This window comes from Sphingomonas molluscorum (assembly GCF_039522995.1).
GTDB lineage: Bacteria > Pseudomonadota > Alphaproteobacteria > Sphingomonadales > Sphingomonadaceae > Sphingomonas > Sphingomonas molluscorum.
This window is the reverse complement of record NZ_BAAAEL010000015.1, coordinates 1-112250: the sequence shown is the minus strand read 5'-3', so window position 1 is coordinate 112250 and position 112250 is coordinate 1. Positions and strand designations below refer to the sequence as shown.

Genomic DNA, 112250 nt, shown 5'->3' with positions numbered 1-112250 from the left:
GCTCGATCGCGGACAGCAGCTGCGCCTTGGAGAGACCCGTCGGATCGGTGCCCAGGCCCGATGCGATGACCTGCAACAGGTCTTCGGGCTCCAGCTGGGTCGTGACCAGGCGGATCACGTTCAGGCGCGCGGGATCGATGGTCGAAAGGACGTGGCCCAAGAGCGTGGTCTTGCCCGCGCCCGGCTCGCCGGTGATGACGATGAAGCCCTCGCCCTCGCTTAGGCCATAGGTGAGGTACGCCATCGCCTTGCGATGCGTGCCGGTGTCGAACCAGAAGGCCGGGTCCGGCGTGAGCTGGAATGGCTTGCCCGAAAGGCCATAGAAATCGTCGTACATCGTCCCGGCCTCCTCAGAAGCGGTAGCCGAAAGCGAGCAGTGCCTGGGCGATCCAGGCGCTTTCGCTCCGTTCGACATCGAAAGTGTACAGCCCGGCCGACAAGGTACCATAGGCCCGGCCGAAGCTGCGATAATAGGCGCCCTGGGCGCCGCCGCCCCAGCTGTCGAGCGCCCCGTCGATCCCGCTGGTGAAATAGTTGGCGTAGAGGTCCGCGGTCACCCCCGAACGCGAGTCCAGCGCCCGCTGCGCGAACGCCTGCGCGTAATAGCTCTCGTCGTTGCTGCGGTAGATGTCGGCACCCGGCACCTCCGGCAGGAAATAGTGGCGGTTGGTGTAGCCCGCCCCTACCCCCAGCCGCGTGTTGCCGCGGCTGACGGCATAGACCGCGTCGACCCCGCGCGCGCGATAGACGGCAGTGGAGATCGACTGGAACACCGGGGTTAGGCAGGTGCCGGGCTGCGGGACGCCGCCGGGCGTGGTGCCGCCGGGCGTGGTGCCGCCGCTGAACACGCAGCCGCTGTAGCGGTTGCCGAACGGATCGGCGCCGCCGTTGTAGAAGCTGGTCGGCAGCGATGCGAGGCCGCTGGTCAGCTGCTGACCGAAGGTGGTGACCGTGTCGTAAACCCGGACCTGGAGACCGGCATTGGGTGCCGTCTGCCACGTCAGCGATCCCGTGTAGATCATGCTGCCGTAGCGCTGGCCGATCCGCGCCTCCAGCTGGAAGCGCGGGCTCGGGTGCCAGACGACGCCCGCGTCCCAGATCACGCCATCGACATCATAGGCCAGGCGGATCGGAGAATCGGGATCGGTCACATAGCGGCCGTTCCCGTCGACGACGGGGAAGCCCTGTGCGTCCAGCAGCGGATCGCGCTGGCCGACCTCGATCTTCTCCCAGCCGATGCCGCCGACCACCGCCAGTTCGCGGCTCACCGGCATCAGCGCGTCGAGGCGCAGGAACTTGCCCTCGTAGAACTGGTCGAGCTGGCTCGTGTCCTCCCGCACCAGCCCGCCCGAAAGCGTGAGGCCGACCGGCAGCACCGTGCCCGGCCGGGTGGAGAGGCTGCCGGTCAGCTGGTGGCTGGTGGAATCGTCGTAGAAGTCCAGCTCGCGGCCGGTCTCGTCGCGGAACAGGTCCGGCGCCTCCACCTTGGTATAGCCGAGGCGATAGGCCGCGTTGACCGCGACCGGGCCGGCCCGCGTCGCGAGCGTCGGTCCGCCGTAGAGCGAGTAGACCTGCGTGCTGCTGCCGTCATAGCCGGCGAGATAGGCGGGCGAGCCGCCGCCGATACCGGCGCGGGTGCGGGTCGCGAGCGCCCCCGCCTCGACCGAGACGGTGCGGGTGAGCTGCGCATTCGCCCGGGCGAGGCCGGAATGGACGTCGCTGTCGCGGGCCTCGTCGCCCCATCCGATGGTGCGCTGATACTGATAGGACAGCTGCACCTGTACCCGCCGGCTCTGCACCACCGCGTCCACCCCGGCGGTCAGCTGGGTGTAGGTGAGGACATCGTCATTGGTGAGGTCCGCCGACAGCACCTGGCCGACCTCGATATAGGGCGACACCTCGACCCGGCGCCCCTGCGCCTGGGCCGGATCCGGCATCGTCAGCACCAGCACGCCCGCACCGGCCAGCCACGCGGCACGGTTCACGCCTCTTCCTCCGCTTCGTAATAGCTGCCGAAGCGGCGGCCGCGCGGCTGGAGGGAGACGGCGTTCAGCAGCAGCTGCACCGTGTCGCAGCCATCGAGCAGCGCCACCGCCTCGCGCAGGTCGCTCTCGCTGGTGCGATCCGCGCGCACCACGACCAGCACCTGGCCGACATGCTCCGCAAGCGCTGTCGCGGTGGACGCCGCGAGGACCGGCGCCGAATCGAACACCATCAAGCGGCGCGGGTTCGCCCGCTCCAGCCGCTGGAGCAGGGCATGGGCACGATCGCTCGCCAGCAGTTCGGTGTCGTTGTCGCTGCGAGCACCGGCCGGCAACACCGACAGGTTCGGCACATCCGTCGGGATGATGCACGCTTCTACGTCGATCGTCGGATTGGCGAGCGCATCGAGCAGTCCCGGCCCGCTCGGGATGCCGAGCGTGTCCGGCACGTCGGGCTTGGCGAAATCGGCGTCGACCAGCAGCACTTCCAGGTCGCGCTCGGCCGCGAGCGACAGCGCGAGGTTGACCGAGCAGAAGGTCTTGCCCTCGTCGGGCTGGGCGGAACAGACGAGCACGCTGCGCGAGCGCGCGGCGTCGCCCTCGCGCGCGGCGAGCAGCAGCTGGCGCTTCACCAGGCGGAATTCCTCGGCCAGCGCCGTGACGGGCCCGCCCGGCACCAGCATGCCGCGCTCCGCCAGCCGCACCCGGTCGACCGGCTCGGGTGCGCGAGCGGGAATCGAGGGGGCAGCGGGTTCGGCCGGGTTCGCCGCGGACGCTGGTGCCGGGCCCATCGGGCGCAGGCCGGCGCCTGGCTGGAAGCCATAGCGCTCGACAGCCCGCTCGAGCAGCGAGCCGCGACGGCGCGGCGGCGGCGGAGCGCCGTTGATCGGATCCCCCCTCATGCCGCCGCGAGCCCCCGCATCAGGAACTCGACGGCGATCAGCGCGACGAAAGCGACCCCCAGCGCCGCGGTGGCACCGGTAAAAAGCTTCAGGCGCCGCTGCCGCAGCTGGTGCTGCGTCTGCGTCAGCACCTGCCCGATCGAGCCGATCACCGGCAGGCCGCTCGCCCGCTCCAGCCGCGCGGCGGTGGAGAAGCCGGACCGCAGCTTGCCGAGTGCAAAGGCGCTGGCGACGCCACCGCCAAGCCCGACGATCAGCACGCCGAACAGCAGCAGCGGGCGGTTGGGCGAGGCAGGCACGCTCGACTGGCTGGGCGGATCGATCAGGCTGAACTTGACCGCATCGGTCTCGTTCTGGACCTGGCGGCGCAGGCGGACCTGTTCGCGGTCGGCGAGCAGCTGGTCGTACTGCGTCTTCATGGCCGCGATGTCCTGGTCGAGCTGGGCCTGCTGGGCAGCGGCGGCCGGATCGCGGGCCATGCGGGCCTGGATGCCGGCGAGCTGTGCCTCCAGCTGCCCCTTGCGCTGCGCCAGTTCGGCCACGCGGGCGGCGCGTTCGGTGCGCATCGACTGGAGCTGGAAGTAGAGCGGGTTCGTCTGGGCAGCCGATCCGCCGCTGCGCGTCACCGGCTCGTTCCTGGCTGCGGCGCGTGCGGCGGCAAGCTGGCGGTTGAGCGCGATCATGTCCGGATGCTGGTCGGTCCAGCCGCGCCCGCGGCCTTCCGCCAGCTGGCCCTCGATCAACGCAACGCGCGCGCGGGCCGGGCCGGCCGCGACATTTCCCGCGTCGCCGGCGACCGTCGCCGCCGTGGCGGCAAGCTGGTTGTTCACGGCGGACAGGCTGGTGTTCGCCGCCGCAAGCTCGCCGTCGATCTGCGCCAGCTGTTCGCGCGCCTGGCTCATCCGCTCGTCGAGCGATCCGGTGCCCGGCAGCAGGTTCAGGAACTGCGCCTGGAAGCCCTGCCGCTTCGCCTCGACCTGGGCGATCTGCTGCTGGCGGGCGCCCAGCTGCTGGTCCAGGAAACGCAGCGACTGGCTGGTCGCGTCGCGCCCGCTCGCCAGATTCTCCTCGACGAACAGGTCGATCATCTTTTGCACGACTTCGCGCGCCAGCCGGGGATCGCCCAGCGTCGCCGAGATCTCGAACAGATTGTCCTGCTGCGCGACGATGCGGATCGCCTGTTGCAGCATCACGATGCGGTCGTTGACGTCGCGGTCGTTGGCGACGGTTTTCGCCAGGCTGGTGCCACGGACGACCTTCTCGAGGTTGTAGGCGGAAGCGAGCGTCTGGCGGACGCGGTCGATGTCTTCGGCCTGCTGGTCTTGGATGCCGCCCGTCGCGGTGCTGGTGGGCAGGATCGAACGCAGCTGGACCGACAGGCGCGCGGTGGAGGTGTAGCGGTTGGGGATCTGCGACACGGCAAGCCAGCCGACCAGGCAGATCGCCCAGGCGACGCCCAGCGCCACCCAGCGACGTAGCCACACCAGGTGCGCGGCGACCCGCAGTTCGTCGAAGAGACCCTCCACCAGCGGCCCTTTAGAACATGGTTTCCGGGATGATAATAACATCCCCCGGGGCCAGCCGCACGTTCGCGGAGGTGTCGCCGTCCTTCAGCAGGCTGGCGATGCGCAGGCCATATTCCTGCTGCTTGCCGGTCGTCCGGTCATAGCGCACCAGCCGCGCGCGATTGCCGGCCGCGAACTCGTTCACGCCGCCGACCGCGATCATCGCGTCGAGCAGCGTCATGTTGGCGCGGTACGGCAGCGATGCCGGCTTCTCGGTGGCGCCGACGACGCGCACCTGCTGGCTATAGGTGCCGGAGAAATTCTCCACGATCACCGACACCAGCGGGTCCTTGATATACTCGCCGAGCGCGAGCTTCATGTCCTGGGCGAGCATCGCCGGCGTCTTGCCGACCGCCGGCATGTCGCTGATCAGCGGCGTGGTGATGCGGCCATCGGGGCGGACCTGCACCTTCGCCGACAGCTCCGGGTTGCGCCACACGAAGACGTTGAGCTGGTCGAGCGGGCCGATCACATAATCCTCGCCCGGCGTCTCCTGCGCGGTGACGAAGGGCGCGGCCGGCAGTTCGGGGCGGGTCGCGGCGCATCCGCCCAGCAGCATCGCTGCCATGGCCATGATGCCGGCCGCCGCCGGGAAGCTGTGCACGCGCATATCGAACCCCTCGCTCATCGCCCGCCGCCCAAGGGGTGCAGGATCGTTGCTGCCCTATACCCGGCCCGGTAAACATAGGGTTAGGTAGAAACCGGCGGTTCCCCTGGGTCGGCGTGCCATATCGGGAAGCTTCCCGACGCCTGCCTGCCGCACTCCAGCCCCCCAGCGGCCATTCGGAAGCGGCTCAACGACCTTCAGGTCCGGCGGTTCCCCTGGACCACCAGCTCGCGCGCCGCCGGATGGCCGAGAAAGGCGGCTGGGCTCGCGGTCGCGCCATAAGCGCCGGCCAGGAACACCGCGACCAAGTCGCCCACGGCGACCTCGGGCAGAGCGACCTTATCCGCGAGCCGGTCGAGCGGCGTGCACAGGCAGCCCACGACCGAGGCGGTCTGGGTTGCGGGCTCCGCCAGGCGTCCGGCGACGGCAAGCGGGTAGTTGCGGCGCACGACCGTCCCGAAATTGCCGCTGGCGGCGAGCTGATGGTGGAGCCCGCCGTCGACGATCACGAACCGCTCGCCGCCGCTGTCCTTCACGTCAATGACGCGGGTGAGGTAGACGCCCGCCTCCCCCACCAGCCATCGCCCGAGCTCGATCGCGAAGGCGCTGTCGGCCAGCGTGGCGGGGCGCGCCGCCAGCGCGTCCCCAAGCGCAGCGCCGATCGCCGCGACGTCGATGGGCAGGTCGCCTGCGAAATAGGGAATGCCGAAGCCGCCCCCCAAGTTGACGAGCGGCGGCGCGGCTCCGGCCTCGTCGGCCAGCCGGGCAGCGAGCGCCACGGTGGCGGCCTGGGTTTCGATGATCGCGGCGGTGTCGAGCGCTTGGGAGCCGGCAAAGATGTGGAAGCCGCGCCACGCCGCCCCTGAGGCGAGGATCGTGCGAACCAGCGCCGGCACGCGCGCGGCATCGACCCCGAAGGGAGACGCGCGCCCGCCCATCCGCATGCCCGAGCCGCGCAGCTCGAAGTCCGGGTTAACCCGCACGGCCAGGCGCGGAGGGATGCCGAGCCGATCGCCGATCGCGATCGCCCGGGCCACCTCTCCCTCGGACTCCGCGTTCAGGGTGGCGCCGGCCTTGATCGCAGCCGCGAGTTCGTCGTCGCGCTTGCCGGGGCCGGCGAAGCTGATCTCGGCCGCGGGCTTCACCGCCAGCGCGTGCGCCAGTTCCCCGCCCGAAGCGACGTCGAGCCCGTCGACCAGCGGCGCGATGTTGGCAAGCAGATCGGGATGCGGGTTCGCCTTGATCGCATAGTGGATGCCCACCCCCGCTGGCAGCGCGCTTCGCAGCAGGTCCACCCGCTCGGCGACGAGGCCCAGGTCGTAGACGAACAGCGGCGTGTCGCCGGCGCGGGCGACCAGCGCCTCGGCATCCTCGCCGCCGATGGTCAGCCGCCGTTGCCCGGCAAAGGCGGGCGGGATCGGGCCGATCGGCTTCATTGCGGCATCTCCTGGAACTCGGCGAGCACGGCGGCGCGCAAGCCGCTGCGGTCAAGCTTGCCATTGGCGTTGCGCGGCAGCGCATCGCGCCAGCGATAGTGGGCGGGCTGCTGAAAGGCGGGAAGCTCGCGACGCAGGCGCTCGCGCAAGGCTGCCTCTGCCGTCTCGGCGGGGCCGTTGGCACGCGCGACGACCAGCACTGCCTGGCCGAGCCGCAGATCGGGCACGCCGAACGCCGCGGCCTCCGCCACCTCCCCGCCGGCAAGCACCGCCTCCTCGACCTCGGTGGGGCTGATGCGGTTGCCGGCGCTCTTGATCATCTCGTCGTCGCGGCCGACGAAGCGAAGCAGGCCGTCCTGCCCCTCCACGACCGTGTCGCCGGACCAGACGGCGGTGCCGCCGCTCCGCGCAAAGGCGGGCGCAGGCCGGAAGCGCTGCGCCGTACGCTCCGCGTCCTGCCAATAGCCCTGCGCCACCAGCGGCCCCGCATGGACGAGTTCGCCAGGCTCGCCGGCCTGCGCGCGGCTGCCGTCGGGGCGCACCACCAGCACCTCGGCAAAGGGAATGGCTCGGCCGATCGCGTCCGGCGCGTCGTCCACCAGCGCGGGATCGAGGAAGGTGGAGCGGAATGCCTCGGTCAGGCCGTACATCGGGTAGAGATCGGCCTGTGGGAACCGCTGGCGGAGCGCACGCACCATCGGGGTCGTCAGCGCGCCGCCCGAGTTGGTGAGCCGGCGCAACCGGGCTGCCGTCTCGGGGGGCCAGTTCGCCTCCAGCAACTGTGTCCACAGCGGGGGTACACCGGCCAGGCTGGTGATCCCCTCGCGCTCCACCGCCTTCACCACGTCCCGCGCGGTCAGATAGTCGAGCGGCACCACGCAACCGCCCGCCGCCCAGGTGGAGAAAAGCTGGTTCTGCCCATAGTCGAAGCTCAGCGGCAGCACGCCGAGCACGCGGTCGGTGGGCGATAGGCGGAGATAATGAGCGACCGAGATGGCGCCGAGCCAAAGGTTCGCGTGGCTGAGCATCACCCCCTTGGGCCGCCCGGTGGAGCCGGAGGTGTAGAGGATCGCGGCAAGCGCGTCCGTGTCGGCGCGTGACGGCGGCAAGGCCCCCGCCGCATGGGCAAGCGCCTCTTCCTCCACCGCAACCGCGCAGCCCGCGGGGACGTCGCCTGCCTCCAGCAGCCCGGCACGCACCGGCTGGGTCAGCAGCAGCGCGGCGCCGCTGTCGGCAAGGATATGCGCCACCTGCGCCCGCTTGAGCACCGGGTTGATCGGCACGTGCACCAGCCCGGCGCGGGCAGCGGCGAGCGGCATCAGGCAGGCCGCGCGCGACTTGGGCAACCAGCCGGCGACGCGACTGCCGGGCGCCAGCCCCCGCACGTGGAGCCAGTGCGCGAGGCGGCCCACCGCCGCCTCCAGCTCGGCGTAGGAGAGCGTGCCGTCCTTGCCCGCCAGCGCGGGCGCCGCCGGGTTTCCCCGCAACGGCAACGTGTCCAGGGGCTGGGGCACAGGATCGAGCGGAACCATGGGCGAGCGCATAGCCGATGCCGTCGCCAAAGCCACGCCCGCATCATGCGCGCAGCTTGGCTTTCGGGCCTGCGACGACTAACAGCGGGTCCAATCAGCAAGAGGAAAATCCCTTGGTTCCGGAACAGGCGAACGAGATCGAGAACACCGTGCGGGCCGTGCTGCGGGAGGTGCTGGGCCTGTCGGCCGAGCGGGTGGCGGCGTTCGATGCCGAAACGCCGCTGTTCGGCGCGCTGCCGGAGCTCGACTCCATGGCGGTGGCGGGGGTGCTCACCGAGATCGAGGACCGGCTGGGGATCCTGATCGAGGACGACGACATCGACGGCGATACGCTGGCGACCTTCGGCTCGCTGACCCGCTTCGCCATGGGCAAGGCGGTGCATTGATCGACCGCTACGACTGGCCCGGCGGCACAGAGGCGATGCTTCGCTTCGGTCCCGCCACCGGGCCGGTTGTGGTGCTTGCCCTGCCGCCCTTTGAGGAGGCGAACCGCACCCGCACGCTGATGGTGTCGGTGCTGCGCCAGCTGTCGGACATGGGCATCGCAGGGGTGCTTCCGGACCTGCCGGGCCAGGGCGAGAGCCTGCTCCCGACCGAAGACGCCGCGTTGGCGGACTGGCGCGCTGCGTTTGCCGCATGCGTTGCGACGCTGCCCCAGCCTCGGTTCGCGGCAAGCATTCGCGCCGGGGCCCTGCTCGACGGCGAAGCAGACGTTCAGGCGCGCTGGTCGCTGTCGCCGCAGACCGGTGCCGAGCTGTTGCGGGAGCTGCACCGCACCGCGCGTTCGGCCGGGACGCCGGAAGGCGTGAGGCCGTTGGGAAAGACGCAAGGCACCTCCGCACACGACCGTATCCCTGCGCAGGCAGGGATCCAGAACCAAGCAGAACAACGCTTGTCTGAACAGAGCAACCCTGGGCTCCTGCCTGCGCAGGAGCACGGCGACGGGGTACGCGAGGGTGCCGCAGGGGCGGCGGTCGAGATCGCGGGCAACCGGATCGGCCTTCGCCTGCTCGATGCGCTCGCCGGGGCGGACATCGGCACGCCGGACCGGATCGTCCGGCTGGAGAACGATGCCCGCCCGGCCGACCGCCGCCTACCCTATCCGTCGCCCTGGCGGCGCGCCGAGCCGGACGCGGATCCCGCGCTCGCCCAGGCACTTGCCGCCGACATTGCCGACTGGGTGCGAACGTGGCGCGCCGCCTGATCGAGTTCCCCTGCGCTGGCGAGCGGCTTGCCGCGACGCTGGACGCGGCGCCGGGCAGCGCCGGGCTGCTCATCGTCTCGGGCGGCAACGAGCTGCGGATCGGCGCGCACCGGGGCATGGCCCTGCTCGCGCAGCGGATCGCGGCCGGCGGGTGGCCCGTGTTCCGCTACGACCGGCGCGGCATCGGCGATTCGACGGGCGAGAACCGCGGCTTTGCCGACAGCGGCGCGGACCTGGCCGCCGCCGTCGCGGCGTTTCGCGTAGAGGCACCCGACCTCACCCGCATCCTGGGCTTCGGCAACTGCGATGCCGCGACGACGCTGGCCCTGTTCCACCAAGCGGCGGGCATCGACGCGCTGCTCCTCGCCAATCCGTGGCTGGTCGAGAACGAGGGCGACACGCCCCCGCCCGCCGCGGTGCGCGCGCGCTATGCCGAGCGGCTTCGGGACCCCAGGCATTGGCTCCGGCTGCTGCGCGGGCAGGTCGATCTGGGCAAGCTGGCACGTGGCGTACGCGCGCTCGCGCGCCCGCGGTCGCGCGCACTTGCCGGCCAGGTCGCCGCCAGCCTCGCCGGGAGCGAGGTTCCGGTTACGCTCCTGCTTGCACGACGCGACAACACGGCGATCGCCTGCGCCGATGCCTGGCGCGGACCCGTGTTCGACCCGATCCGCAGCCGCATCCCCGTGCTGGAGCACGACACCGCCAGCCACAGCTTCGCGCGCGCCCCCGACGCCGAATGGCTGCACGCGCGCGTGCGGGAGGCCCTCGGCTAGGCTACGCCGCTGGCTCTTTCTCCGTTCGCCTCGAGTAGCCGTCGAGCTTGTCGAGACGGCGTATCGAGAGGTCGGTCGTTGTGGCTCTCTCGATACGGGCTCTCGACAAGCTCGATCCCTACTCGAGACAAACGGAGGAGAGGCAGATCACTCGGCGGCTTCGGCGATCTTCTCGAAGTCCGCCTCGGCCAGGAAACGCTCGGCGTCGAGCGCGGCCATGCAGCCCGTGCCCGCCGCAGTCACGGCCTGGCGATAGACCTTGTCGGTGACGTCGCCGCACGCGAACACGCCCGGCACGTTCGTGCGGGTCGAGCCCTTCTCCACGACGATATAGCCGTCCTCGTCCAGCTCGACATGGCCGCGGAACAACTCGGTCGCGGGATGGTGCCCGATCGCGACGAAACCGCCGTCGACCTCGATCTGCGACAGCTCGCCGGTGACCGTGTCCTTGAGCTCGATGCCGACCAGTCCGACGTTGCCGCCGCCGTCGATGAACCGCTCGACCTTCTTGTTCCAGAGCACGCTCACCGCGTCGTGCGCGAACAGCCGTTCCTGCAGGATCTTTTCGGCGCGGAAGCTGTCGCGGCGATGGATGATCGTCACGTCAGGCGAGTGGTTCGTGAGATAGAGCGCTTCCTCGACCGCGGTGTTGCCGCCGCCGATCACCGCCACCTTCTTGCCGCGGTAGAAGAAGCCGTCGCAGGTCGCGCAGGCGCTGACGCCCTTGCCCTTCAGCGCTTCCTCCGTCTCCAGGCCCAGCCAGCGTGCCTGGGCACCGGTCGCGATCACCAGCACGTCGCCTTCATAGACGTCGCCGCCGTCGCCGATCAGGCGGAACGGGCGCTGGCTCACGTCCACCTCGACGATGGTGTCGTACATCATCCGCGTGCCGACGTGCTCGGCCTGGGCCTGCATCTGCTCCATCAGCCAGGGGCCCTGGATCACCTCCGCGAAGCCGGGGTAGTTCTCGACGTCCGTGGTCGTGGTGAGCTGCCCGCCGGGCTGGATGCCCTGCACCACGATCGGGTTCAGGCCGGCGCGCGCGCCATAGATGGCGGCGGAGAGCCCGGCCGGGCCGGAGCCGAGGATCAGCATGCGGGTGGTGTGGGTGGTCATCTCTTTTCCGTCTCGAAACTGTCGCGCCATTAACGGCACGGCGGGTGTGACCGCAACATGGGGATGCGGCCCGCGCTGTCCCAGCAAAGAAAAGCTCCGGCTGCGCAAAGCCGCGCCCCGGCTGGCGTCGTAACGGCCGAGCGCATAGGCTGTGCCCCATGTTGAAACGCCTGCTCCTGCTCGTCGCGGCGCTGTGCGCCGCTCCCGCCCTCGCCCAGACGCCTGCCGCCGCCCCTCCCGCCGCCGAAATGGCGCGGGTGAAGGTCGAGACCAGCGAGGGCAGCATCGTGCTGGAGCTGGAAAAGAGCCGCGCGCCGATCACCACCGCCAATTTCCTGCGCTATGTCGACGAGAAGCGGCTGGACGGCACCGTCTTCTACCGCACGGTGCGCGTCACCCCGACCTTCGGCTTCGTCCAGTTTGGCGTGCAGAACGCCCCCAAGCGGGTGCTGCCGCCGATCAAGCATGAGCCGACCACCCAAACGGGCGTGCGCCATGTCGACGGCGCGATCTCCATCGCGCGCCTGGCGCCCGGCACCGCGCAGGGCGACTTCACCATCAGCGTGGGCGCGCAGCCCTCGCTCGACGCGGACCCCAGCCGCGAAGGCGACAACCTCGGCTACGCGGCGTTCGGCCGGGTGGTCGAGGGGATGGAGGTCGTCCACCGCATCCTGAACGCGCCCGTGAGCGAAGGCGGCCACTTCAAGGGCGAGATGATCGCCGATCCCGTCCGCATCCTGTCCGCCCGCCGGATCGACTGACCTCCCGCTTCGGCGGAGCCGGCGCACCGGCCGCCGCAAGCCGCGTGCCTCGCTCGGCCGCGCCGCCGAGAGGGAACGTCGTTTCCGTTGAACGAGTTTGCCCTTCATGTCCGACGCCTCGCACCGCCTTCGCTTCACCCGCCGTTCGCTCCTGCCGCTCTCGGGGCTCGCCGCCGTGGGTGCCTTCGCGGCCACGCATTCGCGTGCCGGCGGAGGGGTCGGCGCCGAGGGTGAGGATGCGGACTGGCCGAGCTGGGCCCCGACCCGGCGCGCGCTCTACGCGGGCTTCGCGGCGGCCCGCAGCAAAGGGCGTGATATTCGCAGCTTCGGCGCGACACTCGACGGCAAGACCGACGATACCGAGGCGTTCGAGAAGGCGATCGCGAGCGGGGTGAAGATACTGCTGATCCCGGCGGGCGCGATCCGCGTGACCCGCCAGATCAAGCTTTCGGCACCGATCACGATCCTGGGAGCCGGCGACGCTTCGGTGATCCGGGTGGAAGGCAAGGATACCGGCCTGTTCACCGCAGCGCCCGCAAGCGGCGATCCGGCCGACTTCCTGCGCGACATCCATATCGACAGTATCCGCGTGGTGCGGCCCGAACCGCACAAGCCGCTGGGGCTGATCCTGGTCGGCAACAATCTGCGCAACGTCTCGGTCACGCGCTGCTCGACGGACCGCATGGGCGCGCTGCTGGTCACGCACCTGCGCAAGGTGAACCGCAGCTACAACAAGGGGCGCAAGGAGATCGTGGACCCCGCAGTTGCCGCGGGCTTCCATCCCACCCGGCCCGACGACCTCAACGAGGACATCTTCGTCTACGACAACCGGGTCGATGCGGGCTCCTATTTGAGCCAGGTCGTACGGTTCAACTTCGCCCGCCGGGTCGCCGCCGTCGGCAACGTCGGCCGCTTCGCCAAGGTGAGCTGGTGGGGCGGCGGCGCCCGCTACCGCGAGGGCGGCGCCCCGCAATTCATGCGCCGCGTGCGCGAGGTCTACATCACCCACAACAAGTTGTCGGGCGGGAACGGCGGCGTCTATGGCAACAACGGTGACGGGATCCTCGTCGCCTACAACGAAATCGACTCCATGACGGACGTGGGCGTCGACTTCGAGGGCTGCTTCAACGCGCTTGCCCACCACAACATCGTCAAGAACGTCGGCAACTTCTGCTACGTCACCTTCTACGCGGCGAAGAACATCGTCTTTCGCGACAACTACGGCAGCCAGGACGGCAGTGGCTCCACGCTCCACATCCGCTTCGGCAAGGGGCGCTATGGCAAGCCGAAGGGCACGTCGCTGCTGGCCCTCAGGAGCTCCGGCTTCCGTCGCAACGACGGCAGCATCGACGTCCAGTTCCTCAACAACCATCTGGTATGGGCCGGGGAACGCGGCGCCGGCACCTGCACCGCCAGCTATTTCAGCCGGATGCTGGTGCAGGGAAACCGGTTCGAGAACGTCGGCTGCGACTTCTCCTATCTCAGCACCGGGGAGTTGCAGATGCTCGACAACCGCCTGGTGTTCGACAAGCCCGCCGGCGATCCGGTGCGCATGCTGGGCGGCGGCGCCACGCGGACCGTGATCCGCGGCAACGAGGTGCGCGTCCTGACCCCGCAGGCGGATGAGTCGATCGGCATTCGCGCACGCCCGCTCGGGGCCAACCCGACCATCGAGGTGAGCGACAACCGCTTCATCCTCGGCAAGGGCGTGGCACCGCTGCCGATCGCCTTGTTCGCGCCGCCCAAGACGGCCGCGCGCTATCGCGTGACCGGCAACAGCGTCGGGCCAATCTACGCGATGGCGCCCGAGCAGGTGTCGGCGTCGGCGAACAAGGATCCCGCCGGGCGCCCGGTGACTCCTGCGCCCCTCCCGACGAAATACCTCCCGAAGCCCAAGGAGCCGAAGGAGCCGGAAGCCCAGGAACCGGCAGATGAGGCGCGCGAGGACTAGCGCCCAGCCCTTCCACAACCTGCCTCCTGCCGCGCCTGCCTAGCCCCGCCGAAACGGTGCCATCGCCCGTCCGATAGCCCTGCTTGTCGCTGGTAAAGCAGCATCCATGTTGATACTCCACTAAATCAGTGGAGATTGGCGCCGATAGACAACAGGGAGGTTGATTGTGCCGAGTTCGCTTGCGGTGATATTGGCGTTGCAGACCACGGCTCCGCTGGCGAGCACGGAGCCGCCCGCCCCGGCGGCCGAAGCCGTTGCGGCAGCCGAGGTGCAGGGGGCGCCTGCCGCCGAACCCGCTGGAGGCGAGGACGTCGTGGTGACCGCCCGTCGCCGCGCCGAGCGCGCGCAGTCGGTGCCGATCGCGCTGTCCGTGCTGGGCGCCGAGCAGATCGCCCGCACCGGCACCTTCACCATCCAGCAGGTGTCGCAGCAGGCGCCGACGCTGCAATATACCTCGTCCAACCCGCGCAACACCGCGCTCAACATCCGCGGCCTGGGCGTGTCGTTCGGCCTTGCCAACGACGGCCTGGAGCAGGGCGTCGGCTTCTATGTCGATCAGGTCTACAACAGCCGCCCGGCGGCCTCCGCGTTCGACCTGCTCGACATCGAGCGGGTGGAGATCCTGCGCGGGCCGCAAGGCACGCTGTTCGGCAAGAACACCACCGCGGGCGCCGTCAACATCACCACCAAGTCGCCGAGCTTCAAGCCCGAGGGCGAGTTCGAGGCCTCGATCGGCACGCAGAAGTTCGGGCAGATCAAGGCGGCGGTGACCGGGCCGATCAGCGAGACGCTGGCGTTCCGCGTGGCGGCGGGGAAGACCACGCGCGACGGGTTCGTGCGGAGCACGCTGACCGGCCGCAACGTCAATGACCTCGACAACTTCGCCGTCCGTGGGCAGCTGCTGTGGCAGCCGAACGACGACGTACGGGTGCGCCTGATCGCCGACTACAACCTGTCCGATGCCGATTGCTGCACCCAGGTCTATGCCGGCTATGGCGAGACGCTGCGGCCTGCCAGCCGCCAGTTCCCGGCACTTTCCGCCGCGCTCGGCTATCGTCCGCCGAGCCTCGACCCCTATGACCGGCTTGCCGACGCGGATGGCAAGCTGAAGGCGCGGTCCGAGATCGGCGGCATCTCGGCGATCGCGGATGTGGACCTGGGCAGCAGCACCCTCACCTCGGTCAGCGCCTATCGCTGGTGGGACTGGCAGCCGGCGAACGACCGCGACTATACCGCGCTCGACATCCTCCCGCAGTCGGCGAACCCGGTGCAGCAGGATCAGCTGAGCCAGGAGATCCGGCTCGCGTCCAACGGCCAGAACCGGCTCGACTATACGCTCGGCCTCTATGCCTATTACCAGGAGCTGCGCGGGCAGAACGTCACCGAATGGGGTTCGGACGCCGCCTTCTGGCTGCTGGGGACGCAGACGGCGAACGGCACCGCGATCCCGTCCAACCTGCTCGACGGCTACATCACCACCTCGTCGGCACTGTCGACCATCCAGAGCTATGCGGCCTTCGCGCAGGTCACCTGGCACATCACCGATACGCTGCGGCTGACGCCGGGGCTACGCTACACCTATGAGCACAAGACCGCGGACTACGAAGCGGTCGTGTCCGGCGGCCTCCAGACCAACGACCCGGCGCTCCAGGCGGCCAAGCTCTCGATCTTCCGTCCGCAGGCCTATGACGTGAAGTTCAGCGACGACGCGCTGACCGGCGACATCAACCTGTCGTGGCAGGCGCGGCCGAACCTGCTCGCCTATGCAAGCTATGCCCGCGGCTTCAAGTCGGGCGGCATCAACCTGGCGGGCCTGCCGTTCAACGCCACCAACAACCCGGCGCTCGATCGTGCGATCGTCAGCCCGGAAAAGTCGCAGTCCTACGAAGTGGGCATCAAGAGCCAGTGGTTCGGGCGCAAGCTCACGGCCAACTTCGCCCTGTTCCGCACCGACGTGGACGATTTCCAGGCGAACGTCGTCGATACCGGCCCCGGTGCGCTGCGCGGCTACCTCGCCAACATCGATTCCGTGCGATCGCAGGGCGCCGAGCTGGACCTGGTGCTGGCGCCGGTTTCCGGCCTCTCGGCCTATCTGCGCACCGCCTTCACCGACGCCGACTATGTGTCCTTCGACAATGCCCCGTGCCCGCTCGAGCTGATCGCGTCTGGGACGACGGTGTGCGACCTTTCGGGGAAGGATCTGCCAGGCACCTCGCGCTGGGCCTTTTCCTACGGCGCGGAATATCGCCGGCCGACCGGCCTGAACGGCGACGCCTATGTCGGCATCGAGGGTCAGTCGCGCACCGGCTATTTCGCGGACGCATCGGATTCGAAGTACCTCCGCATCGACGGCTACACGACCATCAACCTGCGCGTCGGCTTCGCCGCGGACGCGGGCTGGGAAGTGTTCGGGCTGGTCCGCAACCTGTTCGACAAGGACTATATGACGCTGCTCACGCCGCAGTCGGGCAATTCGGGCATGTTCTCCGGCGTGCCGGGGGACCCGCGCACCGCCCAGGTGACGGCACGCTATCGCTTTTAGAAAAAGAGGGGCGATGCCGGCGCGGTGGACGCGCTCCCCCCGCCGCGCCGGCGTCCGACCGCCCGGACCAGTTCAAACCATATCTATGTTGTTGGGCGAACTCCGCCACGGCATGGTCGAACCGCAACAACAGGGAAGATGCCGTGGATCCTTCGTTCAGCGTAGAAGCGTTGCTGCCGTTCATTGCCGTGGGATTCGGCGCCCAGATCGTCGACGGGGCGCTCGGCATGGCATTCGGCGTCATCTGCAACACGCTGCTGGTGGCGGTGATCGGGCTTCCGCCGGCGCGCGCGTCCGCCAACGTTCACGTGGTCGAGACCTTCACCACCGCGGTGTCCGGCATCAGCCACGTCCTGTCGGGCAACGTGGACAAGAAGCTGTTCCTGCGGCTGCTGATCCCCGGCGTCATCGGCGGCGTGAGCGGCGCCTATCTGCTGACCAACCTGGATGGCGATGCGGTGAAGCCGTTCGTGCTCGGCTATCTCGTTGCGGTCGGCATCTACCTGCTGATCCGCGGCATCCTGTTCCCGCCCAAGCACGCCAAGCCCAAGGTCGTCGAGCCGCTGGGCCTCGTCGGCGGGTTCCTGGATGCGGCGGGCGGCGGCGGCTGGGGCCCGATCGTCACCTCCAACCTGCTCGTCCAGGGCGTCGAGCCGCGCAAGGTGGTGGGCACCGTCAACAGCGTCGAGTTCTTCCTGACGCTGACCGTGTCGGCGACCTTCATCTACCATCTGGGCATCCGCGACTTCGCCACCGCGACGCTCGGGTTGCTGATCGGCGGCATCGTCGCGGCGCCGTTCGGCGCGGTGATGGCCAAGCGCATCCCGACCAAGACCATGCTGATCCTGGTCGGCACGGTGCTGACGATCACCAGCACCTATGGCTTCATCCGCGCGCTCGGCTGAGGCGGCGGAGCGCCCCTGGTGCCGCCGAAGCTGACAAGCACGGGCCCAGCGGCTAAGGCGGGACCATGAAAGCGGTCATCCTGAGCGCGGGCTATGGCTCCCGGCTGCTGCCCCTCACCATGGAAATCCCCAAGTGCCTGGTGAAGGTGCAGGGGCGCGAGATCCTGCTGCAACAGCTGACCGCGCTTGCCGAGGCGGGGATCGAGGAAGCCGCGGTCGTCGTCGGATATCGCCACCGGCAGGTGCGCCAGTTCGTCGCCGAACGCGCCCTGCCGCTGCGCGTTTCGACCGTGTTCAATCCGTTCTGGTCGGTGAGCAACAGCATCGGCAGCGTCTGGGTCGCCCGCGCGCACCTGCTCGAGCCCTTCTGCCTCCTGAACGGCGACACGGTGTTCGAGCAGGCGGTCCTGAGCGAAGCCCTGCGCCAGCCGCCGCCCGGCATCGGCCTGGTCGTGGAGCCGATCCGCGGCCCCGTGCTGGACGACATGCGGGTGGCCGTGGCGGACGACCGCGTGACGGCGGTAGCCAAGGACCTGGACAGCGCGCGCACCACCCACCGCTCGCTGGGCGTCATCACCAGCACCGGGGAGGACGGCGCCTACGCCCGCGCGCTGGAAACGGTGATCGAGCGCGACAGCGGCCATGCCGCCTATCATCATGCGATCGTCGCCGAACTGGCCGCGACCGTCGGCGTCACCGCCATCGAGCATCAGGCCGGCAAGTGGCAGGAGATCGACCGGCCCGAGGACATCGACACCTGGGGCACGGCGCAAGGAACGCCTGCCTGATGCGGGACCGGGTCGCCTTTCTGTTCCTGGGCGAAACACTGCTGATCCCGCACCTCTTCCCGATCGTGGAAGCGCTCTCGGACCTCGCGCCGGAGCTGCCGCAGGACCTGTGGGTCAGCACGTCGATGCACGAGGCGCTGATCGGCGGCTGGCTGGCCGGGCGGCCGCACGCGCCGATCCGCATCCGCCGCGCGCCGGGCTTCCGCACGGTTGCGGTGGACGCCGGCACCAACCCGCCGCTCCCGCCCAAGCTGCCGATGCTCGCCGGGCTTGCCCCGCGCCTGGCACGGGTGCCCGTCGCGGTCTGCGCCGAGCAGACGACCCTGTGGCTGCCGCGGCTGCTGCCGTTCCTCCCCACGCGCTTCGTGAAGACCTCGCACGGGGTCGGCTCGATGAGCGCGCGCGACGACCGCCGCCGCCGCGCGGCCTGGCGGACGCTGGTGCCGAGCGAGCGCGAGCGCCAGACCTATCTGGTGCGGGGCATGCCACCGGAGCGGATCGTCGCCACCGGCTATGTGAAGGCGGGGTTCCGCCAGCGCAGCTATGCGAGGCCGGACTTCGCCGAGGACCGCCCGGTGCTGCTCTACAATCCGCATTGGCAGCAGCACCGCTCCTCCTGGTGGCGCTGGGGCGAGCAGGTCGTCCGGCAGGTGCTCGCCGAGGGCAAGTGGAACCTGATCTTCGCGCCGCACCAGCGGCTGGTGGAGCGGGCGCCGGAGGTTCGTGCGCTGTGCGAAGAACTGAAGGGCCGCGGCGACACGCATTGCGACTACCAGAGCTTTGCCGCGGTGGACGGCAGCTACACCGCCGCCGCCGACGTCTATCTGGGCGACACGTCGAGCCAGGTGCTGGAATTCCTGGTGCGGCCGCGTCCGTGCGTATTCCTGAACGCGGGCGGGGCGCATTGGCAGGACGATCCCTCCTACGCGATGTGGGTCGCCGGCGAAGTGGTGGACAGCCTCGACGGCGTCCTTCCCGCCCTGTCCCGCGCCGGGACCGAGCACCCGCGCTTTGCGGATGCGCAGGCGGCGCTCGCGAGCGATTCGCTGGGCGACACCAGCGGCGCCGCACCGACGCGCGCCGCATCCGAAATCCTGGGCGTGTTGGCGGGGCGCCACTCGGGATGACGGCTTTCCTCTCGCAATCGGCGCACGATCGGGTATCGGCCCGGATATGAGACCCAAGGATGCCCAGCCCCGGCCGGCAGTCGCGCCCGTCGGCAGCAACCCGACGCTGCTGTGGGGCATGACCAACGAAGAGCGCGTGCGGCGGATCGCCGCCTCGCGCGATCTGGCCTTCACCGACCAGCCGACCGGCCCGACGATCCTGGTCAACCTGCGCTTCGCGTTCGATCCCGTCTGGATCGCGCACCTGACCGGCCGGCCCGGTACGCTGGTGAGCCGCAACGGCGTGCCCGCGCTCGCGCACGTGACGAACGCCGCGCAGCGTGAGGCGGTGCTCGCCGCGATGCAGGCGCAGGCGCCCGTCTCGCCCGAAGCGGGCATGGACGAGATCCGGGCCGAGGCCGAGGAAGGCATCTTCAACGAGGCGCTGCGCAAGCGCGAGCAGCCGTTCGTCGAGCTGCTGGTGCCCGAGGCGGTGCCCGGCATCGAGCGGGCGAGCTACACCGGCGCCTACAAGGGGGTGACCGACCTCCTCACCAAATATCTCTGGCCGGAATGGGCCTTCGCCCTCACCCGCATCGCCGCACGGCTGGGGATCACCCCCAACCAGGTGACGGCTGCCGGCAGCGTGCTGTGCATCGTCGCCACGGTCGCCTTCTGGCACGGGTGGTTCTGGACCGGGCTCGCCACCGGGCTCGTCTTCATGGTGTTCGACACCGTGGACGGAAAGCTCGCGCGCTGCACCATCACCTCGTCCAAGCTCGGCAACGCCTGGGACCATGGCGTCGACCTGGTCCATCCGCCCTTCTGGTGGTGGGCCTGGGCCGCGGGCTGCGCCGATTATGGCCGGCCGCTTTCCGACCAGATGTTCTGGCTGGTGATCGGCACGATGTTGTTCGGCTATGTCGCCCAGCGGCTGATCGAGGGCGCGTTCATCGTCCGCTTCGGCATGCACATCCATGTCTGGGAGCGGTTCGACAGCTGGTTCCGGCTCATCACCGCGCGCCGGAACCCGAACATGGTGATCCTGTTCTTCCTGCTGCTGGTGCAGCGTCCCGACTGGGGCATCATCGGGGTGGCGGCCTGGACCGCGATCTCGCTGGTGGTGCACCTGGTTCGCCTGTTTCAGGCGATGTGGGTGGCCCGTCACGGCGAAAGGATCACCAGCTGGCTCGCGTGAACCCGTTCGCCGCGCGCACCGGCACCCCGCGCAAGGGGCTGGGCAGCGTCGCGCACAATCTGGGATGGCTGCTCGCCGGGCGCGGCGTCACCGCCGTGCTGTCGCTCTTCTACCTGGCGATCGTCACGCGCACGCTGGGCGTGACCGACTTCGGGCGCTTCTCCATCATCGTCGGCGCTTCGCAGGTGCTGGTCGCTCTGGTGGGCTTCCAGACCTGGCAGATCATCGTCCGCTACGGCACCGCCCATCGTTCGGCGGGCGACCTCGACCGGCTGGGGCGGCTGTTTCGCGCCTGCACGGCCCTCGACGCGACGAGCGCGGTGGTGGGCGTGGGCGTCGCCGCCACGATCCTGAGCCTGTGGGGCGAGATGCTGGGCATCGGCCCGACGCTGTGGCGCGCGACCTTCATCTTCACGATCATCCAGCTGCTATCGCTGCGCTCGACGCCGCTCGGCATCCTGCGGCTCAACGACAATTTCTCGCTCGCCGCACTTGCGGACAGCGCCACGCCGGTGGTGCGGCTCGTCGGCGCAGGGCTGGTCGCGCTGATCCACCCGACGCTGCAAGGCTTTCTGGTCGCGTGGATGGCGGCCGAGCTGCTGACGGCCACGGCCTATTGGCTCATGGTCGCGCGGACCGGCAACCTGCGGCTGATGCGCCGCCACGGCCACGGCCTGCGCGCGGTGGTGACCGACAACCCCGGCATCGTCCAGTTCGCGGTCAGCACCAACGCCAATGCGACCTTCACCCTGTCCAGCAAGCAGTTCCCGCTGCTGCTGGTGGGCGGCGTCGCCGGCACCACCGCGGCGGGCGAGTTCCGGCTGGCGGTGCAGCTGGCACAGGCGATGACGAAGCTGTCGCAGCTCCTCGCCCGCGCCGCCTTTCCAGAGATCGTGCGCTCGATCGACGCGGGCGGCCTGCGCAAGGTGGGCAAGTTCCTGGTGCGCTCGGTCTCGGTCGCGACTTTGGTCGCCGCGCTGGTATTCGGGCTTCTGCTGCTGGGGGGCCAGCATGTGCTGGCGCTGGTCGGCGGATCGGAGTTCACCAACGCCTATTCCAGCCTGTTGTGGCTGACGGCGGCGGGCTGCATCGACCTGTGCACCGTCGGCTTCGAGCCGGTGCTGATGGCGGCCAATCGCGCCGGCAGCGCCTTCTTCGTCCGGCTGGCAGCCACGGGCACCATGTTCGCGGCGGCATTCCTGCTGGCGCCCAGCATGGGGGCGAACGGTATCGCGGCCGGGGTGCTGATCGCCTCGGTGGTCACGGCCGTGCTGCTGGCGTTGATGCTCGGCCTCGCGATCCGGCGGGACCGGCTGCGGACCGAAGGGGCGGTGGCATAGGCCCCGCCCATCTCCCGTTCATCCGGGCGAGCGCATAGCGGACGCCCAGTTGTTGCAACGAGAGTCTTCGATGTCGCGTACCGCTCTTGCCGCGCTTGCCCTGCTCGCGGGCGCCACCGCCTTCTCCGCTCCCGCCCAGGCCGCGCCGGCCTGCGTCGGCACGCCGGGGAACGGCAAGGTGAAGCTGGAGGTCGCCGCCACCAGCGTGCGCAGCGCCGATGGCGAGGTCGCCTTCACCGTCTATCCGGACGACAGCAGCCGCTTCCTGAAAGGCGGCGCCAAGCTCGCGCGTGCGCGGGTCAAGGCGACGGCGCCGACCACCCGCGCCTGCTTCTGGCTGGCGCCCGGCCATTATGCGCTTGCCACCTACCATGACGAGAACGGCGACCATAAGTTCAACCGCACGGCCCTTGCCCCCAAGGAGGGGTACGGCTTCTCCAACGATGCGCCGACCACCTTCGGCCTGCCCTCGTTCAAGGCGACGCGCTTTCCGCTGCCCGCCAGCGGCGGCAGCATCGCCATCCGCACGCGCTATGGCCGATAGGTCGTAAAAGCCGGGCGCTTCCCCGGCGAAACCGTGCGATAGGGGTTGCCGAAGGCGGCGGTCGCCACAAAACTGCCACGATATGGGCGCGGACGGGCCAATCGTGCGGTGCATGGGCCCGCCTCCCGTTCAAGCATCGTACCCCGGGGGCGCGTTTGAAGAAGATTACCTCGGAACCGGCAGAGCAGATGGCGTCCCCTACTCCCCCTGGAACGATGGTCCCGGACCGTGGCGCACGCCGCGCCGGCCATCCGCGCACCGGGATCATCAGCAACAGCCGCAGCCATCGCAACCGCACGCGCGGTGCCGAAGCGGCAGTGGTGCCGGCCGATACGCCCAACCTCCTGTACCGCGGCCCCCGGACCCACCCGGCGCTGGCCCAGGCGCTGCGCGAATTCCGGGACGCCGGCATCGAGCTGCTGGTAGTCGACGGCGGCGACGGCACCGTGCGGGACGTACTCACCTGCGCACAGGAGGTTTTCGGGGACGCCCTGCCCCGGCTGGCCGTCGTCCCCTCGGGCAAGACCAACGCGCTTGCGCTCGACCTCGGCATCCCGAACGACTGGACGGTACAGGATGCGCTGGAAGCAGGCGCCCATGGCGGGGTCCGCACCCGGGCGTCCGTGGAGATCCTGCGCGGCGATGCGAGCAAGCCGGAGCTGTGCGGCTTCCTGTTCGGGGCGGGCGCCTTCGTGCGTGCGACCGAACTGGCGCAGCGCACGCACAAGGCCGGCGCCTTCAACAGCTTCGCGGTCGGCGTCTCGCTGTTCTGGGGCGTCGCCCAGACGATGTTCGGCGGGCATGCCAACGAGTGGCGCGCGGGCGAGCCGATGCGGCTGCAGCTTGACGAGGGTGCCCCGGTCGACAAGACCTTCTACATCCTGTTCAGTTCGACGCTGGAGCGGCTGCCGCTGCGGCTCAAGCCTTTCGGCCACGAGCGCGCCGGGTTGAAGATGCTGGCGGTCGATGCGCCCCCCACTCGCCTCTCGCGCGCGGTGCCGGCCCTGCTGCGCGGCTCCGAAGCCGCGTGGCTGGAGCAGGCCGGCTACCGCCGCCACGACGTCCATTCCTTCACGGTTACGCTGGCGGGTGGCTTCATCCTTGACGGCGAGCTCTACGACGGCGGCACCATCACCGTGCGCCAGGGCCGGCCACTCCAGTTCGTGACGCCGTGATGCGCCCGCTTCGTCGCGCCATCGCCGACATGCTGGCGGCCGAGGTCCGGCCCGAGATCGTCGAGGCAGCCGCGGTCGTCGCCGGCCGGCTTGGGGGATCGGCGGTGCTGTTCTACGGCTCGGTGCTGCGGACCGGCGACCTGGACGGGCTGCTCGACTTCTACGTCCTGACCGAGGGGCCGCCGGCGCCCGGCGTCCGCGGCATGGTGTCGCAGCGGATCTGGCCCGACATCAGCTTCGAGGAGGTTCGCGTCGGCGGCCGCATGCTCCAGGCCAAGGTCGCGACCATGCCGCTCTCCGTCTTTGCGGAGGCGGCGAGCGGGGAACTGGCCGACACGACCATCTGGACCCGCTTCGTGCAGCCGAGCGCCCTGCTGTGGATCGCCGGCGCGGCGCAGGCGGAAGCGGTCGTGGACGCGATCGCGGCGGCCGCGATCACCGCCGCTCGCTTTGCCGCCGTGCTCGGCCCCACTCACGGCGCGCCAGCGGCCTATTGGAAGGCGCTGTTCCGGGAAACCTATCGCGCGGAATTGCGCGTCGAGCAGCCGGGCCGCGAGGACCAGATCCTCGCCTATGATCCGCAACGCTATGCCGAACTTCTCCTGCTCGCCTGGGAAGCGGCCGGGATCGAGGTTCGCCGAACGCCGGACGGGGTGTCGCCGATCCTGGACGCCGAGACACGGGCGCAGTTGCTGCGCCGCTGGCGATCGCGCCGGCGGCTGGGCAAGCCGCTCAACGCGCTGCGCCTGGTGAAGGCCGCCTTCCTGCTCGACGGGGCCGCGCGCTACGGCGCGTGGAAGGTCGAGCGGCATACCGGCGTACCCGTCAAGCTGACGCCCTGGGCCGAACGCCACCCCCTGCTCGCCGCACCCGGCGTGCTGTGGAAGGTCTGGCGCGCGCGCGCACGGGCATGAGCGCGTTCCACGCCCTGGTGCTCGCCGGCTCGCGCGGCGGCGTCGATCCGGTGGCCGACTATGCCGGCGTGCCCGCCAAGGCGCTGATCGAAGTCGGCGGCGTGACGATGCTCGCCCGCGTCGTCCGGTCGCTCCGCGCAGCCGGCGCCACCCGCATCGGCGTCTCCGTCTCCGACCCGGCCGTTGCCGCCCACGCGGAAACGCTCGGCGTCGAGGTGCTGCCCGCAGAGGCCGGCCCCAGCCGGAGCACCCGCAGCGGGCTCGAGACCCTGGGCACGCCGTTGCTGGTCACCACCGCCGACCATGCGCTGCTCGAACCGGAGTGGATCACCGCGTTCCTGGCGGCGACGCCGGCGGGCGCGGACGTGACCGCGCTGCTCGCCCGCCGCGACGTGATCGAGGCAGCAGTGCCGGACACGCAACGCACCTATCTGCGCTTCGCCGATGGCAGCTGGTCGGGGTGCAACCTCTTCTATCTGGCGACGCCCAAGGCGAACGCGGCGCTCGACCTGTGGTCGCAGGTGGAGGCGGACCGCAAGCGGCCGTGGCGGATCGTGCGTCGGCTCGGCACCGGAACGCTGCTGCGCTATCTGGTCGGGCGGCTCACGCTCGATCAGGCCCTCATGCGGCTGGGCGCCGCCGCGGGCATTTCCGCGCGGGCCGTTGCGAGCCCGTTCGGCCTGGCGGCGGTGGATGTCGACAAGCCTTCCGATCTCGACCTCGTCCGCCGCCTCGTCGGCTAGCGCCGGAGGCCCAGCAGCAGGGGCGCGCTTGCGCTCAGCCAGCCCCGCGCCGGGCCGCGGATCAGTCCCCGCGCCAGCGGCGAGCGCAGGTAGGTCCGCACCGCCGCGGCCCGGCCCAGCGTCGGCATCGCCACGCGGCAGGCGAGCAGCCAAAACCAGCCCGTCGCCAGCGCCATCCCCTCGGGCGGAACGTAGCGGCTCTCCGCATTGCGCGCGCGCAGCGCCTGGAGCCAGTCATCGGCCCACCGCAGAAAGTCCGGCGGCGCCTCGACGCCCTTCAGCTTCGTCTTGCCCAGCATCGTGTGGCGGCGAAGATCCTCGGCGTCGAACCGCATGCCGAGCTCCGTAAGCGGCCCGGCGTAGAGCCCGCCCTTGCACTCGCGGATGCGGTCCTGCCGCTGGCACACGGTCTGGCCGGGATGCACGCGCCGGTCGACCAGCACCTGCGGCAGGTTCGCCAGCCTATGGTTCCGCGACAGGCGCACGAAGAGCTCCAGGTCCTCGCACACGTCGAAGCTCGGCTGATAGGGATTTGCCTTGAGCACCTCGGCCCGGCCCATCACCGAGGATTGCTGGAAGGCCGACCGGAACAGCAGCCAGGCGGCGATGTCGCCGGACTTGAGCGGCGGAACCCGCACGCCACGCTTGCGCCGGCCGTCCTTGTCGATCTTGCCCGCGCAGCCGCCGACGAGCGCGACGTTCGGGTTCCGGGCAAGGAAATCGACCTGCGCGCCCAGCCGCTCCGGCCGGGCGATGTCGTCGCTGTCGAGCCAGGCGATCAGCCGGCCGCGCGCGGCATCCAGGCCGGTGTTGCGCGCGTCCGGGATGCCGAGGTTCCGGGCGTGCCGCACCACCCGGATGCGCGGATCGCCGAAACCCTCGACCACCGCGACCGAGTCATCCGTCGAGCCGTCGTCCACCACCACCAGCTCGAAGTCGCCGAACCGCTGGCCCAGGATGCTGCGGATCGCATCCCCCACCAGATGCGCCCGGTTGTGGACCGGGATGAGGACGGAGACGGTCGGAGTTGCCATGGCGCGGGGATAGCCGCCTCCCCCGCCAAAGCCACGCGAATTTGCGACACCGGGTCCAGGTGGGTATCGCCGGTCGCATGGAACAACAGGCTCTCCTCTTCGCGCTCATCGGCGTGCTCGGCATCGGCGCGCAATGGGTCGCCTGGCGAACGGGCTGGCCCGCCATCGCGCTGATGCTGGTGGCGGGGATCTTCGCGGGTCCCGTCACCGGCCTGATCGACCCGCATGCCGCCTTCGGCCCGCTGCTCGAACCGGCGATCTCGATCGCCGTCGCGGTGATCCTGTTCGAGGGCGGCCTCAGCCTGAACTTCCGCGAGCTGCGCAAGACCGAGGGCGCCGTCACCCGCCTGGCGCTGATCGGCATCCCGGTCGGATGGGCGCTGGGAGCGCTCGCCTGCTATTATGTCGCCGGGCTGGTGTGGCCGGTCGCGATCCTGTTCGCCGGCATCATGGTGGTCACCGGACCCACCGTGGTCCTGCCGCTGCTGCGCCAGAGCAACGTCGCGCCGCGGCCCCGCGCGATCCTGAAGTGGGAGGCGATCGTCAACGATCCCTTCGGCGCGCTCTGTGCGGTCATCACCTATGAATATCTCCGTCGATCGGAGGCGGGCGCGTCGCTGGGCGGGGTGATCGTGTCGCTGCTGGCGGCCGCAGTGCTCGCGGGCCTGATCGGCTATGCGGTGGCGCGGGCGATCGCCTGGGCGTTCCCGCGCGGGCATGTGCCGGAGTATCTGAAGGCGCCCGTCCTGCTGGTCGCGGTGATCGGCACCTTCGTGCTGTCAAACCTGATCCAGCAGGAAACCGGGCTGCTGGCCGTGACGGTGATGGGCATCGCGCTGGCCAACATGAAGCTGGACTCGCTGCGCGACGTCCACCCGTTCAAGGAGAACATCACCGTCCTCCTGATCTCCGGCGTGTTCGTGCTGCTCTCCGCACAGCTCGACCTGGAGGTGCTGCGTCGCTTCGAATGGCGCTTCGCCGGCTTCCTGGTCGCACTGCTGCTGCTGGTGCGCCCGGCGACCGTGCTCCTCAGCCTCGCGTTCAGCCGGGTGCCGTGGAACGAGCGGCTGCTGATCGCCTGGATCGCGCCGCGCGGGGTCGTCGCGGTCGCGGTGTCGGGGCTGTTCGCGCTCCGGCTCGACCGGCTCGGCTACAGCGACGGCGACATTCTCGTGACGCTCTCCTTTGCGGTCGTGGTCACGACCATCATCGCCCACGGCTTCAGCATCCGCACGGTCGCCCGCTGGCTGAAGGTCACCGGCGCCAGCGAGCGCGGCCTGCTGATCGTGGGGAGCACCGACTGGAGCCTGGCGCTTGCCGAGCATCTGCGCTCGCTCGACGTGCCGGTGCTGGTGAGCGACAGCAGCTGGCAGCGGCTCTCCCCCGCCCGCCAGCGCGGCATCCCGACCTATCACGGCGAGATCCTGGCCGAGGCGACCGAGGAGCAGCTGGACCTCAGCCAGTTCCAGGTCCTGGCCGCGACCTCCGAGAACGAAGCCTATAATGCGCTGGTGTGCAGCGAGTTCGCGCCGCAGATCGGGCGCGACGCGGTGTACCAGCTGGGCGACGCGAGCGGCGATCCGCGCGCGCTGCCGGAGGCGCTGCGTGGCCGCGCGCTGTTCACCTCCGGCCTCGGCGTCGAGGAAATTACCGAGCGGGAACGGGCCGGCTGGTCCTTCCGCAAGACCCGCATCAGCGAGCAGTTCGACTTTGCCGACGCAAAGGCGGTGCTGCCGGACGAGGCCGACATGCTGCTGCTGTTGCGCAAGAACGGGACGCTGCGCTTCTTCACGCATGCCACCCGGCCGACGCCGCAGCCCGGCGACGTGATCGTCTCCTATGCCCCGCCCCGCGTGCGCGAGCCGGAGACCCGAAACGAGAACCTGATTGGGGAGGAACGATGAAACGGACCTTGTGCCACGCGGTGGCGGCCGGCGGGCTGGCCGCGCTCCTGGCGGGATGCGGCCCTTCCGAGGGCAACCGCGCCGATCCCGCCCCGGCCGAGAACAACGCCGAGCTGGAGGTCGTCAACATCGCCCCGACGGCGGAGCCGACGCCCGAGGGCAAGTCGATCATCCGCCCGGAAACCGAACCGGACGCCGAACCCACGCCGCCGCCGCTCGAGCCGATCGAGGCGACCGTCCAGTTCCCCAAGGGAGTGGCCTTGGACGACGCAGCCAAGGCTGCGCTCGACACGCTGCTGGCCGAACCCGCGCTCCAGGCGGGCGGCCCGATCCGGCTGAGCGGCCACAGCGACTCGAAGGGTTCGGACGCGGACAACCTGCGCGCGTCGCGGCGCCGCGCGGAGGCGGTGCGCGACTATCTGGTCGCGAAAGGCGTGGCCAAGGATCGCATCACCGTGATCGCGCTCGGCGAGAACCGGCCGGTGGCGCCCAACGCCAATACGGACGGCAGCGACGACGAAGCCGGCCGCGCGCGCAACCGCCGCGTCGACATCGCGGTCGCGCTTCCCGAGCCGCAGCCGAGCCCTACGCCGGAGCCCACTCCCACCGAGTGACGCGAGGTCAGGCGCCCGCGATGCGGGGGGCGAGGCGCTGCATCAGCAGCTCGCAGCCGGCGGCGTCCTCGGCATCGAAGCGCGCCGGCGAGGGGCTGTCGAGGTCGAGCACGCCGAGCAGGCGGCCGTCGTGGACGATCGGCACCACCAGTTCCGAGCGGCTGGCCGCGTCGCAGGCGATGTGTCCGGGGAAGGCGTGCACGTCTTCCACGCGCTGAGTCTCGCGGGTGGACGCAGCGGCGCCGCACACGCCCTTGCCGAACGGGATGCGGATGCAGGCGGCCTTGCCCTGGAACGGCCCCAGCACCAGCTCGTCGGCAACGTTGCGGTAGAAGCCGGACCAGTTGAGGTCGGGCAGATATTCCCACAAGAGCGCCGCCGCATTGGCCATGTTGGCGATCGCATCCGGCTCGTCGGCGGTGAGCGCGTCGAGCGCGCTGGCGAGTTCGCGGTACAGCTCCTGCTTGGAGCCGGCGGCGATGTCGAAGACGTACATGGCGTTCCTTTTCCTTGTTGCGGCCCGGCGCTCAGTCGAAGCGGACCTTGCCGCGTCCGGCCTTGACGGCGCTGCGGCCCTTTTTCTCGTCCACCCGCCGCGCCTTTGCCGCGCGGCTGGGCTTGGTGGGCTTGCGCTTGCGCGGCACGAAGGTCGCCTCCCGGATCAAAGCGACCAGCCGCTCGCGCACTTCCTCTCGGTTGAGAAGCTGGGAACGCGCCCCCTCGCTGCGCAAGACCAGCACGCCCTCGCGCGTCATCCGGGAGCCCGCCAGCTCGGCCAGCCGGTTCTTCACGGCTTCCGGCAGGTTCGGGGAGGCCGCCACGTCGAAACGCAGCAGCACCGCGCTGTCGGTGGTGTTGACGTGCTGCCCGCCCGGCCCGCTCGCGCGCGTGAAGCTCTCGACCAGTTCGTCGCTGTCGATGTGGATCGAGCGGGTGATCGGGATGGCTGCCATTCGGACGGCGCCTCAGCTGTCCCCGAACCCAGCCGCTGCGAAGCTGGGCGGCAGCGGCGCGATCGCCTCCACCGGCGGCTTGCTGCCGCGCGGCACGGTGAGCTGCGCGGCGTGGAGCAGCATCGGGCCGCCCGCCCGGCCATAGACCGGGTCGCCCGCCACCGGTGCGCCCAGCCCCTCGGCGGCATGGACGCGGATCTGGTGGGTGCGTCCCGTCTCGGGGAAAAACGCGACCAGCGCGCGGCCGCCGTCGGCGCGCAGCAGCTTCCAGTTGGTGCGCGCGGGCTTGCCCTTGGAATCGCCGACCATGCGCCAGCCCGCCTCCGGACTGCTCACCTTGGCGAGCGGCAGGTCGATCGTGCCGGAGCTTTCCGCCGGCACCCCGTCGAGCACGGCCAGGTAGCGCTTCTGCACCAGCCCGCCCTCGAACGCCTGCTGGAAGCGGGCGTGCGCCTTGGGATTGCGGGCGAGCAACAGGCAGCCGCTGGTGTCGCGGTCCAGGCGGTGGACCGGCGTCGGCAGCCGCTGGAAGCCGAAGGTCAGTTCGTCCAGCCGCGATTCGATGCTCGGGCTGCGGTCGCGCGGGCGGTCGACCGGCAGGCCCGCCGGTTTGTCGATCACGATCGCTTCGCCATCGATGAAGAGCACTAGGTCATCCAGCATGCTGGTCCCTTGCCACCGCCGCCGCCGACATGCCAGAGCGCAGGCGCCGAAAGGCGGCAGCGCCGCCCCGTGCGGTTCAGGAGGTTGGATTGCGTAACTCCCTGCGGATGTCCGCTGCGCTGGTGCTGGCGCTTGCCGCCTGCTCGGCGCCCAGGCCCGCTCCCGTCGAGGCGCCGGTGGTGCCCGCCCCCACGCCTGCCCCCGCAGCACCGCCGCCAGCCGTCGCCGTCAACCGCGCGCCGATCGCGCTGTGCGACCGCGGCATCGTTCAGCCGGGGCCGGACGGGCGGCTGTTCAACCACTTCCCCTACCCGGATACGACGGAAACCGCGCTGATCCCGGCGCCGGAGGAATTCGCGCCGGGCGGCAGCTGTCGCATCCACCCGGCCATGCTCGCGGACCTGCAGGCACTGCTCGCCCGCGCCGACCAGGATCCGGCGATCGCGGGCAAGCTGCGCGCGGTGTCCTGCCACCGCTCGGTCCGTCTGCAGCGCCAGACCTTCTGTGGCGGCATCAATCCGGACGAGAGCAGCAGCTTTCGCGAGCGCGCCTGGGCCTCGGCCCCGCCGGGGTTCAGCGAACATGCGACCGGCTATGTCGTCGATTTCGGCACGCGCGATCGCGGCGGCTGCCCGGATGCGGAGGCCTGTTTCGCGGCTACCCCCGCGGGGCGATGGCTGATCGCCCATGCCGCCGAGTTCGGCTTTGAGCAGTCCTTCCCGGCCGGCAACAAGCAGCAGGTGAAGTGGGAGCCGTGGCATTGGCGCTGGGTCGGCCGCACGCCGAACGCACCGGGCGCGGCAACCGCGCGCAGGCTGTTCGCGCCCGCGGCCGCACGCTTCCCCGCCTACCCGAACCGCCCCGAGGACAAGCGGCTGCTGGCGCCGCGGCCTGCGACGCCTCCGCGACCCTGACGGTAGTATCCGAGGATCGCCCAGGCAGTGCCCCGGCGCAGGCCGGGGCTCAGGTGGGGAGGTCGTCGTGCCTCAATCCGGCACTATCCCAACTGGGCCCCGGCCTTCGCCGGGGTACCGCTTCCGATCACATGGGCGCGCGCCTCTTGGCCCCGCCGACCGTCAGGCGGTGAGCTTGGCCGCGGTCAGCGCGATGCGACGACCCTGGTAGCGCGCCGACTCGAGTTCCTCCGCGTGCGGTTGGCGGCTGCCGTCGCCGCCCGCGATGGTGGTCGCACCATAAGGCGATCCGCCGCGCACCTCGTCCACGCCCATTTGCCCCTGGAAGCCATAGTCGAGGCCGACGATGGCAAGCCCGTGGTGCAGCAGGTTGGTGATGATCGAGAACAGCGTCGTCTCCTGCCCGCCATGCTGACTGGCCGTCGAGGTGAAGGCGCCGCCCACCTTGCCGATCAGTGCGCCGCGAGCCCAGACGCCGCCCGTCTTGTCCCAGAACGCCGCCATCTGGCTCGTCATGCGGCCATAGCGGGTGCCGGTGCCGACGATGATCGCGTCATAATTGGCGAGTTCGTTGACGTCCTCCAGCACCGGATAGGGCTGATCCATCACATAGTGCGAGGCGCGGGCGAGATCCTCCGGCACCGTCTCGGCAACGCGGCGGATGTCGACTTCCGCCCCGGCGCCGCGGGCACCTTCGGCGACCGCCTCGGCCATCTTCATGATGTGGCCATAGGACGAGTAATAGAGCACCAGAACCTTTGCCATCGCATGTCTCCTTGCTTCTGCCCGCCCATGGCCTTGGAAATCGGGGGCCTGCCTCAGGGAGGGAGAGATCGGCAGGCCCCCTTCCCCGGCCGCACGTCGCGGCCCGGGAAACTCGTTATTCGGCGTCGACCAGAACGATCTCCGCATCCTCCAGCGCCGTGATCGAGACGGTCGCACCGCCGTCGATCGCCGCGCCGTCGCGGGCGTCGAACCGCACGCCGTCAATCTCCACCGCGCCGGTTGCCGGCACCAGATAGGCGTGGCGGCCTGCGCCCACCTCGTGGGTCAGGGTCTCGCCTGCCTTCAGCGTCGCGCCCAGCACCCGTGCGTCGGCGCGGATGCGCAAGGCGTCGGCGTCCTCGGCAAAGCCGCTCGCCAGCGTCACGAGCCGGCCCGAGCGATCGTCGCGCGGGAACGGCTTGGCGCCCCAGGAAGGCGCGCCGCCCTTGAGCCGCGGCTCGATCCAGATCTGGAAGATCCGGGTCGTCTCCGGCTCCAGATTATACTCGGCATGGCGAACGCCGGTGCCGGCGCTCATCACCTGCACGTCGCCTGCCGCCGTGCGACCGGTGTTGCCCATCGAATCCTGATGGGTGATCGCGCCGCTGCGCACGTAGGTGATGATCTCCATGTCGCGGTGGGGGTGCGGCGGGAAGCCGCTGTTGGGTGCGATCTCGTCGTCGTTCCAGACGCGGATCGCGCCCCATCCCATCCGCTTGGGATCATGATAGTTGGCGAAGGAGAAATGGTGCCGGGCGTTCAGCCAACCATGGTCTGCATGGCCCAGGCCTTCGAAACTGCGCTTGTCGATCATGGGAAATTCCTTTCCGCTGGCATCGAGCCGTTGGTCAGAAGGTAGGCGCTCCTATCACGACGTAAACGGAAACGTTGGAAACTGATCGTTGCGCCGCTATAGCTGCAAGCACGGAGGTGCTGTCGGATGATGCTACCTGATTTCGAGGCCTGGGCGATCTTTGCGTCCGTGGTCGAACACCGTTCCTTCAGCGGTGCCGCACAGGCGCTCGGCACGTCCAAGGCCACGGTGTCGAAGGCGATCAGCCGCCTGGAGACGCGGCTGGGTGCGACCCTGTTCCACCGCACCTCGCGCCGCCTGACCCTGACCGAAAGCGGCCGCGCCCTTTCGGAGCGTGCCGCCCGCATCCTGGCCGAAGCGCGCGAGGCCGAGGAAGTCGCGCGCGATTCCAACAGCACGCCCACCGGGCGCGTGCGCCTGGCCGCGCCGATGAACTTCGGCCTGACCCGCGTCGCCCCTGCGCTGGCCGACTTCCTGACCCTGTACCCCGGCATCGAGGTCGACCTGACGCTGTCGGACGCGCCGACCGACATCGTCGCGGAGGGAATCGACGTGGCACTGCGCGTCGCCGAGCTCCCCGACAGCAGCCTGCGGGTGCGCCGGCTGGCGCCGGTCACGCTCCACCTGGTCGCGGCCCCCGCCTATCTGGAAAAGCACGGCCGGCCCGAACACCCCGCCGACCTCGCCCACCACGCCTGCCTGGCCTATACCAACGCCAGCCGGCCCTTCGTCTGGCAGTTCCGCCGCGGGAACGAGGAAGTGGCGATCCGGCCGGCCGGTCCCCTCTGCACCGACAGCGGCGAGGCGATGCTCCCGGCGCTCCGCGCGGGTCTCGGCATCACGCGCCTGCCCGACTTCATCGTCGACCAGGATCTGGCGGACGGCACGCTGGTCGAGCTGCTCCAGGATTGGCGGGAGACCAACATGGCGCTGCACCTCCTCACCCCGCCCGGCACGCTGCGACCCGCACGGGTCGAGGTGCTGATCGAGTTCCTGGCGGAGCGCTTCCGCCAGCTGTGCGCGAGCCGCCAGTGAACCGGCTTCGCCCGGATGCGGAGGACGCCCGCTTCCTGCGCCGCGTCGTCCTGCTGATCCTGATCGGCGCGGTTGCGGTCGCGCTCTATCGCGCGCTCAACCTGTTGATCCTGGCGTTCGGCTCGATGCTGGGCGCGACCGTGATCCACGCGCTGGCCGACATCTACGGGCGACGCTTGCGCGTACCCGAGCGGGCGCGGGTGCCGGCCGGCATGGTGACGGTGCTGGCCTCCGTCGCTTTCCTGGTGTGGCTGTTCGGCTATCAGTTCGGATCGCAGGTCAACGCCCTGGTGCTGGCGCTGCCGGGCCTGCTTTCCGACCTCGCCGCCTGGATGTCGCACTCGCCCGTCGGCGCGCGCATCGTCGAGGCGGTGGAGGCGGCGTTTGCCGGCTCCCGCATCGCGCAGGACATCGGCGGGCTCGTCCAGGGTTCGGGCGAGCTGCTGCTCAACTGCATCCTGCTGCTCGCCGGCGCGATGTTCTTTGCGGCCGATCCGGGGATCTACCGCCGCGGCGCGCTGCTGCTGATCCCGCGTTCCAAGCGCGACGCGTTCGCGGATGCGCTCGACGACACGGCCGAGACGCTGCGGCTGTGGCTGCGCGCGCAGATCATCCTGATGACCAGCATGGGGGTGCTGATCGGCATCGGCCTCTGGATTTCGGGCGTGCCGTCCGCCGCCGCACTCGGGCTGCTGGCGGGTCTCAGCGAGTTCATCCCCTATGTCGGGCCGACCGCGGCGATGATCCCCGCGCTGGGGCTCGGCGCCACCCAGGGTACCGGGCCGCTGATCGGTGCCCTGGTCACCTATGCGGTCGTGCGCCTGCTGCAGACCAACTTCATCACGCCCTTCGTCCAGGCGCGGGTGATCGCGATCCCGCCTGCCATCACCCTGTTCGCGATCATCGCCATCGGCATGGTCTTTGGCCTGTTCGGCCTCTTCTTCTCGGCAGCGCTGCTGGTGGTGATCTTCACGCTGATCCGCAGCCTCTACCTGCGGGAGACGCTGGGCGAAGACGTGTGACAATCCGCCTACGTACGCGTTCGACGTACGAGAGATTTAGGATCGCGTTAACCTTTTGCCTTCACTTCGGTTTAGGTTAATGATTGTCCTACGGCGCGCCGCCTCCGGTTCGCTCGCCGCACAGGGGGACTGCGATGCGCGTTTTGTTGATCGAGGACGAACCCACCACCGCCAAGGCGATCGAGCTGATGCTCGAGGCCGAGGGGTTCAACGTCTACACCACCGATCTCGGCGAGGAAGGGCTCGATCTTGCCAAGCTCTATGACTACGACATCATCCTTCTCGACCTGAACCTGCCCGACATGCACGGGTACGAGGTTCTGAAGAAGGTCCGCGTCGCCCGGGTGCAGACGCCGGTCCTGATCCTGTCCGGCATCAGCGAGATGGACACCAAGGTCCGCTCGTTCGGCTTCGGCGCGGACGATTACGTGACCAAGCCCTTTCATCGGGAAGAGCTGATCGCCCGCATCCATGCCGTGGTGCGCCGCTCCAAGGGCCATTCCCAGTCCGTCATCAAGACGGGCAAGCTGGCGGTGAACCTGGATGCCAAGACCGTGGAGGTCGACGGCAACCGCGTCCACTTGACCGGCAAGGAATATGCGATGCTGGAGCTGCTCTCGCTCCGCAAGGGCACGACGCTGACCAAGGAGATGTTCCTGAACCATCTCTATGGCGGCATGGACGAGCCCGAGCTCAAGATCATCGACGTGTTCATCTGCAAGCTTCGCAAGAAGCTCAGCACCGCCTGCGACGGCGAGAACTACATCGAGACGGTGTGGGGCCGCGGCTATGTGCTGCGCGATCCCAACGAGCAGCCGACGGCACAGGTCGCCTGATCCCGCCTGGGCCGGACACGAAAAGGGCCGCGGCTTTCGATCAAGCCGCGGCCCTTTTTCGTTGGCCGAAACGAGCGCCGGTCAGCCGCCGCGGCTCGGCTGCGGCGGTTCGTTGCTGGCGAGGCGAGCGCTCTGCTGCTGGCAGGCGGCGGCGATCGTCGGGTAGCTCAGGTCCGTGTTGCGGACCAGCGCGTCGGGCATCGCCGCCTGGCACGACTGGATGCTGCTATAGGTCGCCGGCTCGATCCGCGCACTGCGGCACTGGCTGGAATCATCGGCACAACCCATGATTGCGATGACGTACAAGATCGAGCTCATTCGACTTCCTTTCGAGGAGTCAAGCGATTGAGATTACATCCGGTTCCATCCACCTTGCACCGTCGGGACTTGTTCGGTCCGTTGCGCACCGGCCCCGGACATCCCAAATCGGGATCCGATGCCTCCTGATACTTCTGCTCCCGCCGCATCCCAGCGGCCGATGATCGCGACCCTCCGGCGCTTCCTCCCCTACCTCTGGCCAAAGGGTCAGGCGGGGCTGAAGCTGCGCGTCGTCGGCGCGCTGCTGCTGGTGGTCCTGTCGAAGCTGGTGCAGGTCTATGGCGCATCCTTCGCGCTGCAGAACGCGATCGACACGATGAGCGCCGGCAGCCGCGACGCGTTGTGGCTCGTGGTCGCGCTGATCGTCGGCTATGCGGCCGCGCGCTTCGGGGCGACGCTGTTCGACAACCTGCGCAACATGGTGTTCGAGCGCGTGGGCCAGGATGCCGCGCGCCGGCTGTCGGGTACGGTGTTCCGCCACCTCCATGGCCTGTCGCTGCGCTTCCACCTCGAACGCCGCACCGGCGCCGTCACCAAGGTGGTGGAGCGCGGCACCAAGAGCATCGACACGATGCTCTACTTCCTGCTGTTCAACATCGCGCCGACGGTACTCGAACTGGCGCTGGTGCTCGGCATCTTCGGCGTCCGCTTCGGCGGGTGGCTGGTGGTCGGCACGGTGGTGATGGTCGCCGCCTACATCCTCTTCACCCGCTGGGTGACGGACTGGCGCAACGCGCTGCGCGAGCGGATGAACGACCTCGACACCGGCGCCGTCGCGCATGCCGTCGATTCGCTCCTGAACTTCGAGACGGTGAAATATTTCGGAGCGGAGGGCCGTGAGGCCGAGCGCTACGAGCGTGCCGTCGCCGCCTATGCGACCGCAGCCGTGCGCAGCGAGAACAGCCTCGCACTCCTCAACATCGGCCAGGCGCTGATCACCGGCGTGATGCTGGCCGGCGGCATGGCGCTGGTGGTGTTCGGCTGGGCGAGCGGGCGCTTTTCTCCCGGCGACGTGGTGCTGGTCTCCACCCTCCTCACCCAGCTGTTCCGCCCCCTCGATCTGCTCGGCATGGTGTATCGCACCATCCGCCAGGGAGTGACGGACATGGGATCCATGTTCGACCTGATCGACACGCCGACCGAGGTGCGCGATCTCCCTGACGCGCCGGCGCTCGCCGTGTCGCACGGGCATGTCCGCTTCGAGGATGTCCGCTTCGGCTATGATCCGGAGCGGCCGATCCTGAAGGGCATCGACATCGACGTTCCGGCTGGCACCACGCTGGCGGTGGTGGGTCCGTCGGGTGCGGGCAAGTCCACGCTCGCGCGGCTGCTGTTCCGCTTCTACGACCCGACCGGCGGGCGCATCACCATCGACGGGCAGGACATCGCCCAGGTGCGGCAGGATTCGCTGCGCGCCGCGATCGGCATCGTTCCCCAGGACACCGTCCTGTTCAACGACACGGTCGGCTACAACATCGCCTATGGCCGCGCCGGCGCGACGGCGGACGAGATCGCGGCGGCCGCCCGCGGTGCGGCGATCGCGCCGTTCATCGAGAGCCTGCCGGACGGCTACGACACGCGCGTCGGCGAGCGCGGGCTGAAGCTTTCGGGCGGCGAGAAGCAGCGTGTCGCGATCGCCCGCACCCTGCTCAAGAACCCGCCGGTGCTGATCCTGGACGAGGCGACCAGCGCGCTCGACAGCCGGACGGAGGCGGAGATCCTCTCCACGCTAGAGGCGATCGAGCAGGGCCGAACCACCATTGTCATCGCCCACCGCCTGTCGACCGTGGTCCACGCGGACCGCATCGTCGTGCTGGAGGCGGGCCAGGTGGTGGAGAGCGGCACCCATGCCGAGCTGTTGCGCAAGAGCGGCGTCTATGCCGAGATGTGGGCACGCCAGGCCGCCGAGCGCGAGGAGGCGCTCGCCGCCGCCTGAGACGGGGGCGTCGGGAGCGAAAACGCGCCCCTACCCCCGCCGCGGGAAATCCTCTAAGCCCCTGGCCGAGAACTTATCCCCGGGGTGGAAATGCGCCTGTTTGCCGTTGTTTTCGCGTTGTTCGCGTCCTTGTTCGCGCTGCCCGCCGCAGCCCAGCTGATCGATGTTCCCGGCCGCGCGGCACCGCCCGCGACCACGGACAAGGAGAACCTGTGGCTGCTCGACCTGTCGAGCGGTGGCCGCGTCACCATCTGGCTGCGCCCGGACGTCGCCCCCAAGGCAGTGGAGCGCGTCAAGACGCTCACCCGCCAGAAGTTCTACGACGGCCTGCCCTTTCACCGCGTGATCGAGGGCTTCATGGCCCAGGGCGGCGATCCCAAGGGCGACGGCACCGGCGGATCGGAGCTTCCGGACCTGGAGAAGGAGTTCAACTATCTTCCCCACGTCCGCGGCGCCGTCGCCGCCGCGCGCGCGCAGGATGAGAACAGCGCCAACAGCCAGTTCTACATCATGCTCGCGCCGCGCCTGGCGCTGGACAAGAAGTACACGGTGTTCGGCCGCGTGCTCGACGGCATGCAGTATGTCGACGCGATCCAGCGCGGCGAGCCGCCGGCGAACCCGACCCGCGTCGTCCACGCCTATATCGCTGCCGACAATCCCCCGCCGTACCAGCCGGCACCGGCTGCCGCCTCGACCGTTCCGGCCGAGGACCAGAACCTGACGCTGCCGTCCGGCCCGGCCAAGCGCTGACCCATCCACGCCGGTCGTTCGGCGGACGCCTGAGATGAATGTAGACGATTTCGACTTCGAACTGCCGGCGGAGCGCATTGCGCTTCGCCCGGCGGCGCCGCGCGACGCCGCGCGCATGCTGGTGCTCGACGAGGCCGGCACGCGCGACGCGGTGGTGACCCACCTTCCCGACGCGCTCCGCCCGGGCGACCTCTTGGTCTTCAACGACACCCGCGTCATCCCCGCCCAGCTGGAGGGCCGCCGCGGCGAGGCACGCATCGGCGCCACCCTGCACAAGCGCGAGGGGCCGCGCGCCTGGCGCGCCTTCGTGCGCAACGCACGGCGGCTGCGCGACGGGGACGTGATCGACTTCGGCGCCGGCGTGTCGGCGACGGCGGGCGAGCGCGGTGACGACGGCAGCGTGCTGCTGGCGTTCGCGGGCGACGAGCCGGTCGAGCTGCTGCTCGAACGCGCCGGCCGCATGCCGCTTCCGCCCTACATCGCCTCCAAGCGCGAGACCGACGCGCGCGATGCCGAGGATTACCAGACGCTGTTCGCGCGCGAGGCAGGTGCCGTCGCCGCCCCCACCGCGGCGCTGCACTTCACGCCCGGGCTGATGGCGGCGCTGGAAGCGCGTGGGATCGGCCACGCGACGCTCACCTTGCACGTCGGCGCCGGCACCTTCCTGCCGGTGAAGGCCGCCGACACCGACGAGCACCGCATGCATGCCGAATGGGGCCGGCTCGACGCGGAGACCGCCGATCGGCTCAACCAGGTGCGCCGCGACGGCGGCCGCGTGATCGCGGTCGGCACCACCAGCCTGCGCCTGATCGAAAGCGCCAGTGGGGAGGACGGCATCATCCGTCCGTTCGAGGGCGACACCGCGATCTTCATCACGCCGGGCTATCGCTTCCGCGGCATCGACGGGCTGATGACCAACTTCCACCTGCCCCGCTCGACACTGTTCATGCTGGTCTCGGCGCTGATGGGGCTGGACCGGATGCAGGCGGCCTATGCGCACGCGATCGCCAGCGGCTATCGCTTCTACAGCTATGGCGATGCCTCGCTGCTGCTGCCCGAACGGCCGGCATGAGCGACCTTCGCCCCCGCCGCAGCGCGCTGTTCCTGCCGGCGTCGAACGCGCGGGCGATTGAGAAGGCACGCACCCTTCCCTGTGACGTGGTGATCCTCGACCTGGAGGATGCGGTCGCGCCCGAGCAGAAGCAGGCGGCGCGCGAGGCGGCGGTGGCGGCGGCGCGAGCAGGCGGGTTCGGCCCGCGCGAGCTGGTGCTGCGTATCAACGGTCTCGACAGTCCCTGGGCGGCCAACGACCTCGCCGCCGCCGACACCGCCCCCTTCGACGCCGTGCTGGTTCCCAAGGTGAATGCCGCAACCGACATCGACGCTGTCGAGGCGCAGATGCAGCGCGCGCCGATCTGGGCGATGATCGAGACCTGCCGTGCCATCCCCGCGCTCGGCGCCATCGCTGCGGCAGCAGAGCGCACGCGGCTCCAGGCGTTCGTGATCGGCACCAACGATCTCGCCAAGGAGATGCGCTGCCGCCTCTCCGCCGATCGCGCGGAATTGCTGCCGCTGCTGACCCTCGCGCTCGCCGCCGGGCGCGGCTGGGGACTCACGGTGCTGGACGGCGTCCACAATGCGATCGACGATGATGCCGGGTTCGAGGCGGTGTGCCGGCAGGGTGCCGCCATGGGCTTCGACGGCAAGACGCTGATCCACCCGCGCCAGATCGCCGCCTGCAACGCTGCCTTCTCGCCAAGCCCCGAGGATGTGGCGCGGGCCGAGGCGATCGTGGCCGCCTTTGCGAGCCCGGACGCGGACGGCCTGGGCGCGATCCGCCTGGACGGGGCGATGGTGGAGCGGCTGCACCTGGAACAGGCGCAACGCGTGCTGGCACTCGCGGCCCAAGGTCGTTCGGCCGACTGAACCCGGTTACGGCTGCCGCAGGTTGGACAGGCGCTCCGGCAGGCGATAGCCTCGAACCCGACAAAGCGTACGGCACGGTGATGCCGATCGCGAACGGGGGGATGCGATGCGGCCGCACGAACAGCCACGCGACGACCGGCAGCTTTCTGCCCATGCGGACACGGGGCGCATGTCGCCCGCAATCGTGCTCAGTGCGCTCGGCGCGGCATTGGGCGGCCTGTTGTTCGGGTTCGACACGGCAGTGATCTCGGGTGCCACCCAGGCATTGCAGGCGCATTTCGCGCTGTCCGATCCCGCGCTCGGCTTCACGGTCGCCTCCGCGCTGATCGGGACGGTGATCGGCTCGCTCGCGGCAGGTGCTCCCGCCGACCGGTTCGGCCGCAGGCGCATGCTGCTGGCGATCGCCATTGCCTATTTGGTCTCGTCGCTCGGCTCCGGGTTGGCGAACAGCTGGCCGGTGCTGCTGCTGTTCCGCACGCTCGGCGGCCTTGCGATCGGCGCGGCCTCGGTGGTCACGCCGGTCTATATCGCGGAGGTTGCACCAACGCGTTTTCGCGGCCGGCTGGTCGCGCTCAACCAGCTCAACATCGTGCTCGGTATCCTCCTCGCCTTTCTCTCCAACTATCTGATCGCGCGCGGCATGGACGCGGACGTCGCCTGGCGCTGGATGCTCGGGATCGTCGCGGCGCCCTCCGCCCTATTCCTGCTGGTCACCCTGCTGCTCCCCGAAAGCCCGCGCTGGCTCGTCGTGAAGGGGCGATCCGCGGACGCGCTGGACGTGCTGCAACGGCTGGGCTCCGCCGACCCGGAGCGCGAGATCGCCGCCATGCAGGGCGCACAAGTGCGCGAGCGCCAGCCGCAGCTGTTCCAGCGCCGCTATGCCGTGCCGGTCGGCTGCGCGATCGCGATCGCCATGTTCAACCAGCTCTCCGGCATCAATGCGCTGCTCTATTATGCGCCGCGCATCTTCGCGCTGGGCGGTGCCGGCACCGACAGCGCCATGCTCCAGTCGGTGGCGGTGGGCGGCATCAACCTGGCCTTCACCGTGCTCGCGCTGTTCCTGATCGATCGCTTCGGGCGCAAGCCGCTGCTCTACGTCGGCTCCCTCGTCTGCGCGCTCGCGCTGTTCCTGGTCGGCTTCCAGCTGGAGCAGCCGGTGGCGGACGGGACGCTGATCCTGGTCGGCATGCTCGGCTTCATCGCCGCCTTTGCCGTCAGCCAGGGCGCGGTGATCTGGGTCTTCCTGTCCGAGGTGTTCCCAAGCGAAGTGCGCGGCAAGGGCCAGGCGCTGGGCTCCACCACGCATTGGGTGATGGCCGCGGCGATCACATGGATCTTCCCGATCGTGGCGGGCCGCGTCGGCGGCTGGGTGTTCCTGTTCTTCGGCGCGATGATGCTGCTGCAGCTCGTCTGGGTGTGGCGCTTCATGCCGGAGACCAACGGCGTCCCGCTGGAGGAGATGCGGCTGTAGCGTCCGCGCGGCGCTTACGCTGAAGCGCTTCAGGGGCTCACAAGCAGTCGCCGCGAGGCACGCCGAAGCGCAGGAGCATGGCGTGGCCGGAATGCTGCGCGGGAAAGGCCGATCACGCCCGCGTCATTTGCGCCGTCGCGATCGTCTCAGCTTCAGGGAAGTGGAGCGGGTGAAGGGAATCGAACCCTCGTCGTAAGCTTGGGAAGCTTCTGCTCTACCATTGAGCTACACCCGCGAGGCCGTGGTCCGGCTCGGCCGCACGCGCCGGGACGCTTGCGACGGTCGGCAACTGCCATGCTTCTCATCGCCTCGTCAATGGCGATGATGGTTACCCGCACGTCTGCCCCGGGCGAGCGCCGTCTGCCCGCAGCCCCCCACCCAGCGCGAGGTCCGCCCGTCCGCGATCGGAGGCGCGCGCCGGGCATCACGGGAGCGGCCCCGTCGAGGCAGGGCCGGATCGCGCCGGACCCGCCGCCGTTTTGGAGAGGATCGCCCAGCCGCCTCGCGGCCGAGCCGGTCGCCTATTCGTCGAGCCAGCACTCGTGGCATTTGGTTCGGCCGATCTCGGCTTCCGCGCCGCAGCCGCACTGGCCCGGCTCGGGCGCGCGGAGCGCATGTTCGAAGTAGCGGCGAGGCGCGGCGAATACTGCACGCGCGACACGAAGAATCGTATCCATCCCCTATCTCCTTATTTTCTGCACGCAACTTGCCGCGCAACAAGTTGCTTGTCGAGTGGGTACTTCGCACCTCCTTCGGGTGACTGTGGCGGAGGATGTTCCGCCGGTTGAGGCACCTCGAAGCCAGCTGCGGTACTGGGGAAGCGGGGTCTCGTGCGGCCGCAGCGACTCGGCCGTGCGGCGACCACGCCTGCACCATTGGACAGGACGCGATCCCATGGAGCAATGAGAGCGATAGTGGTCGCGAACTGGCGCAGCCGCGCCAGCGGTTCAGATGCCGCCGGTCACCACCGGATATCCGGCCGCGACGAGCTGCGCTTCCAGCTCGGCGGTGCAGGCGTCGAGGAGCTGCCGGTCGGTCGCGCGGATCACGAAGTTGGCGCCCACTCGCCCCTCTCGGAAGAAGGGATAGCTGCCGATCGAGACGCCGGCGTGGGCGCGCTCCGCCTCGCGCAGCAGGTCGGCGACCTCGCTCTCCCCGACCCAGCAGCCGATGGTGGTGGAAAGCACCGGCAGCCCGCCTTCCAGCGTGCCGGTGAGCGCGTCGAGCATCGCCGCGGCGATATGCGGCACGCCGGCGAGGATGAAGAGGTTGCCGATGCGGATCCCCGGCGCGCCCGACTGACTGTTGGCGATCAGGGTCGCGCCCTCCGGCACGCGCGCCATGCGCAGGCGGGCGTCGTTGATCCCGCCGCGCTCGGCGTAATGCGCCTCCAGCATGGCCTGTGCCTCGGGATGGACCACCACGGGCACGCCCAAGGCCGCCGCTACGGCGTCCACCGTGATGTCGTCATGGGTCGGCCCGATGCCGCCGGTCGTGAAGCAATAATCGTTGCGCGATCGCAGCGCGTCGAGCGCCTCCACGATCGCCTCCTGCCGGTCCGGGACGATCCGCACCTCGGCCAGGCGGATGCCCTGAACGTTCAGCCAGCACGCGAGCTGGGCCACGTTGCGGTCCTGCGTCCGTCCGGAAAGGATCTCGTCTCCGATGACGAGCAGGGCGGCGGTCCAGGTGCGCACGGTCATGTCCCCTGCATAGCGCCCGTCCCCGCCCTCGCAAAGCGGCACCCGAGCCGTTATATCGCGGGGCATGACCGAATATGTAACCGTCTCCGCCGACACTCCCCTGGCGCGCACCGGCGCGATCAAGCTGCATGGCCCCGAAGCGTTCGAGGGCATGCGCAAGGCGGGACGCCTGGCGGCCGAGGTGCTCGACGCCGTCACGCCGCACGTGGTGCCGGGCGTTTCCACCGCCGAGATCGACGCGATGATCTTCCGCATGATCGACGATGCGGGCGCGGTGCCGGCGACGCTGGGCTATCGCGGCTATACCCATTCGACCTGCATCTCGATCAACCATGTCGTGTGCCACGGCATCCCGTCCGAGCGCGTGTTCAAGGACGGCGACATCGCCAACATCGACGTGACCCCGCTGCTCGACGGCTGGCACGGTGACACCAGCCGCACCTATCTGGTCGGCAACGTGCCGATCAAGGCGCGGCGGCTGGTCGAGGTGACCTATGACTGCATGATGCTGGGCATCGAGCAGGCGCGGCCCGGCAACCGGCTGGGCGACGTGGCGCATGCGATCCAGCAGCATGCCGAGGCGCACCGCTATGGCGTGGTCCGCGACTTCTGCGGGCATGGCGTCGGCCGGCTGTTCCACGACGCGCCGGAGGTGGTGCACGCGGGGCGCCCGGGCACCGGCCCGGAGCTCAAGCCCGGCATGATCCTGACGATCGAGCCGATGATCAACATCGGCAAGCCCGACGTGAAGGTGCTGGACGACGGTTGGACGGCGGTGACCCGCGACCGCTCGCTGTCCGCGCAATTCGAGCATTCGATCGGCATCACCGAGGACGGCTGCGAGATCTTTACGCTGAGCCCCGCGGGCTACACCAAGCCGCCGTATTTCTGAGCGGCGGCGTGTCGCTGCTTCGGCGCGCGGCGTTCCTTGCGCCAGGACAAGGGCAGCCGCGGCGAAGCCGTCCATCGCAGGCTGGCCGCGGGTCGCCGCATCCCCTAGCCTGGGCTTGTCGGCACGGGCCGAGGCTTGGGGCATGCTGGCGCGCACGCCCCGGCAAGGCGCGCCGCAACGAGGGAGATGCCAGAATGAGCGATCACAACAGCGAAGACATGGCGCGGGTCGGCACCGGGCAGCCGGTGGCGAACGCCGATCGGTGGACGGGATCGCTGACGACGCGGAGCGGCTTCACCTTCCACGTCCGTCCGGCCCGGCCGGGTGACGAGGAGCGGCTTGCCGAATTCTTCCGCCATGTCTCGGAAGACGACATCCGCTTCCGCTTCCTGATCGCGCTCGACAAGGTGGGCCACGACCGGCTCGTCGCGATGACCGCGGTCGATCATGATCGCACCGAGAATTTCCTGGCGCTCGATGACGAGGGCCGCATCCTCGCGACCGGCATGCTCGCGGCCGATCCGAAGCTGGAACGCGGCGAGGTCGCGATCTCGATCCGCACCGATCACAAGCGCCGCGGCATCAGCTGGACGCTGCTCGAGCACATCGCCGCCTATGCCGAGGCGCGCGGCATCAAGACGCTCGAATCGATCGAAGCGCGCGAGAACCGTGCCGCCATCGAGCTGGAGCAGGAAATGGGCTTCACCGCCCATCCGCTGGAGGACGATCCGACGCTGGTGCTGGTCCGCCGCACCCTCGGCTGACCTGGCCACGCCGGTGCCGCGCCTCAGGCGGCGCCGGGCACCGGCAGGCGGATCTCCGCACACAGTCCGCCGGTGGGGCGGTTCGACAGCCGGAACTGGCCGCCCTCCGCCTCCACCGCCCGCACGACGATCGACAGGCCCAGGCCGAAGCCGATCGTGTCGCGCTTGCGGGCGGCATCCAGGCGGACGAACGGCTCGAGCACCAGCGGCAGCGAGTCCTCGGGAATGCCCGGCCCGTCGTCCTCGACGGAGAGCACCACCGCATCGGCATGCGCGGCCAGGCGGATGCACACGGTGTCGGCGTGATGAACCGCATTCTCGACCAGGTTCACCAGCGCGCGCTTCATGCCCGACGGGCGCAGCCGGCACTCCAGATGGTCCGGCCCGTCATAGGTCACGTTCTGCCCGAGGTCGGCCGCCTCGTCCGCCACGGTCGCGCTCAGCACCGCCAGGTCGATCAGCACCGGCTGCTCGGGCTCGCCCTCTCCTCCGAGGAACGCGAGCAACGAGGCGATCATCGACTCCATTTCCGCAAGGTCCGAGTCGAGCGTCTCGCGAAGCTCGTCGTCCGCCACCCGCTCGGCGCGCAGCCGCAAGCGCGCGAGAGGAGTACGCAGATCATGGCCGACCGCCGCCAGCGCGCGGGTGCGATCGTCGATCAGCCTGTGAATGCGGGCCTGCATGCGGTTGAAGGCGGCGACCACGCGGCGCACTTCGCCGGGCCCCGCCTCGGACACACGGATCGGCGCGCCATCGGGACCGCTGCGGCCCACCCGATCGGCGGCGGTCGCCAGCTGGCGCATCGGCAGCAGCGTACGCCGCACCAGCAGGCCGCCGATCACGATCAGGGCGATGGCCGGGATCAGCGCCAGCAGCACCCGCTCCCATGCGAGGTTGAGCGTGCGCAGCGATTCGAGGGTGCGGAAATGGAGCCAGCTGCCGTCCGACAGGCGTATGCCCCCCGTCACGACCGAGCTGCGCCCGGGCGAGGTGAGCCGCAACCGCAGGTCCGAGGTCGCTAGCGACGGCTCCCAGTCCACCACCTGCTCACGCATCCCGTCCAGCGATGGCGAAATGCGCGCGGGGGGCGGCAGCTCCGGGCTCCAGCGCAACTCGTAGCGATCGGTGGTGAGTTCGGCCGCCATGGCTTCGCGGCGCTCGGGCGGGCTCTCGGTAATCAGCCGGCGCGCGATCACGAGATGCTCGGCGAGCCGTCGTGCCTCGTCGTCGCGGACGGCGAACTGGCTCGCGCGCTCGTACAAGAGCGTGCTGACGCCGAATTCGAGCGCGGTGGTGAGCAGCAGGATCGCGACGATGCGGCCGAGCAGGCCGAAGGACGGGTGCACGAAGCGCGCAAACCGGGTCAAGCGCGCTCCACCGGCACGTTGAGCATATAGCCGACGCCGCGCACGGTGATGATCGGCGCGCTGCCGCCGGCGCCCGAGAGCTTGCGGCGAAGGCGGCTGACCAGCACGTCGATGCTGCGATCGGAACTGTCGCCCAGCCGGGTGCGCGACAGCTCGATCAGCCGCTCGCGTGCGATCACGCGCTGGGCGTGGTCGAGCAGCACGGCCAGCAGGTCGAACTCCGCGCCCGTCAGGTCGACGACCGCGCCGGTCGGCGAAAGGGTCTCGCGGCGCCGCAGGTCGATCGTCCAGCCGTCGAAGCGGCGGAGCCCCTCCTCCCGCGCACCGGGGGGTACCTCACGGCCGCCGCGGCGCAGCACCGCGCGGACGCGCGCCAGCAGCTCGCGGGTGCTGAACGGCTTGGGGAGATAGTCGTCGGCGCCGAGTTCCAGGCCGGCGACCCGGTCGGACTCGCTGCCCTTTGCGCTGATGAAGATGATCGCCACGTTGCTGCGCTCGCGCAGCTGCCGGCAGAGCTCGATCCCGCTGGTGCCCGGAAGCATGATGTCCAGCAGCACCAGGTCGGCAGGATGCGCGTCCAGCGCCTCCCACATCTCGTCCGCTGCGGAGGCGGTACGGACGAGATAGCCGTTCTCCTGGAGCGCGCGGGCGGTCAGCGTGCGGAGTGCGGCATCGTCCTCGACGAGCACAATCGAAGGAGCGCTCATGCGGCTGGAAGATCAGGAGCGGGGCGGTTCATGGGTTCCGGAGGTAGGCAGCGGCTAGGCGTTGGTCAACGCGCCGCGGCGGGAGCGAGGACGAGGCGGCCAGCGCGACCGCCCCACCCCGCCTCCCGCTGCGGATCAGGAGTCGATGTCGCGGCGGAACGTTTCCGGCAGGAAGAGCAGCGCCACCACCAGCGTGATCGCGGCGATCACGATCGGGTACCACAGGCCGTAGTAGATGTTGCCGGTGGCCGCGACCATCGCGAACGCCGTGGTCGGCAGGAAGCCGCCGAACCAGCCGTTGCCGATGTGATAGGGCAGCGACATGGCGGTGTAGCGGATCCGCGTCGGGAACAGCTCGACCAGCAGCGCCGCGATCGGGCCATAGGCCATGGTCACCAGCAGCACGAGGAGGATCAGGATGCCGACCACCATCGGCTTGTCGATCCGCGCCGGATCGGCCGCGCCCGCCGGGTAGCCGGCGGCAGTGAGCGCCTGCTGCACCTGGGCGCCATAGGCCTTGATCGCATCGGCACGGGCGGGGCCGGTCACCGTCGCCGGGTCCACCGCCGGCAGCACCTGCCCGCCGACATGGATGCTCGCGGTCGTCCCGGCAGGCGCCACGACGTTGCCGTAGGAGATGCCGGCCTTCGCCAGATAGGCCTTGGCGATGTCGCAGGAGCTGCTGTCGAATTTGTTCTTCCCCACCGGGTCGAACTGGACCGAGCATTCGTTCGGGTCCGCCACCACCGACACCGGCGTGGTCTGCTGCGCCTCGTACAGCGCCGGGTTGGCGGCATGCGACATCACCTGGAACAGCGGATAGTAGAGCAGCGCCGACAGCGCAAAGCCCGTCAGCAGCACCGGCTTGCGGCCGATCTTGTCGGACAGCCAGCCGAAGAAGACGAACGCGGGCGTCGCGATCAGCAGTGCGACCGCCACCAGGATGTTGGTGGTGGCGCCGTCCACGCGCAGCATCTTTTCCAGGAAGAACAGCGCATAGAACTGGCTGGTGTAGAAGATCACCCCCTGCCCCATCGCCGCGCCGAGCAGCGCCACCAGCACCACCTTCAGGTTGCGCCAGGTGCCGAACGCCTCGGTGAGCGGCGCCTTGGAGGTCTTTCCCTCGGCCTTCATCTTCTGGAACACCGGGCTTTCGCTCATCTGCAGGCGGATCCACATCGACACCGCGAGCAGCACGATCGAGATCAGGAACGGCACCCGCCATCCCCAGCTCGCAAAGGCTTCCTCGCCCACCGCAAAGCGGGTCCCGATCACGATCAGCAGCGCCGCGAACAGCCCGAAGGTCGCCGTCGTCTGGATGAAGCTGGTGTAGAGGCCGCGCTTGTTGTTGGGCGCATGCTCGGCGACATAGGTGGCGGCGCCGCCATATTCGCCGCCCAGCGCCAGCCCCTGGAGCAACCGCAGCACCACCAGCGCGATCGGTGCCGCGACCCCTGCGGTGGCATAGCTCGGCAGCAGGCCGACGATGAAGGTCGACAGGCCCATGATGCCCATGGTGACGAGGAAGGTGTTCTTGCGGCCGACCATGTCGCCGATCCGCCCGAACACCAGCGCGCCGAACGGCCGCACCGCGAAGCCCGCTGCAAACGCCGCCAGGGCAAAGATGAAGCCGGTGGTCTCGTTCACGCCGGAGAAGAACTGGGCCGTGATGATCGTCGCCAGCAGGCCGTAGAGGTAGAAGTCATACCACTCGAACACCGTGCCCAGCGAGGAGGCCGCGATGACGAGCTTCTCGCTCTGGGTGGCGGGGTGGTGTTTGGGAATGTCCCCCGGTGCGGTCGCCATGTGCTGCCCCTCTCCTTCGATTCGCAAAGCGCGGCGTGGCCCTTCGTGCGGGGCCGTCACCGGGTCGGTTCCGAGCGCCGCTCGCGCCGGGGGTCCGATTGCGACCATGGTGGCGGCATTCGAATTGCGGGTCGAGCCACTTGATTGGTCGGATCGGGGAAATCGCAGGTCCGCGCGCTTGGGTCGCGCATCGCTGATCCTTCCATCCGCTCCCTTCGTCCCATTTTGGTCTTGCGCACGGGGGCGCGGGCGCGGGAGAATGGCGGGGACACCGGTCGCGCGCCGGCTCCATCGGCTCGTGGCGACATGCCCGATGGCGGCGCGTTCGAACCGTAGAGAATGGAGAGGATGATGACCCAGTCCTGCTACCCCGTGCCGGCCGAATGGGCCGAAAAGGCGCTGATCGACCAGGACCGCTACGCCGCCATGTACGAAGAGGCCGCGACCGATCCGGACACGTTCTGGGCGCGCGAGGCCGAGCGGCTCGACTGGGTGCGGTTCCCCAAGCGGATCAAGGACACCTCGTTCGAGGAAGCGGACTTTCACATCCGCTGGTATGAGGATGGTATCCTCAACGTGGCCGAGAATTGCGTCGACCGGCACGCCGCCAAGGACCCGGACCGCATCGCCATCCTGTGGGAAGGCGACACGCCGGGCGAAGAGCGCAAGATCAGCTATGCGGAGCTGAAGGACGAGGTCAGCCGCCTCGCCAACGCCTTCAAGACCGCGGGCGTCAAGAAGGGCGATCGCGTCACCATCTACCTGCCGATGATCCCCGAAGCCGCATTCGCGATGCTCGCCTGCGCGCGGATCGGCGCGGTGCATTCGATCGTGTTCGCCGGCTTTTCCCCCGACAGCCTCGCCAACCGCATCCAGGATTGCGGGTCGAAGCTGGTCATCACCGCCGACGAAGGGCTGCGCGGCGGCAAGCGGGTGCCGCTCAAGGCCAATGTCGACGCGGCACTGGAGGACGAAGCCGGCAAGATCGTCGAGACGGTGATCGTCGTCCGCCGCACCGGCGCCGAGGTGCCGATGCAGGAGGGCCGCGACCTCTGGTACGACGATGTCGTGCAGGCGGAGTCGACCGACTGCCCGCCCGAGCCGATGGGCGCGGAAAAGCCGCTGTTCATCCTCTATACCTCGGGATCGACCGGCAAACCCAAGGGCGTGCTCCACACCACCGGCGGCTATCTGGTCTGGGCGTCGATGACGCACCAATATGTGTTCGACTATCGCCCGGGCGAAGTATTCTGGTGCGCGGCCGACGTGGGCTGGGTCACCGGGCACAGCTACATCGTCTATGGCGCGCTCGCGAACGGCGCGACGACGCTGATGTTCGAGGGCGTACCCAACTACCCGGACTTCTCCCGCTTCTGGCAGATCGTCGACAAATATCAGGTGACCAGCTTCTACGCGGCGCCCACCGCCCTGCGCGCGCTGATGCGCGAGGGCGACGAGTGGGTGAAGAAGACCAGCCGCGCCTCGCTGCGCGTGCTCGGGTCGGTCGGCGAGCCGATCAACCCGGAGGCGTGGGAATGGTACTACCGCGTCGTCGGCGACAGCCGCTGCCCGATCGTCGACACCTGGTGGCAGACGGAGACCGGCGGTCACATGATTACCCCGCTGCCCGGCGCGACGGCGCTAAAGCCAGGGTCGGCGAGCAAGCCGCTGTTCGGTGTCCTCCCGCAGCTGGTCGATTCCGAAGGCGTGGTGCTGGAGGGGGCGACCGAGGGTAACCTGGTGATCGCCGACAGCTGGCCCGGGCAGATGCGCACCGTGTGGAACGACGCCGACCGCTTCTTCCAGACCTATTTCACCACCTATCCCGGCAAGTATTTCACCGGTGACGGCTGTCGCCGCGATGCCGACGGCTATTACTGGATCACCGGCCGCGTGGACGACGTCATCAACGTGTCGGGCCATCGCATGGGCACGGCCGAGGTCGAGAGCGCGCTGGTGGCGCATGCCAAGGTCGCGGAAGCCGCGGTGGTCGGCATGCCGCACGACGTGAAGGGCCAGGGCATCTATGCCTATGTGACGCTGAACGCGGGCGAGGAAGGCGACGTGGCGCTCCGCAAGGAGCTGATCCAGTGGGTCCGCCGCGAGATCGGGCCGATCGCGACGCCCGACGCGCTCCAGTTCACCCCGTCGCTGCCCAAGACGCGCTCTGGCAAGATCATGCGCCGCATCCTGCGCAAGATCGCCGAGAACGACTTCGGCAGCCTGGGCGACACCTCGACGCTCGCCGATCCGGGCGTGGTGGACGCGCTGATCGCCGGCCGGGAGGACGCCACCAAGCTGGCGGCGTGACGAACGGCGCCGCCCGTTCGGGCCGGGACTGAACCTCACCGCGGCCGCATGGCCGCGGTGGGCGCTCAGGGTACCGAGACGGGATCGCGCCGCGGGAACTGGCGCATCAGCGCGGAAGCGAGCTTGGTCGCGACCGTCGCGGGCGCATCGGCCGCACTTCCCTCCACCTGCACGGTGGAGGCGCGGCCGCTCCAGACGGGCGTGTCCCCGCCGCGCAGCAGGATGTCGACCGACAGGTCGGTCGAGACCAGGCCGCGGATCTGGCTCTTGCCCGAGGGCAGCGGCACGAACACCTGGCCCAGCGCCGCCATCGCCGGCGGATCCTTTGCCTTTGCCGCCACCGCGCCGCTCTCGGTGCGCGTGACCGTCACGCGCGCGATGTAGCGGCTGTGGCTCTCGAGCGGCAGCGAAACGAAGCGGGCGTCCGAAAGCGCGCGGGTGACCGCGTCCGTGAACAGCCGATCGGAGGCGGTGGCATCCTCGGCCACCTCGACCGCGATGGTGCCGGGCGCGACTGCGGGCGCAGGCGCCGCCGCCTGGGATTGCAGCGCGAGTGCAAGGAATGCTGCGGTCGGGATGCTCATCGTCTTTTCAACCAAGGCCGGAAGGGGCTGTCGCGCTGGTCGCACGAACCGGGCGCGAAGAACAGAGACGCCGCGACTGCCCCCCTCCCCTCAGGCCGGATCTTTTCCGAGCGGCAATCCGCCATAGCCGATCTTGAAGATCACCCGGTCGACACAGCCCGAGCGCCCGGTCGCGGACGCGGGCTTCCGCGCCGAACGCAGGACATGGATCGCCTGCTCGCCGAAATCCGCCGTCGGTTCGCTCGCCAGCACCCGCAGGTTGCCGAGCTCGCCCCAGGGCGCCACGTCGAACGCGACGACCGCCCACCCTTCGATGGCGCGGCGCGGATAGCCGTTCGGGTAGGTCAGCGTCGGCGGCGTGGCCCAATCGCCGGAATGCGGGCAGTTGCTGTCGGCGGGCCGGAGGCTGTCCTCGGAGGGAGGCGTGGGCGCCGCAAGGGTCGTCGGTGCTCGCCAAAAGGGAAACAGGCAGCCGGCGCGCGCGCCGCCCGTGAAGCGGGATTTGCGCACCGCCCGTACGGCTGCGCGGTCCAGCGCCGCACTCCCCGTGCCCTCTACCGTGCGGACATGGATCGGCCGCCCACGCGCATCCTGATCATAGGCGACCATCGTCCAGTGCTTGACGCCCGGCGTGCCCGGCAGCTTGTCGAAATCGGGATACACGGCGACCAGCGGCCGGGGCCGCGGTTCCGTGAGGCACGATGCCTGGGGCGACTGGATCCGGGCCCAGCCATCGGGCGGCAGTTCGCCCGACTGGGGTTCGAGGGAATAGGAGATCAGGTCCCCGACCGGCGCTTCCTCGGGCGACATCGCGCGCAGCGTATAGCGGATGGTGCAGTCCGCCTGCGGAGCGCCCGCCCCGAACCGGCTGGCGGCAAGCGACGGCGCGACATCGTCGCTCCACGGCGCTCCACCCCCTTCCCTGCGGATCGACAGCGTCCGGCCGCTGGCATCGATGCGGAAGCGATAGGTGAGTGCGTCCGTCGCATCATATTGGTTGCCCCGGCGAATGCTCGTGATCGGACGTCGCAGCGCCAGCGGGACCACGCTGGTGCCGCCGCAGCGCACCTCGCCCGGCATCCAGGCGAGCAGTTGCCAAGGCACCGCCGGGCGTGGCGACGGAAGCGACTGCGAAGATGCCGTATTTACGGGCAGCACCAGGCTGGCGAGCAGCAGCATTCTCTTCATGCAGCCAGTCTGCGCAGGAAAGATTGCGCCCCGCAAGTAATAGGCTCGCCGGAGTGGGCTCCTCTTATGGCGAATACTTCGGCCGTTCCTTGCCGCTCCCCTGCCAGCAGCCGGAGCATACTGACCCCGACCAAGGCCGTCGCCCTGCTCAAAAAGCGGGCATTTTCCAGGGCTGTGCCGAAAAGGCGGGCAGGATCGACAGGCGCAGCCGGATCGGGGATGCTCGCCCCCGCGATTCGTGCTCTGGCACGGTTCTTGATTGTCGGCACCTGTGTGCGTGGCCGTGTTCGGCCGGGGGGAATACGCGAGGCATGAAGAAGATCGAGGCCATCATCAAGCCGTTCAAGCTGGATGAGGTGAAGGAGGCGCTGCACGAGGTCGGCGTGAGTGGCATCACCGTCACCGAAGCCAAGGGCTTCGGCCGCCAGAAGGGCCATACCGAGCTCTATCGCGGCGCCGAATATGTCGTCGACTTCCTGCCGAAGGTGAAGCTGGAGGTGGTCGTCGAGGACAGCCTCGCCGATCGCGTCGTCGAGGCGATCGCGGGCGCTGCCCAGACCGGCCGCATCGGCGACGGCAAGATCTTCGTCATCCCCGTGGAGACGGCGCTTCGCATCCGCACCGGAGAGCGCAACGAAGACGCCATCTGACCGGACATTTCTTTCGACGCACTGCACGAAATCCGCCGCGGGGGGGCGCCTCGCGGGGTAATGGTTTTATCCAGAAAGGGCTTAGTTCCATGGCCAATACCGCCAGCACGATCCTCAAGATGATCAAGGACCAGGAGATCGAGTGGATCGATCTTCGCTTCACCGACCCCAAGGGCAAGTGGCAGCACCTGTCGATGGTCGCCTCGATCCTGACCGAGGACGAGCTGACCGACGGCCTGATGTTCGACGGCTCCTCGATCGAGGGCTGGAAGGCGATCAACGAGTCCGACATGGTGCTCAAGCCCGACCTCGACGCGGTCTATGTCGATCCGTTCTCGGCGACGCCGATGCTGATCCTGTTCTGCGACGTGGTCGAGCCGTCGACCGGCGAGCTCTATGCGCGCGATCCGCGCTCGACCGCCAAGCGCGCCGAGGCCTACCTCAAGACCACCGGCATCGGCGACACCGTCTACGTCGGTCCCGAGGCCGAGTTCTTCATGTTCGACGACGTGCGCTTCGAGAATAGCTATTCCAGCAGCTACTACAAGCTGGACGACATCGAGCTGCCGACCAACAGCGGCCGCGAATATGAGTCGGGCAACATGGCCCACCGTCCGCGCGCCAAGGGCGGCTATTTCCCGGTCGCGCCGGTCGACAGCGCCGTCGACATCCGTGGCGAGATGGTCTCCACCATGCTCGAAATGGGCCTACCCTGCGACAAGCACCACCATGAGGTGGCCGCCGCGCAGCACGAGCTGGGCCTGACCTACGGCACGCTGACCACCACCGCCGATCGCATGCAGATCTACAAGTATGTCGTGCACCAGGTGGCGCATGCGTACGGCAAGACCGCGACCTTCATGCCGAAGCCGATCAAGGAAGATAACGGCTCGGGCATGCACACCCACTTCTCGATCTGGAACGAGGGCAACCCCCTGTTCGCGGGCGAGGGCTATGCGGGTCTGTCGGACACCTGCCTCTATTTCATCGGCGGCATCATCAAGCATGCCAAGGCGCTGAACGCCTTCACCAACCCGTCGACCAACAGCTACAAGCGGCTGGTGCCGGGCTATGAGGCGCCGGTGCTGCTCGCCTATTCGGCGCGCAACCGTTCGGCTTCGTGCCGCATCCCGTACGGCACCGGCCCCAAGTCCAAGCGCGTCGAGATCCGCTTCCCGGACGCGATGGCCAACCCCTATCTCGCCTATGCGGCGCTGATGATGGCCGGCCTCGACGGCATCCAGAACAAGATCCACCCGGGCGAGGCGATGGACAAGAACCTGTACGACCTGCCGCCGGCAGAGCTCGCCCAGGTGCCGACCGTCTGCGGTTCGCTGCGCGAGGCGCTCGACAGCCTGGAAGCCGATCACGACTTCCTGCTGAAGGGCGACGTGTTCTCGGCCGACCAGATCGAGGCCTATGTCGAGGTCAAGCGCGGCGAGGTCGCCCGCTGGGAAATGACCCCGAGCCCGGTCGAATTCGACATGTACTATTCGGCCTGATCGTCCACACGATCGCCAAGCAGGAGGGGCGTCCGGAGCGATCCGGACGCCCCTTTTGCGTCGAGGCGGCAGCACTGCGACGCTTGCCCCCGCGCCATCGCGGGGCCAGGAAGACGACATGCCAACCCCTCCCCATTTCATCGACGGCCATTGGGTCGAAAGCCGCGGCGGTCGCGCCGCGCAGGTACGCGATCCCGCGACGGGCGAGGTCTGTGTTCAGCTGACGCTGGGCAGCGCCGCCGACGTCGACCGTGCGGTGGCGGCCGCGCGGCGGGCGTTCGACGGGTTCTCCCGCACCAGCGTCGCCGAACGCGCCGCGCTGCTGGAGGCGATCCTCGCCGCCTACGAGGCGCGGCTGGACGCCTTTGCCGCCGCCATGACGCGGGAGGTCGGTTGTCCTGCGAGCATGGCGCGCGATGCGCAAGCCATGTCCGGCGTCGACCACCTCCGGGCGACGCTTCGTGCCCTCGGCGAGGTGCAATGGGAGGAACGCCGCGGTCGCCACGCGATCCTGCGCGAGCCGATCGGGGTCGCCGCACTGATCACCCCGTGGAACTGGCCGATGAACCAGATCGTGGCCAAGGTCGCGCCCGCGCTCGCCGCCGGCTGCACCATGGTGCTCAAGCCCTCGGAAGAAGCGCCGAGCTGTGCCGCGTTGTTCGCCGAGGTGATGGCCGAGGCGGGGGTACCGCCAGGCGTGTTCAACCTGGTCCAGGGGGACGGCGTCACCGGCGAGGCGCTTGCCGGGCACCGCCATGTCGAGGTGGTGAGCTTCACGGGTTCCACCCGTGCGGGCATCGCCGTGGCGCAGGCGGCGGCCCCCACGGTCAAGCGGGTCCACCAGGAACTCGGCGGCAAGGCACCCGCGCTGGTCCTGCCGAGCGCCGATCTGGAAGCGGCCGCGCGCGCGACCGTTGGCAGCGTTACCTTCAATTCCGGGCAGAGCTGCCTCGCCCCCACTCGGCTGCTGGTCCCCGCCGCGCAGCAGGAGGCGGCGATCGCGATCGCGCGGCAGGCGATGGCGGCGGTCCGGGTCGGCGATCCGCGCGAAGCGGGCGATCACATCGGCCCGCTGGTGAACCTGGCCCAATGGCAGCGTGTCCAGCAACTGATCGCAAGCGCCCTCGCCGAGGGCGCGACCCTGGAGGTGGGCGGCCTCGGCCACCCGGAAGGCTTCGAGCGCGGCTTCTACGTGCGCCCGACGCTTTTCTCTGGCGTTACCCCGGACATGACCATCGCGCGTGAGGAGATCTTCGGACCCGTCGTGACGGTGATCGCCTATGCGGACGAGGAAGACGCCGTCCGGATTGCCAACTACACCGACTATGGCCTCTCCGCAGTCGTGTTCGGCGCGCCCGAGGATACCCGGCGACTGGTCCCCAGGCTGCGCGCGGGCATGGTCTATGTGAACGGCGGCGTGCCCGATGCCGACATGCCGTTCGGCGGCTACAAGCGGTCCGGCAACGGCCGCGAATATGGCGCGCACGGCATTGCGGAATATCTGGAGGTGAAGTCGGTGCTGGGCTGCGGCTGAGCCGGCCCCGCCCTTCTACTCCACCAGCGGCAGGGTGAGGACAAAGCGCGCACCTTCCCCGAGCGCACTGTCGACCACGATGTCACCGCCCATGGCGCGGGCGAGCCGCCGGGCGATGTAGAGGCCGAGGCCGCTTCCGCCCTGCTCGCTCGGGTCGACCCGCTCGAACTTCTCGAAGATGCGGGCCTGGTCCTCGGGCGCGATGCCCTTGCCCTGGTCGGCCACGATGACGCAGGCGATCTGCCCTTCGCGCTCCAGCCGCACCCACACGGTGGCCCCCGGCGGGGAGTAGCGCACCGCATTGCCGATCAGGTTGACCAGGATCTGGAGCGCGCGACGGAATTCGCCGCGTGCCGCCAGCGTCTCGTGCGCGCCCGGCCGGTCGATCGTCACCCCGGCCCGCTCCGCCCGCACCGCCAGCAACCCGGCCGCGCGACGGGTCACGTCGGCCAGGTCCAGCGACTCGACGGCGATCGCGAAGTCCGGGTCCTCGACCGCCTGCACATCCTCCAGGTCGTTGACGAGGCCCATCAGGTGGCGGCCGGCACTCGCGATGTCGCCGGCATAGTCGGCATAGTCCTGGAGCAGCGCCCCGTCCGCCTGCGCGCTGATGCTGTCGGCATGCGCCACGATCTGGTCGAGCGGCTGGCGCAGCGCCGCGCGCAGCCGCTTGCCGAAGTTCTGCGGCAGGCCCTGCGGCTCCGGCTGCGCCTCGGGCGCGTCCGGCTCGACGGCATGGGCCGCGCCGATGAAGCCTGCGAAGCGCCCTCCGGCGTCGGTGCGCGGCACGCCGGACAGCAGCACCGTACGCCCGGTATCGCGCAGCGTCGCATATTGCCCCTCGAACGGCTGCTGCGACGCCATCGCGCCCAGCATCGGGAAGCCGCCCTCGCCATCGTCGGTCAGCTGGAACAGCCAGGTGAGCGGGCGGCCGAGCACGTCCGTCGCATCGAAGCCGAAGCGGGTGCCCGCGGCGGGCGAGACATAGGTCAGGTGGAGCCCGCTATCGGCCTCCCAGCGCCAGTCGGCATCGAGCGCCAGCAACTCGGCGGCGTCGGCCTCGTCGTGCGTCCCCTCGCCGTCGCCCGGAAGCCCCCAGGCGCCGACCGTCAGCCGCAGGCCGTCGCCCTCCGGCTCCACCTGCACCCACAGCTCGACGTCGTCCTCGCCATCGGCGACCAGGATCTTGCGCGCGACATCGATGCCCAGGCGGAGGCTGATGCGCACCAGCTCCGCCATGGCGGGAACCGCGATCGGCTGGCCGGGCTCGCCGCCGGCACGGGCGTTCAGCCCCGCCAGCCGCGGCTCGGCATGGCGCAGCCGCCCGTCGGCATCGAGCATCGCGGAAGCCGGCTGGTGGTAGCGATCAAAGGCGCTCATGCGCCCGCTCCATCGCCCAGCGCGAGCAGCGCGGTGCGATAGCCGGCGGGAAGCGCCATCGCCGCCACCGCCCGCCAGGCCGCCTGCAGCGGCACCGCGGCGACTTCGTCGATCAGGTCGGCGAACGCGTCCAGGTCCCGTGCCGGATCGGCCTCGCACAGCGCAAAGCCGATGCGCGCCAGCGTCTCGCGCGGCAGGTCGAGCGCACGCAGCAGCATGCAGAGCGGCGCCGGATCGCGCTCCAGCACCAGGTCCCGCACCGCCCGGGTGCCGAGCCCTCCCGCGTCCGCGACCAGCGCCACCACCAGTTCGAGCCGGCGGTCGGAAAGCGCCTGTTCGATCAGTTCCGGCAGCGTGGCCACATCGCGGCGCAGCGCGCGTGCAAGCCGGGCTGCGGCCGGCGCCTCATTGTCTTGCCCGCGCAACTGCTCCACCGCCGAGATCAGCGCGCGGTCGAGCAGCGCGATCTCCTCCGGATCGGTCGCATTCTGGCGCAGCGCCGCCGCGATCGGCCAGCACAGCTGCTGGAGCGTCGCATACTCGCCGCCGCTGCCGTGGAGCAGCAGCAGCTTGGCGGCCTCGGCAATCAGGGCGTCGTCGGAATGGGCGAGCCGCGCGAGCAGGCTCGGCTGGTCGGGGTTGAAGGGCGCGCGAACCGGAAGCGCGGCGGCAAGCAGCGCCAGCCGCGTTTCGGCCAGCAGTTCGGCAAGCAGCGTCTCGTCCCACAGCGTCGGCACCGCGGCAAGCCGATCCCAGACCTGTTCGGCCTCGCCCCGGATCCGTGCGGCCAAAGCCGGCTCGGCCGCGGCGTCCAGCCGCGCGGCCGCCACTTCGGCCAGCCGATCGGCGGAGGTGCGGACCAGCCGCTCCAGCCGCTCGGACAGGGCGGCGCGGGTGCGATCGTCGAGGGGATCGGTCGGCGGCGCGAACAACGCGGCCACCGGCGGCGCCGCCCGCACCTGCGCACGCATGCCGCGCGCCGCCGCATGGGAGAGCAGCGCTGCGGGATCGGTATCCATCTGGGTCGAACGGGCGGCCATGCACCCTCGCCTAACGTGCGGTCGTTAAGACCGGCCTAAGCCTTGTGACGGCTGGCTTCAACCGCCGCGGCAAGGCTGACGACCGCGTGCAGCGTCGCAAGGGCCAGGCCCAGCGTCGCCAGGCCCAGCAGCGCGAACGGCGTCAGCAGCAGCACCTGCGAGGCGGCGCTCGCATACCATGGCCGCGGGCGCACCGGCACGCGATCGGCCACGGTGTTGCTCGCCACCCCCCACAGCGCCAGCACGAACGGCGTCGCATGCCCCGCGGCCAGCGAGGCGATGATGCCGAGCAGCAGCGCCGAAAGCACCGCCAGGAGGAGGATGCCCTGTTCCTGCTGGCTCGCGCGGACATTGTCGCCCCGCAGCCAGCTGAGCAGCGACCCGGCCGAAAGCAGGATCACCGAAAGGAGCGCGAGGAGCATGCCGGGCGCCGGATGCCCCAGCCCCAGCGTCACGAGCGCGAGCAGCCCCGCGCCCCCGCCCGCCACCGCGGTCGCCCAGGCGGGCACCTCGCGCCGGACGAGCTGGGGCAAAAGGAAGCGCGTGATCGGGGTGAAGAACCAGCGGTCCGCCCAGCCGGTGCGCTGGTTGGCAAGCGCCCCCAGCACGTCGTTGCTGCGCCCGGCCAGCACCTGCGCATCGCGCTCCACGCCATGACCCGATCGGCGAGCGGAGGCAGGGAGCGCGACGTGGCGGGCGCCCGCCTCCACCGCGATCCGCAGCACGGTGGACTGGAAATCATATTCGCGGGGCAGCGCCGCGACTTCGGCGAGCCGCTGCGCCGAAAGCGTCGCGACGCCTGCCCAGCACTGGCCGCGGTCGAGCCGCTCGACCGCGCCGCTCGCCTCCGCCTCGGGCGTCACCAGGATCGCGTCGGGCGCCTCGCCGGCCATCGCGTGCAGCATCGTGTCGGTGGTCACCAGCCCGTCCGCGATCACGACGACGGTGGCGAGCGGATGGATCTTGGCGGACGCTTCCTCGGCGGAGCGGACGATGTCCACCGTCACCTCGCGCTTGGCGATGCGGCTGACGGCGCCCAGCAGCGCGGGCGTCACCCGTCCCACCGCTACCACCATCTGCCCCACGCCGGCTGCGGCGAGCAGCCGCGCCTGATATTCGATCAGCGTCATGCCCCCGAAGGGCAGCGTCGCGGCGAGCGTGCCGGCGCGCCCCTCGGCGTCCTCGGTCGCGAAAATAAGCCCTGCAAGCATGGGCATCGGGTTAGGCGGGCGCAGCGGCGCTGCCAAGAGGCGCAGGACGCGCAAATGCGCCGGAAATCGCATCTTCTCGACTTCGCGGGCGCCGAGCGGCTAGGGAGGCCGCGCAAACAGCAGAATGATCGAGCGATGACCCAGTACAACTCCGACCTCCTCCGCCTGCTCGACGGGCGCGGCTATATCCACCAGGTGACCGACGCGGCGGCGCTCGATGCGCTTGCGGCGAGCCGAGTGGTGCCGGGGTATATCGGGTTCGATCCGACCGCGTCGTCGCTCCACGTCGGCCATCTCGTCTCGATCATGATGCTGCGCCAGCTGCAGCGCGCCGGCCACAAGCCGATCGTCTTGATGGGCGGCGGCACCGGCAAGATCGGCGACCCGAGCTTCAAGGACGAAGCGCGTAAGCTGATGACGGAGGAGACGATCCAGGCGAACGTCGCCTCGATCAAGCGCGTGTTCGAGCGCTTCCTGACGTTCGGCGACGGGCCGAGCGACGCGATCATGCTCGACAATGCCGAATGGCTCGACAAGCTCGAGTACATCCCGTTCCTGCGCGACATCGGCCAGCATTTCTCGGTCAACCGGATGCTGAGCTTCGATTCGGTGAAGATGCGCCTGGACCGCGAACAGTCGCTGAGCTTCCTCGAATTCAACTACATGATCCTCCAGGCATACGACTTCCTGGAGCTGTCGCGCCGCGCCGGCTGCCGCCTGCAGATGGGCGGATCGGACCAGTGGGGCAACATCGTCAACGGCGTCGACCTGTCGCGCCGGGTCGACGGCACGACGGTGTTCGGACTGACGACGCCGCTGCTCACCAACGCCGACGGCACCAAGATGGGCAAGTCGGTCGGCGGCGCGGTGTGGCTGAACGAGGATCTGCTGTCGCACTTCGACTATTGGCAGTTCTGGCGGAACACCGACGATCGCGACGTCGGCACCCGCCTGCGCCTGTTCACCGACTTGCCGCTGGACGAGATCGCCCGGCTGGAGGCGCTCGAAGGCGCCGAGATCAACGAGGCGAAGAAGATCCTGGCCGACGCCGCGACCGCGCTCTGCCGCGGTGCGGATGCAGCGGCCCAGGCGGCCGAGACCGCGCGCCGCACCTTTGAAGAGGGTGCTGCCGGGGATGCGCTTCCCACGCACCAGCTGGCGGAGGGCAGCATCACCGCGGTCGACGCGCTGGTGGCGCTGGGGCTTGCCGCTTCCAAGGGCGAGGCACGCCGGCTGATCAAGGGCGGCGGCGCCCGCGTCGACGGCGAGAAGATCACGGATGAGGCGATGCAGATCGCCGTATCGGCACCGGTGCGCCTGTCCTCGGGCAAGAAGCATCACGGCATCCTGCTGCCGGCGGCGTGACGCCGGCACGCTAGCGGCAAAAGCTGTCGTATCCCTGCGCTGGCAGGAATCCAGGGCCGAGCAGAGCAACCGCGGGTTGCGCTCGTGACCCTGGGCTCCTGCCTTCGCAGGAGCACGAAGCGCGCCCCCTTCCTTCTTCGTACCCCGGCGGAGGCCGGGGCCCAGGTGGGGGCGGCTGCGAGGGTGCGGGCCTTCACTACGGCCTTCCCAACTGGACCCCGGACTCCGCCGGGGTACTGAGATCAACCGTCGCCGGGGATACGAGAAAAGGCGGTACCTCCCCGAGACGGTGCCAAGTACCGCCCGAGCATCCATCCTTCCCCATCCCCGCCAATGCTGATATCCATTCGCCGCAAGGGGGCGCCATGGACGAGAAGTTCAGGCAGACGACGGCGGGGGCGGTCGAGCCGTCGCACGTGCGCGACGAAGTACAGTTCGAGGCGCGGGGCTTCGGTCCTGCGGCCGAGGCGCTGCAACTGCGCGTCCTCAACATCTCCTCGCACGGCCTTTCCGCGACCACCGACCTGGCGTTCCAGCCCGGCGACCGGCTGCGGCTGATCCTGCCGGTAGTCGGCGTGATGGGTGCGGACGTGCGTTGGGCCAAGGGCAAGCGCTTCGGCTGCGTGTTCGACCTGCCGATCGACCGCGCGAGCTACTACGAACTACTCGCCGCCGTGCTGGAGCCGCTGCCGCCCTTCGATCCTCAGCCCGAGCGCAGCAGTCCCACGGCAGCATCGCGCTCGAACAAGTAGAGCGCCAGCCGCGCCGCCTCGCCGCGCGGGCCGTGCAAGCCGCCGTCGCGGTCGACCAGCAGCCGGGCGTCGCCGTTGGCGGCCGGCATCAGGTCGTCGAGCATCTCTGGTGTCGCCAGGCGGAACTGCATCTCGCCCGACTGGCGGGTACCCAGGATCTCGCCCGCGCCGCGCAGCCGCAGGTCTTCCTCGGCGATGCGGAAGCCGTCGTTGCTCTCGCGCATCAGCGCCAGTCGCGCGCGGGAGGTTTCGCTGAGCGCATTGCCGCGCAGCAGCAGGCACCGCGAGGTCCCCCCGCCCCGTCCCACGCGCCCGCGCAGCTGGTGGAGCTGGGCGAGGCCGAAGCGGTCCGCCGCCTCGATCACGATCAGCGTCGCGTTGGGTACATCGACACCGACTTCGATCACCGTGGTCGCCACCAGCACGCCGGTGCGCGCCGCCTGGAAATCGGCCATCGCCGCGTCCTTTTCGGGCGCCTTCATGCGTCCGTGGACGAGCCCGACCTTCTCGCCGAACCGCTGGCGCAGGCCCTCCGCGCGCGCCTCGGCGGCGGCGAGGTCGCTCTTCTCGCTCTCCTCGACCAGCGGGCACACCCAGTACGCCTGCCCGCCGTTCGACAGGTGGCGCGCGAGCGCGTCGACCACCTCGTCCAGCCGATCCTCCGAAACGACGCGCGTCTCGATCGGCTCGCGGCCGGGCGGCATCTCGTCCAGGCGGCTGACGTCCATCTCGCCATATTGCGCGAGCGTCAGGGTGCGCGGGATCGGGGTAGCGGTCATCACCAAGAGGTGCGGCGGGCGCTGCGCCTTCGCCTGGAGCATCATCCGCTGGGCGACGCCGAAGCGGTGCTGCTCGTCCACCACCACCAGCCCCAGGTCGCGATAGCCGACACCTTCCTGGAAGATCGCGTGCGTGCCGACCAGGATGTCGATCGAGCCGTCGGCCAGCCCCATCAGCGTCGCCTCGCGCGCGCGCCCCTTGTCGCGGCCGGTCAGCACGGCGACATTCACGCCGATCGGCTGGAGCAGCCGGGTCAGCGTCTCGCCATGCTGTCGCGCCAGGATCTCGGTCGGGGCGAGCAGTGCGCCCTGCGCCCCCGCCTCCACCGCGATCAGCAGCGCCATGATCGCCACCAGCGTCTTGCCGGAGCCCACGTCGCCCTGGAGCAGCCGCAGCATCGGCTGCACCTGCGCCAGGTCGCCCTCGATTTCCGCGATCGTCCGCGCCTGCGCGCCGGTCGGCGCATAGGGCAGCTGCAGCCGCGCGCGCACGCTGCCGTCGCCGGTCAGCGGCCGGCCGCGCTTCGCCCGCGCCTCGCCCCGCACCAGCAGCAGCGCGAGCTGGTTGGCGAATACCTCGTCATAGGCGAGCCGCTGGCGCGCCTTGGCATCGGCCGGGTCGGCGTGGATGCGAGCCAGCGCCTCGCGCCAGCTCGGCCAGCCGCGGGTGGAACGCAGGCTCGGCTCTATCCATTCCGGCAGTTCGGGCGCCCGCTCGATCGCCTGCTCGACCAGCCCCGCGACCCGCCGCGAGGTGAGCCCTTCCGACAGCGGGTACACCGCCTCGCGCTCCGGCAGGCCACTCGCTTCCTCCAGCGGCAGCACCTGATCGGGGTGGACGATCTGGAGTGATTGGCCATAGGTCTCGAGCTTGCCCGACACCCGCTTGGGTTCGCCGAGCGGCAGCAGCTTCTTCACCCAGCCGGCATTGCCGCCGAAATACACGAGGCTGACGACATTGCCGGCCGCATCCTGCGCCTGCACCCGCGTGGGCCCCCGCCCCGCGCTCAGCCGATAGTCGGTCGGCGTCAGCGTGATCGCGATGATCCGCCCCGCGTCCGCCATGTCGAGCGTGTCGCGCGGCAGCCGGTCGACCCAGCCGCTCGGCAGGTGAAAGGCGACGTCGATCACGCGCGACAGGCCCAGCCGGTCGAGCGGCTTGGCCATGGCGGCACCGACACCCTTCAGAGCGGTGACCTCGGCGAACAGCGGATTGAGAAGTTGGGGACGCATGACTATCTGCTGCCCCTACCGCGTTTCGGCCCGTGTCGGGAAGCGGCGTCGCACTGACTCGCCGACGGCCGTTCGCGTCCGCCGGCTCCTTGCCGTTGGAGATCCCATGGACCGCGAAACCCGTCTCAAGCGCCTGCGCTTCCGCGCCTGGCACCGCGGCACCAAGGAAGCCGACCTGATGATCGGCGGCTTCTTCGACGCGCACGGGCAAGGCTGGAGCGACCAGGAGATCGCGTGGTTCGAAACCTTCCTGGAGGAGCAGGACGTCGACATCATGGCCTGGGCGATGGGAACCCAGCCGGTGCCGCCGCAGTTCGGGGGCACGGTGATGGCCGCGCTCAAGACCCTGAACTACGTGCCGATCGCCCGCTGAAGGGCCATCCCGCCTTCCCACGTCCCAGACCGAACGGAACGCCCGCGCCCGACATGCCCGATCTCCAGACCATCCTGTCCGCCAGCCGCCCGCTCACGCTTTCGGGCGTGCCGGCGGGGTTCCTGCCCAGCCTGCTCGCCGATCTGGCGCGGGGAAGCGCCGGCGGGGTGGTCTATGTGGCCCCGGACGAGGCGGCGATGCGCGCGGTGGCGGCGACTGCGCCCTTCTTCGCGCCCGAGCTGGAGGTACTGAGCTTCCCGGCGTGGGACTGCCTCCCCTACGACCGCGCCTCCCCGACGCTGCGCGCCATGTCCGAGCGGCTGGCCACGCTCCACGCGCTTCAGACCCCGGCCAAGGCGCCGCGCCTGCTGGTGACCACCGTCAACGCCGTCACCCAGCGGGTGCTGACCCCGTTCCGCATCCGCCAGCTGGTGGCGCGGTTGGCGCCGGGCGAGCGCATCTCGCTCGATCGGCTTGCCGAGCTGCTCCAGGGCAACGGCTATGTCCGGGTCGAGACGGTCCACGACGCGGGTGAGTTCGCGGTCCGCGGCGGGCTGGTCGACCTTTTCCCCTCGGGCGCCGAACAGGGGCTGCGGCTCGACTTCTTCGGCGACGAGATCGAAAGCGTCCGCACCTTCGACCCCGCCGACCAGCGTACCAGCGGCCGCATCGACGGCTTCACCCTGCTCCCGGCCTCCGAGGCGCTGCTCGACGAGGAAAGCGTCAAGCGCTTCCGCGCCCGCTATCGCGAGACCTTCGGCGCGACCGCGACCGGCGACCCGCTCTACCAGGCGATCTCCGACGGCCGCCGCCTGTCGGGCATGGAGCATTGGCTTCCGCTGTTCGAGGAGCGGCTGGAAACGCTGTTCGAGCACCTGCCCGCCGACGCGGTGATCGTGCGCGACGCGGGCACGCCCGGCGCCGCCGAGGCACGGTTCGAGGGCATCACCGACTATCACGCCAACCGCGCGCGCGCGCAGTCGGCCGATCCCGGCAGCTACCGCCCGCTGCTCCCCAACCAGCTCTACCTCAACAATGAGGAATGGACGCGCCGGCTCGACGAGGCGGCCGCGCATCAGGTGACGCCGTTTCACGAGCCGGAAAGCGCGACCGTGCTCGACTTCGGCGTCGACGGCCCCCGCGACTTCGCGCCCGAGCGTACCGCCGGCAACAACGTCTATGAGGCGGTGGTCGCGCACCTCGCCAAGCTCAAGCGCGAGGGCCGCAAGGCGATCCTCGCCAGCTATTCGCCGGGTGCGCGCGAGCGGCTGACCGGGCTGCTCGCGGATCATGGCCTCAAGGGTGCGATCGCCGCCGATGGCTGGCAGGAGGCGCTGGGTGCGGCCGAGCGCGGGCCGACGCTGATCGTCCTGCCGCTCGACCACGGCTTCACCGCGCCCAATGTCGCGGTGCTGACCGAGCAGGACATGCTGGGCGACCGGCTGGTCCGGCGGGCCAAGCGGCGCAAGAACACCGACGCCTTTCTGCAGGAACTGGCGACGCTCTCGCCGGGCGATCTGGTGGTGCATACCGAGCATGGCATCGGCCGCTATGAGGGGCTGACCCAGATCCCGGTGTCGCGCGCGCCGCACGACTGCGTGGCGCTGAGCTACTCAGGCGGCGACAAGCTTTACGTGCCGGTCGAGAACCTGGAAGTCCTCTCCCGCTACGGATCGGGCGAGGAGGGTGCGACGCTCGACAAGCTGGGCGGCGAGGCGTGGCAGCGGCGCAAGAGCCGCATGAAGGAGCGTATCCAGGCGATCGCGGGCGAGCTTATCCTCACCGCCGCCAAGCGCGCGCTCCGCCCGGCCGACGTCGCCGAGCCCGATCCCAGCGGCTATCCCGCCTTTGTCGACCGCTTCCCGTACCAGGAGACCGAGGACCAGGACCGCGCGATCGGCGACGTGCTCGACGATCTGGGCGCCGGCACGCCGATGGACCGGCTGGTCGTCGGCGACGTCGGCTTCGGCAAGACCGAGGTCGCACTGCGCGCAGCGTTCGTGGCGGCGATGGCCGGCATGCAGGTCGCGGTGGTGTGCCCCACCACGCTGCTCGCGCGCCAGCACCACATGAACTTCACCCAGCGGTTCGAGGGCTTTCCGATCAACGTCGGCCGCCTCTCCCGCCTGGTTCCCGCCGCCGAGGCCAAGCGGGTCAAGGAAGGCCTGGCCGATGGCACCGTCGACGTGATCGTCGGGACCCACGCGGTGCTGTCCAAGACCATCGACTTCAAGCGGCTGGGGCTCGTCATCGTCGACGAGGAGCAGCGCTTCGGCGTCACCCACAAGGAGCGGCTGAAGGCGCTGAAGGCCGACGTCCACATGCTGACGCTGACCGCGACGCCGATCCCGCGCACGCTGCAGATGGCGATGTCGGGACTGCGCGAGCTGTCGGTGATCCAGACCCCGCCGGTCGATCGCCTGGCGGTGCGAACCTATGTCATGCCCTGGGATCCGGTGGTGATCCGCGAGGCGTTGCTGCGCGAGCACTATCGCGGTGGCCAGGCCTATTTCGTGACGCCGCGCATCGCCGACCTGCCCGACATCGAGAAGTTTCTGCGCGAGGACGTGCCCGAGATCCGCTACGTCGTCGCCCACGGCCAGATGAGCCCGAGCGAGGTCGAGGAGCGCATGTCCGCCTTCTACGACAAGCGCTACGACGTGCTGGTGTCGACCACCATCGTCGAAAGCGGCCTCGATATTCCCTCCGCCAACACGCTCGTCATCAACCGCGCCGACAAGTTCGGCCTGGCCCAGCTCTACCAGCTGCGCGGGCGCGTCGGCCGCGCCAAGACGCGTGCCTATGCCTATATGAACACCGCGCCCGAGCGGCAGATGACCGAGGCCGCGACCAAGCGGCTGAAGGTGCTGTCGGACCTGGAGTCGCTGGGCGCCGGCTTCCAGCTTGCCAGCCACGACCTCGACATCCGCGGCGCCGGCAACCTGCTGGGCGACGAGCAGTCGGGCCACATCAAGGAAGTCGGCTACGAACTCTACCAGTCGATGCTGGAGGAGGCGATCCTCGACGCCAAGGCCGGCGGCCTGCGCGAGGACAAGCCCAAGGAGTTCTCACCCTCGATCACCGTCGACGCGCCGATCCTGATCCCGGAGGACTATGTCCCCGACCTCGACCTGCGCATGGGCCTGTACCGTCGCCTCAACGACGTGGACGACCGCGCCGGCATCGACGCCTTCGCCGCCGAGCTGATCGACCGCTTCGGCAAGCTGCCCGAGGCGACCGAGAACCTGCTCAAACTCATCGAGACCAAGCTCAACGCCAAGCGCGCGTGCATCGCCAAGATCGACGTCGGCGCGCGCGGCGCGATCGTCACCTTCCACGAGGACAATTTCCCCAACGTCCCCAACCTCCTCGCCTATGTCGACCGCCTGGGCGGCGCTGCGAAGCTGCGCCCCGACATGAAGCTCGCCATCTCCCGCGCCTGGCCCGACCCGCGTTCGCGCCTCCATGGCGCGCTGCAGCTGTCGCGCGGGCTGGCGAAGGCGGCGGGGTAAGGTGCCGCTGCAAATCGCTTGCGCACCGATCTGACTGGCTCCTATCCTCGCCAGACGAGATAATCTCGGGGGGGATAATGGAAGTCTGGAAGACGAGCGCGATGCGCTCTTGGCTGCTCGCGGGCGGTGCCGTCGCGGGTGCGCTGATGCTGAGTTCTTGCGGCATTGATGATTCCGCGTCGCCGGCACCACCACCTCCTAACAAGGCGCCCGCGTTCACCTCGGCGGCAACCGCAAACGTCGTCGAAAACAGCTCCGACTTCACCTACACGGCGGCAGCGACGGATTCGGAAGGAAGCGCGCTCACCTTCACGATCTCGGGCGGGGCTGATGCCGCCGCGTTCGTCCTGTCGGGAGCCACGCTGAAGTTCGTTGCCGCGCCCAACTACGACCTGCCGGCCGATGCGAACGCCGACAACGTCTATGAAGTGCAACTCCAGGTCAGCGACGGGCAGGCCCGCACGACCCTCGACCTGCGGGTCAGCGTCACGAACAGCAAGGAAGGCATCGCACTCACACGCGTGGCTACAGGCTTCGTGGATCCCGTCGCCATCGTTCCAGTTCCCGGTAGTACATCGCTGTTCGTCGCTGAACGCGGCGGCGCTATCTACACGCTGGATCCTGCGACTGGCCAGAAGACGCTTTTCCTGACGCTCTCCGTCGACACCGAAGGCGAGCGCGGTCTCCAGGCGATTGCAGTCTCGCCAAATTACGCGAGCGATGGACGCTTTTACGCGGTGTTCAGCGGGTGGGAGGGACGTGTCTTGATCACCGCCTGTCGCCGTCAAGGGACGTTCCTCTCACCGTCCTGCGGCGAGGCCGTCCTTTCGGTAGCAGCCGAGGTACACGAACCGACCAACAACTATGCCGCTTCCATGGTGTTTGGACCGGACGGAAAGCTCTATGTCGTCACCTCCGACGGAGGCGGCAGTCGCGATCCCGCTGGAACTGCACAAAGCGACACCTCCATTCTCGGCAAGCTCCTCCGGGTCGATAACAACCCCGACCCATACGCTGGGGCCTCGCCCAAGTACTACGTTGCCACCAGGATCGCGAAGGGCTTCCGCAATCCTCGTGGCGCCAGCTTCACCAGCGGCCTGCTCCTCGTGGCGGATCGGGGCGAAACCGGAAAGGAAGAGATCAATCTCGTCTCGACCGCAAACGCCGGCAACTACGGCTGGCCCGCGAAGGAGGGCACGAGCGTAGTCCTCCCGCCGGCTCCCAAGGACGCGATCGATCCGGCGATCGAGTACACGCGGCCTGAGGGCGGCGGGGTCGTCGGCGGCTACGTATATCGCGGGTCCGTCGCCTCGCTCCGGGATCAATATGTCTTTGCGGACAAGAGCGGGATCGTGTTCTCGGTCCCGCGATCGAAGATTGTTGCCGGAATCACGCTCGGGGCAGCGGCGCTGGAACGCCGTACGGCGGACTTTGCACCGGACCAGGGTACCCTTGGCCACCCCGCCCTCTTCGGTGAGGACCTGCAGGGCGAACTGTACGTAGTCGATGCTGGCGGTGACGTATTCCGCGTGCGGCAGGCCGATTAGCAGAGTCTCGCGCCCACCTCGGACAGCTCTCCGAGGTGGGTGCGGGATCGAGCTCTATTTGACCGGCCCGATGCTCAGCCCGCGGCGATAGTTCATCGTCACCGCCACGCGGTTCTCGCCCGAGCGCACCGGGATCACCACCTTGGCGAAGTCCGGCTCCAGGCGCATCAGCGACAGCTTGGGATCGCGGGAGAAGCCGCCGCCGTCGTTCCAGTCGGACTTGCCGTTGCCGTTCGCGTCGTGGCGGACCGCCACGGCATAGTCGCCGGCGCGCGGCACGGCGATGCAGATGGTCGCTCCCTCGCGCGCGGGTGCCTCGACGCGGCCCAGCCAGCGGCCCTTCTTCAGGAAGCCGGCGCCGTCGTAGAGTTGGACACGGACCTTGCCGGTGCTGTTCTTGAGGCCGCGCACCGTCACCATCAGCCGGGTCTGCGTCGCAGCGGTGCAGGCGCCCGGATCGGCCGCCTGTGCGGACGCAGGGGCGGCGGCCAGCAGCGCCCCGCCGAGCAGCGTCGCGATTGTCGCGTTCATCTTCCAATTCTCCGTTCTTGCAGCCGCGGCCCCCCTATCCGCAGCCCCAAAGCAGAAACGGGCGCCGTTGCGGGCGCCCGTTTCGTGGTTCTGGCTAGGGCGCGCCGCCGATCAGGCGGCGTCTCCCGCCTTCTGCTTTTCCGCATAGACGCGGACCGGTTCCTTGCGGCCCTCGATCACGTCCTTGTCGACCACCACCTCGTCGACGCCGTCCATGCCGGGCAGGTCGAACATCGTGTCGAGCAGAATGCCCTCCAGGATCGAGCGCAGGCCACGGGCACCGGTCTTGCGATCGATCGCCTTCTTCGACACCGCGACCAGCGCGTCGTCGTTGAAGCCCAGGCGGACGCCTTCCATGTCGAACAGCTTCTGGTACTGCTTGACCAGCGCGTTCTTCGGCTCGGTCAGGATCTTGACCAGCGCGTCGATGTCCAGGTCCTCGAGCGTCGCGATCACCGGCAGACGGCCGACGAACTCGGGGATCAGGCCGAACTTGAGCAGATCCTCCGGCTCGGTCTGGCGCAGCACCTCGCCGGTGCGGCGCTCCTCGGGAGCGGCCACATAGGCGCCGAAGCCGATCGACTTGCCCTGCAGGCGGTCGCCGATGATCTTCTCCAGGCCCGAGAACGCGCCGCCGCAGATGAACAGGATGTTGGTCGTGTCCACCTGCAGGAATTCCTGCTGCGGATGCTTGCGGCCACCCTGCGGCGGAACGGACGCGGTGGTCCCTTCCATCAGCTTGAGCAGCGCCTGCTGCACGCCCTCACCCGACACGTCGCGCGTGATCGACGGGTTCTCGGCCTTGCGGCTGATCTTGTCGATCTCGTCGATGTAGACGATGCCGCGCTGCGCCCGCTCGACGTTGTAGTCGGATGCCTGGAGCAGCTTGAGGATGATGTTCTCGACGTCCTCGCCGACATAGCCGGCCTCGGTCAGCGTGGTCGCGTCCGCCATGGTGAACGGAACGTCGAGGATGCGCGCCAGCGTCTGGGCGAGCAGCGTCTTGCCGCAGCCGGTGGGGCCGACGAGCAGGATGTTCGACTTCGCCAGTTCTACGTCGGCGCCCTTCTGGCCGTGGTTCAGGCGCTTGTAGTGGTTGTGGACGGCCACCGAAAGCACGCGCTTGGCCTGCTTCTGCCCGATGACATAGTCGTCCAGCACGTCGCAGATCTCCTGCGGCGTGGGGACGCCACCGTCCTTCTTCGACACCAGAGCAGACTTCGTCTCCTCCCGGATGATGTCGTTGCACAGCTCCACGCACTCATCGCAGATGAACACGGTGGGGCCGGCGATGAGCTTGCGCACCTCATGCTGGCTCTTGCCGCAGAAGGAGCAATAGAGCGTGCTCTTGGAGTCACCGCCGCTGAGCTTGGTCATTCACTTCTCTCCCGCGCACCTAGGCGCGTTACACCGCCCGACAGTCTACACTCGGGCACCGGTCCGGCAATCCATAAAACACGTGGGTTATCAGGATGTTGCCCGCGCCGCCGGATTCAGGCGCGGGCATGTTCCAGCCGCGGATCAGGCCGCAGGCGCTTCCTCGGTCGGGGCCGGGCGCTTGTCGAACACCTGGTCGACCAGGCCGAACGCCTTGGCCTCTTCCGCCTCCAGGAAGGTATCGCGATCCATCGCCCGCTCGATCTCCTCCAGCGGCTTGCCCGTGTACTTGGCGTACAGGTCGTTCATCCGGCGACGGATGCGCAGGATCTCCTTGGCCTGGATCTCGATGTCCGAGGCCATGCCCTGGGCGCCGCCCGACGGCTGGTGGACCATGATGCGCGCGTTGGTGAGCGCGACGCGCATCCCCGGCTCGCCGCTGGCGAGCAGGAAGCTGCCCATCGACGCCGCCTGTCCGATGCACACCGTGCCGACGCGCGGACGGATGTACTGCATGGTGTCGTGGATCGCCATGCCGGCGGTCACCACGCCACCCGGCGAGTTGATGTACATCCAGATGTCCTTCTTCGGGTTCTCGGACTCGAGGAAGAGCAGCTGGGCGGTGATGAGCGACGCCATGTGATCCTCGACGCCACCGGTCACGAACACGATCCGCTCGCGCAGCAGGCGCGAATAGATGTCGAAGCTGCGCTCGCCGCGGCTCGACTGTTCGATGACGATGGGGACGAGGGCGTCGTGGATGTCCTGCATTGGGTTCCCGCTTGGTAAGGTTCGAAACACAACATCGGCGCTCGGATCGCCCGGCGCAAGGGCCGCGAGGTGCGATCCGCGGCGGGACGTCAGTTGCCGGGGGCCGGATGCGCCAGATAGGCCAGCCGCCGCACCTCCACCCGCCCGCGCACCACCGTGTCGAGGATCAGCCCCGAGAATCCGCACAGGAAGGCGAGGATCATCAGGCCCGTCACCAGGATCGCGGTCGGGAAGCGCGGCACGAGGCCGGTCTGTAGATAGGTGACCACCAGCGGCACCGCCAGCAGCAGCGCGACGGCCGCGAGGAGGAGGCCCACCGCGCCAAAGAACCACAGCGGCCGCTCGAACCGATAGAGCGTCGCGATCGTCCGCGCGATCCGCCAGCCGTCGCGATAGGTGCTGAGCTTGGAATGCGACCCCTCCGGCCGCGCGAAATAGCAGGTCTCGACCTCGGCGACCGGCATCTTGAGCTCGAGCGCATGGACGCTGATCTCGGTCTCGATCTCGAACCCGCCGGACAGCGACGGGAAGCTCTTCACGAAACGGCGCGAGAAGACGCGGTAGCCGGAAAAGATGTCGGTGAAGCTGCGCCCGAACAGGCGGGCGAGAATGCCGGTCATGGCGCGGTTTCCGAACCGGTGCCCGCGGCGATAGGCGGCCTGGTGCTGCTCGACCCGCGAGCCGACGATCATGTCGAGCTGCTCGCCGACGAGCTGCGCGACCATCGCCGGCGCGACGCTGGCGTCATAGGTCGCGTCACCGTCCGCCATCACATAAACGTCGGCCTCGATGTCGGCGAACATGCGGCGCACGACGGCGCCCTTGCCCTGGATGCGCTCGGAGCAGACGACCGCCCCCGCCTCGCGCGCGACCGTCACGGTGCGATCGCGGCTGTTGTTGTCGTAGACGTAGATCGTCGCGTCCGGCAGCGCCTCGCGAAAACCCGCCACCGTCTGCGCGATCGCAGCCTCTTCATTGTAGCAGGGCAGCAGGACGGCGATCTTCATGCAGCTTCCGGTAGCGTCTGGACTGCGCCCGCGACTACCCATCCCGCCCCGCCTCCGCCAGCAGAAAAGGGAGGAGTGCCCGGTCTGGGAAGGCGTGCGATGCGGCTATTCGGCCTCGTCCTCATACTCGGCCAGCGCAGCCAGGACCCGCGGGTCGCCCGCATATCGCGCCCGCAATGCTTTCAGCTCGGCGTCTGTGCCCGTGCAGGTTCGTGTCAGCGCCTCGCTCAGGAAGGCCGCGCGTTCCTCGTCATACGGGTCCTCCCCGCGGAAGTGATCGCACTCGTCGCGGCGTTCGCGGAACGCGACCACCTCCGGCGGCAGCGGCGCGTCCGGCGCAGGCGCGGCGGTGGGCGTATCCGGAAGAGGCTCGAGTGCGGGCCGAGAAGATCCAGTTGGGCTCGGAGGTGCGGGCGTCGGCACCGCGCCGGCCTTTTCGCTCGGGGAAGGGTTGTGCGCGCCGTCACAGCCCGCCAGCAGGAGTGCGACCGTCAGGCCAATCCTCTGCAACATCCGCTTCCCCTGTGCTGTCGACCCCGCCGCACGGTTCATCCCAGGGTGCGCCGGTAGAATGCCAGCGTCAGCCCCATCGTCTGCAGGAACAGCGCGGGATCGTAGCGCGGGCCCTCGTCGCGCAGGAACGCGTGCTGTGCGTTGACTTCGTGCCATTCATAGGCGGCGCCGACTTCTTCCAGGCGCTGGCGGATCGCCTCCCTGCCTGCAAAAGGCACGTGCGGATCCTGTCGGCCCCACACGAACATCACGGCCGCCTTCAGCTCGGCCATGCGCGCCAGGCTGTCGTCCGACCGGCCCTCGCCCAGCGTCCCGGAATGGATGTCGGTGGGGTAGAAACAGGCCGCCGCCGACACGCGCGGATCGAGCGCGGCGCGATAGGCGAGATGCCCGCCAAGGCACACGCCGAAGGTCCCCACCCGGCCGTTGCATGCCGGGTTCTGGAGGAGTGCCGTCACCGCAGCCTTTGCATCGGCGTCATAGGCGGCGACGGGCTTGGTAAATTTGAGCGCGTTGCCGCGGTCCGTGCCCGCAGGGTCGTAGGTCAGGACCGTCCCGGCAGGCTCATACTCGTGATAGACCTCCGGCACCGCCACGACATAGCCGTTGCCGGCGATCATCGCCGCGAGCCGACGGATGGGCGCGGTGACCTGGTAGATCTCGGAGAACAGGAGCACGCCCGGGAAGCGCCCCTCGATCGCCGGGCGGAACAGATGCATCCGCATCGCGCCGCTGCCGGGCACCTCCACATCCTGAGTCTCGTCGCTGCGCAAGATCATCCGCTCATCCTCATGACGTCCCGGGGACAGTGCCCATAAAGCCTAAGCACCGCGCTGGAACAGCGCACCCGCAACTGCACCTGCGAAGCGAGCCGACGCGCCCCTCGCCTTTCGTACCGCCGCCGGTCCCGCCAAAAGAAAAGGGCTGCAGGTCGCGGTCGACCTGCAGCCCTTCCATGATCCGGTCGGACGCGCGCTTAGGCAGCGTCGTCGGCCTTCTTCTTGGCGGCCTTCTTCTTCGGTGCGGCCTCGCCGGCCTCGTCCGAAGCGCCTTCTTCCTTGGCAGCCTTCTTGGTCGCAGCCTTCTTCTTCGGCGCGGCAGGAGCTGCCTCGGCGTCGGCGGCGGCCGGCTCGATGTCAGCGGCTTCGGCCTTCTTGGTCGACTTGCGCTTCGGCTTCACCGGCTCGGCAGCCGCTTCTTCGGTGCCGTGGTCGTGATCGTGCGCATGATCGTGGTCGTGGCCATGCGCGTGGTCATGGTCATGGTCGTGATCATGGTTGTGGACGTGGGTGCCGCTGGCGAACCCGTCCTCGCTCTCGATCGCGGCTTCCAGCTCCTCGCGGGTCACTTCGCGGTCGGTGATCTCGGCCTTGTCGAACAGGAAGTCGACGACCTTGTCCTCATACAGCGGCGCGCGCAGCTGGGCGGCCGCCATCGGCTCCTGCTGGACGTACTGGATGAAGCGCTCACGGTCCTGCGGCGAATACTGCTGCGCTGCCTGCAGGATCAGGCGCTGCATTTCCTGCTGGCTGACCTCGACGCCGTTCGCCTGGCCGATCTCCGACAGCAGCAGGCCCAGGCGGACGCGGCGGACCGCGATCGCGCGGTAATCCTCGCGCTCGTTCTCCAGCTCGGCCATCGCCGCCTCGGGGTCGGCCTCATGGGTCGCCTCGTGCTGGAGCTGCGCCCAGATCTGGTTGAACTCGGCTTCGACCATCGAGGGCGGAACCTCGAAGTCGTGGTCGGCAGCGAGCTGGTCGAGCAGCTTGCGCTTCATGTGGGTGCGGGTGAGGTTGTTGAGCTCCTGGCCGGCCTGATCCTTCAGGATGCCGCGCAGCTGCTCCAGGCTCTCCAGGCCCAGCGCCTTGGCGAACTCGTCGTCCGCCACGGTCTCGCCGGCCGGCACGCGGACGTCGGTGACCTTGAGGTCGAAGGTCGCCGGCTTGCCCTTGAGCGTGTCGACGCCGTAATCCTCGGGGAAGGTGACCTCGATGGTCTTCTCGTCACCCTTCTTGATGCCGACGAGCTGGTCTTCGAAGCCCGGGATCAGGCGGCCCGAGCCGATCTCGATCGACATGCCCTCGCCGGTGCCGCCCTCGAAGGCCACGCCGTCGACCTTGCCGGCGAAGTCCATGACGACCAGGTCGCCCGTCGCAGCCTCATGGCCTTCCGGCGCATCTTCGTGGCGCTTGTTCTGGCTGGCGAGCTGCTGGATGCGCTCGTCGATCGCCGATTCGTCGGCCGGAACGGTCAGACGCTCGAGCTTGATGCCCTCGATGGCGGGTGCCGGCACGTCCGGGAGCACTTCCATCTCGACCTTGACGACCGCGTCCTTGCCCGGCTCGAAGCCTTCGTCCAGCGACACCTGCGGCTGCAGCGCGGGGCGCAGCTTCTGCTCGGAAAGCAGCGTCTGCACGCCTTCCTGGATCGAGGTGTTGAGCGCTTCCTGCGTGAGCGCGGGGCCGTGCATCTTGCGCACCAGGTTCGCGGGAACCTTGCCGGGACGGAAGCCGGGCATGCGGATCTGCGGCGACACGCGCTTCACCTCGGCATCGACCTTGGCGTCGATTTCGGCCGCGGTGATGGTGAGCGTGTAGGCCCGCTTCAAACCCTCGTTCAACGTCTCGACAGTCTGCATTCTCGACAGCTTTCGTCCAATAGGATCGGGATCACGGTGTCCTACAAGCTTCGCTTGCGAGAGCGAAGCTGGTGCGGGCGAAGGGAGTCGAACCCCCACATCTTTCGATACTGGAACCTAAATCCAGCGCGTCTACCAGTTCCGCCACGCCCGCGAGCGGACACCGCCGGCACGGCGGCGTCTATAGCAGCCACACAGGCTGGAGCAAGCGTCGTGGCAACCGCGGGCCTCCCTGGCGCGTTCAATGCGCGTCCAAGGAGAGACACCATGCCCGTAGAGCCCCCCATCCCGGCCGCCCCACCGGAGGCACCGCCCCCACCCGGCAACCCGGCTGCGCCCGACGCGCCCCAGCCGGAGGCGCCGCCGCAGCCCGCCGAGCCCGGCCAGCCTTCGGCGCCCCCGCCGGAGATCAGCCCGCCGGGTCCGGACATCGACTATCCCAGTCCGGGCGCCGACCCGGTGATCACGCCGGCCCCCGGCCAGCCGATCATGCACGCGTAAAGGAGAGTTTCATGAGCGATCGCGAACGCAGCCCCCACCCCGACAGTGATCCGGCAGCGGACAACGACACCCGCACCGACATCGAGCAGGCCGTGCAGGCCCGTTCGGACGACGTCGAGCGGCTCGGGTCCAAGGTCGGCACCACCTCCCCGCTCGACCCGCCGGGCGAGTTCGCCGGCACCGCCGGCACCGGCGGCGTGGTCAAGAACCAGGACCTGACGCAGCAGTAATCGGCCGGGTACCGCGTCGCTCAGGCGGCGCGGTACAGCCACTCCGCGGGCAGACCCATTCTGCGGCATGCCTGCGCGGGTGGTGCGCTGCGGATCACCAGCCGATCCGCCCCCATGCCCGCAGCCCGCACCAGCCGCGCACCGCCGCGCGGCAGGCCGGCTTCCGGCCCAAGCTCCAGAACCTCCCGCGCACTCGCTGGCAGCAGATCGACGGCGGCGCGCAGCAGCAGCCGCTGCATCGGACGCAGCGCACGCGGGAACGCCGGCGCGTCCCGCATGATCGTCAGGAACTCGCGGATCTCCGGCGCGGCACGCAGCTTGGGCAGCATGGCCTCGAGCATGGCGTCCCAGCCGGCCTCGCTGTCCGCGGTGCCGGTGGCGCCGAACAGGCGCGCGCCCGGCTGCGCTTCCCGCCAGAAGCGGTCGCGCTCGGCTGCGTCCAGCGGTTGGACGAAGCGGTGGTAGGCCATCAGGAAGCCGTACGAGGCGGTCGCCTGCACCCAGTCGAGCAGCTCGGGATCCATCGCCGCATAGGCATGGCCCTCCCGCGTCGTGCCGCGCACGCGGGCGTGCTGGCGTCCCACCCCGGCGATCATCGCCTCGGCGACGCTGGCGGGCGCATAGACCGTGACCATCGCGGCAAGCCCGGTGCGGCGCAGGCGCGTCACCGGATCGCTGCGAAAGCTGCTGTGCTCCCAGACGCCGGACCGCACGCGCGGCTCGCCGAGTTCGAGCAGCACCGCCGCCACGCCGCCGATGAACAGCGACACCGGGTTCTTGAACACGCGCCAGGACACCGAGTCGGCGGCGGCAAGCGCGGGCTCCCCGGCCGGCCGGCTGAAGTCGATGTGCGGCATGCCGTCGCCTGCGAACAGCGACGCACTTTCGCGCTCCAGACGGCGCTGGAGCGGCATGGGAAGCGAGAGAGCGGCGGCAGTCATGCGTGTACCGACGCGCAGATGCTGCGCGAGGTTCCCAGGCACCCGGATCGGCAGCTGGGCCGTCCCCAGACGCAACCTGTACCCCGGCGAAGGCCGGGGCCCAGTTGGGGGACGGGGGTGAAGGCCGCCCTCTCTGCCACCTTTGTGCTCCCGCGAAGGCGGGAGCCCAGGGTTCCGAACGCCGGCACCCGTTGTTCTGCTTGGCCCTGGATTCCCGCGTGCGCGGGAGTACGAGGATGGATCGGATGCGTACGCGCTCTCACGCGTCCCCCAACTGGGCCCCGGCCTTCGCCCGGGTACAAGAGTGGCGGGGGGAAGCTCCCCCGCCCCTCCGAAGCGCCTTACCCCAGCGTCTTCTTCAGCAGCTCGTTCACCACCGCCGGATTGGCCTTTCCGCCCATCGCCTTCATCGTCTGGCCGACGAAGAAGCCGAACAGCTTGTCCTTGCCGCCGCGATAGTCGGCGACCTTGTCGGCGTTCTTCTCCATCACCTCGGCGATCACCGCCTCGATCGCGCCGGTGTCGCTGGTCTGCTTGAGCCCGCGCTCCTCGACGATCGTGCCGGCCCCTTCGCCGGTCTCCAGCATGATCTCGAACACCTGCTTGCCCAGCGTGTTGGAGATGGTGCCGTCGGCGACCAGGCCCAGCAGCTCGGCGCCCTGCGCAGGGGTCACCGGGCTCTCGCCGATGTCCTTGCCCAGGCGATTGAGCGCACCGAACAGGTCGGAGATCAGCCAGTTCGCCGCGGCCTTGGCGACCTCGCTCTCGCTCTTCTTCTGGACCAGCGCGCTTTCGGCCAACAGCGCCTCGAACCAGCGCGCCGTCTCCGCCTCTGCGGTCAACACCGCGGCGTTGTAGGCGGACAGGCCCAGCGCCTGTTCATAGCGCTGGCGCTTGGCGTCCGGCAGCTCCGGCAGCGACTGGCGGCATTCCTCCAGGAACGTGTCGTCCAGCACCAGGGGCAACAGGTCCGGGTCCGGGAAGTAGCGATAGTCGTGCGCGTCTTCCTTGGACCGCATCGAACGGGTCACGCCCTTGTCGGGATCGAACAGCCGCGTCTCCTGGACGATGCGGCCGCCATCCTCCAGCACCTCCACCTGGCGCTTCGCCTCATACTCGATCGCCGCCATGACGAAGCGCACGGAGTTGACGTTCTTGGTCTCGGTCCGCGTGCCGAACGGCTCGCCGGGCTTGCGCACGCTGACGTTCACGTCGGCGCGCATGGAGCCTTCCTCCATGTTGCCGTCGCACGAGCCGACATAGCGCAGGATCGTGCGCAGCTTGCGGACATAGGCGCCGGCCTCGGCGGGCGAGCGCATGTCCGGGCGGCTGACGATCTCCATCAGCGCCACGCCCGAGCGGTTGAGGTCGACATAGGAGCGCGTCGGATGCTGGTCGTGCATCAGCTTGCCCGCGTCCTGCTCGACGTGGATGCGCTCGATGCCGATCTCCTTGGTCTCGGCGTCCGGATCCTTCTCGTCCAGGCTGATCAGCAACCGGCCCTCGCCAACCAACGGGTGGTAGAGCTGACTGATCTGATAGCCCTGCGGCAGATCGGCGTAGAAATAGTTCTTGCGGTCGAACCGCGACCATTTGTTGATCTGCGCGTCGATCGCCATGCCGGTGCGCACCGCCTGGCGGATGCACTCCTTGTTGGGCGTCGGCAGCATGCCGGGCATGGCCGCGTCGACCAGCGACACCTGCGTATTCGGCTCCGCGCCGAATTCGGTGGCGGCGCCCGAAAAGAGCTTCGCCTTGGAGGTGACCTGGGCGTGAACCTCCAGGCCGATCACGACCTCCCAGTCGCCGGTGGCGCCACGGATGCGGTAGGTGGACTCAGTCATTCTGCGTCTGTCCAGTCAGAGTTCGTTTGAACAGTGGATGCGCCTTCCGCTTCCTAGCGGGCGTACCCAGCTTGATCTTGCGCCGCTTAGCGGGACGTTCGGATCGAAACAGGAGGCGATCAGCGACTGCGTCGATGATCGCTCCTGCAAGTTCGATCCAGAACATGTCCTACCACCAAGCCTCGGGACGTGCGGTGAAGCCGGCGCGCTCCTCGATGGCGAGGCCGGCGTTCAGCACGCCTTGCTCGTCGAGTGGCTTGCCGATCACCTGGAGGCCGAGCGGCAGGCCGCCCGCGTCCAGCCCGCCCGGCACGCTCATCGCCGGCAGGCCGGCGAGCGACGACGGCACGGTGAAGACGTCGTTGAGGTACATGGCGATGGGATCGTCCGACTTCTCGCCCAGCGCGAACGCCGCCGACGGCGCCGTCGGGGTGAGCAGCAGGTCGCACTGCGCCCATGCCTTCTCGAAGTCCTGCGCGATCAGCGTCCGCACCTTCTGCGCCTGGGTGTAATAGGCGTCGTAGAAGCCGGCCGACAGCACATAGGTGCCGATCATGATGCGGCGCTTCACCTCGTCGCCGAAGCCGGCGGCGCGCGTGGCGGCGTACATGTCCTGCAGGTTGGCGCCCTCGGGCAGCTCGCGCTGGCCATAGCGAACGCCGTCATAGCGCGCGAGGTTGGACGACGCCTCCGCCGGCGCGATGATGTAATAGGCCGGCAGCGCGTATTTGGTGTGCGGCAGCGACACCTCGACGATCTCGGCGCCCGCGTCCTTCAGCCAGTCGATGCCCTGCTGCCACAGCGCCTCGATCTCGGCCGGCATGTTGTCGACGCGATATTCCTTGGGAATGCCCACGCGCTTGCCGGCGAGGTTGGACGAAAGCCCCGCCTCCCACTTCGGCACGGCCAGGTCGAGCGAGGTCGAATCCTTCACGTCGAAGCCCGACATCGCCTCCAGCATGATCGCGCAGTCGCGCACGTCGCGCGCCATCGGCCCCGCCTGGTCGAGCGACGAGGCAAACGCGATCACGCCCCAGCGCGAGCAGCGGCCATAGGTCGGCTTGATGCCGCTGATGCCGGTGAAGGCGGCGGGCTGACGGATCGAGCCGCCGGTGTCGGTGCCGGTCGCCGCCGGGCACAGCCGCGCCGCGATCGCCGACGAGCTGCCGCCAGAGGAGCCGCCGGGCGCGAGCGGGGCATTGTCGCCGCCGCCCCGCCGCCACGGCGAGATCACGTTGCCGAACGCCGAGGTCTCGTTGGACGAGCCCATCGCGAACTGGTCCATGTTGAGCTTGCCGAGCATGCCGGCGCCCGCGTCCCACAGCCGCTGCGACACCGTCGACTCGTAGGTCGGCGTGAAGCCCTCTAGGATGTGGCTCGCAGCGGTGGACGTCACACCCTTGGTGCAGAACAGGTCCTTCATGCCGATCGGCACGCCGGCCAGGGGCTTCAGCGTCTCGCCGGCCGCACGCGCGTCGTCCGCCTGCTTGGCGGCGGCGAGCGCGTGGTCGGGCGTCTCCACCAGGAAGGCGTTCAGATCCTTGGCGCGCGACACCGCGGTCACGAATGCGTCGGCGACTTCGCGCGCGGAGAAGGCGCCGGAGCGCACGCCGTCGCGGATACCAGCGACGGTCAGGTCGGTAAGCTCGGTCACTATTCGATCACCTTGGGCACGGTGAAAAAGCCGTGTTCGGCCTGGGGGGCGTTGGCGAGCACCGCGTCGCGCACGTTGCCGTCGGTGACGACGTCTTCGCGCAGGCGCAGCGTGTTCGGGATGACGGCGGTCATCGGCTCGACGGCAGAGGTATCCACCTCCCCCAGTTGCTCGATCCAGCCCAGGATGTTGCCGAGCTCGGGCGCCAGGCGCTCCGCCTCGGCATCGGTGATGGCGATGCGCGCGAGGCTCGCCACGCGCTTCACGGTTGCAGTGTCTACGGACATGGGTCCGCGGCTAGCATCCCCGCACCCCCGCCACAAGCGGGCGGCGGCCTCTGCGCCATATGGCCCGACGGTTGCGTAATGCGCATGCTTGCCGCACGGGAAGCCGGTTGCGTCGACCTCCTCGATGCTGCACTGCACAACGGAGAGCCCGCGTGGCGCGCAAATTCCTCTACGGAGTGGCAATTCTGGTCATGCTCGCGCTCGGCGGCACCTTTGCATTTCGGATGTTCGGCGCGGAACTCCTGCGCTGGAGCATGGTGCCGAGCGCGCGCTTCGCGGAACAGCCGGCGGCTGCGCCCGCGGCCTATGCCAATCCCGACATGTGGCTCGCGCGGCCGGGCACGCCGAACGACCCGGCGCGCTGGACGCCGCCCGGCATGGGCGTGCCGGAGCGTGCCGAGGCAGCGGTGTTCTTCATCCACCCGACCTCCTACCTCCGCAAGAACCAGTGGAATGCGCCGCTCGCCGACGAAGAGGCGAATGCGCGCGCTGCCCTGTTCCTGCGCGGCCAGGCAAGCGCCTTCAACGAGATGGGCGAGGTTTGGGCACCCCGCTATCGCCAGGCGACGTTCGGCGCATTCCTGACGACCGTGAGCGATGCCGAGCGCGCGCTCGACCTCGCCTATGCCGACGTGCTGCAGGCGTTCGATTCGTTCCTCAGCCAGGTCGACCCGAACCGTCCGATCGTGCTTGCCGGGCATAGCCAGGGCTCTCTGCACCTCACCCGGCTCCTGCACGATCGGGTCGCAGGCAAGCCGCTCGCCCGCCGCATCGTCGCCGCCTATGTCGTGGGCTGGCCGGTGTCGCGCACCGCCGACCTGCCGGCACTCGGCCTGCCCGAATGCACCGCGGCCGACCAGCCCGGCTGTATCCTGTCGTGGCAGGCCTTTGCCGAGCCCGCCGATCCGCGCCTGATCACCGACACCTTCGATGCGACCAACGGCTTCACCGGTGCCTCGCGCAAGGGCACGCCGCTCATCTGCACCAACCCGATCACCGGCACGCCGGGGGCGGACGCGCCGGCAAGCGCGAACCTGGGCACGCTGTTCCCGAACGCCAACCTCACCAACGCGACGCTGGAACCCGGCCGCGTGGCGGCGCGCTGCGACGGGCGCGGCTTCCTGCTGATCGGCGCAAGCCCGCCGGACGTCGGCAGTTACGTGCTGCCGGGCAACAACTATCACGTCTATGACTACAGCCTGTTCTGGGGCAGCGTGCGCGCCGACGCCGCGCGCCGCCTGAAGGCGTGGAAGGCGCAATGATCACCACTGACTCCGCCGCGTTCCGCGCAGCGCTTCCCGATGGCGGCCGCCTCCTCGGCCTGGACGTCGGCACCAAGACGATCGGCACCGCCGCCTGCGACGCCGGCTGGAGCTTTGCGAGCCCGGCCGTGCTGATCCGCCGCACCAAGTTCACCAAGGACAAGGCTGCGCTGGTCGCGCTGATCGCGGAGCGCCAGACGGTCGGCCTCGTCATCGGCCTGCCGCTAAACCTGGACGGCAGCGATTCGCCGCGCACCCAGTCGACCCGGGCCTTTGCCCGCAACCTCGACGACCTGGGCCAGCCGATCCTGCTGTGGGACGAGCGCTGGTCGACCGTTGCGGTCGAGCGCGTGCTGATCGAACAGGACATGAGCCGCGCCAAGCGCGCCGAGGCAGTGGACAAAATGGCCGCCGCGCATATTTTGCAGGCCGCAATCGACGCGCTGGTGAACAGCTGACGCGCGCCCGCCCCTGCGCTATGGGCGGCGGACACAGACAGGATGATACCAATGGCTTCCCGCAGCAGCAGCTCCGCCCGCGACCTCAGCTGGCTCGTCGCCATCGACGGCGCCGCCGTCCTTGGCAGCTTCGCGCTCGCCTGCATGACGCCGTTCGCGGCGCTTGCCGCGGCGTCGGCGCTCACGCTCTCGCGTCGCGCCGGCATCATGGCGGTGCTGGGCGCCTGGCTGCTCAACCAGATCATCGGCTTCGGCTTCCTCGGCTATCCGACCGACCCGATGACGATCCTGCGCGGGGTCGCGATCGCGGTGAGCACGCTCGCCGGCTTCGGCGTCGCCCATGCGGTGCGCGGCTCCACCGGCACGCTGTCGCTCGCACGCATGGTCGCCGCGATCGCAGGCGCGTTCGTCGCCTATGAAGTCGTGACCTACCTCACCGCGATGGTGCTGGGCGGGACGGAGAACTTCACCCCCGCGATCGTTTGGATGCTCGCCCGCAACGACGCGATGTGGTTCACCGGCCTGATGGCGCTCTACCTCGCGCTCACGGCCGGTGCGCCGTCGGTGTTCGGCCGCCGCCCGCAGCTGCGCCTCGCCTGAACCTCCCCCGTTCGCCTCGAGTAGGGATCGAGCTTGTCGAGAGCGCGTATCGAGAGGGGCGGCGTGCGCGACCTCTCGACACGCCGTCTCGACAAGCTCGACGCCTGCTCGAGGCGAACGGAACAGGATACGTTGGTCCAGCCTAGCTGACCGATGGCCCTGCACGCCTTGCGCGTGTCCGCCGCGGGGATTAGGCGATCCCCTCGATGCACATTTCCGATCACAGCCCCGCCGCCCAGATCCCCGGGGGCGCCGTGTTTCCGCACCGCCACCTGACCGGCATCGAAGGTCTCCAGCCCCACGAGATCCTGTTCCTGCTCGACGAGGCGGAACAATGGGTGGAGGCCAACCGCAGCCGCGCTCAGAGCGACCGGCGGCTGGACGGCATCACCCAGATCAACGCCTTTTTCGAGAACTCGACGCGCACGCTCTTGTCGTTCGAGATCGCGGGCAAGCGGCTGGGCGCCGACGTCGTCAACATGCACGCGGCCCAGTCGAGCGTGAAGAAGGGCGAGACGCTGATCGACACGGCGGTGACGTTGAACGCGATGCGCGCCGACGTGATCGTCATCCGCCACTCCGCTTCGGGCGCAGTCAAGCTGATCGCCGGCAAGGTCGACTGCCCCGTGCTCAACGCCGGCGATGGCTGGCACGAGCATCCGACGCAGGCGCTGCTCGACGCACTCACCATCCGCCGCCGCACCGGCGCCATCGCCCACCGCAAGGTCGTGATCTGCGGCGACATCCTCCACAGCCGCGTTGCCCGCTCCAATATCCTGGCGCTCACCACGCTGGCTGCCGAAGTGCGCGTGGTCGCCCCCTCGACCCTGATGCCGGCGGAGATCGAGCGCATGGGCGTGACCCCCTTCACCGACTTCGACGCCGCGCTCGAAGGCGCCGAGGTCGTGATGATGCTCCGCCTCCAGAACGAGCGCATGAACGGCGGCTTCATTCCTTCCACCCGCGAGTATCACATGCGCTACGGCCTCACCTCCGAACGGCTGAAGCGCGCGGCGCCCGGCGCGTTGGTGATGCACCCCGGTCCCATGAACCGCGGCGTGGAGATCACCTCCGAGGTGGCCGACGACCTGGAACGCTCGGCCATCACCGAACAGGTCGAGATGGGCGTCGCCGTCCGCATGGCGTGCCTGGACGTGCTCACCCGGCGCTCGCGCGGCGTGGAGGGCTGGGCATGACCCTCGCCTTCGTCAACGCGACGCTCGTCTGCCCCACCAACGGCGTCTCCATCGGCACGCTGCTGGTCGAGGGCGATCGCATCTCGGCAGTGGGCGACGTCGCCATCCCCGAAGGTGCCGAGCGCATCGACGTGCGCGGAAAGCTGCTCGCCCCCGGCATCGTCGACCTCGGCGTGTTCGCGGTGGACCCCGCCGCGTTCCGTGCCGGCGGCATCGTCCGCGTCGGGCTCATGCCCGACCAGTCTCCGGTGCTGGACGATCCCGGCATCGTCGAGCGCGCCGCCAAGGCGGGCAAGCCCGACCTCTGGATCCACCCGATCGCCGCCGCCACGCGCGGCCTCCAGGGCACCGACCTCGCCGAGATGGCGATCAACGCCAGCGCGGGCGCGCGTGCGGTTGCGACCGGCCGCCGTTGGATCGGCAACTCCGGCGTGATGCGCAAGGTGCTGCGCTACGCCCGCGACTGCGGCCTGACGGTCATCGCCCATGCCGAGGACGGCGGCCTCGCCGAGGGTGCTGTCGCCACCGAAGGCGAGACCGCCAGCCGGCTGGGCCTGCCGGCCGCCCCGTCGATGGCCGAGGCGCTGGCGATCGCCCGCGACCTGATGCTCGTCGAGGAGACCGGCGCCGCGCTCCACTTCCGCCAGGTCACCACCGCCGCCGGCTTCGACCTCGTCCGCCGCGCCAAGGCACGCGGGCTGCCGGTCACCTGCGGCATCACGCCCGCGCACCTGCTGCTCTCCGACAACACGCTCAACGACTATCGCACCTTTGCCCATCTCTCGCCGCCGTTGCGGTCGGAAGAGGACCGGCAGGCCGCACTCGCGGCGGTTCGCGACGGGACGGTGGACGTGCTGTGCTCGGGCCACGACCCGCGCGGGCCGGAGGAAAAGCGCCTGCCCTTCACCGATTCGAGCGAAGGCATGGCCGGTGCCGAGACGCTGCTCGCCTTTGGCCTCGGGCTGGTCCGCGACGAGGTGCTCACGCTCGATCGCCTGTTCGCGCTGCTCGCCGTCAATCCGGCGCGCGTGCTCGGCATCGACACCGGCAGGCTCGCGGCCGGCAATCCCGCCGACCTGCTGATCGCCGATGCCGACGCACCCTGGCTGATCTCCGCCGAGCGCATGGCGGCCAAGGCCGGCAACACGCCGTTCGACGGCCTGCCCGTACAGGGCAAGGCATTGAAGGTCATGAAGGGCGGCCGCTTCCTCTGAAGCGGCCCGCCGGTCAGCGGGCGGCGACCTGCCGCTCGCGCGCGGCCCAGGCGGCTACCCGGTCGCCCGCCTCCGCGCGGACGAAGCAGCGCCCGCCCTGCGCGCGCAGCCGCTCGCACAGCGAGACCGCCTCGGGCTGGGCAAAGCCGCCCACCGACAGGCGATAGAAGCGGCCCTCGCCGACCCGCGCCTCCACGCCGGACGGGGTGAGCCCTGCCAGCGCCCGATAGCGACGCCGCGCCGTCTCCCAGGCATCTCTTGCCACGGCCGCGTCCTCATGCGCGCCGAGCTGCACGTAATAGCGTCCCCGCGCGGGCGCGGCCGCTTCGATCCGTGGCGCTGCATCCTGCGCAACCGCCACGCGCGCTGCGATCGATTGCACGATCTCCTGGCGCGGTGCGAAGCGGACGCCCCCGATGGGCGCTGCGTCGGCGGGTTCCGCCTCGACCGACACCGGCGCCTGCGCCACTGCCACCGGTGCCGCCGCAACCGGGCGCACCAACGCGAGCGCCAGCGGCTGCCCCGGATCGGCCACCGCCTCGGTACCCAGCAGGGTCGCCACCTGCTGCGAGGAGGTCGTCGGCTGCACGAACGCCATCCACTCGCGCATTCGCCGCTCGAGCTCGTCGCCGGTCAGGTCGACGGCCGCTACGGCACGCGCCTCCGCCCAGCGCCCGCCAAGCGCGAGCGCCAGTGCCAGGTTCTGCCGGGCGGTCGCGCTCGCCGCGGCGCCGCGCGCTTCCTCGCCGATCAGCACCGCCCCGCCGATCGGATCCCCTGCCAGCGCCAGCGCCAGCCCGCGATCCGCCGGCCTCAGAACTTCCGCATAAGTGGCAAGCGTCGCCCGCGCCGCGGTCCAGTCGCCGAGTGCCGTCTGTGCGAGCGCGAGGTCGAGCGCCGCACGCGGATCGCGCGGGTCGAGCGCCAGCGCGTCGCCCGCCGCCTGCGCGGCCGAGGCGAAGCGTCCCGCCTGCAGATAGGCATGTGCCAGCAGCGCACGGTGGGCGGGATCGGAAGGCGACAGCGCCACCAGCTGCTCGGCGTATTTCACGGCAGCCGAGCCGCGATGCTCCGCGATCGCGACCTCCGCCTTGTTGACGAGCTTGTCGATCCGCGATTGGCTGCGCGCCCCTGCAGCGTCGCTCGCCACGGGGAGGTCGCCGGAGCCGCTGGTGCTGCATCCGGCACCCAGCAACAGGGCGGACGCGCCCACGGAAAACAGGGCACGGCTCCTCAGCATTCCACCCCTGCCCCAGCCGCCTGCACGTCACCCATTCCCGGTCCCTTGATTGCACGCGCAACCTGTCCCGTTTCCGGATAAGATTGGGTTAATGGAGGCGGCACGAGCAAGCCCGCACGCGCACGCACGGCATTGCCCACGAGGGTGGCGCCCGGGTGCACGCCGCGATAAGCGGGCAGCGACGCGGAAGGATGAAGACCATGCGAGCCAAGCTTTTTCTCGGGACCGCAGCCCTGCTGCTGCTCGGCCAGCCGGCATTTGCCGACGTCAAGGACGGGGTGGACGCCTGGACCCGCGGCGACTTCGCCCGCGCGGTGAAGGAATGGCGCGGTCCGGCGCTGAAGGGCGACCCGGACGCCCAGTTCAACCTGGCCCAGGCCTATAAGCTCGGCCGCGGAGTGCCCGCCGATCTCGCCCAGGCGGAGCAATGGTATGCCAAGGCGGCCGCCCAGGGCCATCCGCAGGCGGTGACCAACTATGGCCTGGCGCTGTTCCAGAACGGCCGTCGCCAGGAAGCGGTCAAGTGGCTCGAACAATCCGCCGCCCGCGGCGAGGCGCGTGCGCAGTTCGTGCTCGGCACCATGTTGTTCAACGGCGACGCCGTGTCGAAGGACTGGGTCCGGGCCTATGCGCTGATGACCCGTGCCTCCAGTTCGGGGCTGCCGCAGGCGTCGCAGACTCTGGCGCAGATGGACAAGTACGTCTCGCTCCAGGATCGCCAGCGCGGCCTGGAGATGGCCCGCACCATCGAGGCACAGGCGGCACGCGCGCCGGTGACCGCCACCACGGTCGCTGCGGCAGCGCCGGCAGCAGCCGTCACCACTGCGCGCACCGCACCGGCGGCACCCGTTCCGGCCGCACCCGCGGCACCCGTTCGGACCGCACCCGCGACGCCCGCGCCGGTACGCACCGCACCGGCCCCTGCCCCGGTGCGCGCGGCACCGGTGGCGCCGGCCGCGGCCGCCCGCCCGACCCCGCCCGCCGCCGCTCCCGTGGCCGGCGGTGGCTGGCGCGTCCAGCTCGGCGCTTTCCGCGAGAGCGGCGGCGCCCAGGCCTTGTGGTCGCAGATGCGGGCCAAGTTCCCGGGCCGCACGCCCGAATATGTCCAGGCCGGCGCCGTCACCAAGCTGCTGGTCGGCCCCTACGCCTCCAGCGCAGAGGCCACGCGCGCCTGCTCCGCGGTCAAGTCCTGCCTCCCGGTGAAGCGCTGACGAGGGCTGGGCTCCGCTGACGCTAGCGCAAGGCGAGCCGCGGCCGCAGCCTCCTGCAACCCTGGACTCCCGCCTGCGCGGGAGTACGCCTCTTCACTTGCAGGCGCACCCTCCCCGCACCCGTGCTCCTGTGAAGGCAGGAGCCCAGGGCCACGAACACGACGCGCGCTTAGCTGCAGCGACAGATCGCCTCGCCCCCCATACTGTACCCCGGCGAAGGCCGGGGCCCAGTTGGGAAAGCTCCGACGGTTGCGCGCCGCCACCACCGCAACCGGACCGGCCTCCGCCGGGGTACGGCTGGCTTACTCCAGCACCCAGCGATCCCGCGCATACCCCTGCGCATAGAGCAGCGCCGACAGATCCCCATGGTCGATCCGCGCGCCCGCCGCCGCGGCCACGATCGGCTTGGCATGGAACGCGACCCCCAACCCGGCCCGGCGGATCATCGCCAAGTCGTTGGCCCCGTCGCCGACCGCCAGCGTCGCCGCCGGATCGAGCCCCAGCGTCGCGATCGCCTCGACCAGCGTCGCTTCCTTGGTAGCCGAGTCCACGATCGGCTTCGCCACCGTCCCGTCGAGCACGCCGTCGGCGATCATCAGCCGGTTGGCGATCGCCCGGCCGAAACCGATCTGGCGCGCGACCGGCTCGGCAAAGCGGGTGAAGCCGCCCGAGATCAGGATCGTCTCGGCCCCGTTCGCGCGCATCGTCTTCACCAGCGCCTCGGCACCCGGCGTGATCCGCACGCGCTCGGCCAGGCAGCGCTCGATCGCGTCCTCGCCCAGGCCCTTCAACAGCGCGACTCGCGCGTCCAGCGCAGCGGCGAAGTCGAGCTCGCCGCGCATCGCCCGCTCGGTGACCTCGGCGATCTGCGGCTTAATGCCGGCATAGTCGGCGAGTTCGTCGATGCACTCGACGGTGATCATGGTCGAATCCATGTCGGCGATCAGCAGCCGCTTGGCCCGCCCTGCCGCCGGCTGCACCACCACGTCGGTGCCCGCAAACGCGCCTTCCAGCACGCCACGCGCAAGATCGGGCCCGTGCGCGAACGGCACGTCCGCCGCGCGTCCTTCCTCGATCCACGCGACGGCACCGGGCGCACAGCCCGCCGCCGCCAGCCGGTCCGCCGCTGTCGAAATATCGCCTGCGCCGATGCGTTCGGCTGCTATCAGCGTCGCGATGAACATGGTGCATACCCCTTTGCCGAAGGTCGCGCTCATTGCAGGGCCGACCGCCAGCGGCAAGTCCGCGCTGGCGATCGCCGTCGCCGAACGCTACCGCGGCACTGTCATCAATGCCGACTCCGCCCAGGTCTATCGCGACCTGCGCGTGCTGAGCGCCCGTCCGAGCGCCGAAGAAGAGGCACAGGTTCCCCACCGCCTGTTCGGCCATGTCGATGGCGGGGAGGATTATTCCGCCGCCCGCTGGGCGGCAGAGGCGCGCGTGGCGATCGACGCGGCGCTGGCGGAGGGGCGGCTGCCGGTCCTCGTCGGCGGCACCGGCCTTTATCTCCGCACGCTGCTGGACGGCATCGCCCCGGTCCCGGAGATCGACCCGGCCATCCGCACAGAGGTTCGCGCGCTCCCCGTGGCAGAGGCGCACGCCGCGCTCGCGCGCCTCGACCCGCAGGCGGCCGGGCGGCTGCGCGCGAGCGATACGACGCGGGTGGCCCGCGCGCTGGAGGTGGTGCGCTCGACCGGCCGGCCGCTCGCCCAGTGGCAGGCCGCGCGCGAAGGCGGCATCGCCGACCGCATCGATCTGGTGCCGCTCATCCTGCTTCCCGACCGGGCGTGGCTGGTGGAGCGCTGCGACCGCCGGCTCGAAGCGATGTTCGCAGGCGGCGCGATCGGGGAAGTCGCGGCGTTGCTCGCCCGCGAGGACCTCAGCCCCGACGCCCCGGTGCGCCGTGCGATCGGCGTGCCGCAGATCGCCGCCTGTCTCCGCGGCGAAATCACGCGGGAACAGGCACTTGCCGAGAGCCGCCTCGCCACGCGCCAATATGCCAAGCGCCAATACACCTGGTTTCGCAACCAGCCGCCCGCCGACTGGCACCGCGCCACCGCGACGGAATCATGCGACTTGGAAGCTTTTTTTGAACAAAAGTTGTCCGACTAGCCTTGCATCCTTGCTTTCCTGTCGATAGGCGGCCTGCGTCCGAGAGGCTGCTGCTGCAGCTGCGAAGTAAGGAGGACGTGACGTGGTCGAGAAAAGCGGAGCCGAAATCCTGGTCGAGGCGCTGGTCGATCTCGGCGTGGAGCTCGTGTTCGGCTATCCTGGCGGCGCGGTGCTTCCGATCTATGACGCGCTCTTCAAGCAGTCGAAGATCCGCCACATCCTGGTCCGCCACGAACAGGCGGCGACCCATGCGGCGGAGGGCTATGCCCGCTCCACCGGCAAGCCCGGTGTCGTGCTGGTCACCTCGGGCCCCGGCGCGACCAATGCCGTCACCGGCATCACCGACGCGCTGCTCGACTCTATCCCGATGGTGGTCATCACCGGGCAGGTCCCGACCGGGCTGATCGGCACCGACGCGTTCCAGGAAGCGGACACGGTCGGCATCACCAGCCACTGCACCAAGCACAATTACCTGGTGAAGGACCCGGAGCGGCTCGGCTCGGTGGTGCATGAGGCGTTCCACATCGCCACCTCGGGTCGCCCTGGCCCGGTCGTGATCGACATCCCCAAGGACGTGCAGGTCGCGACCGCGCGCTACAGCGCGCCGGGTCCGATCCAGCACAAGACCTACCGCCCGCAGGTCGAGCCCGACGCGGCCGCGATCGAGGCGGCGGTCGAGATGCTGGCCGCGGCCGAGCGCCCGATCTTCTACACCGGCGGCGGCATCATCAACTCGGGCCCCGAGGCCTCGCGGCTCCTGCGCGAGCTGGTGGCGATCACCGGCGCGCCGGTCACCTCCACGCTGATGGGCCTCGGCGCGCTGCCCGCGTCGTCGGACAAGTGGCTCGGCATGCTCGGCATGCACGGCACCTATGAGGCGAACCTGGCGATGAACCAGGCCGACCTGATCGTCTGTCTGGGCGCGCGCTTCGACGATCGCGTCACGGGCCGGCTCGACGCCTTCAGCCCCCACAGCCGCAAGATCCACGTCGATATCGACCGGTCCTCGGTGAACAAGAACGTGCGCGTCGACCTGCCGATCGTCGCCGATTGCGGCCGCGCGCTTGCGGCCATGATCGAGCTCTGGAAGGCCCGGGCCTATCCCACGCCCGACCTGAGCGAATGGTTCGCCCGCATCGCCGGCTGGCGCGCCAAGCACTGTCTCGATTTCGAGGATCGCGCGGACGAGATCATGCCCCAGCGGGCGATCCGTGCGCTGTACGAAGCGACCAAGGATCGCGCGCCGATCATCTCGACCGAGGTCGGCCAGCACCAGATGTGGGCCGCGCAGCACTTCGGGTTCGAGGCGCCGAACAAGTGGCTGACCTCCGGCGGTCTCGGCACCATGGGCTATGGCCTGCCCGCGGCGATCGGCGCGCAGCTGGGCGATCCGGACGCGCTCGTGATCGACATCGCCGGCGAAGCCTCGATCCAGATGAACATCCAGGAGCTGGCGACCGCGACCCAATACCGCCTGCCGGTCAAGATCTTCATCCTCAACAACGAATATATGGGGATGGTCCGCCAGTGGCAGGAGCTGACCTATTCGGGCCGCTATTCCGAGAGTTACAGCGAAAGCCTGCCGGACTTTGTGAAGCTGGCCGAGGCCTATGGCTGGAAGGGCATCCGCATCGAGCATCCCGACGATCTCGACGACGGGATCCAGGCGATGCTCGCGCATGACGGTCCGGTGGTGGTCGACTGCCGGGTGTCGAAGCTCGCCAACTGCTTCCCGATGATCCCCTCGGGCGCGGCGCACACGGAGATGATCCTGTGGGCGAGCGAGGTATCGGGCGAGATGGACGACGAGGCCAAGGCGCTGGTCTGACACCGGCACCGCCTCTCCTCTTTCCCACAGATTTCAACCAGATCGGCTGAACCATGCACATCAAGGAAGAAGTGCGCGAGCGGCACACGCTCGCCATCATCGTCGACAACGAACCGGGCATCCTGGCGCGCATCGCCGGGCTGTTTACGGCCCGCGGCTACAACATCGAGAGCCTGACCGTCACCGACATCTCGGAAGACGATCTCATCAGCCGCATCACCATCGTCACCTCCGCCTCCGCGCCGGTGATGGAGCAGATCATCGCCCAGCTCGAGCGGCTGGTGCCGGTGCACAAGGTCGTCGACCTGACCGCGCTCGGCCCGCACGTCGAGCGTGAACTCGCGCTGGTGAAGGTGGTCGGCTCGGGCGAGCACCGCATCGAGGCGCTGCGCCTGGCCGAGGTCTATCGCGCACGGGTGCTCGACGCGACCATCTCCAGCTTCGTGTTCGAGGTGACCGGCGGCACCGGCAAGGTCGACACCTTCATCGAACTGATGCGCGAAGTCGGCCTGGTCGAGGTCGCCCGCACCGGCATCGTCGCCATCGCCCGCGGCCGCGAAGCCGCCTGATCCCATCCCGCTCCTGCAGCGGCAGGAACGCAGAACCAAACCGCCCCGCAAGGGCGCACAAGACCGAACCGAAAGGGAAGAACATGCGCGTTTACTATGATCGCGATGCCGATCTGAACCTGTTGTCGAACAAGAAGATCGCGATCCTGGGCTATGGCTCGCAGGGCCATGCCCATGCGCAGAACCTGCGCGACAGCGGCGTGCAGAACATCGCCATCGCGCTCCGCCCCGGCTCGCCCAGCGCCAAGAAGGCCGAGGACGCAGGCTTCAAGGTGCTCCCCAATCAGGAAGCCGCCGCCTGGGCCGACATCCTCATGATCCTGGCGCCCGACGAGCACCAGGCCGCGGTCTATGACGCGGACATCAAGGGCAATCTGCGTCCCGGCGCCGCGCTGGCCTTTGCCCACGGCCTCAACGTCCACTTCGGCCTGATCGAGCCGCCGGCCGACGTCGATGTCATCATGATCGCGCCGAAGGGCCCGGGCCACACCGTGCGCTCCGAGTACGTCCGCGGCGGCGGCGTTCCCTGCCTGATCGCCGTCCACCAGGACGCCTCGGGTAACGCGCATGACATCGCGCTCGCCTATGCTAGCGGCGTCGGCGGCGGCCGCTCGGGCATCATCGAAACCAACTTCCGCGAGGAGTGCGAGACCGACCTGTTCGGCGAGCAGGCCGTGCTGTGCGGCGGCACCACCGCGCTGGTCCAGGCCGGCTTCGAGACGCTGGTCGAGGCGGGCTACGCCCCCGAGATGGCTTATTTCGAGTGCCTGCATGAGCTCAAGCTGATCGTCGACCTGATGTACGAAGGCGGCATCGCCAACATGCGCTACTCGATCTCGAACACCGCCGAGTACGGCGACATCAAGACCGGCCCGCGCATCATCACCGAAGAGACCAAGAAGGAGATGAAGCGCGTCCTCGCCGACATCCAGTCGGGCCGCTTCGTGAAGGACTTCGTGCTCGACAACCGCGCCGGCCAGCCGGAGCTCAAGGCCAGCCGCAGCGCCGCCAAGCGCCACCAGATCGAGCAGGTCGGCAGCGAACTGCGTGCGATGATGCCGTGGATCGGCGCCAACAAGCTGGTGGACAAGGACAAGAACTGAGCTCTTTTCCTCCACCCCGTTCGTCTCGAGTAGGGATCGAGCTTGTCGAGAGCCCGTATCGAGAGACCTGTGGCTACGCGCCGCCCTCTCGATACGCCGTCTCGACAAGCTCGACGGCTACTCGAGGCAAACGGAACAGGGGAAATTGGCGGGCAGCGGGGGCGAGAAACCGAACGCCCGCGAAACGACTCGTTTCGCATTGGCCGGTTTGACAGCGAGGGGGCGGCGGCAGACAAATCCGCCGTCCTTTTCCGTTGGTGGAGACCTTCCGATGCGCATGCCCCTGATCCTCGCCGGCGCCGCCCTTGTCGTCGCCACCCCGCTCGTCGCCCAGCAGATGGCGATCCCCGGCACCACGGACGTGAGCCGCGTCACCGCGGGCACCTACAAGACCGACCCGGGCCACACGCTGATCGGCTGGCGCGTGAACCATTTGGGCTTCAACGACTATTTCGGCATTTTCGGCGACGCGGACGGCACGCTGGTGCTCGACCCCAAGCAGCCGGCGGCCGCCAAGCTCGACATCACCATCCCGGTGGGCAAGCTCACCACCGCCAGCGCCGGGCTCACCAAGCACATGATGAGCAAGGACTTCTTCAACGCGGAAGTGACGCCGACCGCGCGCTTCACCTCCACCGCGGTGAAGGTGAACGGCACGCGCGCGGCCATCACCGGCAACCTGACGCTGAACGGCGTCACCAAGCCCGTGGTGCTCAACGCCCGCTTCACCGGCGCCGGCGCCAACCCGATGTCGAAGAAGGAGACCATCGGCTTCGAGGCGGACGCCGTCCTCAAGCGTTCCGACTTCAACATGAACTACGGCATCCCGGCCGTGTCGGACGAGGTCGAACTCGACATCACCGTCGCCTTCGAAAAGGCCTGAGCATCCCTGGAAGGGGGCGCAGCATCGCGCCCCCTCCACCTTCTTCCGGATCGTTTCGCGCTCGCGTCAAAGCGGCTGGACAAGTTGGACCCCACGGGCCATGACGGCGCCCGTGATCGCAGCACTGCGCCTTCTTCGACTTATCCGCCCTTAGGGGCGTGTCGCGCGTGCGTGCGTGGCCCCTAAGGGCTGCTTTCTTCCGACCGAACCGCTGAACGACGCCCCGCGGCTGCTTGCGCGCGGGCGACCTGCAAAGAGGCTGCGATGCTGCGCGATCCTTCGACCAAATACCGCCCCTTCCCCCAGGTGGACCTGCCCGACCGGCAGTGGCCGTCGCAGACGATCACCCGGGCGCCGCGCTGGCTGTCGACCGACATGCGCGACGGCAACCAGGCGCTGATCGACCCGATGGACGCGGAAAAGAAGACCCGCTTCTTCGACCTGCTCGTAAAGGTCGGCATCAAGGAGATCGAGGTCGGCTTCCCCTCCGCCGGCGCCACCGAATTCGACTTCATCTCCGGCCTGGTCCGCAACGGCCGCGTTCCCGACGACGTGACCGTCCAGGTGCTGACCCAGTCGCGCCGCGACCTGATCGAAAAGAGCTTCCAGTCGCTGGAGGGCGCGCCCACCGCGATCGTCCACCTCTACAACGCCGTCTCCCCCGCCTGGCGCCGCATCGTGTTCGGCATGAGCCGCGACGAAGTGCGTGAGATCGCCATCACCGGCGCCAAGATCCTGCGCGACGAGGCAGGCAAGCGCCCCGACACCGACTGGCGCTTCGAATATTCGCCGGAGACCTTCTCCACCGCCGAGCTCGACTTCTCCGTAGAGGTTTGCGCGGCCGTCATGGACGTGCTGCGCCCCACCCCGGAAAAGCCGCTGATCCTCAATCTGCCGGCGACGGTCGAGGCGGCGAGCCCCAACGTCTACGCCGACCAGATCGAGTGGTTCTGCCGGAACGTGCCGAACCGCGACAGCGTCGTGATCAGCCTCCACCCGCATAACGACCGCGGCACCGGTGTCGCTGCCGCCGAGCTCGGCCTGATGGCGGGGGCCGACCGTGTCGAGGGCTGCCTGTTCGGCAATGGCGAGCGCACCGGCAATTGCGATCTCGTGACACTGGCCTTGAACATGTACACGCAAGGCGTTGATCCGGGCCTCGATTTCTCCAACATCGACGAGGTCATCAACACCGTCGAATATTGCAACCAGCTGCCCGTCCACCCGCGCCACCCCTATGCCGGCGAGCTGGTGTTCACCGCCTTCTCCGGCAGCCACCAGGACGCGATCAAGAAGGGCTTCGCCGCACAGGCGCAGCGCAACGACGGGCTGTGGGACGTACCCTATCTGCCGATCGACCCGGCCGACCTGGGCCGCGATTACGAGGCGGTGATCCGCGTCAATTCGCAGTCGGGCAAGGGCGGCGTCGCCTGGGTGCTGGAGCAGGACAAGGGGCTGAAGCTCCCCAAGCGCATGCAGGCGGACTTCAGCCGCCACGTCCAGCGCGTCGCCGACGAGACCAGCCGCGAACTGAACGCAGCCGACATCTGGGGCGCGTTCGAGGCGGCCTACCTGCCGAGCAGCGGCGACCGCTTCGAGTTGGTCGACTACTCGGAAAGCCATGGTGCCGCGGGCCAGGCGCGGACCTTCGTGGGCGAACTGCGGCTCGACGGCGAGACGCGGTCGATCTCCGGCAAGGGCAACGGCCTGCTCTCCAGCCTGCTCTCCGCACTGCGCGACGATTGCGGCATCGACCTCGACGTGGTCGACTATAGCGAGCACGCGATCGGCAACGGTTCAGACGCCCAGGCGGCCGCCTATCTCGAATGCACGCTGCCCGACGGCACCCGCGTGTTCGGCGCCGGCATCGACGCCGACGTGGCGACGGCCACCGTCCGCGCCGCGCTCAGCGCAGCGAACCGCGTGGCGGCCTAACCTCACCCGCAAGCTGTACCCCGGCGAAGGCCGGGGCCCAGTTGGGAGGGCAGTGCGAGGGCGCGCCATGGCAGCCAGACCACCGCAACTGGACCCCGGCCTTCGCCGGGGTACGATACTGGCTCAGCTTCGCCCCCCGTGCTCCTGCGCAGGCAGGAGCCCAGGGCCACAGGCGCTCCGCTCCGCAACCCTGGACTCCCGCTTTCGCGGGAGTACGGCGGCTGGTTTTCAGCCCGTAGCCAAGCTCACCCCAGCCCCATCAGCGCCAGCACTTCCTTGCGGCTGCGGTCGTCGTCGCGGAACACGCCCATCATCCGGCTGGTCGTCATCGTCACGCCGGGCGTGCGCACGCCGCGCGCCGTCATGCAGGCATGGCTCGCCTCGATCACCACCGCCACGCCCCGCGGCGCCAGCCGATCCCAGATGCAGTCGGCGACCTGCGCGGTCAGCCGCTCCTGCACCTGCAGCCGGCGGGCGAAGCCGTGCAGCACGCGCGCGAGCTTCGAAATGCCCACGACATGGTCCTTGGGCAGATATGCGATGTGCGCCTTGCCGATGATCGGCGCCATGTGGTGTTCGCAATGCGACTGGAACGGGATGTCGCGCAGCAGCACGATCTCGTCATAGCCGCCCACCTCCTCGAAGGTGCGCGACAGGTGATGGGCCGGGTCCTCGCCATAGCCCTGGCAATATTCCTTCCACGCGCGCGCCACGCGCTTGGGCGTATCGAGCAGCCCCTCGCGCTCGGGATCGTCTCCGGCCCAGCGGATCAGCGTGCGGATCGCATCCGCGACCTCGTCGGGCACGGGCAGCTTGGGCTGCGGCGCGACCAGGTCGCCCTCTGCGGTGGCAGGATTGTCGGCTTGCATTCTACTTCCCTTGGCCGGTCATGCCCTCGGCCGGCGCAAAGCACCCCGCCGGAGCCACAAAACGTCGCGCCCGGCGCACACCGCGTTGACGTCTCGAAGAAGGCAGCGTTAATTCCTCGTCGCGCAAAAGGGAACCGCGGCTATGGCGGGCCGCGTGGCGCAGGGGGAGGACGGACGCATCGGCACCATGGAGCACGACAGGCCGGCGAGCGAACCGGGGGGTCTCGCGAGCGATGCGCACGCGCACGTCGCCCGCCACGCGCCGCTCTTGCACGATCTCCCGGTGGTGCCGCACGTCTTCACAAGCGACAAGCCTCCCCAAACCGCGCATAAGCAAGGCAACCACGCGGCGACCCAGGGGTTCGGACCGCAGGATATAAGGAGAACCAGAATGGCCAAGACTTCGACCACCACCGCAAAGACCGGCGCCGCTCGCGGCGGTATCGCCAAGCCCGTCACGCCGTCGGAAGACCTGGCGAAGATCACCGGCAAGGATCCGCTGCCCCGCAGCGAGGTGGTCAGCAAGATGTGGGAATACATCAAGAAGAACGACCTGCAGAACCCGCAGGACAAGCGCGAGATCCTGGCGGACGAGACGCTCGAGAAGCTCTTCGGCAAGAAGAAGGCTTCCATGTTCGAGATGAACAAGCTGCTCAACGCCCACATGAGCTGAGCCTGTCGGAGCCGTCCGGCGATCCGGACGGCTCCGCAGCCATTCCGCCGGCACCAGCTGCCGGCACTCGTTTCCTCCAATCGCTGCCCTTGCGCCCCTTCGGCGCGGGCTTGCATCCGCGGGATGGCGCCACTAGGTGGCAGCGCAACTCGCAAGGACCCGGTGCAATCCCGGGTGGCTATTCCGGCCGCCGATCCGCCGGACAACAGATCACATGGACCGCGAAGACGCCGCGCAACGTGCGGCGCCATGTGCCTGCCCGTGGTTTTCTGACATGACCAACCCCGTTTCCCGCTTCCGGACCGAATGGTTCACCAGCGCCGCAGAGGCGCGCCGCGACGTGCTCGCCGGCATCGTCGTCGCCCTGGCCCTGATTCCGGAGGCGATCGGCTTCTCGATCATCTCCGGCGTCGATCCGCGCGTCGGCCTCTATGCCTCGGTCGCGATCGCGATCGTGATCTCGTTCCTGGGCGGCCGCCCGGGCATGATCTCGGCCGCGACTGCCGCGGTCGCCGTCGTCGTGACCCCGCTCGTGCGCGACCATGGCGTCGAATATCTGTTCGCCGCCACCATCCTGATGGGGCTGATCCAGATGGTCGCGGGACTGCTGCGGCTCGATCTGCTCATGCAGTTCGTGTCGCGCTCGGTCATCACGGGCTTCGTCAACGCGCTCGCGATCCTGATCTTCATGGCGCAGCTGCCGCAGTTCGTGGGCGTCACCTGGCACACCTATGCGATGGTCGCAGGCGGCCTCGCCATCATCTACCTGGTACCGCGCGTGACCAAGGCGGTGCCCTCCCCGCTCGTCGCCATCCTGGTGCTCGCCGCGATCAGCATCGCGCTCGGCCTGCCGGTCCGCACCGTGGGCGACATGGGCAAGCTGCCGGAAGGCCTCCCCAGCCTCGCCCTCCCGAACGTGCCGCTGAGCTGGGAGACGCTGCGCATCATCCTCCCCTATTCGCTGACCATGGCCGCGGTAGGCCTGCTCGAATCGCTGCTCACCGCCCAGATCGTCGACGACATGACCGACACCGACAGCGATAAGCGGCGCGAGTGCCTAGGCCAGGGTGGCGCCAACATCGCAGCCGCACTGGTCGGCGGCATGGGCGGCTGCGCGATGATCGGGCAGTCGGTGATCAACGTCACCTCCGGCGGTCGCAAGCGCCTGTCGACCTTCACCGCCGGCACCTTCCTGCTGTTCCTGCTCGCCGTGCTCGGCCCCATCGTCGGCCGCATCCCCATGCCGGCACTGGTCGCGGTGATGGTGATGGTGTCGATCGGCACCTTCAGCTGGAACTCGCTCCTGAACCTGCGCCGCCATCCCCTCACCTCCTCGGCGGTGATGCTGGTGACGGTGGCGGTCGTCGTCGCCACCCACAATCTCGCCGGCGGCGTGCTGGCGGGCGTGCTGCTGTCGGGCATCTTCTTCGCCGGCAAGGTGCGGCGCATGTTCTCGGTCGAGCGCGAGGCCGGCGCGGACGGCACCGCCACCTACCGCGTCCAGGGCGAGATCTTCTTCGCCTCGGTCGATCGCTTCACCCGCGCCTTCCAGGCGGAGGACAGCGCCGCCCGCGTGGTGATCGACGTCTCCGCGGCGCACTTCTGGGATATTTCGGGGGTCGGCGCGCTCGACAAGATCGTCGCCCGCCTGCGCCGCGACGGCCGCGAGGTCGAGGTGATCGGCTACAACCGCGCGAGCGCCGACCTGGTCGATCGCTTTGCCCTCCACGACAAGACCGGCGTCGAACTGGGCGCGGTGCCGCACTGAGGTTCGCGAGGCAGCTCCGCAACCGCGGTCGCAATACCGGCTGAGCGGCGGCAACCACGCGAAATCCGCTCGCCAACGCGCTGCAATCGGGCAATGCTGCCGCGTGGACGCGCCCATGCATCGCCGGAGGGCTGAACGTGCTGAACCATACCATCTTGCTCGTTGCCGCTGCCGCAGCCCTCGCCGGGCCGGAGGCGCGCGCCGACGAGTTGCAGAACCGCGTCGTGGCGGCGATGCGCGCCAGCCGCCCGGATGCATTCCGCTTCCAGCGGACGAGCATCACCGACCGCACCGGTTCGGCCCGCACGACGGTGGTGGAGCAGTATGATCCCGGCCGCCCGGCCGCGCTTCGCTGGCAGCTCGTCAGCGTGGACGGTCGCGCGCCGACGGCCAAGGAAGCCGAGAAGTCGCGCAAGGCGAAGCGCGGTCCCGACCCCTCCTATGCCGAGCTTGCGAAATGGTTCGGCGCGCCGGCGACCCGAAGCGAGCCGACGCCGGGCTATGTCACCTACCGCTTTGCCCGGCTTCCGGCCGGATCCGTGAAGATCGGGTCCCACGACGCTTCCGCCGACACCCAGGCGGAAGCATGGGTGAACGTCCGGGCCAAGACGCCGTTCGTCGAGCGCGTCCGGTTCACCTCCACCAAGGGTTTCCGCATGATGATGGTCGCGTCCGTCAAGAGCATGGATGTCGTCAGTCGCTTTGCGCTGCTGCCGGGCGGCCAGGTCGTGCCGGCCGCTTCCGAAACCACCCTGACCGGATCGCTGCTCGGCAAGTCGGGGCGGATCCACTCCACCGCGAACTACGCCGCGTTTCAGCCGGTCCGATAAGCTCTCAGCCTGATGGACCGCGCCGTCCTCCACGACAGGACAGACGTGCGACCTGGAGTGTTGCCGCTCTGAGGATCCGCCCCTTCCCTTGCGCCCCGGTCGGGGGCTGCTAGGCTCTGTGGATGGGGATTGGGGGAATGCAATGATCGGCGCGGTTCTGGGTACGCTGGCGCTCGTCGGTGCGGCTCAGGTGGAATCGGCGGCCTCGGGACCCCGGTGGTCCTTGCAGGTTGCATCGGCACAGTGTCTGCTGGAGCGCCAAAGCAACGAACCCGCCTCCACCTTGTCGATCGAAACGGCACCTGGGAGCGACAGCTACCGCCTTGCCCTCGCCAGCCCGAACCTCAAGGCCGAGGGGACACCTGGCCCCGCAAGCCTGACGTTCGGGCCGTCGCACCATGTGCTCAAAGGCTACGCCCGCATGGCTTTATCGCCGGAGGGTACGCCGCTCTTCTGGATGCAGGGCATCGCGCCTGCACTTCTCGACGAGCTTGCCAGCGCTGAAACGGTGGCCGTGGCAACCCATGGGGGCGCCAGCGCCGTGGTCCCGGTTCCCGGTGCCGCCAGGGCGGTCGCGGCGCTTCGCCGTTGCAGCGCGGATCAGTTGATCGAGTGGGGCGCCGACCCTGCCCAGTTCGAGGCCGGTGGTCGGCCACCGGTTCCGCGCAAGAACCGGGATGAGTGGATTTCAGACCAGGACGTCTTGGCGGTCGCCGGCCAATCGGCGCGGCCGCGAATCAACGACCTGTTCCGCGTCGGTGTTTCCGCCGAGGGGAAGGTCGACGATTGCCAGCCAGTGGCCGGCGATGTCGAGCCGGGGGTGGAGAGGATCGCCTGTGCCGCGGTAATGAACAAGCCGCTTTTCACGCCCGCCAGCAATGCCACCGGCACGCCGGTCCGCGGCGTCGCGACCTTCCGCGTCTCGGTCATGCGCGAGCCGGCATAAGAACACGCGCGCTCCGCCGCCCCCCCCCCTACGACAGCCCCTCGATCGCAGGCCGCACGCCCGGTGGCAGGCGCTCCAGCGCCTCGCGCTCGATCTGCTCCAGTTCGCCCAGCGTCTCCTCCAGCGCCTGCTTCTGCCGGCGCAGCCGCTGGATGCGGTCGTGGACCCGCAGGGCCAGCTGGCGCATCTGCTCGTGGTGCTGCGGGTCGGCGTCGTAGAGGTCCAGGAACTCCTTGATCTCGCGGATCGAGAAGCCCAGCCGCTTGCCGCGCAGGATCAGCTGCATCCGCGCCACTTCGCGCCGGGTATAGATGCGCGTGGTGCCGACGCGGCGCGGCTCGATGAGGCCCTGATCCTCGTAGAAGCGCAGCGTCCGCATCGTGACGCCAAGCTCCGCCGACACCTCCTGGATGCCCGACAGCTGCTCGCCGTCCTCTGGCTCGGCAGGGTGATCCGCCTGGCGCAGGGATGCCGCGCGCCTCATGCGGCCGCGCCCGCCTGCTCGGCCTTGGCGCGTTCCTCGGCAACCAGCTCCTTCTTGGAAAGCTTGCCGATCAGCGTCTTGGGGAGGGCCTCCCGGATCTCGACCTCGCGCGGCATCTCGATCTTGCTGATCCGCCCGCGCAGGAACCCGCAGAGCTCCTCGACGCTCGCTTCATGGCCCGGCCGCAAGGTCACGAACGCCTTGGGTGCCTGGCCGCGATACCGGTCCGGCAATCCGATCACCACCGCTTCGGCCACTGCCGGATGTTCATACAGGGCCTCCTCGATGACTCGCGGATAGACGTTGTAGCCGCCGCACAGCAGCATGTCCTTTATCCGGTCGACCAGGAAGAGATAGCCGTCAGCGTCGAAATAGCCGACGTCGCCCGTGCGCAGCGCGCCGTCGATGAAGCACTCCTCGGTCGCGTCCGGCCGCTGCCAATAACCCATCATCACCTGCGGCCCGCGCACGCACACCTCGCCACGCTCGCCCTGCGGCATCAGCTTGCTGGGGTCGATCAGGTCGCGGATCTCCAGCACGGTGCCGGGAAACGCCGGGCCGGTGCTGTTGCTCTTCACCACGCCGCCGTTGAGCGGGTTGCAGGCGATGATCGGCGACGCTTCGGAGAGGCCATAGCCCTCCACCACGCGGCAGCCGGTGCGCTCCTCGAACGCTTGGCGCACCTCCAGCGGCAGGGGCGCGCCGCCCGAGATACAGGTGTGGCAGAAATCGAGCCGCGGCACCCGGCTCTCGGCCAGCTGGTTCACCGCATTGTAGATGGTCGGCACCGCAAAGATCTGGGTCGGGCGCGTCCGCTTCAACGTGGCCAGGAACTGGTCCATCTCGAAGCGCGGCAACAGGATCATCTCGGCCGCGGTCTCGACCGAATAGTTGAGCACCGTGGTCAGCGCGAAGACGTGGAACAGCGGCAGCACGCCCAGCGTGCGCTCCTGCTGGTCCGGCGGGCGGCCGACGTGAAGCACCATCTGCTGGCTGTTGGCGGTGAGGTTCGCGTGGCTGAGCATCGCCCCCTTGGGCTCGCCGGTGGTTCCGCCGGTATATTGGAGCACCGCCAGATCGCTCGGGGATTGGGCGACCGGATCGGGCGCGGCGTTGTTCGACACCAGCCGGCTCCAGCGGACGTGCCGGGGATCGCTGCCGATGCGCGCGAGTTCGCGGCGCTTGAACAGGCGCAAGCCGATCGACTTGGCCCAGGGCAGCACGTCGGCGAGCGAAGCGGCCACCACATGGCGCACCTCGGTCCCCGCGCAGGCGGCGAGCAGCTTGTCGTGGATCGCGACTAGGTCCGGCACGATCACCACCTCGGCGCCGGAGTCGACCAGCAGGTGGTGCAGTTCCCGCTCCACGTAGAGCGGGTTCATCGCCACCACGACCGCGCCGATCTTCAGCACCGCGAAATAGGCGATCACATAATAAGGCGTGTTGGGCAGGCAGAGGCCGACGCGCGTGCCGGGGCGGACGCCCAGGTCCTGCAGACCGCGGGCGGCACGCTCCACCTGCTCGCCGATCTCGGCATAGGTCCAGGTGCGGCCCAGGAAATCAATGGCGGTGCGCTGCGGATATTGCGACGTCGCTCGCGCCAGCAGGGTCGGGATCAGCCGGGGCTCGATCTTTGCCGGCACCGCGCCGGCGGGGGCGCGCTCGGTCACGGGCATCGCCGCGCTCATCGGGCGTGCTCCAGCATCCAATGGGGCTGCGTCAAACTGCACATGCGGCCTTTGCCTCCTCTCCGGCGCCGCCTGCTCTCGTTCCGTCGGACTCGCTTTCACGCGGGCTCTCGACATGTCGGCGCCTGTTCCTACCTTAAACAGAAATCGGTTGACGTATAGGGAAATCTCGCACCATTAGGAACGAAAGGTGCCGTTAGGATGCCCGAAGCCTCGGAGAGGATTGAGATGAAGAGCGTCGTGATCGCGGGCTATGCCCGTTCTCCCTTTCATCCCGCGCACAAGGGTGCGCTGGCCCGGGTTCGCCCGGACGACCTGGCCGCCCAGGTGATTCGCGGCCTGATCGACCGCACGGGCGTCGATCCCAAGGATATCGAGGACCTGATCGTCGGCTGCGCCTTCCCGGAAGGCGAGCAGGGCATGAACGTCGCGCGCCTGGTCGGCCTGCTCGGCGACCTGCCGCTGTCGGTCGGCGGCATGACCGTGAACCGCTTCTGCGGTTCCTCCATGAGCTCGATCCATATCGCCATGGGCCAGATCCAGATCGGCGCGGGCGAAGTCTTCATCTGCGCGGGTGTCGAATCGATGAGCCGCGTGCCGATGATGGGCTACAACCCCCTCCCCAACCCCGCGCTCGCAGAGAAGATGCCGGGCGCCTACATGGGCATGGGCGAGACCGCCGAGCGCGTCGCCACCAAGTACCAGATCACCCGCGAGACCCAGGAAGCCTTTGCGGTCGACAGCCAGAAGAAGGCTGCCGCCGCGCAGGCCGGCGGTCGCCTCAATGACGAGATCGTGCCGATCCAGACCAAGAACGGCGTCGTGAGCGAAGACGGCACCGTCCGCCCCGACACGACCGCAGAGGGCCTGGCCGGCCTGAAGCCCGCGTTCGACAAGGAAGGCTCGGTCACCGCCGGCACCTCCTCGCCGCTCACCGACGGCGCGGCCGCCGTGCTCGTCACCAGCGAGGACTATGCCCGCGCCCACGGCCTGCCGATCCTCGCCCGGCTGAAGACGGTCGGCATCTCCGGCCTGGAGCCCGAGGTCATGGGCCTCGGCCCCATCGGTGCCTCGCGCAAGGCGCTGGAGCGCGGCAACGTCGACGCCAACGCGCTTGACGTCATCGAGATCAACGAGGCCTTCGCCAGCCAGGCGCTCGCCTGCATCCACGACCTCGGCCTGGATACCGCCAAGGTGAACATCGACGGCGGCGCGATCGCGATCGGTCACCCGCTCGGCGCCACCGGCGCACGCATCGTCGGCAAGGCCGCGTCGCTGCTGAAGCGTGAAGGCGGCAAGTATGCGCTCGCCACCCAGTGCATCGGCGGCGGCCAGGGCATCGCCACCCTGCTGGAGGCAGCCGAATGAGCGAGCCCATCCGTAAGGTCTGCGTGATCGGCGCCGGCACCATGGGTGCCGGCATCGCCGCCCAGGTCGCCAACGCCGGCGTGCCGGTGCTGCTGCTCGACATCGTCCGCGACGAGGCGAACCGCAATGCGGTGGCCGAGGGTGCGGTCGCCAAGCTGCTCAAGACCGACCCCGCCCCCTTCATGTCGAAGCGTGCGGCCAAGCTGGTCGAGACCGGCAACATCGACGACCATCTCGATCGCATCGCCGAGTGCGACTGGGTGATCGAGGCGATCGTCGAGCGGCTCGACCTCAAGCAGAGCCTCTATGCCAGGATCGAGGCGGCGAAGCGCCCCGGCACGGCGGTGTCGTCGAACACCTCCACCATCCCGCTCGGCCAGCTGGTCGAGGGACGCTCGGACCAGTTCCGCCGCGATTTCCTCATCACCCACTTCTTCAATCCGCCGCGCTACATGCGGCTGATCGAGGTCGTCGCCGGCCCCGACAGCGATCCCGAGCTGGTCGCGCGCGTGTCGGACTTCGCCGACCGCAGCCTGGGCAAGACGGTCGTCCCGGCGCACGACACGCCCGGCTTCATCGCCAATCGCGTCGGCACCTATTGGCTGGCGGTCGCGATCAACGCGGCGATGGACCTGGGCCTCACCGTCGAGGAAGCCGACCAGATCGGCGGCAAGCCGATGGGCGTGCCCAAAACCGGCATCTTCGGCCTGATCGACCTCGTCGGCGTCGACCTGATGCCGCTCCTGTCCAAGAGCCTGACGGCCACGCTGCCGCAGGGCGATCCCTATTTCGACACCGTGCGCCCGCTGCCCCTCGTCGATCGCATGATCGCGGAAGGCTATACCGGTCGTAAGGGCAAGGGCGGCTTCTATCGCCTCGACCGTTCGAACGGCGGCAAGGTCAAGCAGTCGATCGACCTCGTCACCGGGGAGTACCGCGACAGCCGCAAGCCTGCGTCGCTGCCCTCGGGCGCCGACCGGGATCTGGGCAAGCTGCTCGGCGCCAAGGGCAAGGTCGGCGACTATGCCTGGACGGTGCTCAGCCATGTGCTGAGCTACGCTGCCATGCTGGTGCCGGAAGCGGCCGACAACATCGTCGCGATCGATGACGCGATGAAGCTCGGCTACAACTGGAAGTTCGGCCCGTTCGAGCTGGTCGACCGCATTGGTGCTGCCAAGCTGGTCGAGCGGCTGAAGGCCGAGAACCGCCCGGTCCCGGCACTGCTGGAGCAGGTCGGAAGCGGCAGCTTCTACCGGATCGAAGGCGGCAAGCGCCAGTATTTCGGCCTCGACGGCGCGTACCACGACATCGTCCGCCCCGAAGGCGTGCTGATGCTCGAGGACGTCAAGCGGGCCGGCGAACCGCTCGCCAAGACCGGCTCGGCAGCACTCTGGGACGTGGGTGACGGCGTCGCCTGCATCGAGTTCACCGGCAAGATGAACGCGCTCGACGGCGAGGTCATGAAGCTGATCCAGCAGGCGATCCCGATCGTCAAGGATCGCTTCAAGGCGCTGGTGATCTACAACGACGGCAGTCATTTCTCGGCCGGTGCGAACCTGGGCCTCGCGCTCTTCGCGCTCAACATCGCCGCCTATGGCGAGGTGCAGACGCTGGTCGTGGCCGGGCAGCAGGCGCTCAAGGCGTTGAAGTACGCCCCCTTCCCCGTCGTTGCCGCGCCTGCGGGCATGGCGCTGGGCGGCGGCTGCGAGATCGTGCTCCACGCCGATGCGGTCCAGGCCCATGCCGAGACCTATATCGGCCTGGTCGAGACCGGCGTCGGCCTGATCCCGGGCTGGGGCGGCAATGGCGAGATGATCGACCGCTGGCAGCAGTCGGGCCAGCTTCCCAAGGGCCCGATGCCGGCGGTGGCCAAGGTGTTCGAGACGGTCAGCACCGCGACCGTGTCGAAGTCGGCGGCCGAGGCGAAGGAACTGATGTTCCTCCGCGCCAAGGACGGCATCACCATGAACCGCAGCCGGCTGCTCGCCGATGCCAAGGCCAAGGCGCTGTCGCTGGTCGACGGCTACACCCCGCCGGCCCCGCCCGAGTTCAAGCTGCCCGGCGCCAGCGGCCGCCTGGCGCTGCGCATGGCGGCGGACAGCTTCCACAAGCGCGGCATCGCCACCGACTACGACCTGGTCGTGTCGGACAGCCTCGCCGAAGTGCTCACCGGCGGCGAGGCCGATCTGGTCGATACGGTCAAGGAAGCGGATCTCCTCAAGCTGGAGGTCAAGGGCTTCATGACCCGCGTCCACGATAGCCGCACGGTCGCCCGCGTCGAGCAGATGCTCGAAACCGGCAAGCCGCTGCGCAACTGATTTTGCCGCCGGGTGCCTGGCACCCGGCCGGAAAGGAGATCGACATGCAAGTCTACGAAGCCCCGCTGCGCGACATGCGCTTCGTGCTGCACGAACTGCACGGCGACGACGGGTTCGGCGATCTCGCCGCCCACGCCGAATTCACCCCCGACCTGCTCGACGCGGTGCTCGAGGAAGCCGCCCGCATGGCGCAGGAAATCCTGCTGCCGCTGAACGCCCCCGGCGATATCGAGGGCTGCCGGATCGAGAACGGCGTCGTCCGCACGCCCGCCGGCTTCAAGCAGGCCTACGACCAGTTCCGCGAAGCCGGCTGGGCAGCGCTTGCCTCGGACCCGCAATGGGGTGGCCAGGGACTGCCGGAATCGATCAACAAGCTGGTCGAGGAAATGATCTGCGCGACCAACGTGTCGTTCAGCCTCTATCCCGGCCTTACCCACGGCGCGACCACCGCGCTGCAGGACCACGGCTCCGAAGACCTCAAGCAGGCCTATCTGCCCAAGATGGTGTCGGGCGAATGGTCGGGTACGATGTGTCTGACGGAATCGCATTGCGGCACCGACCTGGGCCTGCTGCGCACCCGCGCGGTGCCGCAGGAGGACGGCAGCTACCGCGTCACCGGCTCGAAGATCTTCATCTCGGCCGGCGACCACGACCTGACCGACAACGTCGTCCACCTGGTGCTCGCCCGCATGCCGGACGCACCTCCGGGCGTGAAGGGCATCAGCCTGTTTCTGGTGCCCAAGTTCGTTCCCAACGCCGACGGCTCGCTCGGCAATGCCAATGGCGTCACCGTCGCCGGCATCGAGCACAAGATGGGCATGAAGGCGTCCGCCACCTGCCAGATGAACTTCGACGACTCCGTGGGCTGGCTGGTCGGCGAGCCGCACAAGGGCATGGCGGCGATGTTCACGATGATGAACACCGAGCGCGTGTCGGTCGGCGTGCAGGGCCTGGGCATCGGTGAGGCCGCCTACCAGAGCGCCGTCGCTTATGCGCGCGAGCGCCTGCAGGGTCGTGCGCTGGGCGGTGCCAAGCGCCCCGACCTTCCCGCCGACCCGATCATCGTCCACCCCGACGTCCGCCGCATGCTGATGACGGCGCGCGTCTATACGGAAGGGTGCCGCGCGCTCGGCGGCTGGGTCAGCCGTGCGCTCGATGCGGAGAAAGCCTCGGCCGATCCGGAAGTCCGCGCCCGCGCCACCGACTTCATCGCCCTGATGACGCCGGTCGTGAAGGCGCTGTTCACCGACCTCGGCTATGAGTCGGCGAACCTCGCGGTGCAGACGTATGGCGGCCATGGGTACATCCGCGAGCATGGCGTCGAGCAGTATGTCCGCGATGCCCGGATCGCGATGATCTACGAAGGCACCAACGGCATCCAGGCGCTCGACCTCGTCGGCCGCAAGATGCCGGCCCGCATGGGCCGCAACCTGCGCGCCTTCTTCCACCCGGTGTCGAACTTCCTCGACACGCATGAAGGGGAAGAGGCGATCAAGCCGATGGCGCAGGGCCTGCGCCAGGCGTTCGGCGCGCTCCAGCTCGCCACCGGCATGATCGCACAACGCGGCATGAAGGACCCGGAGGAAGCGGGTGCAGCCGCCACCGACTATCTGCGCCTGCTGGGCCTGGTCGGCATGGGCTATTGCTTCCTGAAGGCCGCACGCATTGCCCACCAGAAGCTTGCCGACGGGACCGACGAAGCCGGCTTCTACAAGGCGAAAATCGCCACCGCCGGCTTCTTCTTCGACCGCATCCTGCCGCAGGCGACCGCCGCCTTCCTGGCGATCAAGTCCGGCAAGCGCTCGACGATGGCGCTCGCCGAGGACGCCTTCTGAGGGGGCTGACGCGATGATGCCCCCCGCCTGGGAACACCGGCTCGCGATACCCGCGATCGTCGCGCCGATGTTCCTGATCTCCGGCCCGGCACTGGTCACCGCCTGCTGCCGGGCGGGGCTGGTCGGCACCTTCCCCGCGCTCAACCAGCGCACCACGGAAGGGTTCGTCGCCTGGCTCGAGGAGATCGAGGCCGCCCTCGACGATCGTAGCGCCCCCTATGGCGTCAACCTGATCGTCCATCGCAGCAACACGCGGCTGATGGACGATCTGGCGGCGATCGTTCGCCACCGCGTGCCGCTGGTGATCACGTCGCTCGGCCTTGTTCCCGAAGTGATCGACGCGGTGCACGGCTATGGCGGGCTCGTCTTCCACGACGTGATTTCGACCCGGCACGCGCAAAAGGCGGTGGCGGCGGGCGTCGACGGGCTGATCGCGGTGGCGGCGGGCGCCGGCGGCCATGCCGGCACGCTCAGCCCCTTCGCACTGGTGGCAGAGATCCGCCGCTTCTTCGACGGGCCGCTGGCGCTTGCCGGCGCCCTGTCGGAGGGGCGTCACATCGCCGCCGCGCGGATGCTGGGCGCGGACTTCGGCTACCTCGGCAGCCACTTCATCGCCTCGGAAGAAAGCCTCGCCAGTGCGGAGCAAAAGGCGATGATGGTCGGTTCTTGTGCCGCAGACGTCGTCCATACCGTCGCCGTCACCGGCGTCGGCGCGAACTTCCTGCGTCCCAGCCTGGAGGCCAATGGCTGGCAGCCGGGCGAGACGCCGACCCTCGACCTCGCCGAAGAGGCGCGGGCGTGGAAAACCATCTGGTCTGCCGGACAGGGCGTGGGCGCCGTCGACGCCATCCGCCCGGCGGCTGCCATCTGCACGGATCTGATCGCGGGCTATGCCCGTGCTTGGGAGAGAGAAGCATGAAGCTGTTGGTGCCGGTCAAGCGGGTGCTTGACTATAATGTGAAGCCGCGGGTGAAGGCGGACGGGTCGGGCGTCGACCTCGCCAACGTCAAGATGAGCATGAACCCGTTTGACGAGATCGCCGTCGAGGAAGCCATCCGCCTCAAGGAAAAGGGCGTGGCGACCGAGGTCGTGGTGGTCTCGATCGGCGAGCCCAAGGCGCAGGACACGCTGCGCACCGCACTCGCCATGGGTGCCGACCGCGCGATCCTCATCACGTCGGACGTGCGTCCCGAGCCGCTCGGCGTCGCCAAGCTCCTCGCCAAGGTGGTCGAGGAAGAGCAGCCGCAGCTGGTGATCCTCGGCAAGCAGGCGATCGACGACGACAACAACCAGACCGGCCAGATGCTCGCAGCCCTGCTCGGTTGGGG

The 112250-nt window shown here is 69.2% G+C and carries 102 protein-coding genes, 2 tRNA genes and 1 other annotated feature (1 of these 105 running past the window's edge); of the genes, 60 read left to right on the top strand and 44 right to left on the bottom strand.

Annotated features, from left to right (window positions below; all coding sequences use genetic code 11):
• The 7 genes from ABDZ92_RS14815 to ABDZ92_RS14785 form a co-directional block, all read right to left on the bottom strand.
• Positions 1–337: the 5' portion of an AAA family ATPase gene (locus tag ABDZ92_RS14815; RefSeq protein WP_125960388.1), read on the bottom strand. Its footprint begins 749 nt before the window's first position; 337 of the gene's 1086 nt are visible here — the first part of the coding sequence; it begins with the start codon at positions 335–337; its stop codon lies beyond the left edge, outside the window.
• A gap of 13 nt (positions 338–350) precedes the next feature.
• The gene (locus tag ABDZ92_RS14810) at positions 351–1985 is read right to left on the bottom strand and encodes a hypothetical protein (protein WP_343763644.1); all 1635 of its coding nucleotides are present in this window, start codon (positions 1983–1985) and stop codon (positions 351–353) included.
• Positions 1982–2884 carry an AAA family ATPase gene (locus tag ABDZ92_RS14805; RefSeq protein ID WP_125960389.1) on the bottom strand — a complete coding sequence of 301 codons (903 nt, stop codon included), beginning with the start codon at positions 2882–2884 and terminating at the stop codon, positions 1982–1984. Before ABDZ92_RS14805 ends, ABDZ92_RS14810 begins: the two co-directional genes overlap by 4 nt.
• Positions 2881–4410, bottom strand: coding sequence for an XrtA system polysaccharide chain length determinant (locus ABDZ92_RS14800; RefSeq protein ID WP_125960390.1), 1530 nt, complete (start codon positions 4408–4410; stop codon positions 2881–2883). The genes ABDZ92_RS14805 and ABDZ92_RS14800 overlap by 4 nt, the downstream gene beginning before the upstream one ends.
• 10 nt (positions 4411–4420) lie before the next feature.
• Positions 4421–5017, bottom strand: a complete 597-nt coding sequence (locus ABDZ92_RS14795; protein ID WP_425542295.1) for an XrtA/PEP-CTERM system exopolysaccharide export protein — start codon at positions 5015–5017, stop codon at positions 4421–4423.
• Between the two features lie 236 nt (positions 5018–5253).
• A complete protein-coding gene (locus ABDZ92_RS14790; protein ID WP_125960391.1) occupies positions 5254–6492 on the bottom strand; it encodes a pyridoxal-dependent decarboxylase, exosortase A system-associated in 1239 nt (412 codons plus the stop codon).
• Positions 6489–8024, bottom strand: coding sequence for an acyl-CoA ligase (AMP-forming), exosortase A system-associated (locus ABDZ92_RS14785; RefSeq protein ID WP_125960392.1), 1536 nt, complete (start codon positions 8022–8024; stop codon positions 6489–6491). The genes ABDZ92_RS14790 and ABDZ92_RS14785 overlap by 4 nt, the downstream gene beginning before the upstream one ends.
• 113 nt (positions 8025–8137) lie before the next feature.
• Here ABDZ92_RS14785 and ABDZ92_RS14780 point away from each other — a divergent pair, with 113 nt between their 5' ends.
• Genes ABDZ92_RS14780 through ABDZ92_RS14770 form a run of 3 tightly spaced genes read left to right on the top strand, consistent with a single transcriptional unit; the run spans position 8138 to position 10001 of the window.
• Positions 8138–8410 carry an acyl carrier protein gene (locus ABDZ92_RS14780; protein WP_125960393.1) on the top strand — a complete coding sequence of 91 codons (273 nt, stop codon included), beginning with the start codon at positions 8138–8140 and terminating at the stop codon, positions 8408–8410.
• On the top strand, positions 8407–9228 hold the full coding sequence (locus tag ABDZ92_RS14775) for a hypothetical protein (RefSeq protein WP_125960394.1): 822 nt from the start codon (positions 8407–8409) through the stop codon (positions 9226–9228). Before ABDZ92_RS14780 ends, ABDZ92_RS14775 begins: the two co-directional genes overlap by 4 nt.
• Positions 9213–10001 (top strand): hydrolase 1, exosortase A system-associated, encoded by a 789-nt coding sequence (locus ABDZ92_RS14770; RefSeq protein ID WP_125960395.1) that lies wholly within the window; start codon positions 9213–9215, stop codon positions 9999–10001. Before ABDZ92_RS14775 ends, ABDZ92_RS14770 begins: the two co-directional genes overlap by 16 nt.
• 147 nt (positions 10002–10148) lie before the next feature.
• Here ABDZ92_RS14770 and trxB read toward each other — a convergent pair whose 3' ends face one another.
• Complete coding sequence (trxB, locus tag ABDZ92_RS14765) at positions 10149–11117, bottom strand: thioredoxin-disulfide reductase (RefSeq protein WP_125960396.1); 969 nt, start codon at positions 11115–11117, stop codon at positions 10149–10151.
• Positions 11118–11275: 158 nt separating this feature from the next.
• On the opposite strand from trxB, the gene ABDZ92_RS14760 reads away from it, so the two are divergent.
• The 12 genes from ABDZ92_RS14760 (at position 11276) to ABDZ92_RS14705 (ending at position 25084) form a co-directional block, all read left to right on the top strand.
• Positions 11276–11878, top strand: coding sequence for a peptidylprolyl isomerase (locus tag ABDZ92_RS14760; RefSeq protein WP_125960397.1), 603 nt, complete (start codon positions 11276–11278; stop codon positions 11876–11878).
• Positions 11879–11984: 106 nt separating this feature from the next.
• Entirely contained in the window at positions 11985–13829 is a 1845-nt protein-coding gene (locus ABDZ92_RS14755; RefSeq protein ID WP_125960398.1) for a right-handed parallel beta-helix repeat-containing protein, read from the top strand.
• A 196-nt stretch (positions 13830–14025) separates the two neighbouring features.
• Entirely contained in the window at positions 14026–16371 is a 2346-nt protein-coding gene (locus tag ABDZ92_RS14750) for a TonB-dependent receptor (protein ID WP_343763634.1), read from the top strand.
• A 143-nt stretch (positions 16372–16514) separates the two neighbouring features.
• On the top strand, positions 16515–17276 hold the full coding sequence (locus ABDZ92_RS14745; RefSeq protein ID WP_125960400.1) for a sulfite exporter TauE/SafE family protein: 762 nt from the start codon (positions 16515–16517) through the stop codon (positions 17274–17276).
• A 65-nt stretch (positions 17277–17341) separates the two neighbouring features.
• Positions 17342–18064 carry a phosphocholine cytidylyltransferase family protein gene (locus tag ABDZ92_RS14740; protein ID WP_125960401.1) on the top strand — a complete coding sequence of 241 codons (723 nt, stop codon included), beginning with the start codon at positions 17342–17344 and terminating at the stop codon, positions 18062–18064.
• Complete coding sequence (locus tag ABDZ92_RS14735; RefSeq protein WP_125960402.1) at positions 18064–19191, top strand: hypothetical protein; 1128 nt, start codon at positions 18064–18066, stop codon at positions 19189–19191. Before ABDZ92_RS14740 ends, ABDZ92_RS14735 begins: the two co-directional genes overlap by 1 nt.
• 46 nt (positions 19192–19237) lie before the next feature.
• Positions 19238–20368, top strand: coding sequence for a CDP-alcohol phosphatidyltransferase family protein (locus ABDZ92_RS14730; RefSeq protein WP_125960403.1), 1131 nt, complete (start codon positions 19238–19240; stop codon positions 20366–20368).
• Positions 20365–21708, top strand: coding sequence for a lipopolysaccharide biosynthesis protein (locus ABDZ92_RS14725; protein ID WP_125960404.1), 1344 nt, complete (start codon positions 20365–20367; stop codon positions 21706–21708). Before ABDZ92_RS14730 ends, ABDZ92_RS14725 begins: the two co-directional genes overlap by 4 nt.
• A 70-nt stretch (positions 21709–21778) precedes the next feature.
• Positions 21779–22252, top strand: a complete 474-nt coding sequence (locus ABDZ92_RS14720) for a DUF2141 domain-containing protein (RefSeq protein ID WP_125960405.1) — start codon at positions 21779–21781, stop codon at positions 22250–22252.
• A gap of 215 nt (positions 22253–22467) precedes the next feature.
• Positions 22468–23427: a diacylglycerol/lipid kinase family protein gene (locus ABDZ92_RS14715; RefSeq protein ID WP_164521235.1), complete on the top strand. Its 960-nt coding sequence runs from the start codon at positions 22468–22470 to the stop codon at positions 23425–23427.
• Positions 23427–24341, top strand: a complete 915-nt coding sequence (locus tag ABDZ92_RS14710) for a hypothetical protein (RefSeq protein WP_125960407.1) — start codon at positions 23427–23429, stop codon at positions 24339–24341. Before ABDZ92_RS14715 ends, ABDZ92_RS14710 begins: the two co-directional genes overlap by 1 nt.
• On the top strand, positions 24338–25084 hold the full coding sequence (locus ABDZ92_RS14705) for a nucleotidyltransferase family protein (protein WP_125960408.1): 747 nt from the start codon (positions 24338–24340) through the stop codon (positions 25082–25084). The genes ABDZ92_RS14710 and ABDZ92_RS14705 overlap by 4 nt, the downstream gene beginning before the upstream one ends.
• Here ABDZ92_RS14705 and ABDZ92_RS14700 read toward each other — a convergent pair.
• Positions 25081–26118: a glycosyltransferase family 2 protein gene (locus tag ABDZ92_RS14700; protein ID WP_125960409.1), complete on the bottom strand. Its 1038-nt coding sequence runs from the start codon at positions 26116–26118 to the stop codon at positions 25081–25083. The genes ABDZ92_RS14705 and ABDZ92_RS14700 overlap by 4 nt on opposite strands.
• Positions 26119–26195: 77 nt before the next feature.
• Between ABDZ92_RS14700 and ABDZ92_RS14695 the strand changes: the two genes are divergently transcribed.
• Positions 26196–28022, top strand: coding sequence for a cation:proton antiporter (locus ABDZ92_RS14695; RefSeq protein ID WP_125960410.1), 1827 nt, complete (start codon positions 26196–26198; stop codon positions 28020–28022).
• The gene (locus tag ABDZ92_RS14690; protein ID WP_125960411.1) at positions 28019–28636 is read left to right on the top strand and encodes an OmpA family protein; all 618 of its coding nucleotides are present in this window, start codon (positions 28019–28021) and stop codon (positions 28634–28636) included. The genes ABDZ92_RS14695 and ABDZ92_RS14690 overlap by 4 nt, the downstream gene beginning before the upstream one ends.
• 7 nt (positions 28637–28643) lie before the next feature.
• Here ABDZ92_RS14690 and ABDZ92_RS14685 read toward each other — a convergent pair whose 3' ends face one another.
• Genes ABDZ92_RS14685 through ABDZ92_RS14675 form a run of 3 tightly spaced genes read right to left on the bottom strand, consistent with a single transcriptional unit; the run spans position 28644 to position 30252 of the window.
• A complete protein-coding gene (locus ABDZ92_RS14685) occupies positions 28644–29132 on the bottom strand; it encodes a GAF domain-containing protein (RefSeq protein ID WP_125960412.1) in 489 nt (162 codons plus the stop codon).
• A 31-nt stretch (positions 29133–29163) separates the two neighbouring features.
• Positions 29164–29589: an alternative ribosome rescue aminoacyl-tRNA hydrolase ArfB gene (arfB, locus tag ABDZ92_RS14680; protein WP_125960413.1), complete on the bottom strand. Its 426-nt coding sequence runs from the start codon at positions 29587–29589 to the stop codon at positions 29164–29166.
• A gap of 12 nt (positions 29590–29601) precedes the next feature.
• The gene (locus ABDZ92_RS14675; RefSeq protein ID WP_125960414.1) at positions 29602–30252 is read right to left on the bottom strand and encodes an RluA family pseudouridine synthase; all 651 of its coding nucleotides are present in this window, start codon (positions 30250–30252) and stop codon (positions 29602–29604) included.
• Between the two features lie 89 nt (positions 30253–30341).
• Between ABDZ92_RS14675 and ABDZ92_RS14670 the strand changes: the two genes are divergently transcribed.
• Positions 30342–31166: a M15 family metallopeptidase gene (locus ABDZ92_RS14670; RefSeq protein ID WP_125960415.1), complete on the top strand. Its 825-nt coding sequence runs from the start codon at positions 30342–30344 to the stop codon at positions 31164–31166.
• 162 nt (positions 31167–31328) lie between these two features.
• Here ABDZ92_RS14670 and wrbA read toward each other — a convergent pair whose 3' ends face one another.
• Together wrbA and ABDZ92_RS14660 are read right to left on the bottom strand one after the other, a co-directional pair.
• Positions 31329–31931: an NAD(P)H:quinone oxidoreductase gene (gene wrbA / locus ABDZ92_RS14665; protein WP_125960416.1), complete on the bottom strand. Its 603-nt coding sequence runs from the start codon at positions 31929–31931 to the stop codon at positions 31329–31331.
• Between the two features lie 115 nt (positions 31932–32046).
• Positions 32047–32745 carry a pirin family protein gene (locus ABDZ92_RS14660; protein ID WP_125960417.1) on the bottom strand — a complete coding sequence of 233 codons (699 nt, stop codon included), beginning with the start codon at positions 32743–32745 and terminating at the stop codon, positions 32047–32049.
• A 126-nt stretch (positions 32746–32871) separates the two neighbouring features.
• Between ABDZ92_RS14660 and ABDZ92_RS14655 the strand changes: the two genes are divergently transcribed.
• From ABDZ92_RS14655 to ctrA, 3 genes are all read left to right on the top strand, one after another.
• On the top strand, positions 32872–33780 hold the full coding sequence (locus tag ABDZ92_RS14655) for a LysR family transcriptional regulator (protein WP_125960418.1): 909 nt from the start codon (positions 32872–32874) through the stop codon (positions 33778–33780).
• Entirely contained in the window at positions 33777–34802 is a 1026-nt protein-coding gene (locus ABDZ92_RS14650; protein ID WP_125960419.1) for an AI-2E family transporter, read from the top strand. The genes ABDZ92_RS14655 and ABDZ92_RS14650 overlap by 4 nt, the downstream gene beginning before the upstream one ends.
• A 134-nt stretch (positions 34803–34936) precedes the next feature.
• Entirely contained in the window at positions 34937–35638 is a 702-nt protein-coding gene (ctrA, locus tag ABDZ92_RS14645; RefSeq protein ID WP_125960420.1) for a response regulator transcription factor CtrA, read from the top strand.
• An 81-nt stretch (positions 35639–35719) separates the two neighbouring features.
• On the opposite strand, the gene ABDZ92_RS14640 is transcribed toward ctrA, so the two are convergent.
• Positions 35720–35956, bottom strand: coding sequence for a hypothetical protein (locus ABDZ92_RS14640; RefSeq protein ID WP_125960421.1), 237 nt, complete (start codon positions 35954–35956; stop codon positions 35720–35722).
• 118 nt (positions 35957–36074) lie between these two features.
• Here ABDZ92_RS14640 and ABDZ92_RS14635 point away from each other — a divergent pair, with 118 nt between their 5' ends.
• From ABDZ92_RS14635 to ABDZ92_RS14615, 5 genes are all read left to right on the top strand, one after another.
• Positions 36075–37892: an ABCB family ABC transporter ATP-binding protein/permease gene (locus ABDZ92_RS14635; protein ID WP_125960422.1), complete on the top strand. Its 1818-nt coding sequence runs from the start codon at positions 36075–36077 to the stop codon at positions 37890–37892.
• 90 nt (positions 37893–37982) lie between these two features.
• The gene (locus ABDZ92_RS14630; RefSeq protein WP_125960423.1) at positions 37983–38642 is read left to right on the top strand and encodes a peptidylprolyl isomerase; all 660 of its coding nucleotides are present in this window, start codon (positions 37983–37985) and stop codon (positions 38640–38642) included.
• A gap of 34 nt (positions 38643–38676) precedes the next feature.
• Positions 38677–39714: a tRNA preQ1(34) S-adenosylmethionine ribosyltransferase-isomerase QueA gene (gene queA / locus ABDZ92_RS14625; protein WP_125960424.1), complete on the top strand. Its 1038-nt coding sequence runs from the start codon at positions 38677–38679 to the stop codon at positions 39712–39714.
• The gene (locus tag ABDZ92_RS14620; RefSeq protein WP_125960425.1) at positions 39711–40568 is read left to right on the top strand and encodes an HpcH/HpaI aldolase/citrate lyase family protein; all 858 of its coding nucleotides are present in this window, start codon (positions 39711–39713) and stop codon (positions 40566–40568) included. The genes queA and ABDZ92_RS14620 overlap by 4 nt, the downstream gene beginning before the upstream one ends.
• Positions 40569–40674: 106 nt before the next feature.
• Positions 40675–42039 carry a sugar porter family MFS transporter gene (locus ABDZ92_RS14615; protein ID WP_125960426.1) on the top strand — a complete coding sequence of 455 codons (1365 nt, stop codon included), beginning with the start codon at positions 40675–40677 and terminating at the stop codon, positions 42037–42039.
• A gap of 161 nt (positions 42040–42200) precedes the next feature.
• On the opposite strand, the gene ABDZ92_RS14610 is transcribed toward ABDZ92_RS14615, so the two are convergent.
• From ABDZ92_RS14610 to ABDZ92_RS14600, 3 genes are all read right to left on the bottom strand, one after another.
• Positions 42201–42274 (bottom strand) — tRNA-Gly (locus ABDZ92_RS14610).
• Between the two features lie 286 nt (positions 42275–42560).
• The gene (locus ABDZ92_RS14605; protein WP_164521236.1) at positions 42561–42716 is read right to left on the bottom strand and encodes a hypothetical protein; all 156 of its coding nucleotides are present in this window, start codon (positions 42714–42716) and stop codon (positions 42561–42563) included.
• A 270-nt stretch (positions 42717–42986) separates the two neighbouring features.
• Positions 42987–43742: a competence/damage-inducible protein A gene (locus ABDZ92_RS14600; RefSeq protein ID WP_125960427.1), complete on the bottom strand. Its 756-nt coding sequence runs from the start codon at positions 43740–43742 to the stop codon at positions 42987–42989.
• A 64-nt stretch (positions 43743–43806) separates the two neighbouring features.
• Here ABDZ92_RS14600 and map point away from each other — a divergent pair, with 64 nt between their 5' ends.
• Together map and ABDZ92_RS14590 are read left to right on the top strand one after the other, a co-directional pair.
• Positions 43807–44634 carry a type I methionyl aminopeptidase gene (map, locus tag ABDZ92_RS14595; protein WP_125960428.1) on the top strand — a complete coding sequence of 276 codons (828 nt, stop codon included), beginning with the start codon at positions 43807–43809 and terminating at the stop codon, positions 44632–44634.
• Between the two features lie 194 nt (positions 44635–44828).
• Entirely contained in the window at positions 44829–45398 is a 570-nt protein-coding gene (locus ABDZ92_RS14590) for a GNAT family N-acetyltransferase (RefSeq protein ID WP_239435380.1), read from the top strand.
• A gap of 23 nt (positions 45399–45421) precedes the next feature.
• Here the strand turns inward: ABDZ92_RS14590 and ABDZ92_RS14585 are convergent, their stop codons facing one another.
• The 3 genes from ABDZ92_RS14585 to ABDZ92_RS14575 form a co-directional block, all read right to left on the bottom strand.
• Complete coding sequence (locus ABDZ92_RS14585; RefSeq protein WP_241211805.1) at positions 45422–46765, bottom strand: ATP-binding protein; 1344 nt, start codon at positions 46763–46765, stop codon at positions 45422–45424.
• A complete protein-coding gene (locus ABDZ92_RS14580) occupies positions 46762–47472 on the bottom strand; it encodes a response regulator (RefSeq protein ID WP_125960429.1) in 711 nt (236 codons plus the stop codon). The genes ABDZ92_RS14585 and ABDZ92_RS14580 overlap by 4 nt, the downstream gene beginning before the upstream one ends.
• A gap of 135 nt (positions 47473–47607) precedes the next feature.
• On the bottom strand, positions 47608–49278 hold the full coding sequence (locus ABDZ92_RS14575; protein WP_125960430.1) for an MFS transporter: 1671 nt from the start codon (positions 49276–49278) through the stop codon (positions 47608–47610).
• A gap of 351 nt (positions 49279–49629) precedes the next feature.
• Between ABDZ92_RS14575 and acs the strand changes: the two genes are divergently transcribed.
• Positions 49630–51588, top strand: coding sequence for an acetate--CoA ligase (acs, locus tag ABDZ92_RS14570; protein WP_125960431.1), 1959 nt, complete (start codon positions 49630–49632; stop codon positions 51586–51588).
• Between the two features lie 65 nt (positions 51589–51653).
• On the opposite strand, the gene ABDZ92_RS14565 is transcribed toward acs, so the two are convergent.
• Together ABDZ92_RS14565 and ABDZ92_RS14560 are read right to left on the bottom strand one after the other, a co-directional pair.
• A complete protein-coding gene (locus tag ABDZ92_RS14565) occupies positions 51654–52172 on the bottom strand; it encodes a hypothetical protein (RefSeq protein ID WP_125960432.1) in 519 nt (172 codons plus the stop codon).
• A gap of 90 nt (positions 52173–52262) precedes the next feature.
• Positions 52263–53360, bottom strand: coding sequence for an energy transducer TonB (locus ABDZ92_RS14560; RefSeq protein WP_125960433.1), 1098 nt, complete (start codon positions 53358–53360; stop codon positions 52263–52265).
• A gap of 311 nt (positions 53361–53671) precedes the next feature.
• On the opposite strand from ABDZ92_RS14560, the gene ABDZ92_RS14555 reads away from it, so the two are divergent.
• The 3 genes from ABDZ92_RS14555 to ABDZ92_RS14545 all read left to right on the top strand — a co-directional run bounded on the left by ABDZ92_RS14555 (position 53672) and on the right by ABDZ92_RS14545 (position 57046).
• On the top strand, positions 53672–54010 hold the full coding sequence (locus ABDZ92_RS14555; RefSeq protein ID WP_125960434.1) for a P-II family nitrogen regulator: 339 nt from the start codon (positions 53672–53674) through the stop codon (positions 54008–54010).
• An 89-nt stretch (positions 54011–54099) separates the two neighbouring features.
• A complete protein-coding gene (gene glnA, locus ABDZ92_RS14550; RefSeq protein WP_125960435.1) occupies positions 54100–55512 on the top strand; it encodes a type I glutamate--ammonia ligase in 1413 nt (470 codons plus the stop codon).
• Positions 55513–55630: 118 nt separating this feature from the next.
• Entirely contained in the window at positions 55631–57046 is a 1416-nt protein-coding gene (locus tag ABDZ92_RS14545; protein ID WP_125960436.1) for an aldehyde dehydrogenase family protein, read from the top strand.
• Positions 57047–57061: 15 nt separating this feature from the next.
• On the opposite strand, the gene ABDZ92_RS14540 is transcribed toward ABDZ92_RS14545, so the two are convergent.
• Genes ABDZ92_RS14540 through ABDZ92_RS14530 form a run of 3 tightly spaced genes read right to left on the bottom strand, consistent with a single transcriptional unit; the run spans position 57062 to position 60677 of the window.
• The gene (locus ABDZ92_RS14540; protein WP_241211806.1) at positions 57062–58426 is read right to left on the bottom strand and encodes a PAS domain-containing sensor histidine kinase; all 1365 of its coding nucleotides are present in this window, start codon (positions 58424–58426) and stop codon (positions 57062–57064) included.
• Complete coding sequence (locus ABDZ92_RS14535) at positions 58423–59466, bottom strand: DUF2336 domain-containing protein (protein ID WP_125960437.1); 1044 nt, start codon at positions 59464–59466, stop codon at positions 58423–58425. The genes ABDZ92_RS14540 and ABDZ92_RS14535 overlap by 4 nt, the downstream gene beginning before the upstream one ends.
• 35 nt (positions 59467–59501) lie before the next feature.
• Positions 59502–60677: a hypothetical protein gene (locus tag ABDZ92_RS14530; RefSeq protein WP_164521237.1), complete on the bottom strand. Its 1176-nt coding sequence runs from the start codon at positions 60675–60677 to the stop codon at positions 59502–59504.
• 135 nt (positions 60678–60812) lie between these two features.
• On the opposite strand from ABDZ92_RS14530, the gene tyrS reads away from it, so the two are divergent.
• Both tyrS and ABDZ92_RS14520 read left to right on the top strand, forming a co-directional pair.
• Entirely contained in the window at positions 60813–62042 is a 1230-nt protein-coding gene (gene tyrS, locus ABDZ92_RS14525) for a tyrosine--tRNA ligase (RefSeq protein WP_125960439.1), read from the top strand.
• A 365-nt stretch (positions 62043–62407) separates the two neighbouring features.
• Entirely contained in the window at positions 62408–62794 is a 387-nt protein-coding gene (locus tag ABDZ92_RS14520) for a PilZ domain-containing protein (RefSeq protein WP_125960440.1), read from the top strand.
• Here the strand turns inward: ABDZ92_RS14520 and recG are convergent.
• Entirely contained in the window at positions 62746–64806 is a 2061-nt protein-coding gene (gene recG, locus ABDZ92_RS14515) for an ATP-dependent DNA helicase RecG (protein WP_125960441.1), read from the bottom strand. The genes ABDZ92_RS14520 and recG overlap by 49 nt on opposite strands.
• A 106-nt stretch (positions 64807–64912) precedes the next feature.
• Between recG and ABDZ92_RS14510 the strand changes: the two genes are divergently transcribed.
• From ABDZ92_RS14510 to ABDZ92_RS14500, 3 genes are all read left to right on the top strand, one after another.
• Complete coding sequence (locus tag ABDZ92_RS14510; protein WP_125960442.1) at positions 64913–65179, top strand: FAD assembly factor SdhE; 267 nt, start codon at positions 64913–64915, stop codon at positions 65177–65179.
• A gap of 53 nt (positions 65180–65232) precedes the next feature.
• On the top strand, positions 65233–68691 hold the full coding sequence (gene mfd / locus ABDZ92_RS14505; protein WP_125960443.1) for a transcription-repair coupling factor: 3459 nt from the start codon (positions 65233–65235) through the stop codon (positions 68689–68691).
• A gap of 77 nt (positions 68692–68768) precedes the next feature.
• On the top strand, positions 68769–70238 hold the full coding sequence (locus tag ABDZ92_RS14500) for a PQQ-dependent sugar dehydrogenase (RefSeq protein WP_125960444.1): 1470 nt from the start codon (positions 68769–68771) through the stop codon (positions 70236–70238).
• 54 nt (positions 70239–70292) lie between these two features.
• On the opposite strand, the gene ABDZ92_RS14495 is transcribed toward ABDZ92_RS14500, so the two are convergent.
• The 8 genes from ABDZ92_RS14495 to ABDZ92_RS14460 all read right to left on the bottom strand — a co-directional run bounded on the left by ABDZ92_RS14495 (position 70293) and on the right by ABDZ92_RS14460 (position 77229).
• Positions 70293–70769 carry a DUF2141 domain-containing protein gene (locus ABDZ92_RS14495; RefSeq protein WP_125960445.1) on the bottom strand — a complete coding sequence of 159 codons (477 nt, stop codon included), beginning with the start codon at positions 70767–70769 and terminating at the stop codon, positions 70293–70295.
• 111 nt (positions 70770–70880) lie between these two features.
• Positions 70881–72146 carry an ATP-dependent Clp protease ATP-binding subunit ClpX gene (gene clpX / locus ABDZ92_RS14490; protein ID WP_125960446.1) on the bottom strand — a complete coding sequence of 422 codons (1266 nt, stop codon included), beginning with the start codon at positions 72144–72146 and terminating at the stop codon, positions 70881–70883.
• Positions 72147–72290: 144 nt separating this feature from the next.
• Entirely contained in the window at positions 72291–72917 is a 627-nt protein-coding gene (clpP, locus tag ABDZ92_RS14485; protein WP_125960447.1) for an ATP-dependent Clp endopeptidase proteolytic subunit ClpP, read from the bottom strand.
• 89 nt (positions 72918–73006) lie between these two features.
• Positions 73007–73924 (bottom strand): glycosyltransferase family 2 protein, encoded by a 918-nt coding sequence (locus tag ABDZ92_RS14480; protein WP_125960448.1) that lies wholly within the window; start codon positions 73922–73924, stop codon positions 73007–73009.
• 105 nt (positions 73925–74029) lie between these two features.
• Positions 74030–74437 carry a hypothetical protein gene (locus ABDZ92_RS14475; RefSeq protein ID WP_241211807.1) on the bottom strand — a complete coding sequence of 136 codons (408 nt, stop codon included), beginning with the start codon at positions 74435–74437 and terminating at the stop codon, positions 74030–74032.
• Positions 74438–74472: 35 nt separating this feature from the next.
• Positions 74473–75216, bottom strand: a complete 744-nt coding sequence (locus ABDZ92_RS14470; protein ID WP_125960449.1) for a dienelactone hydrolase family protein — start codon at positions 75214–75216, stop codon at positions 74473–74475.
• Positions 75217–75413: 197 nt separating this feature from the next.
• Entirely contained in the window at positions 75414–77075 is a 1662-nt protein-coding gene (gene tig, locus ABDZ92_RS14465; RefSeq protein WP_125960450.1) for a trigger factor, read from the bottom strand.
• Between the two features lie 69 nt (positions 77076–77144).
• Positions 77145–77229 (bottom strand) — tRNA-Leu (locus tag ABDZ92_RS14460).
• Between the two features lie 113 nt (positions 77230–77342).
• Here ABDZ92_RS14460 and ABDZ92_RS14455 point away from each other — a divergent pair.
• Positions 77343–77576 carry a hypothetical protein gene (locus ABDZ92_RS14455; protein ID WP_129340580.1) on the top strand — a complete coding sequence of 78 codons (234 nt, stop codon included), beginning with the start codon at positions 77343–77345 and terminating at the stop codon, positions 77574–77576.
• Positions 77577–77587: 11 nt separating this feature from the next.
• A complete protein-coding gene (locus tag ABDZ92_RS14450; RefSeq protein WP_125962272.1) occupies positions 77588–77806 on the top strand; it encodes a hypothetical protein in 219 nt (72 codons plus the stop codon).
• Between the two features lie 20 nt (positions 77807–77826).
• Here the strand turns inward: ABDZ92_RS14450 and ABDZ92_RS14445 are convergent, their stop codons facing one another.
• The 4 genes from ABDZ92_RS14445 to gatC all read right to left on the bottom strand — a co-directional run bounded on the left by ABDZ92_RS14445 (position 77827) and on the right by gatC (position 82532).
• On the bottom strand, positions 77827–78747 hold the full coding sequence (locus ABDZ92_RS14445; RefSeq protein WP_125962273.1) for an oxygenase MpaB family protein: 921 nt from the start codon (positions 78745–78747) through the stop codon (positions 77827–77829).
• A gap of 341 nt (positions 78748–79088) precedes the next feature.
• Positions 79089–80591, bottom strand: coding sequence for an Asp-tRNA(Asn)/Glu-tRNA(Gln) amidotransferase subunit GatB (gene gatB / locus ABDZ92_RS14440; RefSeq protein WP_125962274.1), 1503 nt, complete (start codon positions 80589–80591; stop codon positions 79089–79091).
• 169 nt (positions 80592–80760) lie between these two features.
• Positions 80761–82245: an Asp-tRNA(Asn)/Glu-tRNA(Gln) amidotransferase subunit GatA gene (gene gatA, locus ABDZ92_RS14435; RefSeq protein ID WP_125962275.1), complete on the bottom strand. Its 1485-nt coding sequence runs from the start codon at positions 82243–82245 to the stop codon at positions 80761–80763.
• Positions 82245–82532, bottom strand: coding sequence for an Asp-tRNA(Asn)/Glu-tRNA(Gln) amidotransferase subunit GatC (gene gatC, locus ABDZ92_RS14430; protein WP_125962276.1), 288 nt, complete (start codon positions 82530–82532; stop codon positions 82245–82247). Before gatC ends, gatA begins: the two co-directional genes overlap by 1 nt.
• Positions 82533–82684: 152 nt before the next feature.
• On the opposite strand from gatC, the gene ABDZ92_RS14425 reads away from it, so the two are divergent.
• The 5 genes from ABDZ92_RS14425 (at position 82685) to ABDZ92_RS14405 (ending at position 87262) form a co-directional block, all read left to right on the top strand.
• Positions 82685–83794, top strand: a complete 1110-nt coding sequence (locus ABDZ92_RS14425; RefSeq protein WP_125962277.1) for a DUF3089 domain-containing protein — start codon at positions 82685–82687, stop codon at positions 83792–83794.
• On the top strand, positions 83791–84252 hold the full coding sequence (ruvX, locus tag ABDZ92_RS14420; RefSeq protein ID WP_125962278.1) for a Holliday junction resolvase RuvX: 462 nt from the start codon (positions 83791–83793) through the stop codon (positions 84250–84252). The genes ABDZ92_RS14425 and ruvX overlap by 4 nt, the downstream gene beginning before the upstream one ends.
• A 51-nt stretch (positions 84253–84303) precedes the next feature.
• Positions 84304–84852: a hypothetical protein gene (locus ABDZ92_RS14415; RefSeq protein WP_125962279.1), complete on the top strand. Its 549-nt coding sequence runs from the start codon at positions 84304–84306 to the stop codon at positions 84850–84852.
• A 206-nt stretch (positions 84853–85058) separates the two neighbouring features.
• Positions 85059–86048, top strand: a complete 990-nt coding sequence (locus ABDZ92_RS14410) for an aspartate carbamoyltransferase catalytic subunit (protein WP_125962280.1) — start codon at positions 85059–85061, stop codon at positions 86046–86048.
• Positions 86045–87262, top strand: coding sequence for a dihydroorotase (locus tag ABDZ92_RS14405; RefSeq protein ID WP_343763577.1), 1218 nt, complete (start codon positions 86045–86047; stop codon positions 87260–87262). The genes ABDZ92_RS14410 and ABDZ92_RS14405 overlap by 4 nt, the downstream gene beginning before the upstream one ends.
• 13 nt (positions 87263–87275) lie before the next feature.
• On the opposite strand, the gene ABDZ92_RS14400 is transcribed toward ABDZ92_RS14405, so the two are convergent.
• Complete coding sequence (locus tag ABDZ92_RS14400; protein ID WP_125962282.1) at positions 87276–88502, bottom strand: SPOR domain-containing protein; 1227 nt, start codon at positions 88500–88502, stop codon at positions 87276–87278.
• A gap of 200 nt (positions 88503–88702) precedes the next feature.
• On the opposite strand from ABDZ92_RS14400, the gene ABDZ92_RS14395 reads away from it, so the two are divergent.
• A complete protein-coding gene (locus tag ABDZ92_RS14395) occupies positions 88703–89713 on the top strand; it encodes an SPOR domain-containing protein (RefSeq protein ID WP_241212031.1) in 1011 nt (336 codons plus the stop codon).
• Positions 89714–90015: 302 nt separating this feature from the next.
• Here the strand turns inward: ABDZ92_RS14395 and serB are convergent, their stop codons facing one another.
• Positions 90016–90897, bottom strand: a complete 882-nt coding sequence (serB, locus tag ABDZ92_RS14390; RefSeq protein WP_125962284.1) for a phosphoserine phosphatase SerB — start codon at positions 90895–90897, stop codon at positions 90016–90018.
• On the opposite strand from serB, the gene miaA reads away from it, so the two are divergent.
• The 6 genes from miaA to leuA all read left to right on the top strand — a co-directional run bounded on the left by miaA (position 90896) and on the right by leuA (position 98143).
• Complete coding sequence (gene miaA / locus ABDZ92_RS14385) at positions 90896–91825, top strand: tRNA (adenosine(37)-N6)-dimethylallyltransferase MiaA (protein ID WP_272695289.1); 930 nt, start codon at positions 90896–90898, stop codon at positions 91823–91825. The genes serB and miaA overlap by 2 nt on opposite strands.
• An 82-nt stretch (positions 91826–91907) precedes the next feature.
• Entirely contained in the window at positions 91908–93653 is a 1746-nt protein-coding gene (locus tag ABDZ92_RS14380) for an acetolactate synthase 3 large subunit (RefSeq protein WP_125962286.1), read from the top strand.
• Between the two features lie 53 nt (positions 93654–93706).
• A complete protein-coding gene (ilvN, locus tag ABDZ92_RS14375; protein ID WP_125962287.1) occupies positions 93707–94222 on the top strand; it encodes an acetolactate synthase small subunit in 516 nt (171 codons plus the stop codon).
• Positions 94223–94305: 83 nt separating this feature from the next.
• The gene (gene ilvC, locus ABDZ92_RS14370; RefSeq protein WP_125962288.1) at positions 94306–95325 is read left to right on the top strand and encodes a ketol-acid reductoisomerase; all 1020 of its coding nucleotides are present in this window, start codon (positions 94306–94308) and stop codon (positions 95323–95325) included.
• 271 nt (positions 95326–95596) lie between these two features.
• Positions 95597–96208: a YceI family protein gene (locus tag ABDZ92_RS14365; protein WP_206432266.1), complete on the top strand. Its 612-nt coding sequence runs from the start codon at positions 95597–95599 to the stop codon at positions 96206–96208.
• A 264-nt stretch (positions 96209–96472) separates the two neighbouring features.
• Positions 96473–98143, top strand: a complete 1671-nt coding sequence (gene leuA, locus ABDZ92_RS14360) for a 2-isopropylmalate synthase (RefSeq protein WP_125962289.1) — start codon at positions 96473–96475, stop codon at positions 98141–98143.
• A 245-nt stretch (positions 98144–98388) separates the two neighbouring features.
• Here leuA and folE read toward each other — a convergent pair whose 3' ends face one another.
• Positions 98389–99012: a GTP cyclohydrolase I FolE gene (gene folE, locus ABDZ92_RS14355; RefSeq protein WP_125962290.1), complete on the bottom strand. Its 624-nt coding sequence runs from the start codon at positions 99010–99012 to the stop codon at positions 98389–98391.
• Positions 99013–99403: 391 nt separating this feature from the next.
• On the opposite strand from folE, the gene ABDZ92_RS14350 reads away from it, so the two are divergent.
• From ABDZ92_RS14350 to ABDZ92_RS14335, 4 genes are all read left to right on the top strand, one after another.
• Complete coding sequence (locus ABDZ92_RS14350; protein ID WP_125962299.1) at positions 99404–99685, top strand: SWIB/MDM2 domain-containing protein; 282 nt, start codon at positions 99404–99406, stop codon at positions 99683–99685.
• Between the two features lie 152 nt (positions 99686–99837).
• Positions 99838–99893, top strand: a sequence feature (sul1 is cis-regulatory element that is thought to sense ions involved in sulfur or methionine metabolism; They are found in Alphaproteobacteria).
• Between the two features lie 66 nt (positions 99894–99959).
• Entirely contained in the window at positions 99960–101453 is a 1494-nt protein-coding gene (locus ABDZ92_RS14345; RefSeq protein ID WP_125962291.1) for a SulP family inorganic anion transporter, read from the top strand.
• Between the two features lie 137 nt (positions 101454–101590).
• Positions 101591–102283, top strand: a complete 693-nt coding sequence (locus ABDZ92_RS14340; RefSeq protein ID WP_241212033.1) for a hypothetical protein — start codon at positions 101591–101593, stop codon at positions 102281–102283.
• Positions 102284–102425: 142 nt separating this feature from the next.
• Positions 102426–103229, top strand: coding sequence for a hypothetical protein (locus tag ABDZ92_RS14335; RefSeq protein WP_125962292.1), 804 nt, complete (start codon positions 102426–102428; stop codon positions 103227–103229).
• Between the two features lie 28 nt (positions 103230–103257).
• Here the strand turns inward: ABDZ92_RS14335 and ABDZ92_RS14330 are convergent, their stop codons facing one another.
• Both ABDZ92_RS14330 and ABDZ92_RS14325 read right to left on the bottom strand, forming a co-directional pair.
• Positions 103258–103713, bottom strand: a complete 456-nt coding sequence (locus ABDZ92_RS14330; protein ID WP_125962293.1) for a MerR family transcriptional regulator — start codon at positions 103711–103713, stop codon at positions 103258–103260.
• Positions 103710–105401 (bottom strand): long-chain-fatty-acid--CoA ligase, encoded by a 1692-nt coding sequence (locus tag ABDZ92_RS14325; protein WP_125962294.1) that lies wholly within the window; start codon positions 105399–105401, stop codon positions 103710–103712. Before ABDZ92_RS14325 ends, ABDZ92_RS14330 begins: the two co-directional genes overlap by 4 nt.
• Positions 105402–105629: 228 nt before the next feature.
• On the opposite strand from ABDZ92_RS14325, the gene ABDZ92_RS14320 reads away from it, so the two are divergent.
• From ABDZ92_RS14320 to ABDZ92_RS14300, 5 genes are all read left to right on the top strand, one after another.
• Entirely contained in the window at positions 105630–106769 is a 1140-nt protein-coding gene (locus ABDZ92_RS14320) for a thiolase family protein (protein ID WP_125962295.1), read from the top strand.
• Positions 106766–109087, top strand: a complete 2322-nt coding sequence (locus ABDZ92_RS14315) for a 3-hydroxyacyl-CoA dehydrogenase/enoyl-CoA hydratase family protein (RefSeq protein WP_125962296.1) — start codon at positions 106766–106768, stop codon at positions 109085–109087. The genes ABDZ92_RS14320 and ABDZ92_RS14315 overlap by 4 nt, the downstream gene beginning before the upstream one ends.
• A 44-nt stretch (positions 109088–109131) precedes the next feature.
• Positions 109132–110922: an acyl-CoA dehydrogenase C-terminal domain-containing protein gene (locus ABDZ92_RS14310; protein WP_125962297.1), complete on the top strand. Its 1791-nt coding sequence runs from the start codon at positions 109132–109134 to the stop codon at positions 110920–110922.
• A gap of 13 nt (positions 110923–110935) precedes the next feature.
• Positions 110936–111841, top strand: coding sequence for an NAD(P)H-dependent flavin oxidoreductase (locus ABDZ92_RS14305; protein ID WP_241212035.1), 906 nt, complete (start codon positions 110936–110938; stop codon positions 111839–111841).
• A partial coding sequence (locus ABDZ92_RS14300) for an electron transfer flavoprotein subunit beta/FixA family protein (protein ID WP_343763561.1) occupies positions 111838–112250 on the top strand: 413 nt, incomplete at its 3' end. The genes ABDZ92_RS14305 and ABDZ92_RS14300, both read left to right, overlap by 4 nt.

Bases quoted from the DNA above. Each gene is read 5' to 3' on its own strand.
- ABDZ92_RS14630 (WP_125960423.1), top strand. From the start codon at position 37,983: ATGCGCCTGTTTGCCGTTGTTTTCGCGTTGTTCGCGTCCTTGTTCGCG.
- ABDZ92_RS14635 (WP_125960422.1), top strand. From the start codon at position 36,075: ATGCCTCCTGATACTTCTGCTCCCGCCGCATCCCAGCGGCCGATGATC.
- ABDZ92_RS14735 (WP_125960402.1), top strand. From the start codon at position 18,064: ATGCGGGACCGGGTCGCCTTTCTGTTCCTGGGCGAAACACTGCTGATC.
- ABDZ92_RS14580 (WP_125960429.1), bottom strand. From the start codon at position 47,472: ATGAGCGCTCCTTCGATTGTGCTCGTCGAGGACGATGCCGCACTCCGC.
- ABDZ92_RS14690 (WP_125960411.1), top strand. From the start codon at position 28,019: ATGAAACGGACCTTGTGCCACGCGGTGGCGGCCGGCGGGCTGGCCGCG.
- ABDZ92_RS14575 (WP_125960430.1), bottom strand. From the start codon at position 49,278: ATGGCGACCGCACCGGGGGACATTCCCAAACACCACCCCGCCACCCAG.
- ABDZ92_RS14720 (WP_125960405.1), top strand. From the start codon at position 21,779: ATGTCGCGTACCGCTCTTGCCGCGCTTGCCCTGCTCGCGGGCGCCACC.
- serB (WP_125962284.1), bottom strand. From the start codon at position 90,897: ATGTTCATCGCGACGCTGATAGCAGCCGAACGCATCGGCGCAGGCGAT.
- wrbA (WP_125960416.1), bottom strand. From the start codon at position 31,931: ATGGCAAAGGTTCTGGTGCTCTATTACTCGTCCTATGGCCACATCATG.
- acs (WP_125960431.1), top strand. From the start codon at position 49,630: ATGACCCAGTCCTGCTACCCCGTGCCGGCCGAATGGGCCGAAAAGGCG.
- ABDZ92_RS14310 (WP_125962297.1), top strand. From the start codon at position 109,132: ATGCAAGTCTACGAAGCCCCGCTGCGCGACATGCGCTTCGTGCTGCAC.
- ABDZ92_RS14640 (WP_125960421.1), bottom strand. From the start codon at position 35,956: ATGAGCTCGATCTTGTACGTCATCGCAATCATGGGTTGTGCCGATGAT.
- ABDZ92_RS14795 (WP_425542295.1), bottom strand. From the start codon at position 5,017: ATGGCAGCGATGCTGCTGGGCGGATGCGCCGCGACCCGCCCCGAACTG.
- ABDZ92_RS14330 (WP_125962293.1), bottom strand. From the start codon at position 103,713: ATGAGGCGCGCGGCATCCCTGCGCCAGGCGGATCACCCTGCCGAGCCA.
- ABDZ92_RS14785 (WP_125960392.1), bottom strand. From the start codon at position 8,024: ATGGTTCCGCTCGATCCTGTGCCCCAGCCCCTGGACACGTTGCCGTTG.
- ABDZ92_RS14365 (WP_206432266.1), top strand. From the start codon at position 95,597: ATGCGCATGCCCCTGATCCTCGCCGGCGCCGCCCTTGTCGTCGCCACC.
- ilvC (WP_125962288.1), top strand. From the start codon at position 94,306: ATGCGCGTTTACTATGATCGCGATGCCGATCTGAACCTGTTGTCGAAC.
- ABDZ92_RS14790 (WP_125960391.1), bottom strand. From the start codon at position 6,492: ATGAAGCCGATCGGCCCGATCCCGCCCGCCTTTGCCGGGCAACGGCGG.
- ABDZ92_RS14305 (WP_241212035.1), top strand. From the start codon at position 110,936: ATGATGCCCCCCGCCTGGGAACACCGGCTCGCGATACCCGCGATCGTC.
- ABDZ92_RS14705 (WP_125960408.1), top strand. From the start codon at position 24,338: ATGAGCGCGTTCCACGCCCTGGTGCTCGCCGGCTCGCGCGGCGGCGTC.
- ABDZ92_RS14455 (WP_129340580.1), top strand. From the start codon at position 77,343: ATGCCCGTAGAGCCCCCCATCCCGGCCGCCCCACCGGAGGCACCGCCC.
- queA (WP_125960424.1), top strand. From the start codon at position 38,677: ATGAATGTAGACGATTTCGACTTCGAACTGCCGGCGGAGCGCATTGCG.
- ABDZ92_RS14395 (WP_241212031.1), top strand. From the start codon at position 88,703: ATGCGAGCCAAGCTTTTTCTCGGGACCGCAGCCCTGCTGCTGCTCGGC.
- ABDZ92_RS14675 (WP_125960414.1), bottom strand. From the start codon at position 30,252: ATGCTGGATGACCTAGTGCTCTTCATCGATGGCGAAGCGATCGTGATC.
- gatB (WP_125962274.1), bottom strand. From the start codon at position 80,591: ATGACTGAGTCCACCTACCGCATCCGTGGCGCCACCGGCGACTGGGAG.
- ABDZ92_RS14410 (WP_125962280.1), top strand. From the start codon at position 85,059: ATGCACATTTCCGATCACAGCCCCGCCGCCCAGATCCCCGGGGGCGCC.
- ABDZ92_RS14315 (WP_125962296.1), top strand. From the start codon at position 106,766: ATGAGCGAGCCCATCCGTAAGGTCTGCGTGATCGGCGCCGGCACCATG.
- ABDZ92_RS14600 (WP_125960427.1), bottom strand. From the start codon at position 43,742: ATGACCGTGCGCACCTGGACCGCCGCCCTGCTCGTCATCGGAGACGAG.
- ABDZ92_RS14320 (WP_125962295.1), top strand. From the start codon at position 105,630: ATGAAGAGCGTCGTGATCGCGGGCTATGCCCGTTCTCCCTTTCATCCC.
- leuA (WP_125962289.1), top strand. From the start codon at position 96,473: ATGCTGCGCGATCCTTCGACCAAATACCGCCCCTTCCCCCAGGTGGAC.
- folE (WP_125962290.1), bottom strand. From the start codon at position 99,012: ATGCAAGCCGACAATCCTGCCACCGCAGAGGGCGACCTGGTCGCGCCG.
- clpX (WP_125960446.1), bottom strand. From the start codon at position 72,146: ATGACCAAGCTCAGCGGCGGTGACTCCAAGAGCACGCTCTATTGCTCC.
- tig (WP_125960450.1), bottom strand. From the start codon at position 77,075: ATGCAGACTGTCGAGACGTTGAACGAGGGTTTGAAGCGGGCCTACACG.
- miaA (WP_272695289.1), top strand. From the start codon at position 90,896: ATGGTGCATACCCCTTTGCCGAAGGTCGCGCTCATTGCAGGGCCGACC.
- map (WP_125960428.1), top strand. From the start codon at position 43,807: ATGACCGAATATGTAACCGTCTCCGCCGACACTCCCCTGGCGCGCACC.
- ABDZ92_RS14545 (WP_125960436.1), top strand. From the start codon at position 55,631: ATGCCAACCCCTCCCCATTTCATCGACGGCCATTGGGTCGAAAGCCGC.
- ABDZ92_RS14605 (WP_164521236.1), bottom strand. From the start codon at position 42,716: ATGGATACGATTCTTCGTGTCGCGCGTGCAGTATTCGCCGCGCCTCGC.
- ABDZ92_RS14345 (WP_125962291.1), top strand. From the start codon at position 99,960: ATGACCAACCCCGTTTCCCGCTTCCGGACCGAATGGTTCACCAGCGCC.
- ABDZ92_RS14620 (WP_125960425.1), top strand. From the start codon at position 39,711: ATGAGCGACCTTCGCCCCCGCCGCAGCGCGCTGTTCCTGCCGGCGTCG.
- ABDZ92_RS14450 (WP_125962272.1), top strand. From the start codon at position 77,588: ATGAGCGATCGCGAACGCAGCCCCCACCCCGACAGTGATCCGGCAGCG.
- ABDZ92_RS14555 (WP_125960434.1), top strand. From the start codon at position 53,672: ATGAAGAAGATCGAGGCCATCATCAAGCCGTTCAAGCTGGATGAGGTG.
- ABDZ92_RS14495 (WP_125960445.1), bottom strand. From the start codon at position 70,769: ATGAACGCGACAATCGCGACGCTGCTCGGCGGGGCGCTGCTGGCCGCC.
- ABDZ92_RS14510 (WP_125960442.1), top strand. From the start codon at position 64,913: ATGGACCGCGAAACCCGTCTCAAGCGCCTGCGCTTCCGCGCCTGGCAC.
- ABDZ92_RS14660 (WP_125960417.1), bottom strand. From the start codon at position 32,745: ATGATCGACAAGCGCAGTTTCGAAGGCCTGGGCCATGCAGACCATGGT.
- ABDZ92_RS14710 (WP_125960407.1), top strand. From the start codon at position 23,427: ATGCGCCCGCTTCGTCGCGCCATCGCCGACATGCTGGCGGCCGAGGTC.
- ABDZ92_RS14405 (WP_343763577.1), top strand. From the start codon at position 86,045: ATGACCCTCGCCTTCGTCAACGCGACGCTCGTCTGCCCCACCAACGGC.
- ABDZ92_RS14715 (WP_164521235.1), top strand. From the start codon at position 22,468: ATGGTCCCGGACCGTGGCGCACGCCGCGCCGGCCATCCGCGCACCGGG.
- clpP (WP_125960447.1), bottom strand. From the start codon at position 72,917: ATGCAGGACATCCACGACGCCCTCGTCCCCATCGTCATCGAACAGTCG.
- ABDZ92_RS14700 (WP_125960409.1), bottom strand. From the start codon at position 26,118: ATGGCAACTCCGACCGTCTCCGTCCTCATCCCGGTCCACAACCGGGCG.
- ABDZ92_RS14730 (WP_125960403.1), top strand. From the start codon at position 19,238: ATGAGACCCAAGGATGCCCAGCCCCGGCCGGCAGTCGCGCCCGTCGGC.
- ABDZ92_RS14805 (WP_125960389.1), bottom strand. From the start codon at position 2,884: ATGAGGGGGGATCCGATCAACGGCGCTCCGCCGCCGCCGCGCCGTCGC.
- arfB (WP_125960413.1), bottom strand. From the start codon at position 29,589: ATGGCAGCCATCCCGATCACCCGCTCGATCCACATCGACAGCGACGAA.
- ABDZ92_RS14500 (WP_125960444.1), top strand. From the start codon at position 68,769: ATGGAAGTCTGGAAGACGAGCGCGATGCGCTCTTGGCTGCTCGCGGGC.
- ABDZ92_RS14560 (WP_125960433.1), bottom strand. From the start codon at position 53,360: ATGAAGAGAATGCTGCTGCTCGCCAGCCTGGTGCTGCCCGTAAATACG.
- ABDZ92_RS14400 (WP_125962282.1), bottom strand. From the start codon at position 88,502: ATGCTGAGGAGCCGTGCCCTGTTTTCCGTGGGCGCGTCCGCCCTGTTG.
- ABDZ92_RS14655 (WP_125960418.1), top strand. From the start codon at position 32,872: ATGATGCTACCTGATTTCGAGGCCTGGGCGATCTTTGCGTCCGTGGTC.
- ABDZ92_RS14685 (WP_125960412.1), bottom strand. From the start codon at position 29,132: ATGTACGTCTTCGACATCGCCGCCGGCTCCAAGCAGGAGCTGTACCGC.
- gatC (WP_125962276.1), bottom strand. From the start codon at position 82,532: ATGTCCGTAGACACTGCAACCGTGAAGCGCGTGGCGAGCCTCGCGCGC.
- ABDZ92_RS14335 (WP_125962292.1), top strand. From the start codon at position 102,426: ATGATCGGCGCGGTTCTGGGTACGCTGGCGCTCGTCGGTGCGGCTCAG.
- mfd (WP_125960443.1), top strand. From the start codon at position 65,233: ATGCCCGATCTCCAGACCATCCTGTCCGCCAGCCGCCCGCTCACGCTT.
- ABDZ92_RS14760 (WP_125960397.1), top strand. From the start codon at position 11,276: ATGTTGAAACGCCTGCTCCTGCTCGTCGCGGCGCTGTGCGCCGCTCCC.
- ilvN (WP_125962287.1), top strand. From the start codon at position 93,707: ATGCACATCAAGGAAGAAGTGCGCGAGCGGCACACGCTCGCCATCATC.
- ABDZ92_RS14480 (WP_125960448.1), bottom strand. From the start codon at position 73,924: ATGAAGATCGCCGTCCTGCTGCCCTGCTACAATGAAGAGGCTGCGATC.
- ABDZ92_RS14535 (WP_125960437.1), bottom strand. From the start codon at position 59,466: ATGGCCGCCCGTTCGACCCAGATGGATACCGATCCCGCAGCGCTGCTC.
- ABDZ92_RS14540 (WP_241211806.1), bottom strand. From the start codon at position 58,426: ATGAGCGCCTTTGATCGCTACCACCAGCCGGCTTCCGCGATGCTCGAT.
- glnA (WP_125960435.1), top strand. From the start codon at position 54,100: ATGGCCAATACCGCCAGCACGATCCTCAAGATGATCAAGGACCAGGAG.
- ABDZ92_RS14350 (WP_125962299.1), top strand. From the start codon at position 99,404: ATGGCCAAGACTTCGACCACCACCGCAAAGACCGGCGCCGCTCGCGGC.
- ABDZ92_RS14695 (WP_125960410.1), top strand. From the start codon at position 26,196: ATGGAACAACAGGCTCTCCTCTTCGCGCTCATCGGCGTGCTCGGCATC.
- ctrA (WP_125960420.1), top strand. From the start codon at position 34,937: ATGCGCGTTTTGTTGATCGAGGACGAACCCACCACCGCCAAGGCGATC.
- ABDZ92_RS14565 (WP_125960432.1), bottom strand. From the start codon at position 52,172: ATGAGCATCCCGACCGCAGCATTCCTTGCACTCGCGCTGCAATCCCAG.
- recG (WP_125960441.1), bottom strand. From the start codon at position 64,806: ATGCGTCCCCAACTTCTCAATCCGCTGTTCGCCGAGGTCACCGCTCTG.
- ABDZ92_RS14445 (WP_125962273.1), bottom strand. From the start codon at position 78,747: ATGACTGCCGCCGCTCTCTCGCTTCCCATGCCGCTCCAGCGCCGTCTG.
- ABDZ92_RS14470 (WP_125960449.1), bottom strand. From the start codon at position 75,216: ATGATCTTGCGCAGCGACGAGACTCAGGATGTGGAGGTGCCCGGCAGC.
- ABDZ92_RS14590 (WP_239435380.1), top strand. From the start codon at position 44,829: ATGAGCGATCACAACAGCGAAGACATGGCGCGGGTCGGCACCGGGCAG.
- ABDZ92_RS14520 (WP_125960440.1), top strand. From the start codon at position 62,408: ATGGACGAGAAGTTCAGGCAGACGACGGCGGGGGCGGTCGAGCCGTCG.
- ABDZ92_RS14475 (WP_241211807.1), bottom strand. From the start codon at position 74,437: ATGTTGCAGAGGATTGGCCTGACGGTCGCACTCCTGCTGGCGGGCTGT.
- ABDZ92_RS14325 (WP_125962294.1), bottom strand. From the start codon at position 105,401: ATGAGCGCGGCGATGCCCGTGACCGAGCGCGCCCCCGCCGGCGCGGTG.
- ABDZ92_RS14415 (WP_125962279.1), top strand. From the start codon at position 84,304: ATGGCTTCCCGCAGCAGCAGCTCCGCCCGCGACCTCAGCTGGCTCGTC.
- ABDZ92_RS14615 (WP_125960426.1), top strand. From the start codon at position 40,675: ATGCGGCCGCACGAACAGCCACGCGACGACCGGCAGCTTTCTGCCCAT.
- tyrS (WP_125960439.1), top strand. From the start codon at position 60,813: ATGACCCAGTACAACTCCGACCTCCTCCGCCTGCTCGACGGGCGCGGC.
- trxB (WP_125960396.1), bottom strand. From the start codon at position 11,117: ATGACCACCCACACCACCCGCATGCTGATCCTCGGCTCCGGCCCGGCC.
- ABDZ92_RS14740 (WP_125960401.1), top strand. From the start codon at position 17,342: ATGAAAGCGGTCATCCTGAGCGCGGGCTATGGCTCCCGGCTGCTGCCC.
- ABDZ92_RS14755 (WP_125960398.1), top strand. From the start codon at position 11,985: ATGTCCGACGCCTCGCACCGCCTTCGCTTCACCCGCCGTTCGCTCCTG.
- ruvX (WP_125962278.1), top strand. From the start codon at position 83,791: ATGATCACCACTGACTCCGCCGCGTTCCGCGCAGCGCTTCCCGATGGC.
- ABDZ92_RS14530 (WP_164521237.1), bottom strand. From the start codon at position 60,677: ATGCTTGCAGGGCTTATTTTCGCGACCGAGGACGCCGAGGGGCGCGCC.